The sequence below is a fragment of the Enterococcus sp. AZ095b genome, assembly GCF_051714725.1.
Taxonomy (GTDB): domain Bacteria; phylum Bacillota; class Bacilli; order Lactobacillales; family Enterococcaceae; genus Enterococcus_B; species Enterococcus_B pernyi.
The window spans coordinates 402,889-487,500 of record NZ_JBIOSL010000001.1 but is presented as its reverse complement, the minus strand read 5'-3'; the positions used below and the strand labels follow the sequence as shown (position 1 = coordinate 487,500).

The window sequence follows — 84,612 nt, the reverse complement described above, 5'->3', positions numbered from 1 at the left end:
GGTGTGACGGGCGGTGTGTACAAGGCCCGGGAACGTATTCACCGCGGCGTGCTGATCCGCGATTACTAGCGATTCCGGCTTCATGTAGACGAGTTGCAGCCTACAATCCGAACTGAGAGAAGCTTTAAGAGATTAGCTTAGCCTCGCGACTTCGCGACTCGTTGTACTTCCCATTGTAGCACGTGTGTAGCCCAGGTCATAAGGGGCATGATGATTTGACGTCATCCCCACCTTCCTCCGGTTTGTCACCGGCAGTCTTGCTAGAGTGCCCAACTAAATGATGGCAACTAACAATAAGGGTTGCGCTCGTTGCGGGACTTAACCCAACATCTCACGACACGAGCTGACGACAACCATGCACCACCTGTCACTTTGCCCCCGAAGGGGAAGCTCTATCTCTAGAGTGGTCAAAGGATGTCAAGACCTGGTAAGGTTCTTCGCGTTGCTTCGAATTAAACCACATGCTCCACCGCTTGTGCGGGCCCCCGTCAATTCCTTTGAGTTTCAACCTTGCGGTCGTACTCCCCAGGCGGAGTGCTTAATGCGTTAGCTGCAGCACTGAAGGGCGGAAACCCTCCAACACTTAGCACTCATCGTTTACGGCGTGGACTACCAGGGTATCTAATCCTGTTTGCTCCCCACGCTTTCGAGCCTCAGCGTCAGTTACAGACCAGAGAGCCGCCTTCGCCACTGGTGTTCCTCCATATATCTACGCATTTCACCGCTACACATGGAATTCCACTCTCCTCTTCTGCACTCAAGTCTCCCAGTTTCCAATGACCCTCCCCGGTTGAGCCGGGGGCTTTCACATCAGACTTAAGAAACCGCCTGCGCTCGCTTTACGCCCAATAAATCCGGACAACGCTTGCCACCTACGTATTACCGCGGCTGCTGGCACGTAGTTAGCCGTGGCTTTCTGGTTAGATACCGTCAAGGGGTGAACAGTTACTCTCACCCTTGTTCTTCTCTAACAACAGAGTTTTACGATCCGAAAACCTTCTTCACTCACGCGGCGTTGCTCGGTCAGACTTTCGTCCATTGCCGAAGATTCCCTACTGCTGCCTCCCGTAGGAGTTTGGGCCGTGTCTCAGTCCCAATGTGGCCGATCACCCTCTCAGGTCGGCTATGCATCGTGGCCTTGGTGAGCCGTTACCTCACCAACTAGCTAATGCACCGCGGGTCCATCCATCAGCGGCACCGTAAAGCGCCTTTCAAAACGAAACCATGCGGTTTCGATTGTTATACGGTATTAGCACCTGTTTCCAAGTGTTATCCCCTTCTGATGGGCAGGTTACCCACGTGTTACTCACCCGTTCGCCACTCCTCTTTTCCCGGTGGAGCAAGCTCCGGTGGGAAAAGAAGCGTTCGACTTGCATGTATTAGGCACGCCGCCAGCGTTCGTCCTGAGCCAGGATCAAACTCTCATAATATGCTAGTTCCTCACAGCGAAAGCTGATGTGGAACTGTAGTTCGAAATTTACTTTCGAACATCATATAGTTCATTTGTTAAGCTCAATTGTTTGCTAGCATATTGCTTGCTTGTTAAAAATGTTTGTTGTCTTGAATTGAATCAAGACGCCCTACACATTTGGTTTGTCTTACTTTGTTCAGTTTTCAAAGGTCTACGTGATAATTGAAACACAACTGCCTCAACTTATCGTTTGTGATTGCCGTAGCAACTTTTATATCTTAGCAAACTCTCGGATGATTGTCAACTATTTTTTAAAAGTTTTTTCAACTCGTTTTTCACGAGGTCGTTTTAGCAACTCACTTATAATAACTTGTTGTTTGTTATTTGTCAACAACTTTTTTTATCTCTTCTTTTGTAGAGACAACATTCCTTGATGATTTTCTCAAACAACACTAGTTATATTAACATGTGTTTTTCTATTCGTCAAGCATTATTTAAAGTTTTATTTACACTATTAAAATCAGTAATAAACAAAAAACAACAAAAAAAAATATACCATTTATTCTATTTAGTTGTCAATCACTATTTCTGATAAATCTATCTGGTATACTTTCAATTTTGATCCTCTTTATAGTAGAAATACGAAAAAGTCGAAATGTTTTATTTTGGAATATACGATTTGCCTCTTACACTTTTTGCTAGTTATCACTAGTTTCTTTACGAAAAATATGCAACGCGCCTTTGGTAATAAGCCAAAAAACCAGAGAACAGGTAAGTGAGATTTTGATTCTTTGGCTTGTTACTAAGGAAAAACCGATGATCCCAATTGCCTTTTTCAGTATGTAACACAATTGGATACAGTCTATTCATGTAAAATCAATTGCTCCATCAATCGTTGATCGTAGCCAACAAACAGCGCATCATCGATGATGATCAAAGGACGTCTTAAAAGATGACGTTGCGTTTTGCACAAAAATAGAAGTTGATCTTCCTGTTTTTTTGGAAGTCCAGCTTTAATTTTTTTGAATTCAAATGACCATGTAGTAAATAATTGTTCAATATGTGCATTTTCAAAACTACATAACTCTTTGACTTCTTTATTACTTAAAGCTCTACTTTCTAGATCAACAAATTGATAAGATAAGTTCTTTTTCTCTAACCATTGTATGGCTTTAACCGTTATGGTGCAATTCGTTGAACTATAGATTTTGATATTCACAACGTCTCCTCCTATTCTTACGAATACAAGACACTATGTTTCATATAAATCAAGTTTCTTGCGACACCTCGTATTTCTCTAGGAATAAATGCTCGTATTTCATCTTCATTGAATCCAATCAATACTCTTTTTTCATCAAGTAGAATCGGACGTCTAAGTAAAGATGGGTATTCTTTGAACAAGCGGATCATTTCTTTTAAGGATAAATCATTAAAATCGATCCCTAATTTCTCATAAACTTTTGAACGAGTAGAAATAATATCTTCGACTCCACCTTCTGTTGCGGCCAATATTTGTCGTATCTCATTTTCTGACAGAGGTTCTGCAAAGATATTCTTTTCTTCAAAATTAAGATGATTCGTTTGTAACCATGCTTTGGCCTTTCTGCAAGATGTACAGCTAGGCGAAGTGTATAGTTTTATCATTTTCTCACTCCTTTTTAATTGTAATCCCATTCTAAACGTAATATCAAAATAATGCCAGTCATACGCTATCCCCAAAATAAATAAAATTTGTTTTTGTTCATAAAATCGTTATTTAAACAATCAATTAAAGGTTATATTCTTTTTATAAACAACGGTTATTTAAAATTTACATAAATAATTATAGTTATTTATTTTTTTGAATAAAAAAGCAAAGCAAGTGTATTTTTACTCGCTTTGCTTTTCGTCATTTATTTGATTTTTTTACCTTTACAACCTGTTTCTTTAATAAAACGTGAAGGTTTTAATTTTCTTTTCCCTTTAAACTCAGGTACACATAAATAAAGACGATTCCTTGCTCTAGTCATTGCGACATAAAAAAGACGTCTCTCTTCCTCAATCGTCGTTAATGGTTCGATTTTCAACTCACTTTTCAGTCTTTTGTCTTTTGCTACCGCACCATTGTAAGGAATCATCCCTTCATTACAACCGATTAAAAAGACGTTACGATAACTTAAACCTTTGCTTTTATGAATACTCTGGATACATAAGGCATCTAGTTTCCCCTTACGATAAGCAATCAACCTTGTTTTCAGTTCTGCTGCAATTCCTTGGATCTCAAGATACAATTTTTTCAATTGCGGGATCGTTGGATATTGTCTGACAGTCTCCAGCAACCATTCTTTGTCACCTTGCTCGATTTCTTTATTCGGTCTTGGCAACCGACAATAGGCCTCAATCAGTGAAACACATGACCGCTTCGTTGGTTGATCAAATGTTTCTAGCGCGCTTACAAATGTCTTTAGTTCTTTTTCTCTAGCTTCTAAATTAGGCCGCCGTTTTAAAATATAAGCGACAATATCTTGGTCACTGTTTTTATTAGAGAAAAATTGGTCACATTCATTTGTTTTCAGATAACAATTAATCATCAACTGTCGTAACAACTGCTGGTGTGCTTGCACTTTTATCGGTGTTGCCGCATCATACCAACCGATAAACTTTTGATAAAATTGATAAAAAAGCTTAATTCCATAGATTCCCGCATATTGGGTATCTGCTTCTAGTACAAATGGAATATCTGTTTGGATCAAACGTTGCACCAATGCTTGTGTTTGTGATAATGAGCGATATAAAATAATAGATTCTTTGTATTTTCCTTTGTCTTCTATAAAAGCATATACTTGCTGAATCAACCAGTCACTTTCCTCTTGTACCGTTTTAAATGATAATGCCTGTAATACGCCTGGTTCCTTTTGTGCTGGTACCATCGCTTTAGGTATGCGATCCTCTTTATTGTACGTGATCAATCGATTAGCTCCTTGAACGATCGACGCTCGCGAACGATAATTGGTCAATAGAAAGAGTGTTTTTGTTGGATATTCTTTTTCAAACTGTTTGATATAATCAGGTTCTGATCCTCTAAAGCCATAGATACTTTGATCATCATCTCCAACGATGATCAACTTGATTGGCGAGTCTTTCGTAATCAACTGAACGATTGCCCATTGCAAAGGATTCGTGTCTTGAAACTCGTCGATAAACAAGTAATCGTATTTTTGACCTACATATCTTCTGACATTTACATGAGAGAGGGCATTTTTCAAATTTTGTAGAACATCATTGAATTCAAAAAGTCGTTGCTTTTGTTTTTCTTCATATAGTTCAGTCATTAATTGATCCATACGCTCAGAGATAGGTTGACGTGGGTCTTTTTCAATGGAATCAAATCTCTTTTTGATCAATTGGATGATCTCCTGTTGGGAGAGATTCATGTTTTGCCAATAATCCAATCGGTTAGCAATCGTTTTCTCACCATACTGATCGAAAGAATATAGTTGATATTTTTTTATTAGTTTCTGCAGTAAAAGATTTACTTTATATGGTGTGTCTTTAGAAAACTCACCTTGAATCCCTTCGGCAGAAAGATCCGGAAACTGCCGTTTGATATCACTGTACAGACGATAAAAAATACTATGAAAAGTTCCGATCGTTACATTCGTTTTTCTTTGACTAAAATTATCCACCCGTTTTTTCAATTCATTGGCAGCATTTCGAGTAAAGGTAATCATTAAGATCCTTTGCTCTTCTACTTGTTCTTCATTCATCAGATATACAGCTTTCGCACATATCGTTTGTGTTTTTCCACTTCCTGCACCTGCAATGATTCGTAAGTGTTTGCTCATATCATAAGTGATTGCTGCTTTTTGTTCATTATTGAATCGATTATAAGAACGCTTCTCAATATGTTCAAAAAATGATTCATTTGGCTGTTCTTCCTCATGTTGTTCTTCTACCAACCCTGGTGCTTCCCCATATGCAGCTTCATAACTAGCAATTATTTCTTCTTGCATTCGAAAAATTTGTTGGAGCTTTTTATATTTTCTTTCCCAATGGCTGATTTCTCTTTGCAATCGAAGAATTTCTTTCTCATTTTCTTGATTGATCATCTTCCCCATCTTTCTTTTATTTATTTTCTACTCCATTTATTTTCTTTATACTACCAGACCTTTACAAAAAATAAAATGGGGCTTCACCCTTTTACGATCGTGGTCTTAGGAAGAAACAAAAGAAACTCTACTATCAACTGATGTATTTGATGAGTTCCTAAAACTACATGAGAACCCCAAAAAAGCAAAACCCACTTTTCCTTTACCTTTCAAAGGAAAAATAGCCAGTCAAATCCAAAAATGATTTTCCATCATTCAAGATTTGACTGGCTATTTATCAAAATACTATTTTTCATTCATGAACAGTTACTATTAGTAGCTGTACTCTTTCACTGCACTTGACTTACGAACGACTAATTGCCAGTGTAAATTGTGTGCAGTTTCATTGTCTTCATCTGCGCAATTGAGAACACGAACCATCAAACTATTCTCATAGATTTTTTCAATTTCTGCTTCAATTGGAGAACAAAATAAATCTGATACAAATGCGTACGTTTTACCGACTTCAAATAGATTTTCATTTTCCATGCTATTTCCTCCATTATGTTGTGCATACGGCACAACTTCTTTTGATAAAATTTCGAATCTGTTACCTTTATTGACAAACCCACCTTCTTAAAGGCTTGCATTTTAACATAGAAACTACCTTGTTGTTGATATCAGAAGGCAACAACAAAAGGGGAAGGGGAGTTGCTGCCTTCTATTAAGAAGTTGGTAAAACAAAAATATAAGAACGTGTCACTTACATTTATCTTCGCAACCTCTACTAATTTTTAACATAAATTTTTAAACATAACACAGAAATATCATAAAAAGTTCTTTTGGCATCAAAACTGTTAAATAATCTCACTCTTCTTTGGTATAATCGTACGTTTAGTTGAAAATTTAAAGATGATTTGATAGTTTTACAGGAAATTTTTTAATTATTTAGAGATAAACATGTCTTTTATTTTTTACATAAGAAAAAGCTTTTCATTCTTATATAACAAATATGTTACAAAATTCACTTAGTTAACGATTTTGATGTCAAAACGTCCTTTTATGAATCGAAAAACTTTTTTTATGTCTTTTCGCTTATTATAGTATTCGGAGGTACGTATAGAGATGAAAAATAAAGTGGTAAATCGAATATTGGCAATATTATTCAACGGAAAACAAGATGAAGAAGATATGACTTACATCCAAGTGAAGTTTGCTCTGGAAGTTTTGCTGAACAATCTTGGAAAACTTGCTGTCGTTTTTGTATTTTCTTTATTGACAGGCACGTGGGCAGAAACAGGAATGACTTTCCTTTCATATATCTGTATTCGCAGATATGCTTACGGTCTCCATTCCGATTCTGAATTTGTTTGCTTACTTTGGACTTTGCTTTATTTGTGGGGGGTTCCCTTAGTAATGAAACATTATCAATTGACTTTCTCTTTCCCTATGATGGTCCTTTTGTTAATTGTTTGTTTTTTCCTTTTGCTTCGCTATGGATCAAGAGGCACAGCCCTTAACCCAATTGCACCAGAGAAACGCCCACCCCTACTAAAAAAAGCAATTTTCATGTATCTTTTATTTGCAGTACTCACATTATTTTTCTCTGCTTCTTACTTTTCTACCTATTTACTACTTGGGATTATTTTAGAAATAGCTACGTTGCTTCCAGTTACAAATTACATGATGAATATTGGAGGAATTTTTTATGAAAAAAACAATCGTTAAACAATTAACTAACCTTTCTGATTTCTTTGTATCTGGCTGCTGCTTCGGTATGAGCTCAGAATTTAAAATACCTGAAAAATTAAAAAAATAATAATATAAATATGCTATAATTTGGGAAAACGCAATGGGAGCTGTGCTTTATGTTTTTGTGGTCCATAGCCTTGCAATATCTGATTTACACAAGTTCTATCTTAATCATCAATTCCCAAATTAAAAATAAATACCTATTTTCTACGTTTAGTCTCTTGGCAGCAGCCCTGTTGGGAATACTTTACCCGATTTTAGGTATTTTTTCTGCACTTGTCGCAATTGCCATGTTGAGTCTACTTTTCTTTTTCTTTTCATCCTCGCGCCAACATATGATCTACGCATTACCTTTGGGATTATTAGCTTCCATTTTAGGCGATCATTTGACGAGCGTTGCGGATTTTTTAGTATTGGAATCTGCTGTCATTGAACCTGGAGATGCATTACAATATTTCCATATAACTGTATCAGCGATTTTATCTTTATTATTTGCGTATGGATTCAAAAAGTTTTTAGATAATTGGTCCGCTAGTGTTGACCGTCGAATGATTGGTACAATCGGTTCATTGGTTTTACTTACCTACTATATCATTATTTTTTATACACGATTTTCTGGTGAAACGCCAAAAGTACTAGCATTAAATACGAGCTTTTTTATCCTTTATCTGTGTGTCGGCCTAATTATCTTGATTTACTATTGGAAAATATCAAATAAAAAGATGGCAGATCAATTATTGGAACAACGCATCCAATTGCAGCAAGATTACATTAGAGATCTAGAAAAAAATTATCAAGAGCTTAGAGAGTTTAAACACGATTATCAAAATCTGTTGTTTTCTTTGAATAGTTATATTTCTGAAGGCGATCTTGAGGGCTTACAAAAATATTATAACCAAACGATTTTACCTACACGTGAAATGATGAATCTCTTCCCAGCAAATCTTAGCTTACTAGACAAAATGAAGGTACCTGAAATAAGAAGTCTATTCTCTTTAAAATTAATGATGGCACAAGAAAAAGGTATCTCTGTCCAATTGACCGTTCCAGATGAAATCGTCATTGGTAAAAAATATACGATCAATTTGGTAAGAATGCTTGGTATTATTCTTGATAATGCAATCGAAGGTGCAACAGTAACCAAAAAGAAAAAAATCGAAGTACTGATCATCAAGAAAAAACAGTCGTTGATGATACGTGTCATCAACACTACTACGAATACGTTTCCATTGAGTAAGTTAAAACAAAAAGGCTTCTCGACGAAAACAAATCCCAAAAATGAAGGATTAGGTTTATTTATTCTTGATGAGTTAACAAAAACGAATCCTTATCTTTTTCTTGAAACATCGATTGAGAATCAGCGATTTTCACAAACAATCCATATACAATTAAAGGAGTAATTTTATGATTCCCATTTACATTTGTGAAGACGATCCGAAACAACTGGAAGTCATCTCTACAGTAATCAAGAATCGGATCATGATTGAAAATTTGGATAGTTATGTCCATATTGCAACTTCTGATCCTATTGAACTCCTCAATGCAGCAAGGATACGTACGTCTTCTTTTGGTATTTATTTTTTGGATATCGAACTGAAAGACAGTGAATTAGATGGCATTGCCATTGGAAAACGAGTACGTGACTTGGACTCGCTTGGAAAAATCATTTATGTTACTTCACACACCGATCTTTCCATGACGATTTTGAAAAGCAACATTGAGCCGACTGATTATATCATCAAAGAAGATATTTTTGATCTTAAAGAAAATGTTGAACGTATCTTAAGTAAAATATTCGAAGATTTCCAAACTGCGCCATTACAAAAGGATATTTTTAGAATTGAATTCAATGATGAAATCAAATTTTTACCTATTCGAGATATCCAATACTTTTCTACTGCTCAAGGTACTCCTCATAAACTGGAGGTCCATTTGACACATGCCCAAATGCAGTTTTACGAGAAGATAAAAGATATCGAAAAGAAAAGTCAACACTTTATCCGCTGTCACAAATCTTATGTCATCAATACCCAAAATGTCCAAACAATCAATAAGAAAACACGAGAAGTGACTCTATCCAACGGGGAAGTGATCCCTGTTTCGATTCGTGGGCTAAAGAAGTTGATTTCTTGAAAGACAATAAAATAAATAATTTCTTTTTAATAAAGAAACGAAGAATGAATGAAAAAGTCGTAAAATCCTCTTTTCCATTCATTCTTCGTTTTTTAGTATCGTTTAATGCGCGATCATTTCTTGCGCGATTTCTTTTCCAGTCATTTCTTCCGGATAGAAAGTTGGCCAATTGTCCATTTCTTCTAGTAAAGCTTCTTGGCTTTCATTTCCTAAATAGATATGGAAATGGTCTGATTTGGTAGGCGCAATCGAGTGGTCACTGAATTGTACATACTTGAACGCACCAGAATCAGGATCTTCTGCTTCAAACAAGAAACGGACACCGCGATTACCTGCTGAATAGTTCAAGATTTCTTTACCAGCATAACGGTATTTCGATTCTTTAACTTCGCCATCCTTGAAAGTAAAGATCATCGTATCATCTTTGATCTCAATTTTTTCGACATCTGTTTTGTAGCCTATTTCATAGTATTCACGATACTCTTCAGCTGTCATATCTGGATTTGTTTTGGCTTTATATTCAAATACTTGATCAAACGTTCCATCTGCCATATACGTATCGACAGTTTGCCAGATACCATTCCAATCTGATAACGGGCGATCTTGGACCTCTGAATCTTCAAAATAACCATTATAAACTGTTTTTTCTTTTTCAGGTTTCAATGTATCTTCTAATGGATTTTCAGTATCCGTAGTTTTTTGGAGCGCTTTTAAGTTTGCTTCCATGATTGAAATGTACGTTTCACCGTTATCCATTTGCTCTTTTGTCAATCCTTCTAAAGGATTCAATACTGCTAACGATACGCCTGCTTCAGTAGCTAAAGTACGAGCGATACTGTCTTTGGCATTCTCTTCAAAATAGATATATTCAATCCCATGGTCTTCAACAAATTCTTTTAACTCGGCAATTCTTGCAGCAGAAGGTTCTTCACTTGAAGAAAGACCGGCAATTGGTACTTGATTAAGACCATATTCTAGAGCTAAATAATTGAACGCAGCGTGTTGGGTCACAAATGATTTTTGTTTTGCTTGACCTAATGTTTCTTTAAAAGTGTTGTGTAGCGTTTCTAATTCTTCTAAATAAGAGGCAGCATTTTCAGTGAATGCTTCTTCTTTTTCAGGATATGCCTCAATCAATTGGTCACGAATCGTTTCTACTTGCTTCATCGCTAGATTAGGAGCTAACCAAACATGTGGATCTAATTCATGTGAATGACCGTTGTCTCCGTGATCGTGATCATGGTCTTCATGATCGTGGTCTTCATCGTCATGATCGTGGTGATGGCAATGACCATCCCCAGGCAATAACAACATTCCTTCTGTTGCTTTGATTGGAAGTACATCGCCCTCTTTTAAAGTATGTTCAATTGCTGGAACCCAAGTTTCCATATTTTCATCATTATAAACAAAAACATCAGCATTTTGGATTTTTGCCATATCTCTTGCAGAAGGTTCGTAGTCATGTGAATCTGTTCCAGCTGGAATCAATAATTCAACATTTCCCTCCTCACCAACTACTTGCTTCGTAAATTCGTACATTGGATAAAATGTCGTCATTACATTCAAGTTTTCATCATTTTGTGCATTTGTATTTGTTGCAGTATCTCCTGTGCCACAACTTGCAAGGATCCCTGTCAACAGTAATCCTCCTACCACCTTGATCCAACGTTTCATTTTATTCGCTCCTTCTCATCTTCTTTCTCTATTTGATTACGATTAATAAATGCAAATCGTAATAGTTACGTTTTAGCAACAGGAATTAATTTAGCATAGAATCAAACCAACCGTCAAGCATTATTACTAAATTTATTTTATTATCGAAATTCGATTGATTTTTCAACTGTATCATTTTCTTTTTATACCCGTTTCAGATTATAATAACTTGGAGTAGGACAAGGTTGTGAAAGAAGCGTTTTGACCTGAGCAGTAAGATGGAAAATCAGAAAATAGCTTTCCATATTTTTTGATTTTTCATCTTACTGTTGAAGGTCAGCTTTTCGAACACCGTTTATTAGGTTGTGAGAAAGATGTTCAGCTCCAAGTAGTAAGACAGAATTTGAGAAAATAGCTTCTCATATTTTTCACCGTTTGGCTGACTATTAAAAAGGCTTCATTCGATCTCAATAGTTGCTTCGTGAGAATAGCCCAACCCAAAAACCAACTACTTATTTCAAGAGAAAGGAGAACTATCGTGGAAAAAAAACCGAAAGAATCTTCCCGACTGATTCGTTTTTTAGGAGGGAAAACTTCGTATTACGTTCTAGGATTACTTGTGATGATCGCGTTGGTCATTTACTTTTTCCAAAAGATTGCTTTTATATTCAAACCACTGGTTGTCATTTTTATCACGACTTTACCACCAGTCCTTTTTGCTTTGGTCTTATATTATTTATTAGAACCTTTGATCAAACGTCTCAGCAAGAAACTCTCACGTAATCTGTCAGTCATTTTAGTTTTTGTTATTATTTTATTGCTGATTGGCTTAGGAGGTGTCTGGCTATTTCCGTTTTTAGAACAGCAAGCAACCACATTGATTCAACAACTACCTGACCTATTCCAAGATTTCCAACAAACGTTGAAGGACTTTTTAGCACAGACACCATTTTCTGACTCGTTCAATCAATTCTTTGCATCGATTGATGATTTCACCGATAACTTTACTTCATTCATCGGTAACTATTGGCAGAGCGGTGCTGAAAGTCTAGGAAATCTATTCTCAGCGGTCACAACGACCTTTATCACTTTATTTACTGGTCCGATCATTGCCTTTTTCCTTTTAAAAGATCCGCACAATTTTTATCAATCGGTCTTAGGTATCGTTCCACCAAAATTTCGCACAGATTTTCGGACTTTGACTAAAATTGCGAACCAACAATTAGGTGCTTTCTTAAAAGGACAAATCATCGCTTCTTTCATTCTAGGCGCCGTTTACTGGGTAACTTTCTTATTGATTGGCTTAGAATTTGCAAGTATTCTGGCTATCGCTGCTGGTTTATTATGTATTATTCCTTATATCGGTCCATTCATCGCTTTCTTTCCGGGACTATTCATTGCTTTTCAAGATTCGACTTTCATGGCTGTAAAATTTGTGATCGTCTGGTTCGTTGTCCAGTTGCTTCACGGAGATCTTGTGGTCCCTCGTGTGATGGGTGATCGGTTACAGATCCACCCCATCACGATTTTGATTGTCTTATTAGTCATGGGAGATCTTCTAGGAATCATGGGCGTCATTTTTGGTATTCCGATCTATACATTGATCAAACTACTCGTTGTTTTTCTCTTTAGAAAATTCAAACAGCGTTACAATAAGTTTTATGGGGATCAAGGAGTTTATCAAAAAGCTGATTTTTCAGAGAAGGATTACTTTAAGTAACAAAAAAGGATAGGCGTGAGACATGAGTCCACTCCTATCTTAAAAAAACTATACGGTATTCATCGAGCAACATTTCAGAGATAAGCAAATCCCATAAATAAGCAGCAAAAGCTATTCATGCTTTTGCTGCTTATTTTTCAAACTATTCGTTTGTCACAGTCTCTACTTTCCTTGCACTAATAGTGCGACTGCTTGATAAGGCTGTAACTTCATTTCTTTTTCAACTGTCGTTGGGTAGTTACTGATCAATACTTCCGCACCTACAAATTCTTCCGGTAATTCCACCGACGTTTCTTTCGCGTAAAAATTGGTCAGAACTAATAATTTTTGATGATCGGTTTGTCTAAGATAACCATAGACTTGTGGATGCTCAGGTGCATAGGCTTTGTAGTCACCATTAGCAATCACTGGATATGTTTTTCTTAGTTGGATCAGTCTTTGGTAATAGGCAAAAATCGACTGTTCTTGCTTTTGCTCGTTTGCTACATTAATTGTTTGGTGCTTCGATGCTAAAGGTAACCAAGGTGTCCCTGACGTGAAGCCAGCTTGTGGTTCATCTGTCCACTGCATCGGTGTGCGTGAGTTATCTCGTGACTTTGCTTTAATTCGTCGAAAGGCTTCTTCTGGCGTGAATCCTTGTTCTTGTAACAGGTTATATGCGTTTAAGCTTTCAATGTCTCGGTAGTCAGAAATCGAATCGAAGTCAGGATCGATCATCCCGATTTCTTCTCCCATATAGATATACGGAGTACCTCGATTTAAATGGATCATCGTGGCCAACATCTCTGCCCCTTGTTTACGGTACTGTTCGACATCGACAAAACGATTTAAGGCACGTGGTTGGTCATGGTTATTCAAAAATAGTGCATTCCAGCCATTTCCTGCGCTCATTTCTTCTCCCCAAGTATGGAACAAACGCTTTAACTCTTCAAAATCAAATGGCGGAGTTGTCCATTTATTGCCATTTTCATAATCGACTTTCAAATGGTGGAAATTAAATACCATTGACAATTCATTTCGTTCAGGTGACGTATATAAAAGACAGTTTTCGATAGTCGTTGAACTCATTTCTCCTACCGTTATGATTTCAGGGTCTTGGCCAAACGTTTCTTTATTTAAGCGTTGTAAATACGTATGAGTAATTGGTTTATCTGTGTACTCGGCTTTCCCTTCATTTTCCGCGTTGTTTTTCAGTTCCTCGTCTTTTCCGATCACGTTGATTACATCAAAACGGAACCCTTTGACACCTTTATCCATCCAAAAACGAACAACTTTGAATAATTCTTGTTGGACTGCTTCATTACGCCAATTCAAATCAGCTTGCGTTTTATCATACAAGTGTAAATAGTACTTCCCTGTTTCGCCGAATGGCGCCCAAGCGTTCCCACCGAATTTTGATACCCAATCTGTTGGTTCATCTCTTAAAATAAAGAAATCTTGATAATACTTATCTCCAGCTAATGCTTTTTGGAACCATTCATGTTCAATAGAGACATGGTTCAATACCATATCTAGCATGATGTCGATCTGATATTTTTTTGCTTCAGCGACTAGCTCTTCAAAATCAGCCATCGTACCGAATAATGGATCGATTGCTTGATAATCAGAGATATCATACCCATTGTCTTTTTGCGGGCTTGGGTAAAAGGGGTTCAACCAAATCATATCAATGCCCAATTCATTTAAATAAGGCAATTTTTCTTTGACTCCTGGTAAATCACCAATCCCATCACCATTCGTGTCACGATATGACTTGGGATAAATCTGATAAATCACTTTTTCTGTAAACGCCATAAGCCTGTACCTCCAGCTGTTTTTTAACTTATATATACAAGTTGATAATCCAATTATATATGAAACGTAAGCGTTTGTAAATCAATGACGCTAGGAAATGTGTGCCATCATTTTTCCAGCAAATATTTTACGTTAAATCGATCATTCACGCCGCGCTCAATTCATTTAACTATTTATTTTTTTACAAATTCCTTTTTCAAGAAAATAAATTCTTTTAGTTATGTTATATTTAAGTATAGGGTCGTGATATAAATCAGCTTGTAGCATCTAAAATCGATTGAACAGTCTTCAAGTAACATGCTTTTTTCATACATACCCTAAACGATAAAAAGCCAAAAAGCGGAGGATCTCTACTATGACTTTTTTAAAACGTTCCAAATTATTTGCAACACTTGTTTTACTTAGCTTGACAGGAATCACTATTTTTATTTTTTCTAAGATCACTTTTATTTTCAGGCCACTCGAAGCGATCATGGCAAGTATCTTCTTGCCAATCTTGATTTCAGTTTTCGTATTTTATATTTTTCTTCCAATATACAATCAACTCCTCAAATATATAAAATCAAGAACGCTTGCGGTCACACTGATGATGCTACTGATTTTGTTAACTGTGTATTTGACCATACAAGTGATTTTACCGATCATCATTTTGGAAATCAGTAAATTTATCGGTCAGGTTCCTCAAATTCTTTATGTTTTGGCAGAAAATCTAGATGGTTCCTTATTAGAAGAACGCTTGCTCCCATTTATTGATACACTGGAATTGAACCAATTGACACGTTTTGTTTTACAATTTGTTTCAGGTGCCACTTCAAGTTTAGTCAATGTATTCGAAATCGTTTCGCGCTCTGCGATCATTCTCTTTACGATTCCACTCTTACTGATTTATATGTTCAAAGATGGCGACAGGATTCCAGCTATATTGACACGCTACACGCCTAAGAAATTCCATCAGTTAGTCAGAGATTGGTGCCATGATTTCCATTTAGCAGCTTCGACCTATATTAGTGGCAAGCTTTTAGTCTGCACGTATGTAGGTGTGGGGAGTTATCTTGTTTTTAAAGTATTAGGCTTGCCAAATGCGTTATTACTTGCCTTGATTTGTGGATTGATGGATATCATTCCTTATTTTGGTCCGTTTATTGGTGCTGCACCGGCTTTACTGTACGCATTAAGTCAAGACGTTAAAACAGCCTTACTCTTAGTAGCTTTCATCACCTTGATTCAATTTGGTGAATCTTACTTGGTGTCTCCTCTAGTGATGAATAAGATGATTCATATCCATCCAATTGCGACTGTTTTTCTTTTACTTGTCGCTGGGAACTTGTTTGGCTTATTAGGAATGATCCTCGTATTGCCGACGTATACGATCATTCGGGAGATGATCCGTAGCTTTATTCGCTTTAAGAACACTACTGATACAGCTAATTCAACTCATCCAACTGAATAATCCTAGGGATAAACGGGGAAATTTACCGTTTATCCTTTTTTTGCTTTGCCCCGAAGCTCTCTTTATCTATTCTCCTCTATTTTTCAACAAAAAAACCGTTTATTGCAATCTTCTTTTTCAAGAATAAGCAATAAACGGATCAGAACTATCGTTTGATCTATTCTGTTGGTTCATCGATGAAACGTTGGACCTTCATCTTCAACTGATATTTTTTTCGTAATTCAGCAATCTCCACCATCATCTCTGATTTGTGGTGACGATCGATTGCTTCTTGATTTGTCCAGCGATCCACCAATAAGATCGATTCAGCATCTTCTAAAGGAATAAAATACTCATAACGTTCATTTCCTTCTTGCGCACGAATGCGTTCGACGATTCCTCGCTCTGTCATTTCTTGGGCAAATGCTTTTGCATTGCCTTCTTTACCGCTATATAGGATATTCACAGTAATACTCATCTTAGTCCCCCCACTCGTTATTCATTTGATTTCAATGCATCGATCATATCAATATGCTTCAATTTGAAATGAGTGACGATCATCACGATCACCGTGAATAGAATCGTCAAAGCAGCGGATAGTGTATAAGCAACCCAGGTAATAACTAACGGGAAAATCACTGATTCCATTGAAGCTTGGCGTAAGATAAAGTCGGTCAGCACATAACCGATCCCAAATCCTCCAAAAATCCCTAATAAAGTAAAGATGATATTTTCTCGAACGATGTACATCGTGACTTCTTTATCAAAAAAGCCTAATACTTTGATCGTAGAAAGTTCACGTACTCGTTCAGAGATATTGATATTCGTTAAATTGTATAAAACGATAAACGCCAATAAACCAGATAGAACGACGAAAATGATGACCACTGCATCTAAATTTGAAAGAGATTCTTCTTGGTTCTTGATCTGTGTCGAAATAAAAGAGGTATTAGTAACCGCCCCCGTTTTCAATAATTCTTCTGAGAGTGTATCCTCTTCTTCTTTCGACATCTTTTCTGTTTTGAGTAGATACGCATTGGTTGTCATTGGCTGTCCAGAAATCTCTTCATAGTACGTTGGACTCATATAGACAAAATTACCCAAATAATTTTGCAAAATGACTGCCACCGTTCCATGTAATTTTTGTTGATCGTCATCATACATTTCCACCGTATCACCGACAGATAAATCGAATAATTCGGCCGCTTTACGTGTAATCGCAAGCCCATGATCTGGTAGTTCTACCGATTGATCGTCCGTTGTTTTCAGATGGATGAACGTTTCTAATGCTTGTTCATTTTCTGGTACCATCAATGTCAAACTTTGTGATGCTTGGCCTTTTTTACGTAGTTCAATCGTTTGCGAATCAACCGCTAAACGATCAGTGATCTTCGCTTGATCATCCATTGCATCATTGATTTCTTTTTGACTCGTTTCATCAGTTTGATTGGTCGTTACGATCGCTTGATAATCAATGATTGGTCCAAACTGTTTGGCAGAAACCGAGCTAAGCGAATCCTTTAGCCCAACTCCTGCGACCATCAATCCTGCACAACCGGCAATTCCGATGATTGCCATGAACATCCGTGATTTATAACGGAAAAGATTACGATAACTGATTTTTTGGTTGAAGCTTAAACGTGACCAAAGAGGAGTAATGTATTCTAAAAGAATTCTTTTCCCTGGTTTCGGTGCTTTAGGCTGTAACAAAGCAGCTGGTCGTTCGCGTAGATCTTTGAATAGAACTAACATCGCTGCACCAAAAGCAGCAATGAAGAACGCAATAGCTGCTTGAATGATTGGTGGCCAATCATAGAAAATCACCGCACTGCCAATATCATAACGTTCGTTTGAAAGCTCAAAAATGATCCGTGGCAAAAGATTGGTTCCTAATATCGTTCCTAAAATAATTCCGATACCTGAAGCGAGACAAGCATAAATGGCATATTTTTTGGCAATCTCCAATTTACTGTATCCTAAGGCTTTCAATGTACCGATTTCTCGTCTATTTTCTTCTACCATCCGTGTCATCGTGGTAAAAGTGATCAATGCTGCAATAAAGAAGAAAAAGACTGGAAAGACATTTGCGATGGCTGCGATGCGTTCAGCTAGATCGCCAAATTCCTGAAAGCCGACATTTTCCGATCGTTCTTGGAAAAGATAAGTTGGCTTGGCTAATTCATTGATTTTTTCTTCATTCTCCGCAATAGACGCTTCGGCCTCTGTTAGCTCCGCTTCTTTTGTTGTCAATTGTGCTTCTTGTTCTGATAATTGACTTTCTTGTTCCGCTAAAGCACTCAATGCCGGTGTTCGCTGCGGTTCAGGTAACTGCTCCAAGACTTGACGTTGTTGATCAATCTGCGTTCTCGCTGCTTCTAATTGACTTTTCGCATCAGCCACTTGTGATTTTCCGGCTGCGATTTCTTGTTTTGCAGGGGCTAAAGCATCCTTGCCCTCTTGCTTCAGCTGTTCTAAACGTTGCTGCGGTCGCTCTTCAAACAACCCTTCCAGCTTTTCGATGTTTTTTTCCATCTCTTCTTGGTATTCTTCACTGTACGTATTTAAATCGTCGACATTTGCAAAGTCGAGATATAATACGGATTGGATATCTGTTTTAAAATTATCTTGTGGGACATAGGCAAAGTAATCAATACTCCCGTTCCCTACATTTGCAAAACCTCGTTCTAAATTATTGATGAATAACGGCGAGCGGACAAAACCTGTAATCTTGTACGCCGTCTCTTTCAAGTCATCTGATTCAATCGTGTAGGTGTCACCGATGCTGTATCCTTGATTTTTTGCCTTCTCATCTAGTACAAGTTCATCATCCGATTGTGGCAAGCGACCATCGATCACCGTCAACTGATTTTGTTTCATATCTGGAGCGTAAGAGAATACTTGGACAACTTCATTTTTATTGGCATTCGCGTAATATAGTTGTTTGCCCGTTTCAACGGTTACATCTGAGAGTTTTTCTGCTTCTGCAACATCTTCTTTCGTCAATCCTGCTGTCGAAACGATCTGTAGATCAGAGAGTTTACCTGCCCTGACATATTCATCCATCGTTTTTTGCATCACAGGACCAGCTGTCTTGACGCCTACATATAAGAGCGTGCCGAGTAAAATGATCAATATAATCGCGATAAAGCGGCCTTTTGATTGGCGTATTTCACGAAATCCTGCTTTGAGGTAAGTTCTATTTTTCATGGCAAACCTCCTTACCAAACAAGTTCATCGATAGATGAAGGCTGTTCATTCAATTCGACTGCACGGACTTTTGCATCGTTGATATGGATTACTCGGTCAGCGATTGGTGCTAAAGCCGAGTTATGTGTAATGATCAAAACGGTATTGCCATGTTCACGACTAGCATTTTGCAACAATTTCAATACTTGTTTTCCTGTTTCAAAATCCAATGCGCCAGTTGGTTCATCACAAAGTAATAATTTTGGGTTTTTCGCAAGCGCTCGTGCAATCGACACACGTTGTTGTTCGCCCCCTGATAATTGTGATGGGAAATTATTCAACCGGTGCGCAAGCCCAACTTGTGTCAAAACTTCTACAGGATCTAACGCATTTGGCGAAACTTCTGTTGCCAATTCAACATTTTCTTTTGCAGTTAAGTTAGGAACAAGATTATAAAATTGAAAAACAAAGCCAACATCTGTCCGGCGATAAGCCGTTAATTGTTTGTCATTGAATTGAGCAATATCTGTTTCATCAATAATGATCTGTCCCTCATCCGGTGTATCCATCCCACCTAAAATATTCAATACCGTTGATTTCCCTGCTCCACTAGGCCCAAGAATAATCACTAATTCTCCTTTTTCAATGGAGAATGAAATATCGTCATTCGCTGTAATCGTTGTTTCGCCCATCTGGTAACGCTTAAATTCATTTTTTACTTCTACATATTTCATAAAACTTCCACCTTCATTCTCCCGTTTATTTATCTATTTGGTAAATCTCTTATATTTTAACACTGAAATGAAAGGTTGTGAAAAAAACCTTTTCAAAAGAGGTCGTGAAAGGCACGTTCAGCACAGTGGCATAAGAAAGAAAAATAGAAAATGGTTCTTTCATTTTTTATTTTTTGTCTTATGTCCGAAGTGTTGTTCCTTGAACACCGTTTACAAGAGGTCGTGAAAGGCGCGTTCAGCACAGAGGTATAAGAAAGAAAAATAGAAAATGGTTCTTTCATTTTTTATTTTTTGTCTTATGTCCGAAGTGTTGCGCCTTGAACACCGTTTACAAGAGGTCGTGAGAGAAGCGATTAGTACTGAGTAATAAGAGTGGAAAAGCTAAAATGGCTTTTTCATTTTTTGATTTTTTTGGCTTATTTTATTATTGAAGTTTTACTTCTGGAATACCTTTTATTCGGTTCTAGGGTGTGCAAGATGACGAATATCACAGAATCATCATTTACTTCTTTACGTATTCATGGGAAAATGACACTAAGAAAGAGATAGGAGTATAGCAATGGCAAAGAAAAAAGTGACGATCAAAGACGTTGCGAAACATTCAGGTGTATCCATCGCAACTGTCTCACTGATCTTGAATGGCAATGAAGCAAAATTCCATCCAGATACGGTCAAAAAAGTAGTAAAAGCAAGAGACGAATTAGGTTACCAACCCGATTACATTGCACGTCAAATGATCACAAAGAAAACAAAAACCATCGGTGTTCTTGTCCCTGATATCACCAATCCTTTTTTCAATACGTTGATGCAAGGGATCGAAGACTATCTTTACCAACAAAATTTTGTCACGATTCTATGCAATGCAGATTTTGATCATCAAAAAGAAACGGATTATTTACTTGAGTTGACGCAACGTGGTGTCGACGGGTTTATTATTGCCTCTTCGGCTGTCTCAACGAAAGCCCTTCAAGTTTCTTTGAAGAAACAAGGGAAACCATTTATCGTATTAGATCAGAAAAAAGCAGAAGGTTCTAGTGATGCGGTCTTAACAGATGATTATCAAGGTGGGTACTTAGCCGGTGAGCATCTACTAGGCTTAGGTCATCAGGAAGTTGCTTTAGTCTATCCACAACAGACACCTCAAAATGTCCAAAATCGGATAGATGGTTTCTTAGCAGCGTGTAAACATGTGGATCATTCTGAGAAACAGATTCATTGGTTCCCTACTCACTTTTCAAAAAAAGGGGGCTATGAAATCGTTCCTGATTTACTTTCCTCTGCTACTACAGCGATTTTCGCATTGAATGACGAACTAGCTTTTGGTGTATATCGCGGATTAGCGGAGCATGATAAACTCATTCCCGAAGATTATAGCATCATTGGCTATGATAATATTGATATGTGTGAATACATGAAGCCTAAATTAACGACCATTGCTCAACCCATTTTAGAGTTAGGTAAAGCGACTGCTCGTTTACTCTTAGAACGCATCCAACACCCTGATAAATCATGGGAAGAACTTTTATTGCCCGTAGAGTTGATCCAACGTTCCTCAACTCAATCGATCGATCTCTCCGCCCCTCAATAACACGAATATTTGTTGCGAATCAATGATGACTGAACCTGTTATCATTGGTTTTTTAAATAATGCGTTATTTTATATTTTTATTTCTTCCATAAAAAGCCAGCAACCAAGGCTTTTTTTACGTTCGTTATTTAACGAAATGTTTTGAAGAATTGATAAATCTTTGGTAAACTTATAGTAAGTGTACTCATTTCCCCCAAAATTTGTGCCCCCACAAATGAAATAGGGTACATCAAACAATGAATGTTCAAACGAAATGAATAGCTACTTAATACTTTTGTCCAATGTTTATTTGTTTTTTATTCGTGAATCATGATTGAATATATTCACGAAATCAAGCAACTGACAGAACAGATGCAACTTTATTAGTGCAACTGTGGAAAAAGAAAAGGAGTATTTCGTTATGAAGAAAAAAACAGCAATACGCCTACTTGCAGCATCTTGGCTGATTGCTCCAACTTTGTTATCTACACAGCCTGCATTTGCTACAATCAGGCGAACACAGACATCCGAAAGCACGATCGTTGCGGAGTCACCTTCAGCTACGACCGATTCAAGTACTAATGATTCCACGCTATCAAGTTCTTCAACAGATTCTTCCGATAATCCAGAGGAATCAACGGAAGAATCGACCGAAACAGCCACTCGGACGCTATCGATTGCTCGGAATTTACGTGAAAAAATCAAATTGAAGATCGTTGATGAAGAGAAAGAAAAATCTGAGATCAAAACAAGAGAGTACACAGAAGAAGATTTTCTAGAGATTTCTAAGTCTGGCAAAGTCAAAGACTTAAAAGAAGGAACCAAAGTTACATATATGATCACACCTGAAACGAATGAACAATTAGTTTCTGTCAAAATCGAAGGTGCGCAAGAAATCGACTATACCAAACAAATTTTTACAGTCGGCGTGACTGATTTAACGATCTCCGCAAAATTTGAGTCGTCAACTTCCCCTTCTGAACCAACCTCTCCAGAAGAAGAAACGGCGGATTCTTCTGAGCCAACGCCAGTTACTCCAGATATTCCGAATAGTGGTAATAATGGCAATACTGGCAATTCGGGAAATAATGGCAACAACAACGGAAATTCAACTACAGGAAATACGACAAATCCTTCACGACCACCAAGTTCTTCAAATAATAATGGGAATACAAGTGGTTCTACAGGATCAACAAACAATAATGGCTCATCTTCAAACCAGACAACAAACACTAATCGGCCTCAGACGCCCGATCGAATTGAAAACCCAGCTTCAGAATCATCTGATTTTGTTGTAAAAACACCAATCGAAGCAATTTTACCGGCCAACACAACAAGCACCCAACAAGCACTTGTAAAAGAAGCATATCGCCAGCTGGGAAAACCATATGTTTGGGGTGCCAAAGGTCCTACGACTTTCGATTGTTCTGGTTTGACTTATTACATTTATAAAAAAGTAACTGGCCATTCGATTGGAGGTTGGACAGGGGAACAACAATATGCGGGTACACAAATCCCTGTCGAGAATGCTCAACCAGGCGATCTAGTTTTTTGGGGACCTGCTTCGGGTACTACCCATCATGTAGGTATTTATATTGGTAATGGGAATTACATCCATGCCCCTCAACCGGGTGACCATGTGCGGATCACTTCCATCAAGGATTACAGACCCGACTTTGCCTTACGTGTCAATATAGCTGGTTTACCACGAGCGACAAATTCGTTAGCTAGTTCACCGATTTTAGATGGGATCAACGATTCATTCCATTTCGCACAAAATCAAACAACAGATCAGTTTGTTGAAAAAATCGCTGAAGATGCTCGAGAAATTGGGCAAGAAGAAAATATTTATGCTTCTGTTATGATGGCACAAGCTATTCTAGAAAGTGGTTCTGGCAACAGCTTGCTTTCTCGTTCACCGAACTATAATCTTTTTGGGATCAAGGGCGCTTATAAAGGGAGTAGTATTTCCTTCAACACATTGGAACAAACGGCAGCTGGGCAAAACTATCAAATCCGTGCAGCATTTCGTAAATACCCCTCTTACAAAGAAAGCTTAAAAGACTACGCAGATTTGATCAAAAACGGCTTATCTCATAATGCTGATTTTTATAAACCAACGTGGAAATCTGAGACTAAAGATTACCGAGAAGCAACGAAGTATTTAGAAGGGCGCTATGCGACAGATCGACAATATTCTAGGAAATTGAATGCCATCATTGAAGCCTATGACTTGACGCAATACGACGAACCAAAAGAACAAGAAAAACAGGATTCTGAAACAAATGAGCGAATGGATTCCTTTGTCGTTCCTACTCGTTGGCGAAATTCTTCGTCTACTTCATCTAGAATGACCATTTCGTTATTCAATCAAAGAAACCCTTCACTTCTATATCTATCAGAATTAAGATTTGCTTCTTTCTGGGACCTATGGCATCATTTTTCAGTGAGAGAGATCCCACAGAAACTTTCTGTAACGGTCAGAGAAACCGATCAGCCACTTGCTAGTCGCTTGAACCTTGATCGTGTCTTTCGGATGAAACAATTCTTGAGATAGCAAAAATGGACACTCTATCAAAGAACCAAAACTCAGAAGTTGATGGAATACTTCTGAGTTCTGGTTCTTTTTATGTATCTTACTCCACCTAAATGGGCGCTGGAAAGTTACATTATTGGTTAGAAAAAATATTTGGCAATCTCTGATAACCTTTCTTTCTTTTGAGGATCAATTTGATCAGCCATTTGAAGATTACTGCGTTAAGATCAATCGATGCTTCGGATATCTTGACATAATATCGTTCCTTTGATTGTATACATCGCTGTATCAAAAATTGTTTGAAATGCACCTGAGCGTTGATATTTTTCCTGTAAATATTTTGTTGCACTACTGATTGGCATGACTAAAACGGCATTGAAAATCTTGTTATAGTTGTCATTGCTAATGATGACACACGGTCATTTTTTTTTGCTAGTCCGTTCTCTTTTGTTGGAACCAAATCTATAAAAATAATATCCCCTTGTTTTACCATTCGATTTTCTCCTCGCCTACATCCTCTCCAAAATCAACGATTTCTGTATCATCACTCGCATGTTCTTCCATCACAACCAACTCATTGTTCCAAAAGTCTTCATAAGCCATAATTGTTTTTTCACTAGTCCCTTTAAGTTCATCTTCAGGCGTGAATTCAAAAATAACTTTCTGATTCTCTTTCAAGCCTAATGTTTGACGCACACTCTTAGGGACAGTGATTTGATTTTTAGATGTCATTTTAGCTGAGACTTGCACTTTTTTATCCATAAGTATTCCTCTCCTTTATTTGATATACAAAAAAAGTATGGCATCCCCCACTTTTTTTGTACACATCTGTTCAGATTTTTCATTTATTTCTTTGATACTTCCTGTAACAGTAATAACAAATAAAAGCGAAGATTGGCAGCAGACTAAAAAAATAAAGTGCTTGGTTCAATGATAACTGTTGCGCCAAGACACCTCCAAGTAATGGAGAAATGAAGGAAGAAAGCCCCATATAAACACTTATAGATAGAAGTTGCCCTGAAGAAAAGATATTTTTAGGGGTAATCTCACTGATAATCATTCGACTACCGATAGTAAAAGCTGGAACAGTAAAAAACTGCAAGAAACTGGCAGCAAGCAATACTAACGGCGTTCGTGAAGTTGCATAAATCAAAAATTGCAGGACCAAAAAGAAACCAGAAATAAAAATCAATCGCTCATTTTTCCATTTTGTCACCGAATGATTCAATAAAAGATACGCCGGGATTTCACAGAAAGCTTGAATCGCCCACTTTAATCCCACGAACGTATTTCCACTATCCATTAAGAGTAACTTGTCAATCACGATCGTATTATTGGCGACGATCGTTAAATATAAAAGAAAAAATAGGAACGTATAACATAAAAACTCCCCATTCTTGCACAGCTGATACATATCCGAAAGATTAAATCCCTCGTTTTTTTGTTCTTTAGGTTCCTTTGTATCGTGAGGTGTTTGAGGCACTGTTTTTGCGATGTACAAATAACTGATTAGAAAAAAGAGAAAAGGAACGAGCAGCCACTGATAATTATTATTAAAAATGAATACCGGAATACATACACTCATCACACTCCAACCTAAAGAACCTATTGCTTTGATCGACGCAAGGTTGTTTCGCATCTCTGACTCTGATAACACCCAATTATCTAGGACGGTTGCTCCTGTATTGGATAGCCCTCCTGCAATAGCCAGTACGATCAGATGCATTAGCAAGATATCTTTTCCTAACATATAAAAAGTGATTGCAAAGCATACGAATAGTACAGAAACTACCATGGCAACTTTTTTTATCTGCTTGCTTCGGTCAGAATAATAGCCAATAAAGATTTGGAAGATCATCGTAGTCACACTGTAAGAAGCCAAAAACCAGCCTCTCTGGACCGCATCATAGCCTTGTTCGGTCAAAAACGGCACGATCTGTGTCATCAAAGTAGCCATCAACGCATACTGAAAAAAATAGACGAGTTGAAATTTATTCTTTACTGCCATATCTACTTTCAAAATGATCGGCTGAAGAATCTCCTCCAGCCGACCCCTTTCATTTTTATAAGTGATACCTAGTGAAGCTCCGGCCAATAAGGAGCATTGACTTCAATCATTTCATCAAGGATCTCCTTCGCTACTTTTGCACTAGGTATCGTTTTGTTCATGATGAAGGCTTGCCATAATTTTTGATATGATTTTTGTCCCCAAGCATCGACTGCTAACTTCTCAGATGCAATTTGCTGTTCCATTAAACCTTTTTGGAAAGTAGGGATCTCACCAATCGATAGTACTTCATAACCGTCTTTCCCTACGATACAAGGCAATTCGACCATCGCATCGTGATTGAAATTAGAGATCGCACCATTATTCTCAACGATCAGAATCATGCGCTCTTTTGTATTGAATGTCAACGCGCAAGCTAGATCTGTAATAAATGAGGCATGCTCATTAGAGACAAAAAGCGTGTCTTTAGCTGTTTGGTTATTAATAATCCGCTGGCATTCTTCAAAAACGATTTTCTCCCGTCCATCAATGATTTCATTCGCTCTTGTATACTGTTTATCGGCATGAGCAACCGTTTCATCAGCCATCAAATAATATTTTAGATACGTATTGGATAAAAAGGTCGGCTCAATTTCATGTAACTCTTTGGCTGCTAACATGGTTTCCAACCAGCTTGTTTCTTTGTGTTGGCCTTGTTGTGTTTGTTCTGTATAGCCATATTTTTTTACATGGGTGCTTATTTTCGGCAGCAAGTCATTACCGTCATGGTCTTTGATACTTGTCCACCAACCAAAGTGATTCAAGCCAAAATAAGACGTTTCAAAATCTTTTCGATCCCGTAGCCCAATCACTCGAGCCATGATATCTTCTAAACAAACGGGCATGTCACAAATATTGATGATTTTTGAATTGGGACGAAACCTTCTTGTTGCTTCTGCGACCACTGCTGCTGGATTAGAATAATTCAATAACCAAGCATCCGGTGAATACTTTTCCATATAGTCGACTAGTTCTAAGACTGGCCCGATCGAGCGCAACCCATAAGCAAGTCCCCCTGGTCCGCATGTTTCTTGACCTACAACATTATGCTTAAATGGAATTTTTTCATCTTGTTCCCTCATGGCATATTTTCCAACTCTTAGTTGTGCCATGACGATATCAACATCTGTAAAAGCCTCTTTAGGATCTGTTGAATAATCAAATTCGATTTCTGGCGCTCGTTCTGCGAGGATGATCGCGCATGCTTTTGCTATAACTGCTTGCCTTTGTTCATCATTATCATAAAATTTAATTTTTCTGACTGGAAATCGTTCTCGGTCTTCTATTAACATCATCACTAATGAAGGTGTATATGTGCTCCCTCCACCGGCGATCAAGATTGAACTTTTTTTCTTATTCATAATTATCCTCCTCTTATTTTACGATCAGTTCTTCAAATGATTCTCTCACTCTTGGAACAGTTAACCCAACAATGATTTGGATACCACCATTTCCAGGATTGACAAGTCCTGAAGCCCCAGCTTCCTGAAAATCAATAGGACTGGCTACTTTACTTGTATCTTTCACGGTAAGTCGTAACCGTGTGGCACAATTCGTCACATCCAGTACATTCTCTTTTCCACCTACTAACACTAGATAGGCTTGTGCTTGTCTAGCATGTTTAGGTAGGTTTTTCTCTTGTTCATCTTGTTGTGTCTTCTTTTTGTTTTCGTAATCAGCTTTTGAATAAAGTTGTATCTCTGATACATCCTCTTCACGTCCTGGAGTTTTTAAATTGAATTTTTTGATCATGAAGGTAAATACTAAGAACCAGATCGCAGTAAATGTAAGTCCGATCATGATTTGGGTGAGGTAGGTCGAACCATGAAAATTCCAAAGAGGCAACCAATTTAATCCTAACCAATTGATCAATCCACCACCAAAATCACCAACGACGCCGAAAGCGTAAGAAACCGTAGCAATGGACGCATCTAATAACGCATGGACACCCCATAAAGCTGGAGCAACAAATAAGAACGTAAACTCAATAGGTTCAGTGATTCCCGTCAAAATCGCAGTTAATGCAGCTGGGGCGATCAATGCAATAACTTTCTTCTTTTTCTCTGGATGAGCGGCTTGAATAATGGCTAAGCTTAAGCCGGCTGTTCCAAATACTTTTGACATGCCCGATAAAGAAAAACCCCCAAAAGGATAAAGTTCTTTAAGCGAAAGTGCACTTGTTTGGAATTCGCCGATATTTGATGCCCAATAAGCAGCCATCCCCCCTTCAACTACCGCACTATCATAAGCAAATGGGGCGTACACAAAATGATGTAAGCCAGTTGGAATAAGGATTTTCTGTAAAAATTGATAGATGAATACACCAAAATTTCCTGAATTGATAAAAAATCCTTGCATGCTTCTCATTCCTTCTTGGATGATAGGCCATACGACACACATCAAAAGTGCTAGAGGAATCATAACAAAAAAAGCGATCATCGTAACGAAAACAGAACCACTAAAAATCGTCAACATCTCTGGTAATTCTTTTTCATAAAAGCGATTATGCAAATAAACCACAATACCTGAGATCAACAATGCTCCGATCATGCCCGTATCTAAAGTAATGATTCCAGCAATCGATGTTAACCCAGAACCAACGGCTGTTCCTTGAGATAGATCCACGGCGAAAGTATTTGGCCATAACGTTAAAATTGCATTGACGAAATAATTGAAAGCAATATAGGTCACTAATGCTTCCATCGTTGCTCGAGCTGCATATTTTTTAGCTAAACTGATTGGTAATCCGACCACAAATAAAAGCGGTAATTGAAAAAATGGTGTCCAGCCACCGGCTGCTACAACATTCCAGAACTTATACCAGAGTGTATCAGGCGCAGCAATATCTCCCATGATCGTTTGATTGGAAAGAAGTAAAGAAAAACCAATAACGATACCAAAAAAAGAAAATAGCATGACAGGTGCTAACATTGCTCCACCAAATCTTTGAATTTTTTTCATCATAGTTTTTTAGTCCTTCATATTTTTTAGTAAGCGCTTTACCGATTCTTAGTTTACTATTAAAATGGATTCCTGAAACACTTTAAGATGATTTAAAAACTCCTCACAGGAAAAAGGTTTTTGTCACAAAATTTGTGAATCGTCACATCCTATCTTCGAGAATAAAACCAGAGGTCCGGTAGTAGTTAATCAAATAAACGGTACATGAAGGCGTATCTTAATAGTGAGGTGAGAACAAGAAGGACACACGTAATTGGAAAATCCTCCAAGTAAACCAAAGGGTGAGTGAAGGCAGTCTACCAAACAACAATTGACTGATAAAGAATTGGTTATTGAGTTAGGTAACAAAGATTTAGCAGTTGTATCACCTTGCAAGGTCTATGAAAATAGCAATAAAACTAACAAGATTGAGAAACGTTTCCGTCGATTACAGCGTGAACTCTCTCAAAAATATCAAATGAAAAAGGGGGAAACTGATTTGTCAAAACCTGTAATATCTATAAATTAGAATCGAACATTCAATCGATCCATCAAAAAAATAACCACTATTCGTCAGATCCATATTCACAGATGACCAAACAAGCGTAGTAGAAACATGGTTCTGAAAACTTTAATGATGAGTTCTAACGATTTATAGATTTTTGGCAATGATGAAAATAGATGTTACAAGACCGAATTACGACGTTTCAGTCAAGGTTGACTGAAAATGATTTTCTTATCTGGTCCTATATCACAAATCACAAAAAAAATTCTTTAACAATGTCTATTAACGAACTGGCGAAACAATGCAACGTTTCTCGCACAACAATCATGCGGTTTTGCCAAAAATTAGGGTTTGATGGTTTCTCAGAATTCAAATATCATCTAAAAAATGAACTTACACAGGAAAATGTGCGTCTATCCGAGTTTGAGGAGGAAATCTTGGAAAATCATATCCAAACAATTGAGAACCTCAAGAAAAAAGATTTCACTGATCTATGTACAATGATGGCTAATGCGAATCGGATTTTCATCTATGGATCAGGTGATATACAAACGCTAGTTTCAAGTTATATGAAATTGCTTTTCGTACACAACGGATTGATACTCTATGACTTCGGTGCCGTTTCGATCAACAAACAGTTTTACCAAATCATTCAGCCAGAAGACTTAGTTCTGTTGATCACGCTAAATGGTGAGTCTCCTGAAGTCGTCAAATTAGCGAAGCAACTGAAGCAACGAAATATCCAGACAATTGGTATCACAAAACTTAGGAACTCAACTGTCTCAAAACTTTGTGATGAAACGATTTTCTTCTTGAATCCAGAACTACAAGATCAAGAAGATATCCTTACACCTTTTGAAACAACTTCAACACTTTTTTTCGTGATCGAATATTTTTTGTTGAAATATGATGCTTGGCAAAAACAAACAAATAAAAGTTCCTAAAAAACGCATCTCTTTCGTGCCAATTTGGCTTTTAAAGAGATGCGCTTTTTATGTATTGGGTTCTGTCTCTCTCACTGCCTTTTGATCGAACCGTCCTTTACTCGATCAAGGTAACGGTAATCGCCGAGGTAGGGCCGTAATATCGCATGATCCAGATAAATACTTTTTAGAATAGCGTTGACTTCCCTCTCTAAGTAATCTTTATCAAATTCAAACTTTGAATAAAGATGATCAAAGATCAAACGTTTATTTTTTTCTTTTCTAGGGGTTTATTGCAGTTGCCCATCTTTGAAAAATCTAGCCAGTTCACTCATAACCGATATCCTTCCATCGTATCCAGTAATCTTTTCTCTATTTGATCATGCTTCAAGCAAATTTTATCGAAGGCAACAGAAAAAGCGAGAAGGAGTTTTTTCTACAAACCATCTTCTCGCTCTTTATCAAGCTCAACTTATTCTTTTTTGTTCAAAACGATGCCTGTGTACAGCCAAGTAGTTACAACATAGTAGATAAAGTAGAGAACAAAGAATATTGTAAATGGTATCCATAAGTTGTGATATGGATCATTCATCAAAACAGTAAACATTTGAAGTCCAAATAATACATGGATGGCTCCTAGAATCCCTGGTGCTAAGAAGAGAATACCGATTTCTCGACGAATCGATTGTTTTAACAATGCTTGACGAGCACCGATCTTACCGAGCATCTCGTAACGAACGACATCACTCTTGCTACCTGAGAGGATCTTGAACATCAAGCAACTTGCTAACATTGTCAAGAAGGCGATCCCTAAAAAGAAGCCCATGAATTCAAAGCCTGAGAACATACCATTGATCATTTGGTACGCATCATATTTTTGCGTGAAACTAAACATTCCATCTTTTAATGATTCATTATTTTTATTGTTTTCTGCTACCAGATCACCAATTTGTTCAATACTCTCATGGAAATCTTTTGCTTGGATCAGTTGCATACTGGTTTGTGGAAGATTTAATTGAGCAAATTCTTCTGCTGGCAGTAATTTGATTTCTTTTTCTCGTTGTTCTGGCAATTCGTAATAGCGCAACTCATCTTGATAGTTTAAGTTTGTCGCTAATTCTTCTGCGGTTACTTTTTTCGTTTTGACGTTTCTTTCCCCAGTGTTAGGTGTTTGATTTTCCATGATCAAAAATGGATTTTGTTCAAACTCACTATAGTTATAGTACACTGTTTTTTCGTCTTCTTTTTGTTGATAGACCGCGTTGATCGTTGGTGAAAGTTTCGCCACTTTAGATTGATCGATCAATTCTGATTGATTCAATACTAGATCATAATTCGATACTTCATTCGTCAACTGAGTGATCTGGTTTTTAAAGCCTAGACCGACTGTTAATGCACCTAAAGCTAATGCGAGTAACATCGCAACCATTGAAAGCATTTGTGTGTATTCACGAATACGGAAGCTTAACTGTGATAACGTAAAGTTGTTCAGTTTTTTCATCGAAAGATTTTCTGTTTTCTTCAATAGTTTAAGGAAGAAAATGATGACCGAATGGAAAATAAAGTACGTTCCTAAAACGATTGTAACTAACGCGACGGCGATTCCCATCAACTGATAGGTTCCGATATTTGCCATCATATAATAACCGACACCGATAAAAATGATTCCTAAAACTACTTCAAGGAAAAACAAGAATTTATGTTGTTTCATCTGCGCAGGTGTTTGATCCGCACGTAGTAAAGTCAAAATTGGTTTTTTGACAATCGAGAATGCATTGACAAACGCTGCTAATAAGAATAGTACGATGAAAAACAGCAAAGTAATCAATAATCCATTCATATTGAACGGTGTAAAATGAGTAATTTTAATATTTAACTGGGCAACCAATAGTCGATGGACGACGCTTGTTAAACCAATACCTAGCGCTGAACCAACCAAAGTAGCAACTGTTCCTACTATCAAGGTCTCAGAGAAAATCATTTGGGCAATTTTCCGGCCTTTTGCTCCTAGCATCATAAACATCGCATAATCTTTTTGTCGCATCGTCATCAAAAATGAGTTGGCATAAAGAATGTAAACAAATGTGATGATCCCCAATAATACCGACCCAAACCGAAAGATAAAGACTGTCATCGCTAAAGTGGAATTATTGTTCAAAAAATCGGTGTTGCTGGCCATTGACTCGAACATATAAAAGATGGCTGAAGCCATGACTAAACCGGAAAATAGAACAATATAGTCTCTTAACCGACTCTTGATCCCAGTAAGTGATAATTTCCAAAGCATGTTCAGTTTCCCCCTTACTGTTCTAGATTACCTAGAATCGTTAATATTTGACGATAAAAGTCTGAACGACTTTGTTCTCCGCGTTTAACTTCCTGATGGATCACGCCATCTTTAATAAATAAGATTCGTTGACAGTAACTTGCTGAAAAAGCATCATGTGTCACCAACAGAATCGAAACCTTATCATTTGTATTCAATTCTTCCATCGTATCTAATAGGTCTTTCGCACTTTTTGAATCCAACGCACCAGTTGGTTCATCCCCTAATAGAATCGTTGGTTGCGTAACTAGTGCCCGGGCTGCTGCTACCCGTTGTTTTTGTCCACCTGAGATTTTCGCTGGATAGCTGTCCAAGATATGAGTGATTGACAAACGTTCAGCCACCGCATTGACTTTTTTCTTGATTTCTTTTGGTTTCACGCCTTGTAAAGAAAGCGGAACTGCAATATTTTCTTGTGCAGTCAAGTTCTCTAAAAGATTGAAATCTTGGAAGATAAAGCCGATTTCTTTTGCTCGAAAATCGGCTAACTGATTTCCTTTCAACTTCGTGACATCTGCTTGGTTGATATGGATCGTGCCACTTGTTGGTTTATCTAATGTTGATAAGATATTCAATAAGGTTGATTTACCTGATCCAGAAGCCCCCATGATACCAATGAATTCGCCTTTTTCCACACTAAAACTGATACCGTTCAATGCTTGTGTCTGTTTCTCATTACTTTTTCCGTAAACTTTTGTTACGTTCTTGATTTCTACGATTTTATCCATTATTGACCGTTCCTTTACTTAATTTTTCTTGTGCTGCTGATGGAATGTCTTTTGCCTGTACTTCCTCATAAGACGTCACGCCTTTATTTTTATTCCAAGTCACTTTCAAAAATGCATCTTTTCTTAATGGTCGTTCTTGAAAACCATTGAAGTCCATTGTTTTTTCTTTACCTTCTTTATTAAACCCAGGTAGTTCATAACGATAACTGATGATTTCTTGTCCACCGTCAGCGTGATCCACCTGTTTCTCACCATCCGTTGTGATTTGAACATAGTAGCTTTCACCACCCATGATCAAATGATCTGCTAAACGGTAGCCACCAAAAGCGATGATGATAAATGCTCCCAACCCAATCAATAATTTTTTCATTGTGACTCCTTCTTTCCTGTTCTGATAAATTAAGTATAGTCAAGTATCCGTGAAAATTCCTTTCTTTTTACTATCAAAACTCTTTCATTATTGTCATATGTCCCATAAAAAAAAAGAATCTGGAGGTGTAAGCCACTCCAAATTCCTTTTTATTGATTCAAACCGATATTCGTTGGAGAAAGCATTCCACTGACGAATGCTTTCCTCATTCAGCTATTTTTCTTTGTTATTACCTGTATTGATCACTGGTTGTGTGCCTTTATCAGTAATGATCGATACAAGTAGATTGTTGATCAACTGGATCTTTCGATCATCGGTAAAGGTGATATCCTGACCTGCTTCGATTTGTTCCAGAGCCATTTGTGTCATCGTCACTGCGCCTTCAACAATGGTTTGACGGGCAGATAAAATGGCTTTGGCTTGTTGCCGTTGTAACATCGCGCTGGCAATTTCTGTTGCATAAGCCAAGTGATTCAATCTCGTCTCTAAAACTTCGACCCCCGCCACCGATAAACGTTCTTGTAATTCCTTTGCCAATTCATCTGAAATCGCAGTGGTATTTCCACGTAAAGTAAGATCATCCTCGTTGAATGTATCATATGGATATTGACTGGCGATATGACGAATGGCGGTTTCACTTTGGATTTCAACAAATTGATGATAGTTTGCTACATCAAAAAGCGCCTTAGCTGTATCTACTACTTTAAAAACGACGACAGCGGAAATCTCGATTGGATTTCCATCTAAGTCATTGACCTTCAACAGCGAACTATTGAAGTTTCGAACTTTTAACGACAAGTTGATTTTTTGTGCAAAAGGAATCGTTAAGAAAAAACCGCTCTCACGAATCGTTCCGATGTATTGCCCAAAAAAGACGATTGCCTTTGCTTGGTTGGGGCTGACTACTGTCAGTCCGCTGATTGCTAAGAAAACGAGCAACCACAAGAAAATCCCAACAATTGAAAATCCAACTAAAAATCGAGCAACCCCTATGAAAAATAATAAGATTCCTACGACAAACATTAGAAGAATAATAAATAGCCCTATATAGCCATTGATAGTGAAAGCCTTTTTTTCTTTCATTTACTCACTCCTAATTTTCTTGGTTCTATTCTGTTTTTTTACGAATCCTTGCCATGGCTCCTTCTAGTTCCAATTCTTTGTCTTCCGTGATATACCAACCGTTTTCGTGTACGCCACCTGATGCTTCTGGCAAATATTCTAATCGTGTACGGACCCACTGTTTTGTTTCAGTAAAATAGTCTTCTACTAAGATCTCTAGGTCCATACCGGCGGATAATTCAAGATTCTCACGAACCGACTTGAAGACAAATCGCTCACTTGTTTGATCGTATTTTAAAATACCCGTATCGATGATTGGCAGTGAATAATAATCTAATTCTTTTTTCACTTTCAGTAGATGTTTGAACATTTCGTTGTACACTTGTTCAAGTTGTCGACCTTCGGAATTATTTGGATATTGGATCGTTACCCTTTCTTTGTCTGTATCATAATACTTGGTACTCAGTTCTGTTAAAAAATGATGCAATTTCCCTAATTCACTTTTCAATTCTTCCCGCTTGATTTCCTCTGTTTTCATTCAATATTCACCCTATTTTCCCCATATATGTACGTTTTTCCCTTTCCTTATTCTACTATATTATTGAATGATAGGCGATGATATTTCATGTAAAATAAATAAAAAAGCGTATAATTCCTTATTCCATAAAGAATTATACGCTTCTTCAACTATTTATTCGTTATTTAGAAAAAGACAGTCTTGACTGTTCAACGATTAATCATACTCGCCGTAATCTTCATCATCCATCGGAGGCTCGTCATAATCTTCATTCGTCAAGTTCACTTGACTATTATGAGCAGTTACTTTGAGATCTTTGTTTCCTTGATTGTACGTCTTGGTTGTCAAAGATTCATAATTTTTGTTGATATAAGAATCCCCTTCTAATGTCACAGCTAATCCTTGCTCTTGGTTGTTATAAAAATCAATACTACTATTATGAAGTGTGACTTCGCCTTTGATTGATTTTTCGTTATCGTTAAAAATGATACTGCCATCACTTGTAGCTAATTTGACTTTATCTATCGAAAACTCCTGTAAATCTAGTGAGCCCATTTGATTTTCAACAGTAAGAAGTTCCCCACTTACTTCATTGATCGACGTCCAAGTATTTGCTAAATTCAAGTTGATTTTCTTACTACTGAATTCATCTAAAAACAATTCATTGTTTTTCCCTTCAATCACTAATTCTTTTAAGAAAATGGTTTTAGGGATCGTGATCTTCAACATCGAACGTGTATCTGTCATATTGATCATCACTGCCGGTGTTTGACCATCAGCTGAAATATCCAATGTGTGATCTTCCAGATTGATTTTTGGTTTTTGCGTTTTGTCATGAGACGTTTCAACCTCAAAGTTCACGCCTCGTTGGATCATGATATTTTGGTGATCTGCTCGTACAACGATTTTTTCAATTTTTTCAGACGAAAAATCTTTTGTTTCACGAGTCATTTCTATTATTCTTGGACCACCTTCCCAAGTCAGACTCGTTTGGGCACCAGAGGCATAACTTAATCCTGCCGTCAAGCCACCGATGATCATCAGTCCTAAACCTATCCCCAAGATATATTTTAATTTCATTTTTTACACCCCACTATTCGTCGTATGGATCGCTCGTTTCGTAATAAACCGGCGTCCTACCCACTTGACAAAGTTCATCATCATTTGGAATAACCATTTAGTTCCTTTTAACAGTAATGGTGCAAAGAAGACAGCACCTCCTGTGGCAAGTAACCCTAGTCCTACAAAGAACAGCCCACTAGCAATCGATTGTTGCAAGACAGCAACACCTGAAATGATCGAAAATAAACCTGCTCCTAAAATACTGATACATACGACATAGATTCCAATGATCACGCCAATTAAGCCAAGCAGAATACCAAAAATCGCTAGAATAAACGCTAATGCTAAAGGAATCAATAAAGGTGATGCACACAACCCAATGACGATCATCCAAATCAAACAGATTTTCCGTTTAGGACTTTGGCTGTATTCTGATTCATCGTCGTCTTGTTCCGAGTAATAATTGATTTTCAGTTTCAGGGCAAATTGCTTTGGTGAGCCATATTCATCCACGACTTCTTCTACTGTTTTGCCAGAATCCAAGAAGTATTCTTCATAATACTGAATAATATCAAAGCGATCATCTTCAGGTATTTCTTGAAGTTCGTCCAACACATCATCTAAATATTCATTCATTCGTATTCTCCTCCAGTAATCGGTTTAAGGAATCTCGAAACACGATCCATTTATCAATGATTTCTTCTAAATGTTGACGTCCTTTCGGAGTTAAGCGGTAATATCGGCGATTTCTACCTTCGAATGGTTCGTCGTATGTTTCTAAGTATTCTTCTTTTTTTAATCTGCGTAAAACAGGATACATCGTTGATTCACTGACAGATAAACTTTCTTGGACGATCTTCGTTAATGCGTAACCGTACATGTCTTCTCTGCTTAAAGCTGCTAAAACCGTACCATCGAGTAAAACTGTTGGGACTTGGATATGCATTACTTCACCTTCTTTATAGTTTGCAATATTTTATATTTACCAATATTATATCACGTATAATATTGTTTGCAAATAAAATTCACAATCATACCCACTAATTACTTCAATATTCGCGAAAACAACGCTAAGTATCATAAAAATTCTGCTTACAAAAAAGGAACAAAGACCGTAATGATTTCTGGTCTTTGTTCCTTTTGAATACTTTCTTATTATCCTCTTACCTACAACAAAGTAAACACGATAAAACTTAATACAAAACCTAGAAAAACGGCAAGAGAGAAACGGATCACTTCTTTTTTATTCCTACTCAACCACGTTTCATTCATCTTTTGTTCCACTCCATTCTAAAATAGTCAGTTGCTAATTTGGATAAACAGAGGTGACATGATTGTATTGCTGTGCATGTTTATTGGCAGCAGAAACAGCTGTACTAGCAAATAGATGCCACTCACTATTATACCCGCATGTATGGCATTTCCAATAATAACCGATACCACGATCGGTTTGTTTTTCATCCTCTGCACTTGAACTTGCCACAAGTGTACTTAAGACCGAATCCTGTTTCAATAATACTGTGGGAGTACCATGAGAATGAGTTGTTTCCTCTGCAATGGCTATGGGATTGGCTCCGCTCAGTCCAACACTTAACGTCAAAAGTCCGAGCAATAAAACTACTTGTTTTTTCATTTTCTATCATTCCTCCAATAACGGTTATTAGAAAAATATACGAATACTCTCTTATGTACGACATGACTTCGTACACTTTTCCATCTTTATATTACTTGAAAAATACACCTTAGAACGATTAAATCAGAAGTGGCGTTTTTTTCTTTGTTTTTGTTGGTTTATTGCTCCTATAGATCATTAACTGTTCATTTCCCTGGATCTTATTCCACCGGATAAGTTAGCGACGTGTTTTCTTTGTCTAATTGAATGATGACAGTCGTACCTACTTTTGAGATACTGTTATAACTGATTTTTCCATGATGCAACTCAACGATTTTTTTGACTAGTGATAAGCCCAGCCCGTTCCCAGAAAATTGACGGCTGGATTCCCCTTGATAAAATTTCTCAAAGAGTCGTGCTTGTGTTTCTTGATCCATTCCCACGCCAGAATCTGTCACTTCAACGATTACTTGAGTGGCATTTTGTGTTAGGCGAATCTTGATTTTCCCTTGTGGTTGATTGTACTTGATGGCATTGTCCATGAGATTCAGCCAGACTTGATATAGAAATTCTTCATTACCGACAAAGTTGACACTTTCCAGATCGATCTCCAGTTGAAGGTGTTCTTGCTCCCATTTAGGTTGTAAAAAAACAATCACTTCACGAATCTGTTCATCTAAACGAAAAGGGCGCTTTTCTAATTTGATTCGCTGATTTTCTAATTTATTCAATTTCAGTGTGTTCTCTGTCAATTGCGAAAGCTGAGTGATGCTCTCAATGATCCGTTGCAAGAAAACCTGCTTTTCTTCTTCTGAAATGTTAGGCGCCTGCAATAACTGGACGTATCCTTGGATCGTGGCAAGAGGCGTCTTAAATTCATGAGAAACATTGGAAACAAAGTCATTTCGTAACGTTTCGATACTACTCAATTCTTGGACCATCACGTTGAAATCTTTATATAGTTGCTGCACCTCTTCGACTTTTTGTTGCTCATCCATCCGAATCGAAAAATCGCCAGTTGCTACTTTGCTCATATTGGTTCGTAAATCACTGATTGGCAGCAAGATCCGCCGACCGACAAAGATCGAGATCCCTGTGCCCACCATCATACTAAATCCTGCAAAAACGACTAAAGGAAACCATGTCGCTTGTTGCTCTGAAGCAGGGACTGTTTTGTGTGACAGCAAGAAAATAAAACCTAAGAAACACAACAAAGTAACTAAAATGGAAATAAACACAATGCAAGCAAAATAAATCCATAATTGTGAAAAGATTTTTTTACGCATCAAATCACCGCCTTATAGCCTAAGCCACGAACTGTTATGATCTGAAAATCATCATTTTCAATAAAACGCGTGCGTAATCGTTTGATATGCACATCAATCGTCCGTTCTTCCGTATTGGTATCCAACCCCCATATATCATCCATTAATTGTTGTCGTGTAAAAATCTTATTTGGATAAGAAAGTAGTTTGTACAATAATTGAAATTCTTTTTGTGGAAGTAAGATGGCTTGATCCTGCTTGATCACTTCATATGTTTCTTGGTTCAAGCTAGTTTGTCCAATGTTCAATTGATGGCTATGATTGATTTTCGCTCGCCGTAACAAGGCCTCTACCCGCAACACCATTTCATTGACATCTACTGGTTTCGTCATATAGTCATCCGTTCCCAGTTGAAACCCCTTCTTTTTATCTTCAAAATCTGCTTTCGCTGTGATGATCAACACAGGTGTTTCTACGCGACTGCTTCGTAAAGTTTCCAACAGTTCATACCCATCCATCACAGGCATCATAATATCTGTGATGATCACATCCACTTGAGTACTCTCTAATTGCTTCAAAGCTTCGGTCCCATTTGCGACTGCGAAAACCAAAAAACCAGCGCGTTCTAAAACGGATTGATAAAGTTGTTGCAAACGCTCATCATCTTCTACTAGTAATATTCGATTCATCATTTCTCCTCATGTAATTATTTGAAAAATTTCAGTTTTTTTTCTGATTGTTCATATTCAGTTAACATTCATTCATTATACTACGTTCGTTGTTCTGTTATACTTATTAGTATAACGAATATTTCAAACGGAAAGAAGGGTGACAATGTTACAATTAAAAGAGATAAAGAAATATTATAAAGTTGGTGAAACAACGACAAAAGCATTAGACGGCGTATCCGTCGCTTTTAGAAAAAAAGAATTTGTAGCCATTTTAGGCCCAAGTGGATCTGGTAAAACAACCATGTTGAACGTGATCGGCGGCTTGGATAATTATGACTCTGGCGATATGGTCATCAACGGGAAGTCCACAAAAGATTTTAAAGACAGCGATTGGGATGCTTATCGTAATAATTCCATCGGTTTTGTTTTCCAAAGTTATAACTTGATCGGGCATTTAGGAATCATTGAAAATGTTGAACTTGGCATGACATTAAGTGGTGTCTCTAAAGATGAAAAACGGAAAAAAGCGGAGGAATCATTGCGTCGTGTTGGATTGACCGACCACATGCACAAAAAACCCAATCAATTATCTGGTGGACAAATGCAACGTGTCGCAATTGCACGTGCTTTAGCCAATGACCCTGACATCCTTTTATGTGATGAGCCAACCGGTGCTTTAGACACAGAAACAAGTGTCCAAATCATGAAGTTGATTGAAGAACTATCCAATGAGAAACTAGTGATCATGGTCACACATAACCCTGAGTTGGCACATGAATATGCCGATCGGATCATTGAGTTCTCAGATGGAAAAATCGTTTCTGATTCTAATCCACATATCGAACGTCCAAAAGATGATCAATTTAATCTACGTCGGACAAAGATGAGCTTTTGGACCGCATTAAAATTATCTTTCAATAATATTCGCACAAAAAAAGGCCGGACATTTTTGACTTCCTTTGCTTCAAGTATCGGGATTATTGGGATTGCGATCGTATTAGCCCTATCTACAGGATTCCAAAAACAAATTGATCAAACACAGTCAGAAACGATGGCTCGTTTTCCAATTACGATTTCCAAAGTCACCACTAGTCCTCCTTCTGAATCGGATGGCTTGAGTTCCAACACAGCCGAATATCCAGATACAAAAACTGTTACCGCAAAAATCAGCGATGAAGACCGTGCACAACATACAAATAATATTGACCAAGAATATGTTGATTATGTAACGAGTATCGATCCTGATTTAAGTAATAATATTGGTTTTACCCGCACGACTGGTATCAATTTATTAAGAGATGTTGACGGCAAAGTACAGCCTGTTAGCTTTTCGAATCAAAACCCAGATACTGAATCACTGTCCTTCTCAAGTGCGATGTCTTCCATGACTGGCGTAGGTGTTTCTAGTTTCCCAACACAACTAGACGACCAAAAAGACAATTTCTTAGAATCAAATTACTCATTACTTTCTGGTAGTTATCCGACCTCTGCAAATGATGTCGTATTGATCGTGGATGGTAATAACAATACCAACATCAATGCGTTGAAAAATTTAGGCTTTGATGTGAAAGACGGCGAAACGCTTGATTTTGACAAGATCGTCGGAACAACTTTCAAATTAGTGAACAATGATACGTACTATACAAAATTACCGACAGGAAACTTCATTCCTAATACGGATTACCAAGCGATGTACGAAGATGCCTCCAGAGAGGTTAAGATTTCTGGTATTCTACGGGTCAAATCTTCTTCTACGATGAATCTGTTATCTCCGGGTATTGCTTACAGCGACCAATTGACAACAGAAATCGTCAATGAAAACAAAAATTCTGAAATCGTTCAAGCGCAAAAAGACAGCGATATGAACGTATTGACGACCGAAAAAGTAGATGACTCAGCAAAACAAACGCTGATCAGCTATTTAGGTGGAGACAGCTTACCTTCAAGCATCATGATCTATCCAAATAATTTTGGCGATAAAGAAGAGATTCTAAACTATTTAGATGAATTCAACAAAGGAAAATCAGATGAAGATAAAATCATCTATTCTGATTTAGCTGGAACAATGACCGAATTGACTGGTGGATTGATGGATGCCATCACGTATGTCCTGATTGCTTTTGCTGGTATTTCACTTGTAACAAGTATGATCATGATCAGCATCATCACTTATACTTCTGTGATCGAACGGACGAAGGAAATCGGTGTCTTGAAAGCATTAGGTGCGCGTAAGAAAGATATCACGCGGGTATTCGATGCAGAGACTTGTATCTTAGGGATTTCTTCTGGTTTACTAGGGGTCTTGATTGCTTGGCTAGCGACTTTCCCAATCAATAGTCTCTTGTACAATATGACTGATTTAGAAAATGTTGCTCAACTAAATCCTGTACACGCCTTGATTTTGATTGTTGTATCAACGATCTTAACGATGTTAGGCGGACACATCCCAGCTCGTATGGCAGCGAAGAAAGATGCAGCGATTGCTTTAAGAGCAGAATAGTAAAATATAATAGAAAAAAACACAGTTGGTTTTGATATCACTTGTCAAAACCAACTGTGTTTTTGCTTTATTCTTTTGTTCGTACTATGTAGCTCGCGGTTTCTAAAAATGGCCTATATATCTACATATCAAATGAAATAAGTTGATTCTTCCTAAGATAAATTGATTCTCAACCACCCGATCTCTAAATAGGGAAAGAAAAATTTTTAAGAAATCTTTGTGCAATATCAAAAAAAGCTTCTTCCTCTAATGTATCAATGTATTTAACATTTCTTTTAGCTTTTTCGGTATAGTCAAGAGAGAATACTTGAAGCGTATTTACTTTGCTTCTCTTTACTTCATCTAGCTTGAACTTATCGCTTTGAATAGGCACAAGAAATGGTCTATTTTTATCACTTGTAGTAATTGGGCATACGATAATTAAATTCGTTGCTAAATTGTACGCATCCTTACTCATAATTAAAGCCGGTCGTCTCTTCTTAACTTCATAACCTTTTGACGGTTCAAAGTAAAAAAGAACGATATCTCGTTGACGTGGCTTATAGCTCATCTAGTTCTCCTCCATGTGGCATATAATCAACCCCTAATTCTGGTAAATAAAATTCGCCTTCTTTAGCAGATTCAAAAAAAATCTTCAACTTTTGGAATTAAAGCAACCGTGCCATTTTCTTTTTTATAATATTAAATTCTTCACCTTCTTTTATGCCTAACTTTGCAGGAAGTGTAATCACAAGGGAATTCCCTTGTTTTCTTGTTTTTGTTGAAATCATAAGTCATTCCTCCTTTCTTTTACGAACTTTCTATCCTCTACTCTCTAAATACGTAAAAATCTAATTTTTCTTCATTCCTACTTACATAAAAAAATAGTGGATAAAGTATGTTGTCGAATACTTCATCCACTATTTTTATCATATTATTAAACTATTTACTTCTTCACTTCTGCGATTAATTTTGCCAATGCTTGTTTTTGATAAGCTGTCGCTAAGTCTTTTGATACTTGTTGTTGTTCTTCTTGAGACATCGCTTGATTTTGGGCAATGGCTTTCATCAAGCCTTCTTTGACAAATTTTTGTGCATCGGCTTCCATCGTGCTTTTTTGTTCTTCGACACGTTTTGCCAACTCAGAAGCTTGGTCAGTACTTAATTCGATCCAATCATTCGGAAGTTTGAACGTATTGACCCGGCGTTCATATTCATGGTTATTATCCGCTAAGTTGAACCAGAATTTGTATTGGTCATTTTTATAAACCCAATAAGTTGTTTCACTGACTTTTTCTGCTTTGCCATCCGTTTGTTGAACCTTATTTGTTTCATTTTTTGTGCCAGTAGCTTTTGGTTCTTTTTGCTTGTCATCTGTTCGATATAAGTAGACTTTTTCTGTCCCATCTCCTAGTGACTGATAAAGCAACATATTTACATCTGACTGATCCGCACTGGAAACGAGCGGAGTCGTTTTTGTTTCTGTCACTTCTTCCATCCCAAAATGATTCGTGATATTTTCTACGATCAGTCCTAACGAGAGAACAAACAGTAAGCCAAAGACGAGTGAAAGAAGTGTTTGCCACATTTTTTTGGCAAACACATTCGTCAAAGCAAAAGCAATGACACTGGCAATCAATACGAAAATAATCATGCGTTATCCCCCACTTCCACCACTACTGGTTCTTTTCTTTTTAAGAAGAAAGCAATCGCAAAGCCGATCAAGCCGAATATGATTGCGACAAAGAAGGCTGCATGGTAACCAGATAAAGTCGCGTTGATTGCTTGATCTTTATAGGCTAAAGGTGTACTTTTCAACACAGCATCCGTTGGTAGATTGTCTTTCGTAACATTTGTCAACACACTGATCAAAATCGCAGTTCCGATTGAACTTGCAATTTGGCGGAAGGTATTGTTCACTGCTGTTCCGTGGCTGATCAAGTTGTTAGGTAAAGCATTCATTCCTGATGTTGTCACCGGCATCATGACCATCGAGATCCCAAACATTCGGATCGCATAAAGAATGACGATATACAAAACAGGTGTCGTTTCAGTCAAGAAGGCAAAAGGTGCTGTAGCTGCTGTTAGGATGAACATCCCAACAATCGCAAGACGTTTTGCCCCGTGTTTATCAAAAATCGCACCAGTGATCGGCATCATGGCACCCATGATCAATGCACCAGGAAGCAACATCAAGCCAGAGTGGAATGCCGATTCTCCACGAATATTTTGAATATACAATGGCACAACCATTTCCGCACCGACCATCGCCATATTCGTTACGCCAGCTAAAATCGCTGCAATCGTAAAGGTTGGTGATTTAAAAACGCGCAACTCTAAGAATGGATGTTCTAAATGTAATTGACGCCAAGCAAATGCGGCGATGAAAATCACACCAACGATCAAGAAGCTGATTACTTTCGTACTTCCCCAACCGGCGTCTCCTACGCTTGAAAATCCGTATAGCAAACTACCAAATCCAATTGTTGAAAGAATGGCAGAGAAAATATCGATACTTGGATTGGATAAAGGAATCACACTCTTCATCAAAAAGAACGCAAGTACTAAAACAAGAACGACGATGGGAATAACCATTCCAAATAAATCGCGCCAATGATAGTTATCAATGATATAACCAGATAGTGTTGGGCCTAATGCTGGGGCTAATCCGATAACGATCCCAGACATTCCCATAGCAGAACCTCTTTTTTCTGGTGGGAAGATCGATAGCATGATATTTTGCAATAATGGCATAGATACCCCTACACCACACGCTTGGATCAAACGTCCAATCAGTAGCGTACTAAAGTTAGGAGCAGTAAAACAGGTAATCGTTCCAATCAAAAAAATCGTCATAGCTGACAGATATAATTTTCTAGAACTAAATTTATTGATCAACCAAGCAGTAATCGGAATCATGATCCCGTTCACTAGTAAAAAGCCTGTTGTCAACCATTGCACATCAGAAGCTGAAATATCAAAAGCTTTCATCAATGCTGGAAAAGCAGTTGTCAATAAGGTCTGATTCAAGACCGTACAAAATGTCCCAATCAATAACACGACAACTAATAGTGTACGATTATATGGTTTTCCGTAAATATCTACGGGTTGATTCTTACTCATATTTCTCCTTCTTTCTGAATGTTTTCTGAAACCACTAAGATACTTTATTCCTATTTTTAACTTTTGTCAACCTACTTGACATGATAGTCAACAAAAGTATAATTAAGGGAACGACCAACAAAGGAGTGTGACGAATGGTGGGAGCTTCACTTAAACAATTATTGGAAAATGACCATTTATTAGTAGGCATTAGTGAATTGAGTGAGATCGTCGGAGTTTCACCACGACAATTGAGATACTGGGAACAAAAAGGCTTTATCCAATCCGTTACTGCTGACGCGAATTGTTCAAGAAAATACCGATTACCGACAGTGGTCAAAGTTGAGATCATCAAGAAATTTTTAGATGAAGGGTACACGTTGACCAAAGCCGCTGAAAAAGCTCAGGAACGTTTAAACAAAATGCACCATGTCCGAAAAGTTTTCTCAAAGTCCATCAAAGACATCCAATTGATTGATGAACGTTATACACTCCTTTTAATTGGCGACTTCAATGATCTGGAACAGCTATGTATTATTCATGACGAAGAAACGGATGAACTATCTTATAAGATCCTTCCAGCAGATGAAACGATCGATCCTAAAAAAGTACTGGAAAAATAAGAAAAGATCGCAGTTTTTTTTTTACTCCATTAGAACTTGTAGCCGACTTGCTACAGTTAAATAAAAAAGCCACCACGAGGTCTAGACAGAAGTGTTCAGCCTCGAGAAATAAGGCGCCATCCACGAAAATTGTTTTTCAAATTTTTGTGGTTGTCGCCTTTTTAAGTTGTTTGTCATAAACTTTCCATTTATTTTCTTATTTCTTGTTCCAATACTTGTGTCAACCAATTGATATATTCGGTTTCTCGATTGATTGCGTGAGACAAGATCAGATAATGGCCATAATTTTCATGTTGGTCTTTTTCTGTCGGGAAAATCACTTGTTGTCGGGCGAATAAATGCTGTCTTTTTTCTTCATGAAGCTCCTTTTGCTGTTCAAGAATCTCAATCCATGTTGGATCATTGATATCTTTCACAAAATAAAGTTTCAAGACAAATTCGTCTCGATTGACTGGAAGTTCATTTGGCGAGGTATGGATCCATTCGTTTAACAAAACACGCCCTTCTTCAGTCAGCTGATAAATTTTCTTTTCTAGCTTGACTCCAGTGATTCCTACTTCATGTTTGATGATTCCTAGTTCTTCCATTTTGGCCAGTTCAGGATAGATCTGACTATGCTTTGCCTGCCAGAATTCACCGATTTCATTTTTGAATGCTTGATTCAATTCATACCCCGTTTGATTTTTTTTGCTCAGTAATCCCAGTAATATATAGCGTAATGTATTTTTTCTAGCCATCAAAATTTCCTCCTTGACATTCTCTCAAAATCATTCTATCATAATCACGTAATCAAAAACATGTAAATTATTACATGTTTTAATTTAAAGGGAGATGTTTTACATGAAACAATTCAAAAACTTAGAAGATTTTATTGGAACTCACTTTATCTATACGTATGATAATGGTTGGGAATATGAATGGTATGCAAAAAATGACCACACCGTTGACTATCGTATTCATGGCGGAATGGTCAAAGGGCGTTGGGTCAAAGATCAAGAAGCAGATATTGTAAAATTAACAGATGGTGTTTTTAAAATCACTTGGACTGAACCAACTGGTACAGACGTTGCTTTAGACTTTATGCCAAATGAGAAAAAACTCCATGGCACGATTTTCTTCCCTAAATGGGTCGAAGAACATCCAGAGATCACTGTCACTTTCCAAAACGAACATATTGCGGAAATGGAAGCTGCTCGTGAAAAATATGAAACATATCCAAAACTAGTCGTTCCAGAATTTGCGACAATTACTTATATGGGTGATGCGGGTGTTGATAATGAAGATGTAATTAGCGAAGAACCTTATGAAGGAATGCCAAAAGACATTCGTGAAGGTCGTTACTTCGATGAAAACTACCGTCGTATCAATAAATAATCACTCTACCTCACTCGTATAAAATCAAAAGCCACTCCTTCAATTGATGAAGACCAGTGGCTTTTTGATCATTATAAACGGAGGCTTTTATTTCTACCCTTTATTTTATTGTAAATAAATGTGGTCATTTAACTTTTCCAATTGATTTCTTTATGATTTACATAAATAATTTCATGTTATTTTCAATTTTTTTCTAATTCCTTGCCTCTCTTTTCATTAACCTTTATGATAAGTTTAGTTATTATATGAAAAGGAGCCAAACAGTTGAAAAAATATAGACCATATTTTTTGATTTTTATTTTCGCAATTATTTTCGTATTGCCAAATATATTATCACACAAATTGATCATCGGGGCTGATGCGCCATTTCATTACAATCGTTTTTATGATGCAGCCCAACAAATTATTCACGGAGACTTACACTACTTCCCATCGATGTATGGCTTTCAACAAAGCGGTCGGATCGTCAATGCAATCTACGGTCCCTTATTCTCATACTTTCAAGGGTTGATCGTACTCGTTGCTAGAAGTTGGTATCATTACCAGATTTTATCGAATTTTATCCTCTTCCTTATCGCAGGTTGGTCCATGTTGACTTTGTTGCGTTATGTAAAAGTACGTGAATGGGTAAGTGTACCGGTTTCAGTCCTGTTCATGACGACCTATTCGATCCAATATTGGGCTGTTAATCAAGGTTTTACGAGCTGGGGAACAGTATTTTATCCTTTATGTATGATCCCGCTCGTTGATTTCATCGTGCATAAAAAATTCCCTGTACTTAAAGTAACTGCAGCGATTGCATTGATGACGCAGATCCATCTGCTATCTTCTGTGATGCTAGTATTGATGTATATTCCTTTTTATGGGTATTATTTCTTCACACAAACCAACAAGGGAAAAGCTCTTTTACAATTAGGGAAATCAATTTTGCTTTACTTTATCCTAACGGCAAACATCTGGGTAGGTATGGCGATGGTTTACAGTGGGAATGAGATTCTTCCACCTTTCGTCAATCGACGCATGACAGAGAAATCAATCAATCTTGAGGGAAGTTACTGGTTGAATTATCCGAAAATCCTACCTGTCGTTTTATTTGCTGGATTTTTATGTTTCTTATTGTTCCGAAAAAGAGAAGAACTGTTTCCAAAACTTTTGTTACGCACAAGTGTTGTGTTCTTCTTACTTTCAACCAGCCTGATCCCTTGGAATACATTAGTTGAAAACGAAGTGCCATTTATTAGCTTGATTCAGTTTCCATTTCGTTTCTTTGTCCCATTTACCTTGCTTTTCTTACTTTACTTTGCAATCGTCGCCAATCGTTGGGAAAACAAAACCTGGTTACGGATAGCTGCGACCTTACTGATCCTGATCAGTTCTGTTCAGACCATCCAAAACTTATACCGTCACCTCAATAAATGGGAAGATGAAACCTTCGTCAGTCGTCATACGTATTTGTTCGATACACCTGATGAAGCAAGAAAAACTTTCTACAGTCGTGATATGTCCAAAAGTTTATTTGTTTTCCAGAAAACTACGCCAGATTATTTGCCGATCTATAAACAAACAAAGGCAAATAAATACGATCGATACAATGAAGAAATCCTGGAAAATGAAACAACATTCATCAAATCACATCCTGATGGTCGGTTGAGTATCAAATGGAAAAATACCGGTGAACCGACTGTTCATGTGCCAGTTATCGTGTATGATCGAACCGTCTTGATGCAAAATGGACAGAAATTGACGGATTTTGAATTGACCGATATCGGTACACCGATCGTCAAACAGCATAATGGCATCAACGAGATCATTCTCTATTACGACCTTCCCGTCTATTTCTACTTCGTTGTTGCTGCGACTATTGCCGGTTGGCTATCCTTTTTAGGCATCTATCTTTCACAAAAGTTTAATTTTAGAAAAGAAAAAAATGTGAAAATCAGCTAGGCTATCATTTTTTTAGATTATACGTAACATCTATCATATATGTATAAGAATAAGCGAGGCTATGACAGATTGACTGTCATAGCCTCGCTTATTCTTAAAAATTTGAGAGTAGATAATTTATCCTTTCTCAGCAGACATTCTCTTGGTTAATCGTTATATGAAACGTAAGTAAGTGGGTATGAAAAATCCTATGACTTGTCAGCTCTTATTCGTTCGCTTTATCTTGATCAATCCAATCTTTCTCCTCATCAAACTTATTTGAGTGAATCCAACTACGGCAAAAAGCACCTATCTTATAGATCCATTTCTACAGACACTCCAAAATGATCACTAACGACCGGGCCATTCGTCCCATCAAAGACGCGCGTATACGTACTGACTTTACTCTCAGTCGGAACGAAAATATAGTCGATTCGCAGTGCTTCTGTATTGTTTTCCCAGCCATCGATTTTTTTCTCGATCGTGGCTTCTTCAGATTTTTGTTCGGCTAAAACATATGAATCTTTGATGTTCAATTGGTTATCTTCATTAACTAAGCGATACCCTTCCTCACCTACTGGATTATTAAAATCACCCATCAACAAGCAAGGTATTTGATAAGTTAGGAGTTCTTTCTGTAAGAATTGCCACTCGTAGGCAAAGCCCGTTTCTATATCTGACCACCAAGAGAAATGACAGCTTGCGACAACGATTGGTTGATTGTCAATAACTGTTTTGGCAACAAGGACCATGCGGGTACGGTAGTTTTCTTTTTCTTTTGTTTCAGACACTATGTATGCCCGACTATCCAAAGGAGCCTTTGATAAAATAGCGTTTCCTTCTTCATACTTGTCATAACCAATATGACTCATTTCCCAACTCCAAAAATAGGATTCTCCTGCTTCTGCCAGTCGTCGGATCAAGCAATAAGCGAAATTATCTTTGTGGATTGGGGTCTGATTCGTTACTGGACAAAAACCGACTAGCTCTTGTTCATTTACGATCTTTGTTTCAATCAGTTGATTGACCTCTTGCAAAGCAATGACATCATAGCGCTCAGTTAAAATCTTGTCTGCAAGGTCTTGTAGTTTAGTTACTGGTTCTTCTTCCAACCAACTATGTGTATTCAACGTCATTATTTTCATTTTTTTGGAACCTCTTTTCTATTTTTACATAAAAATCAGAGACTGTTACGTCAGCGCTGATTATTGAAGAAATCTCTCCTCAATCGTCTCGCTTTTTCGTCACAATCTCTGATCACTTCTTTTATTTATTATAGCTTGATTTTTCCGATTTCTGTACCCATTTCAACAGAACCAAGTGTAGTGATCGCAATTTCTTTCACTTTATCATCCGTGAAAACAACCATGATCGTTGTATCTTTTCCTTGTTCTTTGACTTTTGCAAGATCCATGCGTGCAATCGGCATGCCTGGTGTGACTTCTTGTCCTTCTTTCACAGATACTTCAAATGCGGGTTGCGCCATTTGGACAGTATCGATTCCCATGTGGATCAGTACTTCTGCGCCTTCAGCTGTTTCCATCCCGATGGCGTGTTTCGTTGGGAATACGCTAACGATTTTACCCGCTACTGGAGCAGTGATCGTATCTGTTTCAGGAATGACTGCAAAACCGTCACCCATCATTTTTTGTGAGAATACTGGATCATTGACCGCTGCTAAAGCAATCACTTCTCCTTTGGCTACTGCGTACAATTCTTTTTCGATCCCTAATGCTGCTGTCGCTGTTTCTTTTTCCATCACGACTTCTTTGATTTGTGGTTCAGGAATATCTGCGCCTGATTGCAACAAATCTTCAATATCTGATTTTAACACATCTGCTTTTGGCCCATAAACTGCTTGGACACCATTGTCTTTGACGATCAAGCCCATTGCGCCAGCACGTTTCCACGCGTCTTCTGAACCAACTCTACCTCGATCTGCCACTGTTACACGTAAACGCGTCATACAAGCATCCACGTCTTTGATATTTTCTTTTCCACCTAATAAATGGATGATTTGGATAATTTGTTGATCCGCCGCTCCTGTTGTCGTGCCAGTGGTTGTTTCTTCACTGTCACTATCATAGTTCCCGTTACGTCCTGGTGTCGCAAAGTTGAATTTCTTGATCAAGAAGTTTGCTAAGAAATAAGTGACTACGCCAAAGAGAATGACACAGATGACGAAGTTGATCAAATCGCCGCCAAGTCCTGCTTTGATCCCTAATGGTGTTCGCGTCAATAATTCGATATTCCCGAAGGAGTGGACACGCAACGGTAAGATATCCGCCATCGCAAAAGCTGCTCCTTGGATCACTGCATAGATTGCATACAGTGGAACTGCCGCAAACATAAACATAAATTCTAGTGGTTCTGTTACCCCTGTTAAAAAGACAGCTAAAGCAGCTGAGAAATACATGGATTTGTATTTTGCTTTTTTGTCTGGATCGACATTGCGATACATCGCAAGCGCCATCCCCATCAAAATACCAGAAGAACCAATCATTTGACCGACTTTGAAACGTGCCGGTGTCCAATTGTTCAAGACGAATTCATACTGTGCCATGTCTCCTGCACCTCGCAGGTTCACTAAGTCAGTTGCCCAAGCTAACCATAGTGGATCTTGACCAAATACTTGTGTACCGGCTTGTGCGCCAGATAAAATCTCATATGTTCCACCTAATTGCGTATAGTTGATTGGAATCGTCAACATGTGGTGTAAACCAAAAGGTAGTAATAACCGTTCTAATGTTCCATATAAAAATGGTGCTAAAATTGGTGCGCTATCTTGCGATTGTGCAATCCATAAACCAAAGTTGTTGATTCCTGCTTGAATAGCTGGCCAAACTGCTGCCAAAATAAGAGCTACGATCGTTGACCAAAGAATCACTACAAAAGGAACAAATCGTTTCCCATTAAAGAAAGAAAGTGCATCTGGTAATTTACGGTAGTTATAGTATTTGTTATAAGCCATCGCACCGACGAACCCAGCGATGATCCCTACGAATACCCCCATGTTCAATGCAGGAGCTTCTAAGACACTCGTAAAGAATCCTTTCACCATGATTCGTGTACCGAACAACGTATGTGTGAAGGCGTCTTCGTTTGCTAACATCTCTGTTGTGACCCCGAAGATTGCTCCTGTGATCCGATTGATCAAAACAAACGAGATTCCGGCAGCGAATGCACCACCTGCTCGTTCTTTTGCCCAACTACCACCTATCGCTAATGCAAATAATAAATGCAAGTTCCCAATAATTGCCCAACCAATACTTTCAAGAACGCCACCCGTAGTGACAAGTGCTGCCATGTTCGGGTTGATCAATGGGATCGATTTCCCGATACTGATCATTAAACCAGCAGCTGGCATAACTGCTACAACGACCATTAAAGCCTTTCCAAATTTCTGCCAAAAATCAAAACTAAACATTTTCTTCAATTTCTATCTCTCCTTTACGCAATCGGTTTCGTTAATCCGTATTATAGAGGTTATTCCTTTTTTTGTAAATGCTTTATTTTTATTTTATTTATTTTTTTATCCAAAAGTATGATACAGCTAATATAATAAGAACTATAAAGAAATATTAGGGCAATGATGCTTTCTATCCCCTTGCGAAGTGTTCGCCAATAAAAAAGATTGAGTATTTATCAGTTTACTATTGACTGACGCAACCGGTTGCGTTTATTATAAACCTAAGAAATGAAACATTTAGGAGGAGAATCATGAAACAAATCAAACGCTTATTCCAGATCGACCCTTGGAAAATCAGCACGACAACATTAGATAAAGAAAACTTACGTTTACAAGAGTCATTGACAAGTATTGGGAACGGCTACATGGGAATGCGTGGAAACTTCGAAGAAACGTACTCTGGCGATCATCACCAAGGCACTTATTTAGCCGGTATCTGGTACCCTGACAAAACTCGTGTAGGTTGGTGGAAAAACGGCTATCCTGAATACTTTGGAAAAGTCATCAATGCAGTCAACTTTATTGCAATGGATATTTACATCAACGACCAATTGATTGACTTAGCTTCACTAGATCCAGAAGATTTCTCTTGGGAATTAGATATGAAAAACGGGGTCTTGTCTCGTCAGTTTGCGATTACGACAGCTACAAATAAAGTCCGTTTCTCATTTGAACGTTTCTTGAGTATTGTTAAAAGCGAAGCGGCTTATATTCGTGTAAAGGTTGAATTGATAGCCGGCTCTGCCACTGTAAAATTTGTTTCGAAACTGGATGGAAATGTCCAAAATGAAGATAGTAACTACGATGAGCATTTCTGGAATCAGACCGACCGTGGCACAAAAGACTCGATCGGTTATTTGACAACGAAGACCATTCCTAATGCATTTGACATTGAGCAATTCACCGTCACTGCAGGCATGCGTCATTTTATCAACAGCAAAGAAACAACACCTATATTTGAAGAACAAACATTAGCGTTACAAGGTGTATTCTCGTATGATCTAACACCAAATGATCCTGTGGTCGTGGATAAAGAAGTCTTGGTTTTGACAAGTCGTGATATCCCTGAAGCACAACAAGTGGCAACACTTATGGATGAATTTGATCAGTTAACTACTCATTATGATGAAGCCAAAAAAGAACAAACGACTGCTTGGGCAAAACGTTGGGAATTGGCTGACGTAGTGATCGAAGGCGACGATGAAGCGCAACAAGGCATCCGTTTCAATCTTTTCCAATTGTTCTCTACTTATTACGGAGAAGACGAACGGTTGAACATTGGACCAAAAGGCTTCACTGGCGAAAAATACGGTGGTGCGACATACTGGGACACAGAAGCTTACGCCGTGCCATTATATCTAGCATTAGCTGACCCAGAAGTCACAAAAAATTTATTGAAATACCGTCACAATCAGTTACCACAAGCCATCCACAATGCCCAACAACAAGGATTGAAAGGCGCGCTTTATCCAATGGTGACCTTTACAGGTGTCGAGTGCCACAATGAGTGGGAAATCACCTTTGAAGAGATCCATCGTAACGGTGCGATTGCTTACGCGATCTACAATTATACAAATTATACCGGCGATACCTCTTATCTGAAAAATGAAGGACTTGAAGTATTGGCTGAGATTGCTCGTTTCTGGGCGGATCGTGTCCATTACTCCAAACGTCAAAACAAGTATATGATCCACGGCGTGACTGGTCCAAATGAATACGAAAACAATATCAATAACAATTGGTACACGAACACGATTGCTGCTTGGGTCCTTCGTTATACTCGTGAAAATTATTTAGCGTTCAAAGAAGAAACAACAATTGAAATCAGCGAAGAAGAATTAGCAAAATGGGCAGATATTGTCGAAAACATGTACTACCCGATCGATGAGGAACAAGGAATTTTTGTCCAACATGATACATTCCTAGACAAAGATTTGATGCCAGTTTCGGATTTACCACTTAGCGAATTGCCATTGAACCAAAAATGGTCTTGGGATAAGATCTTGCGTTCTTGCTTCATTAAACAAGCGGATGTGTTACAAGGCATCTATTTCTTCAATGAAGAATTTACCAAAGAAGAAAAACAGCGGAACTTTGATTTCTATGAGCCGATGACCGTTCACGAATCTTCTCTTTCTCCAAGTATCCACGCGATTTTAGCTGCTGAACTTGGCTTGGAAGAAAAAGCGGTCGAAATGTACCAACGTACTGCTCGCTTAGATTTGGATAACTATAACAATGATACGGAAGATGGTTTGCACATCACGTCAATGACAGGTAGTTGGCTAGCGATCGTTCAAGGTTTTGCACAAATGAAAACCGCCCATGGCGAATTATCTTTTGCACCATTTTTACCAAACACATGGAATGCCTATTCTTTCCATATCAATTACCGGGGTCGCTTGATTTTCATCGCTGTTTCTGATGAACAAGTCACCTTTACATTACTGAATGGTGAGGCACTGGAATTGACTGTGTATGGACAAGCACAAGAGCTAACAGATCAATTGACGATTCCATTAAGAAAGGACGATGCACATGTTTAAAGGTGTCCTATTTGATTTAGACGGTGTCATCACCGACACAGCAGAATTCCATTATCGCGCCTGGAAAAAACTTGGTGAAGAAATCGGGATTTCAATCGACCGAAATTTCAACGAACAATTAAAAGGAGTCAACCGAGAAGATTCATTAACATTGCTTCTTGCTTATGGCAAGAAAGAAAATGTCTTTTCAAACGAAGAATTCGCTGCTTTAGCTAAACGTAAAAATGAGTATTATCTAGAAATGATCCAAGAAATCACGCCAACAGACGTATTTCCGGGTATTGTTCCTTTATTAACAGAATTAAAGAAAGCTGGCATCAAGATCGCCTTGGCTTCTGCTAGTAAAAACGGACCATTATTACTAGATAAAATGCAACTAACAGATTACTTTGATGCGATTGCTGATCCTAGCAAAGTAGCAAGTGGCAAACCCGCCCCTGATATCTTTTTATTAGCAGCCAAAGAAATCGGATTCGAGGCGACTGATTGTTTAGGTATTGAAGATGCAAAAGCAGGCATCCAAGCGATCATCGCAAGTGGTGCTTATCCTGTAGGAGTTGGACGCAAGGAAGATCTTGGGGAGGACATTCCGATCGTCGCTGATACGTCTTCGTTAACACTCGACTATCTACAACACGTTTGGCGCAAAGATGTCTGAACCAAGCATCTCTGTCCTCCCCATCAAACAAACAAATCTAAAAAAAATCACATTGAAGAACGACGAGCTAGAAGTCGTTCTTCTCAATTATGGCGCTCGCTTGCATCAAATATTCACAGCAGATAGATTTGGACAAATGGAAAATATCTTACTCTCTTACGACAATCTTCAAGATGTTTTATCTGATTATAGTTTTTTCGGTGCAACGGTTGGTCCAGTGGCAGGTAGGATCAGAAATGGTGAATGGGGCCCTCACCAACTAGAAAAAAATAATGGCAACCATCATATCCACGGCGGAACAAACGGCTGGTCCTTTCAGTTTTGGGAGGTAGAAGTATTCAAATCACCTCAAGCAGTGGGTGTCGTCTTTTATTTAAAAGATACATTTTCAGGTTATCCTGGACCAATCACCGCGACTGTGACCTATCAATTAGAAGGAAATAGACTAGTGATGATCACTAAAGCTAACAGTGTAGTAGAAACGATTTGCAACCCGACAAACCATGCCTATTTCAATCTATCTGGAAATGGAAAACGTGATATTGATTCCCATCAACTCCAGATTCAATTAGATAGCTTGTTACTTTTGAATCATGACAAATTACCTACAGGGGAAACACTAGACAAAGCGGACTTACCCATCAATTTTCAAGAACCAAATACACTGACAGAGATTTTATCCAAGTATCCTTCAGGTCTTGATGACGTTTTTTTATTAAATACGCCTAAACTCACCAAAAATAGCTTAACTTTATCAGAAGAAGCTTCCGGTCGCCAAATGAATATAGCAACTACGAACAAAAGTATGGTATTATTTTCTACAACTGGGTTCGATGCAGATTTACAGATCAACGGTCAAAACATGCATTCTCATTTTGGCTTAGCGATCGAACCACAAGAAATACCAGATATCGTTCATTTCCCGGAGTTTGGCTCGATTACGCTACGCCCTGGACAAGAACGTGTCAGCCAAACAACTTATGAATTTAGTACATTCACTTAACCAGTTTTATTTAACTTGGTTTCAACAAGACGATGGACGATGAAAAAGAAAGGTGATTTAACTTATGGCAATTACAGTGAAAGATGTTGCAAAAAAAGCAGGCGTAGCGACATCTACTGTTTCTCGCGTGATCAACGACCATCCAAGTATTTCCGAAACAACGAAAAAGAAAGTACGAAAAATCATGGATGAACTAGGATATGTCCCCAATATCACAGCGAGAAATCTTGGTAAACGTGTATCAAGCGCTGTAGGTGTCATTCTTCCACCACTCGATTCCAAAGAGCGTCTTGGCAACCCGTTTTATTTAGAAATCATGGAAGCAATCAACGAAGAAGCACGACATCACGGTGTGACAACAGCTATTGCTACCGCAAAAAGTTTCGACGTCTTATTAGAGAACGTTCAGCGGATGCATTTACAAAAACAAGTTGATGGTTTTATCCTAGTCTACTCCGATAGTGACGATCCAGTCATCGATTATCTTTATGAACAACAGATTCCGTTCACACTGATCGGACAACCATACCATCATGAGAACGAAATCATCTACATTGATAACGACAATCAACTGTTAGGAAAGCAAGCCACCGAATTTTTGATCGATAATGGCCATAAAAATATTCTTTTCGTGACCAATACAACACATGAAAGTTTATACTTTGAACGCTATTTCGGTTATCAAAAAGCGATGATGTTAGCAGGACTGAACGCCCATCCAAGTGTGACCTTGGAACAGGCTGAAGATTACTTGGATTTTGACACGATCTTAAAAAAAGCTGAAGCGACAGCGCTAGTTGTTATCGATGATATTTTTGCTTTACGCACGATGCAACTCGCCCAAATGTATGGCTATATCATCCCGGAAACCCTTTCGATGATCAGCTTCAATAACTCGATTTTTTCTACATTGATGCATCCTTACTTAACAAGTATCGACATCGATATCTCTGAGTTAGGTCGAGTCGCGATGCAAAAATTACAAGAACTGATCCATGAAGAAGTTAGCAATGGTGTACGTTTAGTGATCCCCCATCGTTTGATCAAACGCGAAACGGTCGTTCCATTGAAAGAAGAATAGGGCATCCATTCCTAGGCAAATCAAACAAAAATAGCAAAGCATCTTGTCTTCGGACAAAAGATACTTTGCTATTTATTTTACTAGTAATCAACTGATCCACTAACGATAAGTCCACATTTGTATTTAACTAGAAATAAGCAAAAAAAGAAATCTCTTCTATTCTTTCTAAAAATCTCTTAAAATGTGGTTAAAGAGGCATGCATTAACATGCCCCATGTAGTCCGTTCAAAGCAGATAGCATCGATAGAGCATTAGAGCACGTCTACTTCGCCAAAAGTTGAGACGGCTCTATTTTTTGCTCTTGATTTTTTAAGAAAAACAACGAGCCCAGGATATGAGTTATCTTGCATCCCCTAGAACCGAATAAACGGTGTTCCAGAAGTAACTCCTTCACGCTTATTTCTCGGAGCTGAACACTTCTGTCACAACCTCGTTGTTTTATATTCTCTAAGAGGGAGTCCCCCCACTATTCTTTTAAGTCTGCTTCAACTTCAGTCAACCAAGTTGCTTTCTTCACGCGATTGATGATCAGCGGAATAACGAACATCACGATTGCGATGACCGCAACAAGCAATGCATCCGCTAATGTTGAAGTTCCTAACGTTGAAACAACAACGGCGATAATTGCCAACATCAGCATACAGCTAACCAGCCACGCAAAGCCATTTCCTTTTTTACCGATTCGATAAGGACGAGGCAATTCTGGATGGCTATTTCTCATTTTCACTAAAGATATGGCGATCAAGAGATATACGATGCAATAAATCACTGTTGTTGCATTCGTCAATGTAAGAAAGACCGCACTTACATCATCCATGACGCCATAAAGTAACGCAAAGAGGGAAATAACTACTGATTGCGTCAATACCACATTTCTTGAAACACCATATTCATTTTCTTTATGGAAGCCAAATTTTGGTGGCAAGAATCCTTCACGTGCTACTTGGATGATCGTTTTAGAAGGTCCAGTTACCCAAGCAGACAATTGTAATAACACACCAATAAAGACCATAAAGCTGAAGATATTACCGATGATCGTTGGCAATCCTAAAATATCACAATAGATCAATACTGGTTGTGTGATGTTTGCCAATTCCATTCTTCCTTCTGGTACGACATTTGCAACAAACAAGGCGTTGATGACATTCAATAAAACTAGTCCGATCAATGCAATAAAGACCCCTTTAGTATAGTTCTTCGTTGCATCTTTCAAACGAGGCATATACACTGAGCTCATTTCGATTCCCACAAAAATAAATGTGATCCCCGCCAAATATTTCAATGAATCACTGTGTTGTAGATCAGGCAATGCTTTCGACCATGAAAAATCCCCCAAATAGCCGTTTGAAACAAGTCCCACTTTGAAAAACGCTAATATCCCCAAAACAAACATGATCACCACAGGAATATAAACACCCAACCAAACACCAATATTCCCACCAACTTTCGCCATGTCAAACTTCAAGTTGAGCAAGGTGATGATCCAGTAAATGACCAAGATACACCCTAAAACGAAGTAGTGATTGTTGCCAAGAGCGGCGTTCCCAAACGTATTCCCTAACAATGGACCTAAGGTAGAAGCGACCATGACCATTCCTGGGAACATTTGCACCCAAAGCAACCATGCAACGACAAATCCCCATTTACTACCTAGAGCTGTTTTGACCCAAAGTTGCGGGCCTCCTTCTTGCGGCAGCATCGTTGATAATTCACCAGAAATCATTGAAATGGGTCCAGCAAAAAACAAGACGGCAAAAATCGTGTAAAAAATCAATGTCCAACCAACAGCTGACAATGTTGGGATACTACGAACAGTGGCACATAGCGCCATGGTCAAACCAATGAATGTCCCTAGCCCCATTTTACTTACTTGAGCTTTACTCAATTTTGACACTCTCCTTATTAAGAAATAAATAGGCGTGTCTTTGAAACTTTTCATTAACAGCAAATAAAAGCAAACGTATGGTCAACTTGTGCTTTGAGTATTTTTTGCTTGGATCATCAAGCTTCAAAGGCACTCCAACATGAAAGATTTGATAAGAGAAAGGAGGCTCATTCTTTATTCGTTTCGAACGAGAAATGAGCGCTCATTCTACTTGCTTTCTCTTCACTCATCATAATATTTACGTTTATTTTGTTTCGTTTGCCACTAACTGATCTGCATAGATTTTTTCTAATTTACTTTGAAGCGCTGCTTTGATTTTTTCTGCATATTCTTCAAAATGTTCTGCTTTATTCATATACGGCGTCATGACACTGGCACGTAAGACTGTGACTTTTCCAGCACGTTCCCATTCTTCCTCTGTAAATCCTAATTGTTTTACAAATTGAAGTGGGCTATTGCCATAATCTGGAATTGCAAAGTCTGTATGAGATGTCAAGAATTCATTGCCATAGATGCTTCCTTTGACATAAGAAGAATAGTCATACACATCATGGTTCAACTGATTCATCGCTACCAGATCGTCATTCCCTTTTTCTTTGAATACATAATCAACCATATTGAAATCTGGATAAGTCAATGGATGAACTTCGATTTCTTTATCGCCCACTTTGAAGGTTAAATTGTTCAAGAAGTGGAAGAAACGATGTGCGCCTTCAATCGATGCTCCCATCAATTTACCATAACCAGTCACATTAAGCGGTAGTACGTGATGCGCTGCCCAAACACTTGCGGCAGTTGCTCCGGCTTTTGATCCTTCCAAAATATAGGCACCAAGCAATGCTGGGATATCTGCTCCTTTTTCAAATACATAGGTTGCAAAGTAAGAGATCACATCACGCATACGAATGTCTTGGATCACGATACCTCCAGCAGAGTAAGGAACATAGCCCATTTTATGTGGATCAATCGTCACTGATTCTGCTTCTTCAATTGCTTGATATGCACGGTGTACTTCTTCTAAAAGATAATCTTTATTTTCTGTGAAGACATGATGTTTTGCGTGTACTTCTTTTAATTGATCAAATGGGATGAATTCATTGTTCTCATCAAGGAAGATCGCACGTCCGTAACCACCATAAGCTGCATCTACGTGTAGGTAGAAATAAATGCCTTCTTTTTCTAGCTTGCGACGTAATTCAACGATTTTATCGATTTCATCGATTGCCCCTTCTTCAGTAGAACCAACGACACCAACGACACCTAAAACCGGTGTTTGTTCAGCAGCCAATTCACGAATGATTGTTTCAAGTTCCTTGATGTCCATGCGATAGTTGTGATCCACAGGCACTGGAATCACTTGATCTAGTCCGACACCAATGATGTCTGCTGCTTTCAACCATGAATAGTGTTTTGTTTGTGGGACTAACCATTTACCTAATTGTTGAAGATGTTTTCCACTGCGTGCAGAATGTGCTTTGATCTCATCGATTTTTTCTGGCACTTGATCTAACAGATCAATGATTTCCCGAGTTGAAAGATTCATCAATTCCCAATCTGTTTGACCTGAAACCAATTCAGGTGCCACTTCTTTCATTGCAAGTGGCAATGATTTGATGTTGCGCGCATACCAAAGACCTTCTAAATTTGCTAATGAGCCATCTGCAACGATATGGCCCCAGCCATTTTTGTACCCCATCAATGTAGCAAATTCCATTCCGACTTCTTCTTCCATTTGACTTGTTGCTGGAGAAGATTCATATGCGACGTTATTTCCATTCCATAGCATCGCAAAATTATAGGCTAATAATGATGGCATCAATGTTTCAGAGTTCATATGACCCCAATAACGACCTGCATTATGCCATGGGACAGAGTGTGTACGCATCCGCGTAGAGATTTCAGCTAACACGTCTTTTGTTTTATTGATCGTGTGCGCGAAGCTTTCACTGCTTTTTTCTTCCGGCGTAATGATCGGCATATCTTGTGGCATATAATTTTGACGCCATCCTAAGTGCTCGTCCACTAATTCATTTAACAAAGCTTTATAGATTTGGCCATTCTCTGCTTTGTCTCCAATGAATAGTGCATTCAAATTTAAATCATTTACCTTTGATTCCATTTAGAAACCCTCCTAAAATAATTTTTTAAATTTTGTCGAGGCTTAGATTACACCTGTTTTTTATTTCTGTAAATATCACTTTTCCTATTTTTCTCATTTCATTTTAATGTTTTTAATTGTTTGAATTGTTGGTACAATTGATAAAAATTAAAAAAAGGAGGGAATTTACAAATGTAAATTCTCTCCTCATGATTGTATTAACGACAACCGGCGTAACTATTAGGATAAGTTTCAAAAATTGGAATTTTGTAATGGAATAGACCTTTTACAAGGTAAAAAATTACTAAATTCTAATCAACTACTTTGGCCAAAAAGTAGCGTTTTTTCCCTTTTCTGATCACTACGAATTTACCATCAAATTCTGTAGCTGGATCAATGACAAAATTTAAATCGGTTACGCGATCACCGTTAATACTTATAGCTCCGTTCGACACATCTTCACGCGCTTGACGTTTTGATGGCTCGATTTTTGTGGAAACAAGTAGTTCCACGATATTTTCAGGGATACTTGAAATCTCTACATTCGGCATGTTTCCAAAGCCTTGTTCGATTTCTGACGCATTTAGTTCTTTGATATTTCCAGAGAACAATGCAGCTGTGATTTTTTGCGCTTCTTGTAAGTCTTCTTCGCTGTGGACAAAACGTGTCACTTCTTCTGCCAAACGGCGTTGTGCTTCACGTTTTTCAGGTTCTGTCTCCACTTTTTTCGCTAATTCATTGATTTCTTCTTGTGATAAGAAAGTAAAGAATTTCAAGTATTTCACAACATCCCGATCATCTTGATTCAACCAGAATTGGTAGAATTCGTAAGGGGATGTTTTTTCAGGGTCTAGCCAGATTGCACCACCGGCAGTTTTTCCGAACTTTGTTCCATCTGCTTTTAGCATTAATGGGATCGTCAACCCAAAGGCTTCCGCTTCTGGTCCTTCCAATTTACGGATCAGATCTAAACCAGCAGTGATGTTTCCCCATTGGTCAGCTCCACCGATCTGTAATTGCACATCGTATGTTCTGTGTAAGTGCAAGAAGTCGATCGATTGCAAGATTTGGTAAGTAAATTCGGTAAATGAAATTCCGACTTCCAAACGACTTGCCACGATATCTTTCGCTAACATCGTATTGATGTTGAAGTTTTTTCCGTAGTCTCTTAAAAATTCTAATAAAGAAATATTTGATAACCAGTCATAGTTGTTCACAAATGTAATATTGGCATCTTTCCCAAAAAGTTTGCGCATTTGGTTCGATAATGCATCCACATTATGTTGGACTTGTTCCATCGTTTGTAAAACACGTTCGCTTGTCCGTCCACTTGGATCACCGATCGTTCCAGTTCCTCCACCAATCAGGATGTATGGATGATGCCCTGCTAATTGGAATCTTTTCATCATCATGAACGGGATCAAATGCCCAATATGCATCGAATCTCCTGTTGGATCGACACCACAGTAAAGCGAGATACTCTTTTCTTCAACAAGCTCGCGAAGTCTTTCTTCGTTGGTTTGTTGGTTAATGGCATCACGCCAAGTTAATTCATCAATAATATTCATAACATTTCCCTCCATATCTTTTTTTATGAAAGCAGGTCCCTGCCAGCATGTCATTTATTACCGGGCAGACAACAAAAAAATCCCTTGACAATCAAGTCAAGGGACGAAAATTCGCGGTACCACCCAAATTATATGTTTGTTTTCCAAACATATCTCTCTAACATTTAACGCTGTCGCGTGGCTTCATGCCATAGACTCCTAAAATGTAATTCGCGCTAAAGCATGTACTAGTTCACAGCAACCACTAGCTTTCTGAAACATTGGCTTTATCCACTACTTCGTTTTATTCATCGTCTAATTCCTTATTCATCTATCTCCTATCTTAGAACGCACTGTTTTTTTTGTCAACAAAAAAATTTTTCTTGATCATTCGAACGACAAAAAATAACATCGTTTTTTAATCTTGAACTAAGCGGAAATCGATTGAATTGAAGAAGCCTTTATTGATTCCATTGCTCAATCTGTTGAAAAATGTTCTTCTTATTGCACGCACCATTTTTTCTTTAATTACATAATTGTCGTTACGTTAATAACTCAAACAGCTGTTATATTGTTATAGGTATTAAAAATTATTTTAGAAAGAAGGAATAAAAAATGAAATCGATGATTTTGAAAATTGCTTTATCTGCTAGTGCGATTTTATGTGCAGTCTCATGCTTGAATGTCTCTCAACCTGTCGGCGCTGAGGAAATACATCCAACAGCTGGCGAAACTGACTTCATTGGCGCCTTTGCCATTAGTGGGTCAAATGTTGTATTGGAAGTTGGCGAAACGTCTAACGAGAATATTTTAACAGCCTCTCATGCCCGCATCACAAATTCAATTGGCGTAGAAGTCCCTCCGATCATCAAGTCAGCCAATGTACAAGACACTCCAGGCATCTATCAAGCAACGATCGGCACGACCATCATGTCTTCAGTAGAAAAAGAGATCACAGTCACTGTCGTCGATAAACTTGAAGACTGTCCGACTTATGGTATTTATCAATTAACTGCTGAGGATGCAACGGTTCCGGTGGGGCAAGTAGATGAAGCAGCTACCCTTCAAGCAACAAATGCGCAAGCGCTGACTTCTGGCGGCTCTCCAGTAGATGTTGTGATCAAGAAATCAAATGTAGTGAATGATACCCCTGGTACGTATCAAATCGTTTTAGGGATCAAAGAAGAACCAAAGATCCGTAAGACAGTCCAAGTCACAGTTACTAATGACGCAGGGAACGAGCAAGAAAATCTTTACTTTGTCGACGCATCGGATGCTACTGTCTCGATCGACCAATTGGACGAACAAACGTTGATCATCATGACTGATGCCAAGTCAACTGATATTTTAGGACATTCCTTGCCTGTAGAAATCAAACACTCCACAATCAAGTTTGAGCCAGGAAATTACACTGTTACATTCGGTCTCAAAGGAGACTCAAGTTTATTTACTAAAACTGTCAATCTTACCGTCACTTCGGATAACTACGTTCCTTCCAGATTCTTTTTGCAAGCATTCGATGCAACTGTCCAGTTAGGTCAAACGGATGACCTCTCACTGATCCAAGCAACCGGCGCAAATGCCGTGACTCTCCTTGGACAAAAGGCAAATGTTTACGTGAAGCATTCCTCGATTGAAGCAAACAAAACTGGCGAATTTGCCGTGACATTTGGCGTAACAGAAGATCCAAGAGTCGAAAAAACGGTAACAGTCTCAGTGGTTGATGAAATCAATCGTCCAGAATTGGGCGGTGGCATTGGGAATATCTAACAAACAACCACTTGTCTCACCTTAAACAGGATAAAGGACGGACCAAAAAATAATGGTTTTAAAAAAGGCGTCATCCACATAAGGTTAAAACCACTGTGGATGGCGCCTGATTTATCGAGGTTAGATCCTTCTATCCAACTTTTTTTATATTTCGTCGATTATTTCTAATAACGTAGTAAACAAGATGGCACTAGATGCCGCACCAGGATCAATATGTCCGATTGAACGTTCACCTAAATAAGAAGCACGTCCTTTTTTCGCGACTAATCCTGCTGTGTGTTCTTTTGCCTGCTCAATTACTTCTTTCGTAAGATTCCCTGCGGTTAGTGCTTCAGCTACAGGGAACCAAACATCTAACATGGTTTTATCTTCTTGTTCCGCTTTTCCTCTTGCTTGGATGCCGTTCGCTCCTTCACGGATGAACTCACCTAATTGTTCTTGTGAATCGATCTGCTCTACTCCTTTTGTTGCTTTCATCAAATTCATAAACGCAGAACCGTAAAGAGGACCCGAGGCGCCTCCTACTTTGGAAATCATTGCCATAGAAAACATCTTGAAGGTATCACTGATAGTGTCAGGTGCCTCCTGTTGAAAAGCTGCTTCATAGGCTGTCACACCTCTTCCCATATTATTCCCATGATCCCCATCGCCAATGGGGGTATCTAAATCACTTAGGTACGCTTTTTTCTCTTTGATCTCTTCAGCAAAGCGGTTAAGCCAAGCTTGGATCTCTTTTACCGTCAACTTCATTTTTTCATCATCCTTTACCATGCAATCGTTTCTACGTGACTTGTTAAAGCTTCTTTCCAAGTGGTTTCTGTTAAGTCAACCATTGTTAATGATAGTCCCTGCATATCCAATGAAGTCATCAAATCACCGACTTTATGGAAAGTAACATCCACCTGTTCTTCATTCAACAACGTCAACACATCATTCATGAATACAAATTGTTCCATCAATGGTGTACCACCCATCCCATTCACTAAGACACCGACTTCTTTTGGTTTTTCAGTATATTCACTCAAAATTTTCGTGACTAACTCTTTCGCTAACAATTTAGAGGGTTGCAGTTTTTCTCGACGATAACCTGGTTCGCCATGAATCCCTACACCGTATTCGATTTCGTCTTCATTTAGGTCAAAGCCAGGCTTCCCTACTTCTGGGACAGTCGCAGCCCGTAATGCGACACCAATTGTTTTGGTCGCAGCAACCACTCGCTCTCCTAATTCCTTCAGTTGAGTCAAGCTCGCGCCATTTTTGGCAGCATCTCCTAAAATCTTATGGACAAGAATAGTCCCCGCTACGCCACGCTTCCCTGCCGTATACGTGCTGTTTTCTACCGCGATGTCATCATCGACCACTACTTCTTCGACGTCAATTTCATCCATAGCAGCTAACTCTTTTGCCATTTCAAAATTCAATAGATCTCCAGTATAGTTTTTGATGATCAATAACACACCTTGTCCTTGGTCCGCTTCTTTGATCGCTAGTTGGATTTGATCAGGTGTCGGTGAGGTAAAAACATCCCCCAAAACTGCTGCACTTAACATACCATCTCCAACAAAACCTGCGTGAGCTGGTTCATGTCCACTACCACCTCCAGAAACTAACCCGACTTGTTCGTTCAACTGATTTTTCGCAATTACACGAGAATCTTCTACACGATGTACTAGCTCTGGATAACTCTTTACGATCCCTTCTAGCATTTCTTCTACGATATCCCCAGGTTCGTTCATGATTTTTTTCAATTTACATCCACCCTTTCTTCCCTGCTTGTCGTGCTTCTTCTATGATTTGTTCGATATTGTCGGTTGTCCCTGCTGTAATAGTAGCTGCAAAGGCTCCTTCTACTAAGGGGGCATCCACCAAGTAGTAGTTTTTTTGTTGGGCTTCCTCCAATAAATCTTTTGCCAATTCTGAATTCATCACTGCGCTACCAAGATCAGCAAAGACAAAATAAGCAGCTGAATCGGCTGATTGATTGACGGCATCAACGATCTTCATCGGATCAGAACCGAGTTCTCCCTCTTCGATTCCGCCAAGTGATAATACTTCTACGTCATCGGTTTGTTGCATTTGTTCAATCATCTCTTTGATGCCGTCTGTGACCTTCTTACTATGAGAAAGCAATAAGATACTTTTCTTCAACGAATTCCCCTCCTTCAGTTTAGCACCCTTTTTGTAAGGGTTTTCTTTATACTGTATTAAGTATATATCAACTCCTATGGGTAATGGAAATAATGCGATATAATGAACGATAGTTTTTTTATTTATGTGAAGATAAAGATAGGACTAAAAAGAGATATTTGCTATACTTTCCTTAAAGAAAGGAGTGATCAAAATGATCATTACAACAACAAATAGCGTAGAACATCAAGTCATTGAGTCTTATGAGGGAATTGTTTTTGGTGAAGTCATTACGGGAATCAACGTCTTAAAAGATTTAGGTGCAGGGATTCGTAACGTTTTTGGCGGACGCTCAAAAAGTTATGAAGGGGAATTATTGACAGCAAGAGAAGAAGCATTAGCTGAAATGGCGCAACGCGCAGAAGCACTTGGCGCAAATGCGATCATCGGGATGAAGATGGATTATGAAGTCTTAGGTTCAGATAATGGGATGTTGATGGTCACTTGTAGCGGGACGGCTGTTCGATTGGTTTAATAAAATCAAAACAAATAAACGAGTGAAGACCCGCCAAATTTCTAGGGTCTCCACTCGTTTTTTACTCACACACGCTTCACAATGACTGGACTTGTCCAATCACCTCATTCGCCTCAACCAGCGGTCTTTTTTCAATGGTTAGACTTTCAACTTTCTCACTATTTGTAAATACAACGATCATATCTGTTTGTTTACCTGCTTTTTCTAGCATCGCTAAGTCAACAACTGCCAATAATTGACCTCGTTCCACTCGTTGTGCTTGTTTGACATAAAGAGTGAAGGGTTCTCCTTGTAAATCAACCGTGTTGATTCCCATATGCACCAACACTTCAAGCCCATTATCTGTTTCGATCCCCAGTGCATGTTTCGTTGGAAATATACTAGTGATCGTTCCACTGATTGGTGCAAATATTTCTTTTGCTTCCGGCAGGACTGCATAGCCATCACCCATCATTTTTTCTGCAAAAACAGGATCGCCGACTTCAGTGATCGGAATGATTTTACCGAGCGCCGGTGCATAGAGTTCAAATGTTTCCTTACTTGTCTTTGAAGCAGAAACCGGCACATCTTGGTGAGAAATTGATTGAGCGGTCTCTTGCGCTACCTTACTACCTTGTTGGAGTTTCGTCATTTCGTCTGCTACAAATTGGACCTGTGTGCCTACAATGACTTGAATATTTGTTTGATCAATTACTTTTACCCCTGGGACACCAGTTTGTTTAATCGCTTCTTGATTTACTTTTGCTGTGTCTTTTACCTGTAGACGCAAGCGTGTCGTACAATTATCGATTGCTTTTACATTTTCTTTTCCACCTAGTGCATCATAGATCACCGCAGCTAGTTGGCTAAATTCATTAGTTCCCGTAGCAATATCAGGTGTCTCTTCGCCAATTTCTGTTTCTCTTCCTGGTGTCATCAAATTGAACTTGTTGATGGCAAAGCGGAAGCCAAAATAATAGATAGCTGCAAAAAATACTCCTTGAACGAGCAACATCAATGGTTGATTGGCGACTGGATTCTGCAACGACAAAAAGTAATCCACAAAACCAGCGCTAAAAGCAAAACCAGCTGTCCAATGGAAAAAGGCACTGATTGCTAATGAAATTCCTGTAAAAATGGCATGGATAACATACAACGGCCACGCCACAAACATAAATGAAAATTCTAATGGTTCAGTCACACCTGTAAAGAACGCAGCAAAACCGGCTGCTAGCATCAAAGAAGCGACTTGTTTTTTCTTTTCTGGACGTGCACTTTGATAAATAGCAAAGGCCCCAGCAGGTAAACCGAACATCATGACTGGGAAAAACCCAGCTTGATACATACCGGTTTGTCCAATTATTGCTTTTCCACTATCTAACGCTTGTTGTCCAGCTAAAAAGTTTCCAATATCATTGATACCTGCCACATCGAACCAAAAAACAGAATTCAGTGCATGATGTAAGCCTGTTGGAATCAATAAACGATTGAAGAAACCGTATAGTCCTGCACCGACAAACCCTAATTGAGAAATCCCCTTCCCAAAGGAAACCAGTACATCATAAACAGTTGGCCAAATAAATAATAATATCGCAGAAATAACCAACATGCTCAAGGCAGACATGATCGGAACTAAGCGTTTCCCACTAAAAAATGATAAGGCCATAGGTAATTTCACTTGGCTAAACCGATTATACATCGCAGCAGCGACTAATCCTGCCACGATTCCAACAAATACATTGTTATCCATTGTATTGAAAGCCGGATTGACTTCAGTGAGATCTCCCAGATGCAATAATCCTTGTACTGAATCCGCAGATAAAACGGTTTGAGGGATCAAGTAAGCGACCAATCCTGCCAAAGCAGCTGATCCATCTTTGTCTTTTGACATTCCCAATGCCAAACCCACCGCAAACAATAAGGCAAGATGGTTAAGAATCGCTAGCCCTGCATTCATTAAGAAGGTCGTTCCCGCATTACTGATGCCTACTCCTACGAACCAATTCGCAAGACCAACCAGTAAAGAAGCCGCTGGTAAGACTGCTACTGGCAACATCAATGAGCGACCCATTCGTTGCATATATGCTTTCATTCTTTCCACTCCTATTTTCTCTCCGCTCGTGAAAGAGCGTTTATCGTTATTTTTGTAAATTTTCTAGAAAATATCTAAAAACAATAAAACGAGTATACCATTTATCCAAAAAAATAGGAAGCATTGATTGAATACATTTAAAAAACCAGCAAAAGCAACGAAAACGAACGGAAAAATCTATTATCCGACCATTTATTTTTTAAAATAAATATATACCAATAATCAATCCGTTATTTTCAAACAACAAAAAAAGAGTTTGAGATATCACACTCAAACTCTTTTTTGATACACAGCACCGACAAAAACAACCAGCAAGCACAAGCTACCGATCACTGACAAATAAATTGACCGGCGATCGTCCGTTTTTGGTAATGTCTTCGCGGGTCGTTCTTCCACTACTTTTGTTTCTGTTTTAGTAACTGTCCCCGCTTCTACCGACCGTTTTCCGGCGGAATGTAAGGTCGCCTTGATTCTTTCGATACTGGCAGACAAATCCGCTTTTCTTACTTCGAAATCGGCCATTGTCGCTTGAGCTTCTGCTGCTTTTTCATGGATTTCCGTACGAGCTGCTTGAATATCCGCTTGTGTCTGATCCACTGACGCAACCGTAGACGTTGCTAAATCTTGCAATTCCGTTTGTACTTCGGTTGCCCGTTGGGTCGCAGATGCTATTTTTTGTTTTGCTAATTCGGCTTTTTCTCGCTCTTCAGCTATTTTCTCAGCTAACTCATCGCGATCACTCACTGCTTGATTTGCTAAATCGTTCACTGTTTGATCGATTTCCTTTTGTTTTTCGATAAGTTGTTGTTTCGCTTGTTCCAACGTATCTTCCAATTCTTTACGTTGTTGCTCCAACTTCTCCCAGCGAGTCGAATCTGATGGATCAGCTTCGTTAGGAGGTGTATGTGACGAGTCTAGTGGCTCCCGACTCTCCTGGATCTGTGACTCACTGGTTTCTGATGGTGGCTGACTTGAATCTGCCCTGACTGTCTGACAAAGAAAGAAACTGCTGGCGATCAGTGCAGCAAAAAGTACTTTTTTCATTTTGTGCATCTCTGCCATCCCCTTTCATTTTCACTAGTTGTTCATTATAGAAAAAAACTGAGGAATCGCCTATAAACAATTGACGTATTCTGTCTAGTTGTATCGATGAAAGGTTGGAGTTTTGTCATTCGTCAGCTCCTATCCTTCAAAAAAATAGCCTAAAAAAGCGCCAAGTTCTAAAAATAGAAAAACAATCATCCAAGCTTACTACTTCCCTTACAAAGCTCGTCGGTCACACCCTCAAGTTCTACCCTCGAGGATAGCATAATTCATCTGGTCTGACGGCTTGGTACAGAGAAAAAGCGCCATCTAAATTTTTCACAGTGAATCCCGCTTGTTTCAAGATTCTTTCTGCTAAGTAGCTACGTAATCCACTATGACAACTGACGATATATTCTTGCTCTTTATCCAATTCGTCCAATCGTTGACGTAATTCAGATAAAGGAATATGAATGGCCTCTGGGAAATAACCATTCTGCCACTCTTCTTTATTCCGAACATCAAGCAATTGTTTCCCATGTGCTAATTCTTCTGGCAATTCATGCCACTGTATCATCTCACTCAATCCTTCGATGACATTCATCGCAATATAGCCTAGCATATTTACTGGATCTTTCGCTGAACCAAAAGGCGGTGCATAAGTCAGTTCTAACTCTGGCAGGTCGAAGACTGTCAAATGCCCTTTAATGGCTGTCGCAAGAATATCGATTCGTTTATCTATCCCTTTTTGACCGATTCCTTGAGCTCCATAGATTTCCCCAGTTTCCGGATGGAAGATCAATTTCAACAACAAGTCCGTTGCACCAGGGTAATAGCCAGCATGATCTTTACCTGAAGCATGGAGGACTTGAAAAGATAAACCTGCTTTTTTTGCTTGTCGTTCAGTGATACCTGTGGAGGCAGCTGTCTGACCAAATGCTCGAACAATAGCCGTTCCAAGGCTGCCTTGATTCAGGCGTGGCCGCCCAGCCATGTTATCAGCAGCTTGTCGTCCTTGTCGATTCGCAGGCGAAGCTAAAGAAATCAATGCAGGTTCCTTCGTGATTTGATGTTTCACGACAATCGCATCTCCTACTGCAAAGATTGCCGAATCACTTGTTTGATAATGCTCATCCACAACGATACCGCCACGTAATCCCAACGTTAAACCTGCCATCTCAGCTAAGCGACTATCTGGTTGGACTCCCACCGAAAGAATCGTCAAATCTGACTCTAACATTTCGCCATTTTCTAGACGAAGCATGTTTCCTTGTTCTTCAAAACTAGTAACAACACAATTTGTTAAAACTTGAACATCATTATTTTCTAATTCTTTTTGTACAAAAGAAGCCATCTCTTCATCCAACGTCGGTACGACTTGCGGAGTCCGTTCGACGATCGTTACATCCAATCCACGCTTTTTTAGATTTTCTGCTACTTCGATCCCAATAAAACCGGCGCCAATAACTACCGCTTTACGAGGTTGTTCCTCTAATTTTTCCATGATAGCATCAACATCTGGAACATTTCTCACAGTAAATACATTTTTTGCCTCAGACAAGCCTGTGATCTCAGGTATAAAGGGTTTAGCTCCTGGAGAAAGCAAAAGGGCATCATACGTTTCTTTGCGGGATTCCTCTCCATGAGAAACTTCCACTTCTTTTGTTTCTGGAAAAATCGCTGTGACTTCATGCTCCACTCGAACGTCCAGACGAAAGCGTGCAGCTAAACTTTCAGGTGTTTGGATCAAGAGCTTTTCTCTTTCATCGATTTCACCAGAAAGATAGTAAGGAAGGCCACAATTAGCAAAAGAAACATTGGGCCCTTTTTCAAAAACAACGATTTCTGCATCTTCTTGCAGTCGTCTTAAACGAGTGGCCGCAGACATCCCTCCAGCAACACCGCCAATTATCACAAATTTCATTTTTTATCTTCCTCCAATCTTTTCCCCAAACCATTGATTCATCCCGCCACGAATATTGATTGCCTGATAACCAAGATTTTTTAATTCTTTCGTCGCTTGCTTACTACGCATTCCTGACTGACAAATAACGTATACTGGTGCTTGTTTATCCCCATTATACGTACTAATACGGTGTAAAGGAATATTTTCCGCTTGCTTAATATGCCCACCTCGGTATTCAGACGGTGTTCTAACATCGATCAATTGGATGTTTTCTTTTAATTTATCTTGCAAATCCTTTACTGTTATTGATTGACTAAGTTGAAATAATCCCATTTTCATTCTCTCCTCTTTTTTTAGAAAAATATACCTACTGGGGTATATTCAACACGATAAATGTGATTATGTCAACCATTAAAACTTTTAATTTCAAAAAGTTGCAGTTTTCATTTGCAAATAATACCTATATAGGGTATTATTTGCAAAAAAAGAGTGGGAGGTTCTATGATGACTATTGACAACAAAACAATTCTAAATCGCTTGAGACGTACAGAAGGACAAATTCGTGGTATCCAAAAAATGATTAACGAGGAAAAAGAGTGCATGGATATCATTACACAATTAAGCGCTGTTCGTTCGAGTATTGATCGTGTCATGGGGATGATCGTTGCCGAAAATTTAAAAAACTGCTTGGAGCATCCAGAAAACAGTGTGGAGGAACAAGCAAAAAAAATGGAACAAGCCATCAATATGATCATCAAAAAATAAACGCAGCAAGTTTCTATCTCGCACTACTTAAAACCGAATAAACGGCGGAAACAAATGGAACCTCTTTGAAAAATAAGGCATCATCCACAAAAATTTGAAAAACAATTTTCGTGGATGATGCCTTATTTCTTATAGCTCAATGTTTCGGTAATTTACCACCACTAAGTTACGTATATTTCCCTTCTACAATTGCTTGGATCGTATCGAGTACAGCCTCTGTATTATTTGATCCGATAATCGTCGTAGCTGCTTCTTTGATCTTGGGCTGTCCATTTTCCATAGCAAAACTGTGCTTGATCTGTTGGATCATTTCAAAGTCATTCCCGCTATCGCCAAACGTAGCAATCTCATCCTCGTTGATTCCCCATTTTTTGCCTAACAAGCGTAACCCGTTTAGTTTGTGGACACCAGGGATGATCAAATCGATATCTCCATGACCACTAGAGACCGGTATCAATCCCTCTCCTAAAGAATGCTTTAAGGCAGTTAGTTTTTCTGCCACTTCTTGCTCATTGAAGGATAAAGCAAACTTGAAAATCGTTTCTTCTCCCTTAGCTAACGTATACAGGTCTTCTACCTTTTCAAGCTTCGGGTAGTAAAAACTTGCACGTTCAAACAATTCCTTAGAAACCGTATTAGAGAGATAGGCACTCTGTTTCCCACATAAGATCAAGTTCATGGGCGCTAACTCTTCCAATACATCTAATGTCTGAACGATTTTTTCAGGACGTAATTCTGCATTGTACACATGGTCTTCACCAATTAAAATATTTGCCCCATTTTCTGCTACGAATGCTATACTTTTATAAAGATCAGGGAAGAATGAACGCAACTGGAAATATTGATTTCCACTTGCTACAACAAACTTTATTTCTTTTTCCTGTAGTAAGTCAAAAAGTTTCTTAAAGCGTTCTTCATTGTATTTCTTTTGATCATTCAAAAATGTACCATCCATATCTACAGCGATCATTTTGATTGTCATTCCATTACCACCTTTCAGAAAAAGTATACCTACTGGGACGCGTCCCAAGTCAAGAGAAAAGGAGGAAAATCCCATCGTTACGATTCGAGAGATCGCAAAAATGTCAGGAGTATCCAAATCTACCGTTTCCAGAGTGATAAATAATGACCGTTACGTATCCGATGATTTACGAAAAAAAGTCCAATCCGTTATTGAAGAGACGAACTATGTGGTGAACGGCAATGCTGTAAAATTGAGTAAAGGAGAAACCTATACTTTAGGTGTTACCTTGCCTAACAACAGTTCTTGTTATAATCAGTTGGTGGACAGTATCTTGTATCAGGCAAAAAGTAAAGGGTATCAAGTATTATTACTTCCTACTTATTATGAAAAGGAGACGGAGAGTCACTATTACACATTACTAGAGCAAAAAATGATCGACGGTCTTATTCTGACGTCACGAACAAAAATTGATGAACTACTTGAACCTCTTCGCTTCAAAGGAAAAATCGTCTCAACTGAAAAGATGGACAATGACGACCTTACCATGATTTATCCAGATCGAAAAAAAGTGTATGATCAATTGTTTCTTACCCTGCATACCCGTGGTATTTCCAGGGTCATCTTTACTACTAAACGCAGTGCCTCACAAAGCCAGACCACAAAAAACAAATTGACTGCTTATGAAATGTATTTTGGAAAAGCGATTGAAGGAAAAAACTATTTCACTGGTATCGAAACCTATGCAGATGGCTATGCGTTCGCAATAGAGATCACAACTCACGCCTCTATTCCAGAGGTAATCTATGTCAATGGCGATGATACAGCAGTCGGTGTAATTTCAGGAATGAAACAGGCAGGATTCATTCATAAAAAAGATTTCACTGTCATAGGTGAAGGAAATCTACCATATAGTGAGATATTAGCCTTTTCAACTATTGATTTCTCCCCTAAAAAAATCGGCGCCTCCGCAGTAGATTTTCTCTTATCCCAGAGTGACAGGATCGTGCAAGCAGAAGATCCAGTAATTATTTGGCGATAATGTGAAGTAGCTCCTTCAGAAATAAGCGTGAGACCTCAAAAATTCCAAGAGGAATTTTCTGGGTTTCACGCTTATTTCTCAGGGCTGAACACTTAGGTCACAGCTTTTCTGTATATTAAAATCCAATCCATACTAGAATACATGATAATTATCACAAGAATAGGACAAAAGAGATGTTCTACTAAACAAACAGTCGCTGATTATGTGTATTAAAAACTATGTCGAATCTTTTCCCTTGATAGAGAAATAGCTGTAAGATTGACTGGCTATTTTTCACTCAGATAGATCAATCCGCGCGGAATAGGATCTTTCTTCGTTAACCCTATCCGTTCTCTATAAAAAGAAAAGCTATCTCTCTTGATCATTTCAATGATTTTCTCTTCATTCATTTCTAATTTCAACGATTCGATACATTCCGCCATTTCGTAAAGTATCTGTAGCTGTGCATCGATCCCCAACAGCTCTTGTAATTGTTCAAACACAGGTCCGTCCTTTTGAGAGACGACCTCTAAAAAACGATGATGAAGTTCTTTGTAAAAAGAAGCTAAAAGTGGATAGTTGATGGAAAAACAGTTTTCCATAAATTCTCTATAATGTTTTAAGTATTCTTCACTAGATTGAATATTCGATAAATTCATAAATTACCTCTCCTTCTGATGATTGATAGTAAAACCTAAAATATGTACATATGACTGATTGAATCGACCTTATTTTTTGTGAACTACCTGTTTCTCGAATAGATTATAATAAAATCATATAGTCTTCTCTGTGTAATTTCAACTTCACATATTGCCTAACTCCTTGAAATATTTACTCTTGAATCATTGCTACGTCTATGCTTCGGCATATTACCAGCTATTTTTTTGCATTCAGTTGATTTTTTTTATCTTAAACTAAAAAAAATCAATCTCAGCCAGTTTTGACTTCGATTGATTTTCGATAAATTCTTCACTTAAATTGCAACGGTACTCTTCTCATTCGCTGTTACAACAATAAGATACACCAAACTACCTAGCGCTTCAGTAGTTTACGATACTCCAAAGCATATAAAACAAAGGACTGAGCCAAACTGTAGGTAATGATTGCAAATATCACCATGACCCATCCTTCAGGAATCGTTGGGAAAAGCAATAACAGGATCATCCCTACATAAATCACAGCTGTCGCCCATTTACCATACCACTTTGCTCCATCTAATTTGACCTGTTTACGCAAAGCAACGATCCCAGCAATCAGCATAAATGCTTCTTTCACAATAAATAAAGCTAAAACGAGCCAGATATACGGACGTTCCCATGCCATGGAGATGATTAAGACCAATTGGGTCAACTTATCACCGATTGGATCAAGAACTTTTCCAAGTTCTGTGATCTGATTGAATCTTCGGGCGATGTATCCATCTAAAAAGTCTGTGACTCCTGAAAAGAGGATGATCGATCCAGCCAGATAGAAAGCTTGCTTACTCATAAAATACAAATAAAAAGGCAATAAAAGAATTCTTATAATCGATAGTAGATTCGGAATCGTGCGAATTTCTTTTCGCCAATCAGATGCTCCATTCATTACTTAACAACTCCCAAAATGTCATTTCATCTATTTTACCGTACTTTCCACGTGGAACCAATTAATTGTCGGTTTTTTATTGCGAGCTCTTCCAATCCTTCGTATGCCATTGTGAATCTGTTATTATGTTTTTTCGGAGTTTCCATTTCGTGCAGCCTGACGCTGACGGGTTTCTTTTAATAATTTTTTGTGGGCTTTTTTTGAACCTCGTTCAATATCTCGTTCCCATTTTCTCGTTTTAAAATCTGTAAATAGCTGATCGATCTCATAGCCTACAGGATAAAGTTCTTCTGCTCTCATTTTTAAAAGGACACGCTGTCGAAGGACCGTTTCTTTTTGGTTATCGACAAAAATCACGATCGTCTCTTCGCCAGTGTCTTCAAAGACTAATGCTTCTTTTTTGTATTGGGTGGCATATACCCGATCCCCTTTTGAAAATAAAACCTTTTCTTCGTTCTTGACTTCTTGCGTCTTCACTTGTTGTTTGAATAAGCGTTTTTCACTTGAATAGTCTTTCGTAGAAAGATACTGCTGAGCTTGATGGATCAAGTCCTCTGACATTTGCATTTTTTTAGCGATCCACAATGCTTGGCTTTCCCCTGTTTTTCCTACCTGTAATTGAAACTTTGGTTGTAAGGCTTCTCGGTCAAAAGCCATTGCTGCCGGCACAAAATCTTCATGTCGTTCCGCAAACTCTTTAATCTCGCCGTAATGGGTCGTTGCAACCATCAGCGCACCTTTCTCATACATTGCAGACATGATGGCGATTGCTAAAGCTGCCCCCTCCGTTGGTTCTGTTCCACTACCGATCTCATCAAGTAAAACTAGGGTATTTCTACCCACTTTATTCAAAATCTGTGCGATATTTTGCATATGCCCAGAAAAAGTACTCAATGCATTCGCTAAATCTTGTTGATCGCCGACATCGACAAAAACTTCGTCGAATACGGCAAGCTCTGTCCCATCTTTTGCTGGTACTTGCAGACCAAACATTGCCATCAATGTCAGCAATCCGACTGTTTTCAAAACAACTGTTTTCCCACCAGCATTTGCACCTGTGATCACTAATCCACGATATTCTGCACCCAAATCAAAATCTAAGGGCACAGCTTTTTCTGATAACAGTGGATGTCTCGCTTGTTTCAGATGGATGCGTTCTGATTTATTGATGATAGGTGTGATGCCATTGATCTCTCTACTGTATTTCCCACGTGCGAAAATAATATCGAAAACGGTGACCGTTTCGATGATTTGATCGATTGCCTGTTCATTTTCAGCTAATGCGCCAGTCAAGCTAGCTAGAATTTGATATTCTTCAGCAATTTCCTCTGCTTTCAATAATTGATGTTGTGCGCTTGCTTTAGCGACTGCTGTTGGTTCGATGAATACCGTCGTACCTTTATTCGACTGTTCAATGATCGTTCCGGCTACTTTATTTTTATAACTCGCTTTGATTGGGATCGTTGCGTGTTCCCCTTTTTGAACGATCATCGCTTCTTGGATCATTTCTTTATTCCCAGGATGACGCAAGAATTTTAGCAAACGATCTTGGATTTCTTTTTCTACCGTTTGGATCTGTTTGCGTACTTTACGTAGATTTTTTGATGCTTCATCTGCGACTTGCTGGTTCTTGATTTGTTCATAAACTAAGTCCTCTACTGATTGAAGATCCGGTAGATTTTTACTGTACGCATACAGTAATGGCGTTTGATATTGGTTTTTTTCAAAGAAGCGAGTGATCATTCGACTGCTTCTCAAAAAATCGGCGTATTCAATCAATTCAGCGGGGGTTAAGATCAAGCCTTTTTTCACTTGGTCAGTTAATGCCACAATTCGTGTCAGCCCCATAAAGGGCACGTGCTGGCTACTTTCTAAAATCGTACGGGCTTCTTTTGTTTCTGTTTGTCTTGTTTCTACGGTCTGAAGATTTGTCGGGATTGACATTTCTGCCAGACGTTCTTTCGTGTGATCTCCGATGGCTCGAGCAATCACTTCTTTTCTGATTTGTTCAAATTGTAATTGTTTGATTGTATGATTCATATTCTCTCCTTTTCTTGAAGAGATACCTGTCCCCAAAATAAATAAAGACCTAAAATAGAATAAAAGGGCAGGACACAGCTAAAATAAGACATGTCCTCCCCTTGATTTGATTACAAGAAATGTTTCAGACAGGTACCATCTATAAGCACACCAAATAAGCCTACTGCTTTATTGGTTATTCAACTTACTCGATTAGATACCTACTACACTCATCAAAATACCTCGTTCATCTAGGTTTTATTTATTTTTCTTTTTTACTATAGCAAGCGGTTGCCAGAATGTCAAACAGATACTGAACGAGTCTGAATGGTATTATTTTAATAATATTTCAAAATTGTCACGTTTTTCGATTTTCAAACACTGTATCAATCGGCGATAATTGGATATATCAAGAAACATAAAAGGATGGATATGATGAAAAAATTGATTGGAGCAATTGCTCTCTTATTGTTATTGTTTGGTGGCTACAAAGGTTATCAATATTATGATCAGACCTACAATAGCCAAGTTGCCTACGCAAAAGTACCGGAAAAGGTTCCACCTTTGACAGATGCACGAAATGATAGCGGAGAAAAAATGTGGGATTGGAAAGCGTATGACTATGAATTATCCTTTGTTACTAAGGATGGCAAAACGATCAAATTACCTTATACGATCGCCTCAGAAAATCCAACACCGTTAGAACCTAATAGTTATGTCAAAGCAGAGGTCAGCCAAAAACGAGTAACCTCTGGACCAACGACAATCAATGAAAATCAAGTACCAAATAATGTTCTAACTGCTTTGAATTAACAAAAAACAACTGCGATCTGAGGTCGGGACAGAAGTGTTCAGCCTCGAGAAATAAGGCGCCATCCACGAAAATTGTTTTTCAAATTTTTGTGGATGGCGCCTTATTTTTCGAAGAGGTTACTTCTGTTCCCGCCGTTTATTCGGTTATAGGTGGGGGGAGAACTAATGTCTCACTCCCTTCGCAGTTGTTTTTTTTATGTATCGCCCACGTCCTCAACGTTGTTTGCGAATGGCGATTGGCGTATCCCCAAAATATTCTCGATATTTTTTGTAAAAATGTGTCTTATTGGAAAAACCTACATTGGCCGCAATCTCCTCAATCGAGAAGCGGGTAGCTAAAATTAGATCCTGTGCTTCATGTAAGCGTTGGTTCGTAATCAATTGTTTGAAGGATTTCCCAGTCTGTTGTTTGATCAAATTAGACAGATAATTTGGATTATACCCTAACTCATCTGCCAATGTTTTTAGGTTCAATGTTCGATAGTCACTTTCGATCCGTTGCAGAATTTTGATCATTAAGTTGCTTTGTCCATCTTTTTTGTATATTTTTGCTAATTGGGAGTGATAGACTCTAGAAAGCTGTAAAAATAACACTTGTGAAAAAGCATTCATGATTTCATTTCCTAGATGTTTTTTTGAAAAATATTCGAGGATCATTTGATCCAAGGTGACTTGGATCTCTGGTTCTTTTGATAAGTGTAACAAAAGATGGGTCTCATTATAGCCAGGTTCTAAAATGGCGTTCATTAAAAAATTATAGGTCAATCCCCCACTGCGATGATCGATTTTTTTCAGAAGATTGATATTGATATCATTCGTTTTGAATAAGAAATTCAGCAAAATATCATGTTCACCCAAAGGCATCAGTTCATGGCGACTATTTGTATCTAAAAGTAATAATTGTCCTTCTTTCAAAGTGATTGGCAGACCGTTGACGATCTGTTCTGAAGTACCGCAATACATATAATTGAATTCTAAAAAATGGTGGGAATGTAGTGGATAATGAGCGAAGCGTCGATGTTGGCGAATCAAAATATTATTTTCTTGAAAAAGATGGTGATCGTCTAATTTGAATTGCTGGTCTTGTTCGTCTAAGTTTTCTCCTTCAAATTCCTTGATCCATTGCCCCGTCTTTCGCTGTTCTAACTCTTCGGGTGTATACGGCAGAAAGATCTTTTGTACAAACGGATTCATCGTTTTACTCCCCCTTGATATGTAAATTTGACACCAATATAGTAACATACTGACATTGTTGTGAAAAGGGTTACAAGATATGATGAGTGCAACAAATACATCTTCATCTGGAGGAACAAGCTATGAGAAAGACTTGGTTGATGAAACTGTCGCTGTTATCCATTTCCTTAGTTTTAACGTCAAATACTGCTATCGCATCCGCTTTACCGATGATGTTAGGCTACTTCAATGATCAATCGGCTTCATCCGTCGAACTACTGATGACCATTCCTCAACTAACTGTTGTGATTTTTATTGCTTTGAGTAGTTTGATTGCCAAAGCCATCGGACAGAAACAAACTGTCTTACTTGGGTTGTTGCTTGCTGGAGTTGCTGGCGTGTTACCTGTCTTCACTGCCAACTTCTATTTATTGATGATCTCCCGCGCAGCATTAGGTGCGGGCTTTGGTCTCTTCAACTCGTTGGCAGTCAGTATGATCAGCGAATTTTTTGAAGGCGAAGAAGCTGCCACCTTGATTGGCTTCCAATCCGCCTTTCAAGGTTTAGGAGCTGCAGTCATGACCTTCACTGCCGGACGTCTCCTCACTTTTGGCTGGCAAAAAGCATTCTTAGTTTACTTGATCACCATTCCGATCATTTTCTTATTTATGGCTTTCGTCCCTGAACCGCCAAAGAAAAAACAAAACTCCACCTTTAAAAAAGAAACAGCACAAAAAGGAACACTCCGTCCGACTACTCTCATGTATGGCATTTTGATCTTCTTTCTCTGTATTTTCTACATGATCGTTGTCGTTAAGCTTTCGACCTTCATCGTGACTGAAAATCTAGGAACAGAATCAGATGCCGGAACGCTTCTTTCTTTTATGCAGATTGCTAACATGGTTGCTGGTTTCTTATTCGGGTTGATTTACAAAGGATTGAAACGATGGACGTTGCCTATTTCTTTTTTCATCATGGCAGCAAGCTTATTCCTCATCTTGACAGCCAATCATTTATTTATGATCGGTGTTGGGGCTGCACTGAACGGTATCGCCTTTGCTCTGTTCGTTCCTTACATCTTCAATGATGCTACTCGTTCAGTTCCGCAAGTAGCAAAAGCAAGCACCACTTCCTTTATTCTCGTTCTAGCAAATATCGGTAACTTTGTTTCACCCTATGGACATCGACTTTTAGAAAGATTCGGTATCGGTTCTGATGCTTTACAAAATATTTTTATCAATGGCTGCATTTTGATGACCGTTTTAGGTATTCTTTTTCTTCTCCTTACTTTTAAAAAGAAGCCACTCCCAAATGAAGTCTAGTTTTCATTGATTCAAGTAAAAACAAATTGGAGGAATTTTGATGAATTATCTTGCTATCGATATTGGCGCTTCAAGTGGTCGTTTGATCCATGCCAATCTTAATGAATTAGGCCGTTTTGACTTACAGGAAGTCCATCGCTTCAAAAATGGATTTGAAAAAATCGATGGTGTCGCAAAGTGGCCGCTCACACATCTAGTCACTGAAATCTTAAAAGGTTTGGAAAAAGCCAAGCAACAAGGTATCGCAGAATGTTATGTCGGCATCGATACTTGGGGTGTCGATTATGGCTTGCTTGATGTTGATGGTCATTTGATCGACGCCCCGACGAGCTATCGTGATGAGCGAACGAAAGAAGCCATCCCACAATTTGAACAAAACATGCCACTAGATGAACTTTACCAAAAAACAGGTATCCAAATGCAACCATTCAACACGGTGTTTCAATTACTTGTTGAAGAAAAAGAAACGTTAATAAATGCCCATCGTTTGTTATTGATGCCTGATCTACTCGGTTACCTCTTCACTGGAGAAGCAGTCACCGAAAAGACTAATGCGTCTACTATGCAGCTTCTGAACTTAGAAACTCGGAAATGGGACTCAGATATTTTAGCTGTTCTAGGCATCGACGCTTCGCTTTTCCCACGAATCACCGAGCCTGGACAGATTCTAGGCGAATTACAAACTGCCCAATTTCCGACCTATGATCTGCCAAAAGCGACCTTTATCACGATTGCTTCTCACGACACTGCTTCAGCAGTTGTCGGCACACCCGCGACTGGCAAAGATTGGGCATACATCAGTTCAGGCACTTGGTCGTTGATGGGTGTAGAGATTCCTGAAGGCATTTCAACAAAAGAAGCATTTGAAGCTAACTTTACAAATGAATGGGGTGTGCAAGGAACCATTCGCTTCTTAAAAAATATCATGGGTATGTGGTTGATCCAAGAAGTTGCTCGTTTGCAAGATGGTGCCTATAGTTTTGCTGAATTGGCAGAACTGGCAGAACAGGAAGCGCCTTTCCAACAATTGATCAATGTCAACGACCCACGTTTCTTGAATCCCCAAAATATGATTCAAGAATTACAAGATTATTGTAAAGAAACAAACCAATCTATCCCTCAAACCCCTAGTCAGCTGGCTCGCTGTATCTATGACAATTTAGCTCTATGCTACGCTGTCGAACTAGAGAACTTAGCACGGATCACCGGAATAGAATTTCATCATTTACACATCGTCGGTGGAGGTTCAAATAATACCTTCCTTAATCAGCTGACAGCCGATATTTGCAATATCGAAGTCGAAGCAGGACCAGATGAAGCGACCGCTATTGGCAATCTAATGGTCCAAATGATTGCAACGAACGGCTACGGTACGTTGCAACTGGCGCGTGAAGCGATCAGAGATTCTGTTTCATTAGCCACTTTTCACCCTCGACATACCGAGGAAATGACACAAGCACTTGCTAGATATAAAGAATTTTTAATATAAAAGGAGAGATTCAATATGATGAATGTCAAAGAACGTTATGAAGAAGCCAAAGCAAAATATGCGAGTATCGGTGTCGATACTGAGGAGGTCTTGCAGAAACTCGCAGAAGTGAAGATTTCGATGCACTGTTGGCAAGGCGATGATGTCAAAGGTTTCTTGACACCAGATGGAGAATTAACAGGTGGCATCATGGCTACAGGAAACTATCCTGGAGCCGCACATACGCCGGACCAAT

The 84,612-nt window shown here is 38.4% G+C and carries 72 protein-coding genes, 1 rRNA gene, 2 pseudogenes and 1 other annotated feature (2 of these 76 cut by a window edge); of the genes and pseudogenes, 25 read left to right on the top strand and 50 right to left on the bottom strand.

What is annotated here, in order from left to right; genetic code table 11:
- From IGJ99_RS02285 to IGJ99_RS02265, 5 genes are all read right to left on the bottom strand, one after another.
- Positions 1–1,430: ribosomal RNA gene (locus IGJ99_RS02285) — 16S ribosomal RNA — on the bottom strand; it reaches 131 nt to the left of the window's first position.
- An 843-nt stretch (positions 1,431–2,273) separates the two neighbouring features.
- Positions 2,274–2,630, bottom strand: coding sequence for an ArsC/Spx/MgsR family protein (locus IGJ99_RS02280; protein ID WP_023519089.1), 357 nt, complete (start codon positions 2,628–2,630; stop codon positions 2,274–2,276).
- 17 nt (positions 2,631–2,647) lie between these two features.
- Entirely contained in the window at positions 2,648–3,055 is a 408-nt protein-coding gene (gene spx / locus IGJ99_RS02275) for a transcriptional regulator Spx (protein ID WP_010736342.1), read from the bottom strand.
- 248 nt (positions 3,056–3,303) lie between these two features.
- The gene (locus IGJ99_RS02270) at positions 3,304–5,508 is read right to left on the bottom strand and encodes an ATP-dependent helicase (protein WP_041684168.1); all 2,205 of its coding nucleotides are present in this window, start codon (positions 5,506–5,508) and stop codon (positions 3,304–3,306) included.
- A 303-nt stretch (positions 5,509–5,811) separates the two neighbouring features.
- Positions 5,812–6,027: a hypothetical protein gene (locus IGJ99_RS02265; RefSeq protein ID WP_010736344.1), complete on the bottom strand. Its 216-nt coding sequence runs from the start codon at positions 6,025–6,027 to the stop codon at positions 5,812–5,814.
- Positions 6,028–6,603: 576 nt separating this feature from the next.
- On the opposite strand from IGJ99_RS02265, the gene IGJ99_RS02260 reads away from it, so the two are divergent.
- The 3 genes from IGJ99_RS02260 to IGJ99_RS02250 all read left to right on the top strand — a co-directional run bounded on the left by IGJ99_RS02260 (position 6,604) and on the right by IGJ99_RS02250 (position 9,363).
- Positions 6,604–7,206 (top strand): accessory gene regulator B family protein, encoded by a 603-nt coding sequence (locus IGJ99_RS02260; protein WP_010736345.1) that lies wholly within the window; start codon positions 6,604–6,606, stop codon positions 7,204–7,206.
- A 140-nt stretch (positions 7,207–7,346) separates the two neighbouring features.
- Positions 7,347–8,630, top strand: a complete 1,284-nt coding sequence (locus tag IGJ99_RS02255; RefSeq protein WP_019723361.1) for a sensor histidine kinase — start codon at positions 7,347–7,349, stop codon at positions 8,628–8,630.
- A gap of 4 nt (positions 8,631–8,634) precedes the next feature.
- Positions 8,635–9,363, top strand: coding sequence for a LytR/AlgR family response regulator transcription factor (locus tag IGJ99_RS02250; RefSeq protein ID WP_010736348.1), 729 nt, complete (start codon positions 8,635–8,637; stop codon positions 9,361–9,363).
- A 102-nt stretch (positions 9,364–9,465) separates the two neighbouring features.
- Here the strand turns inward: IGJ99_RS02250 and IGJ99_RS02245 are convergent, their stop codons facing one another.
- Entirely contained in the window at positions 9,466–11,037 is a 1,572-nt protein-coding gene (locus tag IGJ99_RS02245) for a zinc ABC transporter substrate-binding protein AdcA (RefSeq protein ID WP_438747575.1), read from the bottom strand.
- Between the two features lie 517 nt (positions 11,038–11,554).
- On the opposite strand from IGJ99_RS02245, the gene IGJ99_RS02240 reads away from it, so the two are divergent.
- Positions 11,555–12,736, top strand: a complete 1,182-nt coding sequence (locus tag IGJ99_RS02240; RefSeq protein WP_010736350.1) for an AI-2E family transporter — start codon at positions 11,555–11,557, stop codon at positions 12,734–12,736.
- Positions 12,737–12,898: 162 nt separating this feature from the next.
- Here IGJ99_RS02240 and treC read toward each other — a convergent pair whose 3' ends face one another.
- The gene (treC, locus tag IGJ99_RS02235) at positions 12,899–14,530 is read right to left on the bottom strand and encodes an alpha,alpha-phosphotrehalase (RefSeq protein WP_023519084.1); all 1,632 of its coding nucleotides are present in this window, start codon (positions 14,528–14,530) and stop codon (positions 12,899–12,901) included.
- A gap of 355 nt (positions 14,531–14,885) precedes the next feature.
- Between treC and IGJ99_RS02230 the strand changes: the two genes are divergently transcribed.
- Complete coding sequence (locus tag IGJ99_RS02230) at positions 14,886–15,980, top strand: AI-2E family transporter (RefSeq protein ID WP_077151905.1); 1,095 nt, start codon at positions 14,886–14,888, stop codon at positions 15,978–15,980.
- 157 nt (positions 15,981–16,137) lie between these two features.
- Here IGJ99_RS02230 and IGJ99_RS02225 read toward each other — a convergent pair whose 3' ends face one another.
- From IGJ99_RS02225 to IGJ99_RS02215, 3 genes are read right to left on the bottom strand one after another with little or no spacing between them, the layout of a single operon-like run.
- Positions 16,138–16,437 (bottom strand): antibiotic biosynthesis monooxygenase family protein, encoded by a 300-nt coding sequence (locus IGJ99_RS02225; protein WP_010736353.1) that lies wholly within the window; start codon positions 16,435–16,437, stop codon positions 16,138–16,140.
- 17 nt (positions 16,438–16,454) lie between these two features.
- The gene (locus IGJ99_RS02220; protein ID WP_010736354.1) at positions 16,455–19,166 is read right to left on the bottom strand and encodes an ABC transporter permease; all 2,712 of its coding nucleotides are present in this window, start codon (positions 19,164–19,166) and stop codon (positions 16,455–16,457) included.
- 11 nt (positions 19,167–19,177) lie between these two features.
- On the bottom strand, positions 19,178–19,879 hold the full coding sequence (locus tag IGJ99_RS02215; RefSeq protein WP_010736355.1) for an ABC transporter ATP-binding protein: 702 nt from the start codon (positions 19,877–19,879) through the stop codon (positions 19,178–19,180).
- 559 nt (positions 19,880–20,438) lie between these two features.
- On the opposite strand from IGJ99_RS02215, the gene rbsR reads away from it, so the two are divergent.
- A complete protein-coding gene (gene rbsR / locus IGJ99_RS02210) occupies positions 20,439–21,467 on the top strand; it encodes a ribose utilization transcriptional repressor RbsR (protein ID WP_023519081.1) in 1,029 nt (342 codons plus the stop codon).
- A gap of 400 nt (positions 21,468–21,867) precedes the next feature.
- On the top strand, positions 21,868–24,003 hold the full coding sequence (locus IGJ99_RS02205) for a glucosaminidase domain-containing protein (RefSeq protein WP_438770537.1): 2,136 nt from the start codon (positions 21,868–21,870) through the stop codon (positions 24,001–24,003).
- A 206-nt stretch (positions 24,004–24,209) separates the two neighbouring features.
- Here IGJ99_RS02205 and IGJ99_RS02200 read toward each other — a convergent pair whose 3' ends face one another.
- From IGJ99_RS02200 to IGJ99_RS02175, 6 genes are all read right to left on the bottom strand, one after another.
- Positions 24,210–24,344: a hypothetical protein gene (locus tag IGJ99_RS02200; RefSeq protein WP_438770536.1), complete on the bottom strand. Its 135-nt coding sequence runs from the start codon at positions 24,342–24,344 to the stop codon at positions 24,210–24,212.
- Positions 24,345–24,346: 2 nt separating this feature from the next.
- Positions 24,347–24,475, bottom strand: coding sequence for a hypothetical protein (locus IGJ99_RS02195; protein ID WP_010736358.1), 129 nt, complete (start codon positions 24,473–24,475; stop codon positions 24,347–24,349).
- A complete protein-coding gene (locus tag IGJ99_RS02190; protein ID WP_023519079.1) occupies positions 24,469–24,744 on the bottom strand; it encodes an AbrB/MazE/SpoVT family DNA-binding domain-containing protein in 276 nt (91 codons plus the stop codon). Before IGJ99_RS02190 ends, IGJ99_RS02195 begins: the two co-directional genes overlap by 7 nt.
- A 79-nt stretch (positions 24,745–24,823) precedes the next feature.
- Positions 24,824–25,990: an MFS transporter gene (locus IGJ99_RS02185; protein ID WP_153829902.1), complete on the bottom strand. Its 1,167-nt coding sequence runs from the start codon at positions 25,988–25,990 to the stop codon at positions 24,824–24,826.
- Between the two features lie 68 nt (positions 25,991–26,058).
- Positions 26,059–27,390 (bottom strand): 6-phospho-alpha-glucosidase, encoded by a 1,332-nt coding sequence (locus IGJ99_RS02180; protein ID WP_349520949.1) that lies wholly within the window; start codon positions 27,388–27,390, stop codon positions 26,059–26,061.
- A gap of 13 nt (positions 27,391–27,403) precedes the next feature.
- On the bottom strand, positions 27,404–28,993 hold the full coding sequence (locus tag IGJ99_RS02175) for an alpha-glucoside-specific PTS transporter subunit IIBC (RefSeq protein WP_023519076.1): 1,590 nt from the start codon (positions 28,991–28,993) through the stop codon (positions 27,404–27,406).
- A 657-nt stretch (positions 28,994–29,650) separates the two neighbouring features.
- Here IGJ99_RS02175 and IGJ99_RS02170 point away from each other — a divergent pair.
- Positions 29,651–29,863 (top strand): annotated as a pseudogene (locus IGJ99_RS02170) (MurR/RpiR family transcriptional regulator); the annotation flags it as partial.
- 48 nt (positions 29,864–29,911) lie between these two features.
- On the top strand, positions 29,912–30,418 hold the full coding sequence (locus tag IGJ99_RS02165; protein ID WP_023519074.1) for a MurR/RpiR family transcriptional regulator: 507 nt from the start codon (positions 29,912–29,914) through the stop codon (positions 30,416–30,418).
- Between the two features lie 71 nt (positions 30,419–30,489).
- On the opposite strand, the gene IGJ99_RS02160 is transcribed toward IGJ99_RS02165, so the two are convergent.
- The 12 genes from IGJ99_RS02160 to IGJ99_RS02105 all read right to left on the bottom strand — a co-directional run bounded on the left by IGJ99_RS02160 (position 30,490) and on the right by IGJ99_RS02105 (position 40,028).
- On the bottom strand, positions 30,490–30,660 hold the full coding sequence (locus IGJ99_RS02160) for a DUF2087 domain-containing protein (protein WP_349520945.1): 171 nt from the start codon (positions 30,658–30,660) through the stop codon (positions 30,490–30,492).
- A gap of 209 nt (positions 30,661–30,869) precedes the next feature.
- Positions 30,870–32,684, bottom strand: coding sequence for an FtsX-like permease family protein (locus IGJ99_RS02155; RefSeq protein WP_438747568.1), 1,815 nt, complete (start codon positions 32,682–32,684; stop codon positions 30,870–30,872).
- Positions 32,685–32,698: 14 nt separating this feature from the next.
- Complete coding sequence (locus tag IGJ99_RS02150) at positions 32,699–33,451, bottom strand: ABC transporter ATP-binding protein (protein ID WP_438747567.1); 753 nt, start codon at positions 33,449–33,451, stop codon at positions 32,699–32,701.
- Positions 33,444–33,821 (bottom strand): YxeA family protein, encoded by a 378-nt coding sequence (locus tag IGJ99_RS02145; RefSeq protein ID WP_019722992.1) that lies wholly within the window; start codon positions 33,819–33,821, stop codon positions 33,444–33,446. The genes IGJ99_RS02150 and IGJ99_RS02145 overlap by 8 nt, the downstream gene beginning before the upstream one ends.
- A 213-nt stretch (positions 33,822–34,034) precedes the next feature.
- Positions 34,035–34,904 carry an SPFH domain-containing protein gene (locus IGJ99_RS02140; RefSeq protein ID WP_023519071.1) on the bottom strand — a complete coding sequence of 290 codons (870 nt, stop codon included), beginning with the start codon at positions 34,902–34,904 and terminating at the stop codon, positions 34,035–34,037.
- 25 nt (positions 34,905–34,929) lie between these two features.
- A complete protein-coding gene (locus IGJ99_RS02135; RefSeq protein ID WP_010736368.1) occupies positions 34,930–35,421 on the bottom strand; it encodes a DUF5348 domain-containing protein in 492 nt (163 codons plus the stop codon).
- A gap of 195 nt (positions 35,422–35,616) precedes the next feature.
- Positions 35,617–36,480, bottom strand: coding sequence for a DUF4097 family beta strand repeat-containing protein (locus IGJ99_RS02130; protein WP_023519070.1), 864 nt, complete (start codon positions 36,478–36,480; stop codon positions 35,617–35,619).
- A 3-nt stretch (positions 36,481–36,483) separates the two neighbouring features.
- Positions 36,484–37,098 (bottom strand): DUF1700 domain-containing protein, encoded by a 615-nt coding sequence (locus tag IGJ99_RS02125; protein WP_438770535.1) that lies wholly within the window; start codon positions 37,096–37,098, stop codon positions 36,484–36,486.
- Complete coding sequence (locus IGJ99_RS02120) at positions 37,091–37,408, bottom strand: PadR family transcriptional regulator (RefSeq protein WP_010736371.1); 318 nt, start codon at positions 37,406–37,408, stop codon at positions 37,091–37,093. The genes IGJ99_RS02125 and IGJ99_RS02120 overlap by 8 nt, the downstream gene beginning before the upstream one ends.
- Before the next feature lie 360 nt (positions 37,409–37,768).
- Complete coding sequence (locus tag IGJ99_RS02115; RefSeq protein WP_062805720.1) at positions 37,769–38,095, bottom strand: hypothetical protein; 327 nt, start codon at positions 38,093–38,095, stop codon at positions 37,769–37,771.
- Positions 38,096–38,295: 200 nt separating this feature from the next.
- Positions 38,296–39,360: a HAMP domain-containing sensor histidine kinase gene (locus IGJ99_RS02110; protein WP_010736373.1), complete on the bottom strand. Its 1,065-nt coding sequence runs from the start codon at positions 39,358–39,360 to the stop codon at positions 38,296–38,298.
- Positions 39,360–40,028, bottom strand: a complete 669-nt coding sequence (locus IGJ99_RS02105; RefSeq protein WP_010736374.1) for a response regulator transcription factor — start codon at positions 40,026–40,028, stop codon at positions 39,360–39,362. Before IGJ99_RS02105 ends, IGJ99_RS02110 begins: the two co-directional genes overlap by 1 nt.
- A 145-nt stretch (positions 40,029–40,173) precedes the next feature.
- Between IGJ99_RS02105 and IGJ99_RS02100 the strand changes: the two genes are divergently transcribed.
- Positions 40,174–42,510: an ABC transporter ATP-binding protein/permease gene (locus IGJ99_RS02100; RefSeq protein ID WP_023519067.1), complete on the top strand. Its 2,337-nt coding sequence runs from the start codon at positions 40,174–40,176 to the stop codon at positions 42,508–42,510.
- A 184-nt stretch (positions 42,511–42,694) separates the two neighbouring features.
- Here IGJ99_RS02100 and IGJ99_RS02095 read toward each other — a convergent pair whose 3' ends face one another.
- The 4 genes and pseudogenes from IGJ99_RS02095 to IGJ99_RS02080 all read right to left on the bottom strand — a co-directional run bounded on the left by IGJ99_RS02095 (position 42,695) and on the right by IGJ99_RS02080 (position 45,612).
- A complete protein-coding gene (locus tag IGJ99_RS02095) occupies positions 42,695–43,060 on the bottom strand; it encodes a type II toxin-antitoxin system PemK/MazF family toxin (RefSeq protein ID WP_010736376.1) in 366 nt (121 codons plus the stop codon).
- A pseudogene (mazE, locus tag IGJ99_RS02090) lies at positions 43,050–43,280 on the bottom strand (type II toxin-antitoxin system PemI/MazE family antitoxin). The gene IGJ99_RS02095 and the pseudogene mazE overlap by 11 nt, the downstream one beginning before the upstream one ends.
- Positions 43,281–43,435: 155 nt before the next feature.
- On the bottom strand, positions 43,436–44,143 hold the full coding sequence (locus IGJ99_RS02085; protein WP_153829904.1) for a DUF4811 domain-containing protein: 708 nt from the start codon (positions 44,141–44,143) through the stop codon (positions 43,436–43,438).
- A complete protein-coding gene (locus IGJ99_RS02080) occupies positions 44,140–45,612 on the bottom strand; it encodes an MDR family MFS transporter (protein WP_019723916.1) in 1,473 nt (490 codons plus the stop codon). The genes IGJ99_RS02085 and IGJ99_RS02080 overlap by 4 nt, the downstream gene beginning before the upstream one ends.
- 134 nt (positions 45,613–45,746) lie before the next feature.
- Here IGJ99_RS02080 and IGJ99_RS02075 point away from each other — a divergent pair, with 134 nt between their 5' ends.
- Positions 45,747–46,214 carry a MerR family transcriptional regulator gene (locus tag IGJ99_RS02075; RefSeq protein WP_010736380.1) on the top strand — a complete coding sequence of 156 codons (468 nt, stop codon included), beginning with the start codon at positions 45,747–45,749 and terminating at the stop codon, positions 46,212–46,214.
- A 188-nt stretch (positions 46,215–46,402) separates the two neighbouring features.
- On the opposite strand, the gene IGJ99_RS02070 is transcribed toward IGJ99_RS02075, so the two are convergent.
- Positions 46,403–46,951 carry a PadR family transcriptional regulator gene (locus IGJ99_RS02070; protein WP_010736381.1) on the bottom strand — a complete coding sequence of 183 codons (549 nt, stop codon included), beginning with the start codon at positions 46,949–46,951 and terminating at the stop codon, positions 46,403–46,405.
- Positions 46,952–47,054: 103 nt separating this feature from the next.
- On the opposite strand from IGJ99_RS02070, the gene IGJ99_RS02065 reads away from it, so the two are divergent.
- Both IGJ99_RS02065 and IGJ99_RS02060 read left to right on the top strand, forming a co-directional pair.
- Entirely contained in the window at positions 47,055–47,588 is a 534-nt protein-coding gene (locus tag IGJ99_RS02065) for a phenolic acid decarboxylase (protein ID WP_023519065.1), read from the top strand.
- 264 nt (positions 47,589–47,852) lie between these two features.
- Positions 47,853–49,532, top strand: coding sequence for a hypothetical protein (locus IGJ99_RS02060; RefSeq protein WP_023519064.1), 1,680 nt, complete (start codon positions 47,853–47,855; stop codon positions 49,530–49,532).
- A gap of 293 nt (positions 49,533–49,825) precedes the next feature.
- On the opposite strand, the gene IGJ99_RS02055 is transcribed toward IGJ99_RS02060, so the two are convergent.
- Together IGJ99_RS02055 and IGJ99_RS02050 are read right to left on the bottom strand one after the other, a co-directional pair.
- Entirely contained in the window at positions 49,826–50,656 is an 831-nt protein-coding gene (locus IGJ99_RS02055; RefSeq protein ID WP_010736384.1) for an endonuclease/exonuclease/phosphatase family protein, read from the bottom strand.
- 128 nt (positions 50,657–50,784) lie between these two features.
- Complete coding sequence (locus tag IGJ99_RS02050) at positions 50,785–52,947, bottom strand: PTS transporter subunit IIBC (protein ID WP_071866599.1); 2,163 nt, start codon at positions 52,945–52,947, stop codon at positions 50,785–50,787.
- Positions 52,948–53,231: 284 nt separating this feature from the next.
- Between IGJ99_RS02050 and IGJ99_RS02045 the strand changes: the two genes are divergently transcribed.
- The 4 genes from IGJ99_RS02045 (at position 53,232) to IGJ99_RS02030 (ending at position 58,268) form a co-directional block, all read left to right on the top strand.
- Complete coding sequence (locus IGJ99_RS02045) at positions 53,232–55,526, top strand: glycoside hydrolase family 65 protein (protein WP_438770533.1); 2,295 nt, start codon at positions 53,232–53,234, stop codon at positions 55,524–55,526.
- The gene (pgmB, locus tag IGJ99_RS02040; RefSeq protein WP_224434493.1) at positions 55,519–56,184 is read left to right on the top strand and encodes a beta-phosphoglucomutase; all 666 of its coding nucleotides are present in this window, start codon (positions 55,519–55,521) and stop codon (positions 56,182–56,184) included. Before IGJ99_RS02045 ends, pgmB begins: the two co-directional genes overlap by 8 nt.
- Complete coding sequence (locus IGJ99_RS02035; protein ID WP_224434492.1) at positions 56,177–57,187, top strand: aldose epimerase family protein; 1,011 nt, start codon at positions 56,177–56,179, stop codon at positions 57,185–57,187. The genes pgmB and IGJ99_RS02035 overlap by 8 nt, the downstream gene beginning before the upstream one ends.
- A 64-nt stretch (positions 57,188–57,251) precedes the next feature.
- Positions 57,252–58,268 (top strand): LacI family DNA-binding transcriptional regulator, encoded by a 1,017-nt coding sequence (locus tag IGJ99_RS02030; RefSeq protein ID WP_023519060.1) that lies wholly within the window; start codon positions 57,252–57,254, stop codon positions 58,266–58,268.
- A gap of 466 nt (positions 58,269–58,734) precedes the next feature.
- Here the strand turns inward: IGJ99_RS02030 and tyrP are convergent, their stop codons facing one another.
- The 3 genes from tyrP to tyrS form a co-directional block, all read right to left on the bottom strand.
- Entirely contained in the window at positions 58,735–60,153 is a 1,419-nt protein-coding gene (gene tyrP, locus IGJ99_RS02025; protein ID WP_062805731.1) for a tyrosine-tyramine antiporter, read from the bottom strand.
- A 244-nt stretch (positions 60,154–60,397) separates the two neighbouring features.
- Entirely contained in the window at positions 60,398–62,272 is a 1,875-nt protein-coding gene (gene tdc / locus IGJ99_RS02020; protein WP_010736392.1) for a tyrosine decarboxylase, read from the bottom strand.
- A 290-nt stretch (positions 62,273–62,562) separates the two neighbouring features.
- Positions 62,563–63,819, bottom strand: a complete 1,257-nt coding sequence (gene tyrS, locus IGJ99_RS02015; RefSeq protein WP_153829908.1) for a tyrosine--tRNA ligase — start codon at positions 63,817–63,819, stop codon at positions 62,563–62,565.
- A gap of 96 nt (positions 63,820–63,915) precedes the next feature.
- Positions 63,916–64,119 (bottom strand) — a binding site (T-box leader).
- Positions 64,120–64,413: 294 nt separating this feature from the next.
- Here tyrS and IGJ99_RS02010 point away from each other — a divergent pair.
- Positions 64,414–65,568 (top strand): hypothetical protein, encoded by a 1,155-nt coding sequence (locus IGJ99_RS02010; protein ID WP_438770530.1) that lies wholly within the window; start codon positions 64,414–64,416, stop codon positions 65,566–65,568.
- Positions 65,569–65,712: 144 nt separating this feature from the next.
- Here the strand turns inward: IGJ99_RS02010 and dhaL are convergent, their stop codons facing one another.
- The 3 genes from dhaL to dhaM are packed head-to-tail and all read right to left on the bottom strand — an operon-like array spanning position 65,713 to position 67,716.
- On the bottom strand, positions 65,713–66,318 hold the full coding sequence (gene dhaL, locus IGJ99_RS02005) for a dihydroxyacetone kinase subunit DhaL (protein WP_010736395.1): 606 nt from the start codon (positions 66,316–66,318) through the stop codon (positions 65,713–65,715).
- Positions 66,319–66,332: 14 nt separating this feature from the next.
- Positions 66,333–67,316 carry a dihydroxyacetone kinase subunit DhaK gene (gene dhaK, locus IGJ99_RS02000; protein ID WP_349520919.1) on the bottom strand — a complete coding sequence of 328 codons (984 nt, stop codon included), beginning with the start codon at positions 67,314–67,316 and terminating at the stop codon, positions 66,333–66,335.
- Between the two features lies 1 nt (position 67,317).
- On the bottom strand, positions 67,318–67,716 hold the full coding sequence (dhaM, locus tag IGJ99_RS01995) for a dihydroxyacetone kinase phosphoryl donor subunit DhaM (protein ID WP_438770528.1): 399 nt from the start codon (positions 67,714–67,716) through the stop codon (positions 67,318–67,320).
- Between the two features lie 193 nt (positions 67,717–67,909).
- Between dhaM and IGJ99_RS01990 the strand changes: the two genes are divergently transcribed.
- The gene (locus IGJ99_RS01990; RefSeq protein ID WP_010736398.1) at positions 67,910–68,230 is read left to right on the top strand and encodes a heavy metal-binding domain-containing protein; all 321 of its coding nucleotides are present in this window, start codon (positions 67,910–67,912) and stop codon (positions 68,228–68,230) included.
- Between the two features lie 76 nt (positions 68,231–68,306).
- Here IGJ99_RS01990 and nagE read toward each other — a convergent pair whose 3' ends face one another.
- From nagE to IGJ99_RS01970, 4 genes are all read right to left on the bottom strand, one after another.
- Positions 68,307–70,301, bottom strand: coding sequence for an N-acetylglucosamine-specific PTS transporter subunit IIBC (gene nagE, locus IGJ99_RS01985; RefSeq protein ID WP_096081354.1), 1,995 nt, complete (start codon positions 70,299–70,301; stop codon positions 68,307–68,309).
- Between the two features lie 270 nt (positions 70,302–70,571).
- Entirely contained in the window at positions 70,572–71,354 is a 783-nt protein-coding gene (locus tag IGJ99_RS01980; RefSeq protein WP_438770526.1) for an LPXTG cell wall anchor domain-containing protein, read from the bottom strand.
- A gap of 238 nt (positions 71,355–71,592) precedes the next feature.
- Entirely contained in the window at positions 71,593–73,248 is a 1,656-nt protein-coding gene (locus tag IGJ99_RS01975) for an FAD-dependent oxidoreductase (protein WP_438770525.1), read from the bottom strand.
- 3 nt (positions 73,249–73,251) lie between these two features.
- A complete protein-coding gene (locus IGJ99_RS01970; RefSeq protein WP_010736402.1) occupies positions 73,252–73,563 on the bottom strand; it encodes a rhodanese-like domain-containing protein in 312 nt (103 codons plus the stop codon).
- A gap of 171 nt (positions 73,564–73,734) precedes the next feature.
- Here IGJ99_RS01970 and IGJ99_RS01965 point away from each other — a divergent pair, with 171 nt between their 5' ends.
- The gene (locus tag IGJ99_RS01965; protein ID WP_224434484.1) at positions 73,735–73,995 is read left to right on the top strand and encodes a metal-sensitive transcriptional regulator; all 261 of its coding nucleotides are present in this window, start codon (positions 73,735–73,737) and stop codon (positions 73,993–73,995) included.
- A gap of 166 nt (positions 73,996–74,161) precedes the next feature.
- Here IGJ99_RS01965 and IGJ99_RS01960 read toward each other — a convergent pair whose 3' ends face one another.
- Positions 74,162–74,977: a Cof-type HAD-IIB family hydrolase gene (locus IGJ99_RS01960; protein WP_023519054.1), complete on the bottom strand. Its 816-nt coding sequence runs from the start codon at positions 74,975–74,977 to the stop codon at positions 74,162–74,164.
- A 73-nt stretch (positions 74,978–75,050) separates the two neighbouring features.
- Here IGJ99_RS01960 and IGJ99_RS01955 point away from each other — a divergent pair, with 73 nt between their 5' ends.
- A complete protein-coding gene (locus tag IGJ99_RS01955; protein ID WP_438770911.1) occupies positions 75,051–75,998 on the top strand; it encodes a LacI family DNA-binding transcriptional regulator in 948 nt (315 codons plus the stop codon).
- A gap of 266 nt (positions 75,999–76,264) precedes the next feature.
- Here the strand turns inward: IGJ99_RS01955 and IGJ99_RS01950 are convergent, their stop codons facing one another.
- From IGJ99_RS01950 to IGJ99_RS01940, 3 genes are all read right to left on the bottom strand, one after another.
- Entirely contained in the window at positions 76,265–76,636 is a 372-nt protein-coding gene (locus tag IGJ99_RS01950; protein ID WP_019723867.1) for a DUF7006 family protein, read from the bottom strand.
- Positions 76,637–77,009: 373 nt separating this feature from the next.
- Positions 77,010–77,561, bottom strand: a complete 552-nt coding sequence (locus tag IGJ99_RS01945; RefSeq protein ID WP_010736407.1) for a CDP-alcohol phosphatidyltransferase family protein — start codon at positions 77,559–77,561, stop codon at positions 77,010–77,012.
- Between the two features lie 123 nt (positions 77,562–77,684).
- Positions 77,685–79,601, bottom strand: a complete 1,917-nt coding sequence (locus IGJ99_RS01940; protein ID WP_438770523.1) for an endonuclease MutS2 — start codon at positions 79,599–79,601, stop codon at positions 77,685–77,687.
- A gap of 414 nt (positions 79,602–80,015) precedes the next feature.
- Here IGJ99_RS01940 and IGJ99_RS01935 point away from each other — a divergent pair, with 414 nt between their 5' ends.
- On the top strand, positions 80,016–80,393 hold the full coding sequence (locus tag IGJ99_RS01935; RefSeq protein WP_153829914.1) for a DUF1093 domain-containing protein: 378 nt from the start codon (positions 80,016–80,018) through the stop codon (positions 80,391–80,393).
- A gap of 213 nt (positions 80,394–80,606) precedes the next feature.
- Here IGJ99_RS01935 and IGJ99_RS01930 read toward each other — a convergent pair whose 3' ends face one another.
- Positions 80,607–81,587: an AraC family transcriptional regulator gene (locus IGJ99_RS01930; protein WP_224434482.1), complete on the bottom strand. Its 981-nt coding sequence runs from the start codon at positions 81,585–81,587 to the stop codon at positions 80,607–80,609.
- A gap of 122 nt (positions 81,588–81,709) precedes the next feature.
- Between IGJ99_RS01930 and IGJ99_RS01925 the strand changes: the two genes are divergently transcribed.
- The 3 genes in view from IGJ99_RS01925 to rhaA are tightly spaced (at most 40 nt apart) and all read left to right on the top strand, a layout consistent with a single transcriptional unit that may run on beyond the window.
- Positions 81,710–82,888 carry an MFS transporter gene (locus tag IGJ99_RS01925; RefSeq protein ID WP_023519049.1) on the top strand — a complete coding sequence of 393 codons (1,179 nt, stop codon included), beginning with the start codon at positions 81,710–81,712 and terminating at the stop codon, positions 82,886–82,888.
- Positions 82,889–82,928: 40 nt separating this feature from the next.
- Positions 82,929–84,377 (top strand): rhamnulokinase, encoded by a 1,449-nt coding sequence (gene rhaB / locus IGJ99_RS01920; RefSeq protein WP_375152055.1) that lies wholly within the window; start codon positions 82,929–82,931, stop codon positions 84,375–84,377.
- 15 nt (positions 84,378–84,392) lie between these two features.
- A protein-coding gene (rhaA, locus tag IGJ99_RS01915; protein ID WP_019722530.1) for an L-rhamnose isomerase crosses the window boundary here: on the top strand, positions 84,393–84,612 show its 5' end (the start). 1,037 nt of this gene lie beyond the right edge of the window; 220 of the gene's 1,257 nt are visible here — the first part of the coding sequence; the start codon lies at positions 84,393–84,395; its stop codon lies beyond the right edge, outside the window.

Coding starts and splice junctions, on each gene's coding strand:
- tdc (WP_010736392.1), bottom strand. CDS start 62,272: ATGGAATCAAAGGTAAATGATTTAAATTTGAATGCACTATTCATTGGA.
- IGJ99_RS02155 (WP_438747568.1), bottom strand. CDS start 32,684: ATGCTTTGGAAATTATCACTTACTGGGATCAAGAGTCGGTTAAGAGAC.
- IGJ99_RS02255 (WP_019723361.1), top strand. CDS start 7,347: ATGTTTTTGTGGTCCATAGCCTTGCAATATCTGATTTACACAAGTTCT.
- IGJ99_RS02245 (WP_438747575.1), bottom strand. CDS start 11,037: ATGAAACGTTGGATCAAGGTGGTAGGAGGATTACTGTTGACAGGGATC.
- IGJ99_RS02195 (WP_010736358.1), bottom strand. CDS start 24,475: ATGGTAAAACAAGGGGATATTATTTTTATAGATTTGGTTCCAACAAAA.
- IGJ99_RS02180 (WP_349520949.1), bottom strand. CDS start 27,390: ATGAATAAGAAAAAAAGTTCAATCTTGATCGCCGGTGGAGGGAGCACA.
- IGJ99_RS01970 (WP_010736402.1), bottom strand. CDS start 73,563: ATGGGATTATTTCAACTTAGTCAATCAATAACAGTAAAGGATTTGCAA.
- IGJ99_RS01935 (WP_153829914.1), top strand. CDS start 80,016: ATGAAAAAATTGATTGGAGCAATTGCTCTCTTATTGTTATTGTTTGGT.
- IGJ99_RS02135 (WP_010736368.1), bottom strand. CDS start 35,421: ATGAAAACAGAGGAAATCAAGCGGGAAGAATTGAAAAGTGAATTAGGG.
- IGJ99_RS02125 (WP_438770535.1), bottom strand. CDS start 37,098: ATGAATGAATATTTAGATGATGTGTTGGACGAACTTCAAGAAATACCT.
- treC (WP_023519084.1), bottom strand. CDS start 14,530: ATGGCGTTTACAGAAAAAGTGATTTATCAGATTTATCCCAAGTCATAT.
- IGJ99_RS02185 (WP_153829902.1), bottom strand. CDS start 25,990: ATGGCAGTAAAGAATAAATTTCAACTCGTCTATTTTTTTCAGTATGCG.
- rbsR (WP_023519081.1), top strand. CDS start 20,439: ATGGCAAAGAAAAAAGTGACGATCAAAGACGTTGCGAAACATTCAGGT.
- tyrS (WP_153829908.1), bottom strand. CDS start 63,819: ATGAATATTATTGATGAATTAACTTGGCGTGATGCCATTAACCAACAA.
- IGJ99_RS01990 (WP_010736398.1), top strand. CDS start 67,910: ATGATCATTACAACAACAAATAGCGTAGAACATCAAGTCATTGAGTCT.
- IGJ99_RS02070 (WP_010736381.1), bottom strand. CDS start 46,951: ATGGCTAGAAAAAATACATTACGCTATATATTACTGGGATTACTGAGC.
- IGJ99_RS01945 (WP_010736407.1), bottom strand. CDS start 77,561: ATGAATGGAGCATCTGATTGGCGAAAAGAAATTCGCACGATTCCGAAT.
- IGJ99_RS02095 (WP_010736376.1), bottom strand. CDS start 43,060: ATGAGCTATAAGCCACGTCAACGAGATATCGTTCTTTTTTACTTTGAA.
- IGJ99_RS02150 (WP_438747567.1), bottom strand. CDS start 33,451: ATGGATAAAATCGTAGAAATCAAGAACGTAACAAAAGTTTACGGAAAA.
- IGJ99_RS02265 (WP_010736344.1), bottom strand. CDS start 6,027: ATGGAAAATGAAAATCTATTTGAAGTCGGTAAAACGTACGCATTTGTA.
- IGJ99_RS01950 (WP_019723867.1), bottom strand. CDS start 76,636: ATGAATTTATCGAATATTCAATCTAGTGAAGAATACTTAAAACATTAT.
- IGJ99_RS02175 (WP_023519076.1), bottom strand. CDS start 28,993: ATGATGAAAAAAATTCAAAGATTTGGTGGAGCAATGTTAGCACCTGTC.
- IGJ99_RS01925 (WP_023519049.1), top strand. CDS start 81,710: ATGAGAAAGACTTGGTTGATGAAACTGTCGCTGTTATCCATTTCCTTA.
- IGJ99_RS02250 (WP_010736348.1), top strand. CDS start 8,635: ATGATTCCCATTTACATTTGTGAAGACGATCCGAAACAACTGGAAGTC.
- IGJ99_RS02130 (WP_023519070.1), bottom strand. CDS start 36,480: ATGAAATTAAAATATATCTTGGGGATAGGTTTAGGACTGATGATCATC.
- IGJ99_RS02215 (WP_010736355.1), bottom strand. CDS start 19,879: ATGAAATATGTAGAAGTAAAAAATGAATTTAAGCGTTACCAGATGGGC.
- IGJ99_RS02065 (WP_023519065.1), top strand. CDS start 47,055: ATGAAACAATTCAAAAACTTAGAAGATTTTATTGGAACTCACTTTATC.
- dhaL (WP_010736395.1), bottom strand. CDS start 66,318: ATGAAGTTGACGGTAAAAGAGATCCAAGCTTGGCTTAACCGCTTTGCT.
- IGJ99_RS01940 (WP_438770523.1), bottom strand. CDS start 79,601: ATGAATCATACAATCAAACAATTACAATTTGAACAAATCAGAAAAGAA.
- IGJ99_RS02230 (WP_077151905.1), top strand. CDS start 14,886: ATGACTTTTTTAAAACGTTCCAAATTATTTGCAACACTTGTTTTACTT.
- IGJ99_RS02080 (WP_019723916.1), bottom strand. CDS start 45,612: ATGAGTAAGAATCAACCCGTAGATATTTACGGAAAACCATATAATCGT.
- IGJ99_RS02205 (WP_438770537.1), top strand. CDS start 21,868: ATGAAGAAAAAAACAGCAATACGCCTACTTGCAGCATCTTGGCTGATT.
- IGJ99_RS02140 (WP_023519071.1), bottom strand. CDS start 34,904: ATGAAAGAAAAAAAGGCTTTCACTATCAATGGCTATATAGGGCTATTT.
- IGJ99_RS02035 (WP_224434492.1), top strand. CDS start 56,177: ATGTCTGAACCAAGCATCTCTGTCCTCCCCATCAAACAAACAAATCTA.
- IGJ99_RS02045 (WP_438770533.1), top strand. CDS start 53,232: ATGAAACAAATCAAACGCTTATTCCAGATCGACCCTTGGAAAATCAGC.
- IGJ99_RS02270 (WP_041684168.1), bottom strand. CDS start 5,508: ATGGGGAAGATGATCAATCAAGAAAATGAGAAAGAAATTCTTCGATTG.
- IGJ99_RS01980 (WP_438770526.1), bottom strand. CDS start 71,354: ATGCACAAAATGAAAAAAGTACTTTTTGCTGCACTGATCGCCAGCAGT.
- IGJ99_RS02120 (WP_010736371.1), bottom strand. CDS start 37,408: ATGCATATCCAAGTCCCAACAGTTTTACTCGATGGTACGGTTTTAGCA.
- pgmB (WP_224434493.1), top strand. CDS start 55,519: ATGTTTAAAGGTGTCCTATTTGATTTAGACGGTGTCATCACCGACACA.
- rhaB (WP_375152055.1), top strand. CDS start 82,929: ATGAATTATCTTGCTATCGATATTGGCGCTTCAAGTGGTCGTTTGATC.
- IGJ99_RS02225 (WP_010736353.1), bottom strand. CDS start 16,437: ATGAGTATTACTGTGAATATCCTATATAGCGGTAAAGAAGGCAATGCA.
- IGJ99_RS02220 (WP_010736354.1), bottom strand. CDS start 19,166: ATGAAAAATAGAACTTACCTCAAAGCAGGATTTCGTGAAATACGCCAA.
- spx (WP_010736342.1), bottom strand. CDS start 3,055: ATGATAAAACTATACACTTCGCCTAGCTGTACATCTTGCAGAAAGGCC.
- IGJ99_RS02075 (WP_010736380.1), top strand. CDS start 45,747: ATGGTGGGAGCTTCACTTAAACAATTATTGGAAAATGACCATTTATTA.
- nagE (WP_096081354.1), bottom strand. CDS start 70,301: ATGAAAGCATATATGCAACGAATGGGTCGCTCATTGATGTTGCCAGTA.
- IGJ99_RS01930 (WP_224434482.1), bottom strand. CDS start 81,587: ATGAATCCGTTTGTACAAAAGATCTTTCTGCCGTATACACCCGAAGAG.
- IGJ99_RS02190 (WP_023519079.1), bottom strand. CDS start 24,744: ATGGATAAAAAAGTGCAAGTCTCAGCTAAAATGACATCTAAAAATCAA.
- IGJ99_RS01965 (WP_224434484.1), top strand. CDS start 73,735: ATGACTATTGACAACAAAACAATTCTAAATCGCTTGAGACGTACAGAA.
- IGJ99_RS01960 (WP_023519054.1), bottom strand. CDS start 74,977: ATGACAATCAAAATGATCGCTGTAGATATGGATGGTACATTTTTGAAT.
- IGJ99_RS02030 (WP_023519060.1), top strand. CDS start 57,252: ATGGCAATTACAGTGAAAGATGTTGCAAAAAAAGCAGGCGTAGCGACA.
- IGJ99_RS02200 (WP_438770536.1), bottom strand. CDS start 24,344: ATGCCAATCAGTAGTGCAACAAAATATTTACAGGAAAAATATCAACGC.
- IGJ99_RS02105 (WP_010736374.1), bottom strand. CDS start 40,028: ATGAATCGAATATTACTAGTAGAAGATGATGAGCGTTTGCAACAACTT.
- IGJ99_RS02085 (WP_153829904.1), bottom strand. CDS start 44,143: ATGATTATTTTCGTATTGATTGCCAGTGTCATTGCTTTTGCTTTGACG.
- IGJ99_RS02010 (WP_438770530.1), top strand. CDS start 64,414: ATGAAATCGATGATTTTGAAAATTGCTTTATCTGCTAGTGCGATTTTA.
- IGJ99_RS02145 (WP_019722992.1), bottom strand. CDS start 33,821: ATGAAAAAATTATTGATTGGGTTGGGAGCATTTATCATCATCGCTTTT.
- IGJ99_RS02055 (WP_010736384.1), bottom strand. CDS start 50,656: ATGAAAATAATGACGTTGAATACACATAGTTGGTTGGAAGAAGAACCA.
- IGJ99_RS02260 (WP_010736345.1), top strand. CDS start 6,604: ATGAAAAATAAAGTGGTAAATCGAATATTGGCAATATTATTCAACGGA.
- IGJ99_RS02100 (WP_023519067.1), top strand. CDS start 40,174: ATGTTACAATTAAAAGAGATAAAGAAATATTATAAAGTTGGTGAAACA.
- IGJ99_RS02110 (WP_010736373.1), bottom strand. CDS start 39,360: ATGCGTAAAAAAATCTTTTCACAATTATGGATTTATTTTGCTTGCATT.
- IGJ99_RS01975 (WP_438770525.1), bottom strand. CDS start 73,248: ATGAAATTTGTGATAATTGGCGGTGTTGCTGGAGGGATGTCTGCGGCC.
- IGJ99_RS02115 (WP_062805720.1), bottom strand. CDS start 38,095: ATGAAAAAACAAGTAGTTTTATTGCTCGGACTTTTGACGTTAAGTGTT.